The 92301-nt window shown below is 57.4% G+C and carries 84 protein-coding genes, 1 rRNA gene and 3 pseudogenes (1 of these 88 running past the window's edge); 75 read left to right on the top strand and 13 right to left on the bottom strand.

What is annotated here, in order from left to right; genetic code table 11:
• The 42 genes and pseudogenes from rrf to H8699_RS04585 form a co-directional block, all read left to right on the top strand.
• Positions 1-114, top strand: a 5S ribosomal RNA gene (gene rrf, locus H8699_RS04780); the annotation flags it as partial.
• 120 nt (positions 115-234) lie between these two features.
• Positions 235-750: a hypothetical protein gene (locus H8699_RS04775; protein WP_249284703.1), complete on the top strand. Its 516-nt coding sequence runs from the start codon at positions 235-237 to the stop codon at positions 748-750.
• Positions 751-839: 89 nt separating this feature from the next.
• A complete protein-coding gene (locus tag H8699_RS04770) occupies positions 840-1049 on the top strand; it encodes a hypothetical protein (protein ID WP_138296584.1) in 210 nt (69 codons plus the stop codon).
• 84 nt (positions 1050-1133) lie between these two features.
• Complete coding sequence (locus tag H8699_RS04765; RefSeq protein WP_249284702.1) at positions 1134-2552, top strand: aminotransferase class I/II-fold pyridoxal phosphate-dependent enzyme; 1419 nt, start codon at positions 1134-1136, stop codon at positions 2550-2552.
• Positions 2438-3166, top strand: a pseudogene (locus tag H8699_RS12595) (HAD hydrolase-like protein); the annotation flags it as partial. The gene H8699_RS04765 and the pseudogene H8699_RS12595, both read left to right, overlap by 115 nt.
• A gap of 24 nt (positions 3167-3190) precedes the next feature.
• Positions 3191-3832 (top strand): dTMP kinase, encoded by a 642-nt coding sequence (gene tmk / locus H8699_RS12590; protein ID WP_407943995.1) that lies wholly within the window; start codon positions 3191-3193, stop codon positions 3830-3832.
• A gap of 72 nt (positions 3833-3904) precedes the next feature.
• Positions 3905-4234 carry a cyclic-di-AMP receptor gene (locus H8699_RS04755; RefSeq protein WP_138296581.1) on the top strand — a complete coding sequence of 110 codons (330 nt, stop codon included), beginning with the start codon at positions 3905-3907 and terminating at the stop codon, positions 4232-4234.
• A gap of 92 nt (positions 4235-4326) precedes the next feature.
• Positions 4327-5301, top strand: a complete 975-nt coding sequence (gene holB, locus H8699_RS04750; RefSeq protein WP_249284700.1) for a DNA polymerase III subunit delta' — start codon at positions 4327-4329, stop codon at positions 5299-5301.
• Complete coding sequence (locus tag H8699_RS12520; RefSeq protein ID WP_249284699.1) at positions 5298-6530, top strand: PSP1 domain-containing protein; 1233 nt, start codon at positions 5298-5300, stop codon at positions 6528-6530. The genes holB and H8699_RS12520 overlap by 4 nt, the downstream gene beginning before the upstream one ends.
• A gap of 115 nt (positions 6531-6645) precedes the next feature.
• Entirely contained in the window at positions 6646-6816 is a 171-nt protein-coding gene (locus H8699_RS04740) for a DUF362 domain-containing protein (protein ID WP_138296579.1), read from the top strand.
• Between the two features lie 241 nt (positions 6817-7057).
• A pseudogene (locus H8699_RS04735) lies at positions 7058-10099 on the top strand (SH3 domain-containing protein); the annotation flags it as partial.
• A 45-nt stretch (positions 10100-10144) separates the two neighbouring features.
• Positions 10145-10309 (top strand): annotated as a pseudogene (locus H8699_RS12585) (SH3 domain-containing protein); the annotation flags it as partial.
• Between the two features lie 154 nt (positions 10310-10463).
• Positions 10464-11714 carry an enolase C-terminal domain-like protein gene (locus H8699_RS04730; RefSeq protein ID WP_249284697.1) on the top strand — a complete coding sequence of 417 codons (1251 nt, stop codon included), beginning with the start codon at positions 10464-10466 and terminating at the stop codon, positions 11712-11714.
• Between the two features lie 101 nt (positions 11715-11815).
• Positions 11816-12781 carry a CehA/McbA family metallohydrolase gene (locus H8699_RS04725; protein ID WP_249284696.1) on the top strand — a complete coding sequence of 322 codons (966 nt, stop codon included), beginning with the start codon at positions 11816-11818 and terminating at the stop codon, positions 12779-12781.
• Between the two features lie 25 nt (positions 12782-12806).
• Positions 12807-13757: an aldo/keto reductase gene (locus tag H8699_RS04720; RefSeq protein ID WP_249284695.1), complete on the top strand. Its 951-nt coding sequence runs from the start codon at positions 12807-12809 to the stop codon at positions 13755-13757.
• 66 nt (positions 13758-13823) lie between these two features.
• Positions 13824-15749, top strand: a complete 1926-nt coding sequence (locus H8699_RS04715; protein WP_249284694.1) for a glycoside hydrolase family 127 protein — start codon at positions 13824-13826, stop codon at positions 15747-15749.
• A gap of 406 nt (positions 15750-16155) precedes the next feature.
• Positions 16156-17187, top strand: coding sequence for a TIM barrel protein (locus tag H8699_RS04710; RefSeq protein WP_138296573.1), 1032 nt, complete (start codon positions 16156-16158; stop codon positions 17185-17187).
• Positions 17188-17321: 134 nt separating this feature from the next.
• On the top strand, positions 17322-18329 hold the full coding sequence (locus H8699_RS04705; protein ID WP_249284693.1) for a carbohydrate kinase family protein: 1008 nt from the start codon (positions 17322-17324) through the stop codon (positions 18327-18329).
• Positions 18330-18768: 439 nt separating this feature from the next.
• Positions 18769-19890: a C40 family peptidase gene (locus H8699_RS04700; protein ID WP_249284692.1), complete on the top strand. Its 1122-nt coding sequence runs from the start codon at positions 18769-18771 to the stop codon at positions 19888-19890.
• Between the two features lie 99 nt (positions 19891-19989).
• Positions 19990-20733 (top strand): tRNA1(Val) (adenine(37)-N6)-methyltransferase, encoded by a 744-nt coding sequence (locus H8699_RS04695; RefSeq protein WP_249284691.1) that lies wholly within the window; start codon positions 19990-19992, stop codon positions 20731-20733.
• A 4-nt stretch (positions 20734-20737) separates the two neighbouring features.
• Positions 20738-21598, top strand: coding sequence for a 16S rRNA (cytidine(1402)-2'-O)-methyltransferase (gene rsmI, locus H8699_RS04690; protein ID WP_249284690.1), 861 nt, complete (start codon positions 20738-20740; stop codon positions 21596-21598).
• A gap of 303 nt (positions 21599-21901) precedes the next feature.
• Complete coding sequence (rho, locus tag H8699_RS04685; protein ID WP_249284689.1) at positions 21902-23770, top strand: transcription termination factor Rho; 1869 nt, start codon at positions 21902-21904, stop codon at positions 23768-23770.
• A gap of 108 nt (positions 23771-23878) precedes the next feature.
• Entirely contained in the window at positions 23879-24076 is a 198-nt protein-coding gene (gene rpmE / locus H8699_RS04680; protein WP_138296568.1) for a 50S ribosomal protein L31, read from the top strand.
• 180 nt (positions 24077-24256) lie between these two features.
• Positions 24257-25258 (top strand): DUF1385 domain-containing protein, encoded by a 1002-nt coding sequence (locus H8699_RS04675; protein ID WP_249284688.1) that lies wholly within the window; start codon positions 24257-24259, stop codon positions 25256-25258.
• A complete protein-coding gene (gene prmC, locus H8699_RS04670) occupies positions 25259-26125 on the top strand; it encodes a peptide chain release factor N(5)-glutamine methyltransferase (protein WP_249284687.1) in 867 nt (288 codons plus the stop codon).
• Between the two features lie 25 nt (positions 26126-26150).
• The gene (prfA, locus tag H8699_RS04665) at positions 26151-27230 is read left to right on the top strand and encodes a peptide chain release factor 1 (RefSeq protein WP_249284686.1); all 1080 of its coding nucleotides are present in this window, start codon (positions 26151-26153) and stop codon (positions 27228-27230) included.
• Positions 27231-27288: 58 nt separating this feature from the next.
• Positions 27289-28026 carry a ZIP family metal transporter gene (locus tag H8699_RS04660; protein ID WP_249284685.1) on the top strand — a complete coding sequence of 246 codons (738 nt, stop codon included), beginning with the start codon at positions 27289-27291 and terminating at the stop codon, positions 28024-28026.
• 22 nt (positions 28027-28048) lie between these two features.
• Positions 28049-29110: an L-threonylcarbamoyladenylate synthase gene (locus H8699_RS04655; protein WP_249284684.1), complete on the top strand. Its 1062-nt coding sequence runs from the start codon at positions 28049-28051 to the stop codon at positions 29108-29110.
• A 14-nt stretch (positions 29111-29124) separates the two neighbouring features.
• Complete coding sequence (locus tag H8699_RS04650) at positions 29125-29574, top strand: low molecular weight protein arginine phosphatase (RefSeq protein ID WP_249284683.1); 450 nt, start codon at positions 29125-29127, stop codon at positions 29572-29574.
• 92 nt (positions 29575-29666) lie between these two features.
• A complete protein-coding gene (gene rpiB / locus H8699_RS04645; protein WP_138296562.1) occupies positions 29667-30113 on the top strand; it encodes a ribose 5-phosphate isomerase B in 447 nt (148 codons plus the stop codon).
• Positions 30114-30145: 32 nt separating this feature from the next.
• Entirely contained in the window at positions 30146-30775 is a 630-nt protein-coding gene (upp, locus tag H8699_RS04640) for a uracil phosphoribosyltransferase (RefSeq protein WP_138296561.1), read from the top strand.
• Between the two features lie 33 nt (positions 30776-30808).
• Positions 30809-31117, top strand: coding sequence for a hypothetical protein (locus tag H8699_RS04635; RefSeq protein ID WP_138296560.1), 309 nt, complete (start codon positions 30809-30811; stop codon positions 31115-31117).
• The gene (locus H8699_RS04630) at positions 31118-33028 is read left to right on the top strand and encodes a V-type ATP synthase subunit I (RefSeq protein ID WP_249284682.1); all 1911 of its coding nucleotides are present in this window, start codon (positions 31118-31120) and stop codon (positions 33026-33028) included.
• Positions 33029-33085: 57 nt separating this feature from the next.
• Complete coding sequence (locus H8699_RS04625; protein WP_138296558.1) at positions 33086-33559, top strand: V-type ATP synthase subunit K; 474 nt, start codon at positions 33086-33088, stop codon at positions 33557-33559.
• 32 nt (positions 33560-33591) lie between these two features.
• Positions 33592-34179, top strand: coding sequence for a V-type ATP synthase subunit E (locus H8699_RS04620; RefSeq protein WP_249284681.1), 588 nt, complete (start codon positions 33592-33594; stop codon positions 34177-34179).
• Positions 34180-34200: 21 nt separating this feature from the next.
• Entirely contained in the window at positions 34201-35196 is a 996-nt protein-coding gene (locus H8699_RS04615) for a V-type ATPase subunit (protein WP_249284680.1), read from the top strand.
• Positions 35189-35512 carry a V-type ATP synthase subunit F gene (locus H8699_RS04610; protein WP_138296555.1) on the top strand — a complete coding sequence of 108 codons (324 nt, stop codon included), beginning with the start codon at positions 35189-35191 and terminating at the stop codon, positions 35510-35512. Before H8699_RS04615 ends, H8699_RS04610 begins: the two co-directional genes overlap by 8 nt.
• Before the next feature lie 5 nt (positions 35513-35517).
• Positions 35518-37281 (top strand): V-type ATP synthase subunit A, encoded by a 1764-nt coding sequence (locus H8699_RS04605; protein WP_249284679.1) that lies wholly within the window; start codon positions 35518-35520, stop codon positions 37279-37281.
• 3 nt (positions 37282-37284) lie between these two features.
• Positions 37285-38667: a V-type ATP synthase subunit B gene (locus tag H8699_RS04600; protein ID WP_147517474.1), complete on the top strand. Its 1383-nt coding sequence runs from the start codon at positions 37285-37287 to the stop codon at positions 38665-38667.
• A gap of 3 nt (positions 38668-38670) precedes the next feature.
• Entirely contained in the window at positions 38671-39318 is a 648-nt protein-coding gene (locus tag H8699_RS04595) for a V-type ATP synthase subunit D (RefSeq protein ID WP_249284678.1), read from the top strand.
• Between the two features lie 176 nt (positions 39319-39494).
• Positions 39495-40304, top strand: coding sequence for an amidohydrolase family protein (locus H8699_RS04590; RefSeq protein WP_249284677.1), 810 nt, complete (start codon positions 39495-39497; stop codon positions 40302-40304).
• Positions 40305-40444: 140 nt separating this feature from the next.
• A complete protein-coding gene (locus tag H8699_RS04585) occupies positions 40445-41092 on the top strand; it encodes a VanZ family protein (protein WP_249284676.1) in 648 nt (215 codons plus the stop codon).
• 46 nt (positions 41093-41138) lie between these two features.
• On the opposite strand, the gene H8699_RS04580 is transcribed toward H8699_RS04585, so the two are convergent.
• A complete protein-coding gene (locus H8699_RS04580) occupies positions 41139-42608 on the bottom strand; it encodes a glycosyl hydrolase family 18 protein (RefSeq protein WP_249284675.1) in 1470 nt (489 codons plus the stop codon).
• A 306-nt stretch (positions 42609-42914) separates the two neighbouring features.
• Here H8699_RS04580 and H8699_RS04575 point away from each other — a divergent pair, with 306 nt between their 5' ends.
• On the top strand, positions 42915-44072 hold the full coding sequence (locus H8699_RS04575) for a lysylphosphatidylglycerol synthase transmembrane domain-containing protein (protein ID WP_249284674.1): 1158 nt from the start codon (positions 42915-42917) through the stop codon (positions 44070-44072).
• 80 nt (positions 44073-44152) lie between these two features.
• Here the strand turns inward: H8699_RS04575 and gdhA are convergent, their stop codons facing one another.
• A complete protein-coding gene (gene gdhA, locus H8699_RS04570) occupies positions 44153-45484 on the bottom strand; it encodes an NADP-specific glutamate dehydrogenase (protein WP_249284673.1) in 1332 nt (443 codons plus the stop codon).
• 620 nt (positions 45485-46104) lie between these two features.
• Here gdhA and H8699_RS04565 point away from each other — a divergent pair.
• The 8 genes from H8699_RS04565 to H8699_RS04530 all read left to right on the top strand — a co-directional run bounded on the left by H8699_RS04565 (position 46105) and on the right by H8699_RS04530 (position 57488).
• Positions 46105-47376 (top strand): adenylosuccinate synthase, encoded by a 1272-nt coding sequence (locus H8699_RS04565; RefSeq protein ID WP_249284726.1) that lies wholly within the window; start codon positions 46105-46107, stop codon positions 47374-47376.
• Between the two features lie 144 nt (positions 47377-47520).
• The gene (locus H8699_RS04560) at positions 47521-48837 is read left to right on the top strand and encodes a glutamine synthetase family protein (protein WP_330605140.1); all 1317 of its coding nucleotides are present in this window, start codon (positions 47521-47523) and stop codon (positions 48835-48837) included.
• A gap of 33 nt (positions 48838-48870) precedes the next feature.
• Positions 48871-49440 carry an ANTAR domain-containing response regulator gene (locus H8699_RS04555; protein ID WP_138296546.1) on the top strand — a complete coding sequence of 190 codons (570 nt, stop codon included), beginning with the start codon at positions 48871-48873 and terminating at the stop codon, positions 49438-49440.
• 31 nt (positions 49441-49471) lie between these two features.
• A complete protein-coding gene (locus H8699_RS04550) occupies positions 49472-50557 on the top strand; it encodes a carbamoyl phosphate synthase small subunit (protein WP_249284672.1) in 1086 nt (361 codons plus the stop codon).
• Positions 50550-54590, top strand: coding sequence for a carbamoyl-phosphate synthase large subunit (gene carB, locus H8699_RS04545; RefSeq protein ID WP_249284671.1), 4041 nt, complete (start codon positions 50550-50552; stop codon positions 54588-54590). The genes H8699_RS04550 and carB overlap by 8 nt, the downstream gene beginning before the upstream one ends.
• 24 nt (positions 54591-54614) lie before the next feature.
• Positions 54615-55361 carry an NAD(+) synthase gene (nadE, locus tag H8699_RS04540; protein ID WP_249284670.1) on the top strand — a complete coding sequence of 249 codons (747 nt, stop codon included), beginning with the start codon at positions 54615-54617 and terminating at the stop codon, positions 55359-55361.
• Positions 55351-56532: an LL-diaminopimelate aminotransferase gene (locus H8699_RS04535; protein ID WP_249284669.1), complete on the top strand. Its 1182-nt coding sequence runs from the start codon at positions 55351-55353 to the stop codon at positions 56530-56532. The genes nadE and H8699_RS04535 overlap by 11 nt, the downstream gene beginning before the upstream one ends.
• Positions 56533-56573: 41 nt before the next feature.
• Positions 56574-57488: an alpha/beta hydrolase gene (locus H8699_RS04530; protein ID WP_249284668.1), complete on the top strand. Its 915-nt coding sequence runs from the start codon at positions 56574-56576 to the stop codon at positions 57486-57488.
• 86 nt (positions 57489-57574) lie between these two features.
• Here the strand turns inward: H8699_RS04530 and H8699_RS04525 are convergent, their stop codons facing one another.
• Entirely contained in the window at positions 57575-57817 is a 243-nt protein-coding gene (locus H8699_RS04525; protein ID WP_138296540.1) for a helix-turn-helix domain-containing protein, read from the bottom strand.
• 107 nt (positions 57818-57924) lie between these two features.
• On the opposite strand from H8699_RS04525, the gene H8699_RS04520 reads away from it, so the two are divergent.
• Positions 57925-58488 carry a hypothetical protein gene (locus H8699_RS04520; protein ID WP_249284667.1) on the top strand — a complete coding sequence of 188 codons (564 nt, stop codon included), beginning with the start codon at positions 57925-57927 and terminating at the stop codon, positions 58486-58488.
• 77 nt (positions 58489-58565) lie between these two features.
• Here the strand turns inward: H8699_RS04520 and H8699_RS04515 are convergent, their stop codons facing one another.
• The gene (locus H8699_RS04515; RefSeq protein ID WP_138296538.1) at positions 58566-59114 is read right to left on the bottom strand and encodes a hypothetical protein; all 549 of its coding nucleotides are present in this window, start codon (positions 59112-59114) and stop codon (positions 58566-58568) included.
• A gap of 116 nt (positions 59115-59230) precedes the next feature.
• Here H8699_RS04515 and H8699_RS04510 point away from each other — a divergent pair, with 116 nt between their 5' ends.
• The gene (locus tag H8699_RS04510) at positions 59231-60091 is read left to right on the top strand and encodes an AraC family transcriptional regulator (RefSeq protein WP_171026106.1); all 861 of its coding nucleotides are present in this window, start codon (positions 59231-59233) and stop codon (positions 60089-60091) included.
• Positions 60092-60139: 48 nt separating this feature from the next.
• Here H8699_RS04510 and H8699_RS04505 read toward each other — a convergent pair whose 3' ends face one another.
• Positions 60140-60724 (bottom strand): dipicolinate synthase subunit B, encoded by a 585-nt coding sequence (locus H8699_RS04505; RefSeq protein WP_138296536.1) that lies wholly within the window; start codon positions 60722-60724, stop codon positions 60140-60142.
• Between the two features lie 17 nt (positions 60725-60741).
• Positions 60742-61521 (bottom strand): NAD(P)-dependent oxidoreductase, encoded by a 780-nt coding sequence (locus H8699_RS04500; RefSeq protein WP_138296535.1) that lies wholly within the window; start codon positions 61519-61521, stop codon positions 60742-60744.
• A 125-nt stretch (positions 61522-61646) separates the two neighbouring features.
• Between H8699_RS04500 and H8699_RS04495 the strand changes: the two genes are divergently transcribed.
• The 3 genes from H8699_RS04495 (at position 61647) to H8699_RS04485 (ending at position 66334) form a co-directional block, all read left to right on the top strand.
• Positions 61647-62723: an ATPase gene (locus tag H8699_RS04495; protein ID WP_249284666.1), complete on the top strand. Its 1077-nt coding sequence runs from the start codon at positions 61647-61649 to the stop codon at positions 62721-62723.
• A 189-nt stretch (positions 62724-62912) separates the two neighbouring features.
• Positions 62913-63863: a helix-turn-helix transcriptional regulator gene (locus tag H8699_RS04490; protein ID WP_138296533.1), complete on the top strand. Its 951-nt coding sequence runs from the start codon at positions 62913-62915 to the stop codon at positions 63861-63863.
• Between the two features lie 62 nt (positions 63864-63925).
• Positions 63926-66334: a glycoside hydrolase family 3 C-terminal domain-containing protein gene (locus H8699_RS04485; RefSeq protein WP_249284665.1), complete on the top strand. Its 2409-nt coding sequence runs from the start codon at positions 63926-63928 to the stop codon at positions 66332-66334.
• A 77-nt stretch (positions 66335-66411) separates the two neighbouring features.
• Here H8699_RS04485 and ymfI read toward each other — a convergent pair whose 3' ends face one another.
• Positions 66412-67146: an elongation factor P 5-aminopentanone reductase gene (gene ymfI / locus H8699_RS04480; RefSeq protein WP_249284664.1), complete on the bottom strand. Its 735-nt coding sequence runs from the start codon at positions 67144-67146 to the stop codon at positions 66412-66414.
• A 117-nt stretch (positions 67147-67263) separates the two neighbouring features.
• On the opposite strand from ymfI, the gene H8699_RS04475 reads away from it, so the two are divergent.
• Positions 67264-67572, top strand: a complete 309-nt coding sequence (locus H8699_RS04475) for a rhodanese-like domain-containing protein (protein WP_249284663.1) — start codon at positions 67264-67266, stop codon at positions 67570-67572.
• A 94-nt stretch (positions 67573-67666) separates the two neighbouring features.
• Here H8699_RS04475 and H8699_RS04470 read toward each other — a convergent pair whose 3' ends face one another.
• The 5 genes from H8699_RS04470 to H8699_RS04450 all read right to left on the bottom strand — a co-directional run bounded on the left by H8699_RS04470 (position 67667) and on the right by H8699_RS04450 (position 72523).
• Positions 67667-68347: a D-lyxose/D-mannose family sugar isomerase gene (locus H8699_RS04470; protein ID WP_249284662.1), complete on the bottom strand. Its 681-nt coding sequence runs from the start codon at positions 68345-68347 to the stop codon at positions 67667-67669.
• Between the two features lie 19 nt (positions 68348-68366).
• Entirely contained in the window at positions 68367-69203 is an 837-nt protein-coding gene (locus H8699_RS04465) for a MurR/RpiR family transcriptional regulator (protein ID WP_249284661.1), read from the bottom strand.
• A gap of 28 nt (positions 69204-69231) precedes the next feature.
• Entirely contained in the window at positions 69232-70563 is a 1332-nt protein-coding gene (locus H8699_RS04460) for an ADP-dependent glucokinase/phosphofructokinase (protein ID WP_249284660.1), read from the bottom strand.
• Between the two features lie 14 nt (positions 70564-70577).
• Positions 70578-71438, bottom strand: a complete 861-nt coding sequence (locus tag H8699_RS04455; protein WP_249284659.1) for a ketose-bisphosphate aldolase — start codon at positions 71436-71438, stop codon at positions 70578-70580.
• A gap of 146 nt (positions 71439-71584) precedes the next feature.
• The gene (locus tag H8699_RS04450; protein WP_249284658.1) at positions 71585-72523 is read right to left on the bottom strand and encodes an RluA family pseudouridine synthase; all 939 of its coding nucleotides are present in this window, start codon (positions 72521-72523) and stop codon (positions 71585-71587) included.
• 111 nt (positions 72524-72634) lie between these two features.
• On the opposite strand from H8699_RS04450, the gene H8699_RS04445 reads away from it, so the two are divergent.
• The 17 genes from H8699_RS04445 to H8699_RS04365 all read left to right on the top strand — a co-directional run bounded on the left by H8699_RS04445 (position 72635) and on the right by H8699_RS04365 (position 91509).
• Positions 72635-73702, top strand: a complete 1068-nt coding sequence (locus H8699_RS04445) for a hypothetical protein (RefSeq protein ID WP_249284657.1) — start codon at positions 72635-72637, stop codon at positions 73700-73702.
• A gap of 226 nt (positions 73703-73928) precedes the next feature.
• Positions 73929-74876, top strand: a complete 948-nt coding sequence (locus H8699_RS04440) for an ABC transporter ATP-binding protein (RefSeq protein WP_138296526.1) — start codon at positions 73929-73931, stop codon at positions 74874-74876.
• Between the two features lies 1 nt (position 74877).
• Entirely contained in the window at positions 74878-75588 is a 711-nt protein-coding gene (locus tag H8699_RS04435; protein WP_138296525.1) for an ABC transporter permease, read from the top strand.
• Positions 75589-75604: 16 nt separating this feature from the next.
• On the top strand, positions 75605-77083 hold the full coding sequence (locus H8699_RS04430; RefSeq protein WP_138296524.1) for a GldG family protein: 1479 nt from the start codon (positions 75605-75607) through the stop codon (positions 77081-77083).
• Entirely contained in the window at positions 77083-78585 is a 1503-nt protein-coding gene (locus H8699_RS04425) for a DUF4340 domain-containing protein (RefSeq protein ID WP_249284656.1), read from the top strand. Before H8699_RS04430 ends, H8699_RS04425 begins: the two co-directional genes overlap by 1 nt.
• A gap of 76 nt (positions 78586-78661) precedes the next feature.
• Positions 78662-78994: an MGMT family protein gene (locus H8699_RS04420; RefSeq protein WP_138296522.1), complete on the top strand. Its 333-nt coding sequence runs from the start codon at positions 78662-78664 to the stop codon at positions 78992-78994.
• A 419-nt stretch (positions 78995-79413) separates the two neighbouring features.
• Positions 79414-80907 (top strand): glycerol kinase GlpK, encoded by a 1494-nt coding sequence (gene glpK / locus H8699_RS04415; protein ID WP_147517502.1) that lies wholly within the window; start codon positions 79414-79416, stop codon positions 80905-80907.
• A 395-nt stretch (positions 80908-81302) separates the two neighbouring features.
• Positions 81303-82088, top strand: a complete 786-nt coding sequence (spo0A, locus tag H8699_RS04410) for a sporulation transcription factor Spo0A (protein ID WP_138296520.1) — start codon at positions 81303-81305, stop codon at positions 82086-82088.
• A gap of 383 nt (positions 82089-82471) precedes the next feature.
• A complete protein-coding gene (locus tag H8699_RS04405; protein ID WP_249284655.1) occupies positions 82472-84058 on the top strand; it encodes an SPOCS domain-containing protein in 1587 nt (528 codons plus the stop codon).
• A 114-nt stretch (positions 84059-84172) separates the two neighbouring features.
• Complete coding sequence (gene ispE, locus H8699_RS04400) at positions 84173-85039, top strand: 4-(cytidine 5'-diphospho)-2-C-methyl-D-erythritol kinase (RefSeq protein WP_249284654.1); 867 nt, start codon at positions 84173-84175, stop codon at positions 85037-85039.
• A gap of 157 nt (positions 85040-85196) precedes the next feature.
• A complete protein-coding gene (gene spoIIR / locus H8699_RS04395) occupies positions 85197-85781 on the top strand; it encodes a stage II sporulation protein R (protein WP_171025980.1) in 585 nt (194 codons plus the stop codon).
• 57 nt (positions 85782-85838) lie between these two features.
• Positions 85839-86525: a spore cortex-lytic enzyme gene (gene sleB / locus H8699_RS04390; RefSeq protein ID WP_407943994.1), complete on the top strand. Its 687-nt coding sequence runs from the start codon at positions 85839-85841 to the stop codon at positions 86523-86525.
• Positions 86526-86541: 16 nt separating this feature from the next.
• Positions 86542-87969 carry a germination protein YpeB gene (gene ypeB, locus H8699_RS04385; protein WP_249284652.1) on the top strand — a complete coding sequence of 476 codons (1428 nt, stop codon included), beginning with the start codon at positions 86542-86544 and terminating at the stop codon, positions 87967-87969.
• Between the two features lie 125 nt (positions 87970-88094).
• On the top strand, positions 88095-88544 hold the full coding sequence (locus H8699_RS04380; RefSeq protein WP_249284651.1) for a DUF1934 domain-containing protein: 450 nt from the start codon (positions 88095-88097) through the stop codon (positions 88542-88544).
• Positions 88535-89170, top strand: a complete 636-nt coding sequence (locus H8699_RS04375) for a hypothetical protein (protein ID WP_249284650.1) — start codon at positions 88535-88537, stop codon at positions 89168-89170. The genes H8699_RS04380 and H8699_RS04375 overlap by 10 nt, the downstream gene beginning before the upstream one ends.
• Entirely contained in the window at positions 89167-89826 is a 660-nt protein-coding gene (locus H8699_RS04370; RefSeq protein ID WP_249284649.1) for an MBL fold metallo-hydrolase, read from the top strand. The genes H8699_RS04375 and H8699_RS04370 overlap by 4 nt, the downstream gene beginning before the upstream one ends.
• Positions 89827-89904: 78 nt before the next feature.
• A complete protein-coding gene (locus H8699_RS04365) occupies positions 89905-91509 on the top strand; it encodes a CTP synthase (RefSeq protein WP_249284648.1) in 1605 nt (534 codons plus the stop codon).
• 61 nt (positions 91510-91570) lie between these two features.
• Here the strand turns inward: H8699_RS04365 and H8699_RS04360 are convergent, their stop codons facing one another.
• On the bottom strand, positions 91571-92077 hold the full coding sequence (locus H8699_RS04360) for an ATP-binding cassette domain-containing protein (RefSeq protein WP_249284647.1): 507 nt from the start codon (positions 92075-92077) through the stop codon (positions 91571-91573).
• Between the two features lie 151 nt (positions 92078-92228).
• On the opposite strand from H8699_RS04360, the gene H8699_RS04355 reads away from it, so the two are divergent.
• Positions 92229-92301, top strand: partial view of a nucleoside recognition protein gene (locus H8699_RS04355; RefSeq protein WP_249284646.1) — the 5' end (the start) only. Its footprint extends 500 nt past the window's final position; 73 of the gene's 573 nt are visible here — the first part of the coding sequence; the start codon lies at positions 92229-92231; its stop codon lies off the right edge, out of view.

The raw sequence follows: 92301 nt of genomic DNA, 5'->3' as shown, positions 1-92301 counted from the left end.
GGTGGCGATGGCGAAGGGGAACCACCTGTTCCCATACCGAACACAGAAGTTAAGCCCTTCAGCGCCGATGGTACTTGGCTGGTGACGGCCCGGGAGAGTAGGACGCTGCCGGATGTTATGGAACAGCGCTGCGCTTGAGCAGCGCTGTTCCTTTTTTTACTACTGCTTTTATTGCTTTTTTTTAGTCATATATGGTAAAGTGGGAAACAGACAAGCATATGACAGGAGGATGCTATGAGCGCACGACATTACACTGTAGAGGCGCACCCCAAAAAGCTGGGTACCTTAAAGGGAATAGGCGTTACGCTGCTTTTGGCCGGCATGGTCCTGCTGATCTCCTTTCTTACTTACGTCTTGGCGGCAGCGGCGCCGCAGCTTGGGCCTTGGCCGAGCTACGTGGCAATTGCATTGGTGATCCTGCTGGGGATCTTCATCGGGCGTAGGCGGATGGGATATTATACTTATGAATTGTATGGCGAAAAGTTGACGATCTACCGTACGATGGGGAAGAAAACCACGGCGCTGCTCACCCTGCCGGTCAGCGCGATCACGGGCATCGGCGCAAAAGCGAAGGTCAATGGCCGTGGACAATACTTTTGCTATGAAAAGGGGAATGGGTTCCATCTTTCTTATCGCGCCGAGAAAGGGGAGGGCTGGTTTTATTTTCAGCCAGACGCCCGGATGGTCAAAATGCTTCAGGACGTACGTGCCGGGCGTAAAACGCCCGATGCCGACGTAGAAGATGACTAAAATTGAGGCGTACAGGCACCTTGCGCGGTATAAAACATATGCTAAAGGTAAAGGCTAATGGCATATGGCGAACAAGGAAGGTGCTGGATTTGGGTAAGGTTATCCTGGGGTGCTGCGCATGCTGTGGTAAATTCGGGGGGCATATGATGCGCCTGCCGGGTGGAAGGCTCTGCAGAAGCTGTGAGGGAAGGATCATTAAACAGCGCGCCCACGAGCATGAACCCGAACTGATCGGCCAGATTTATCGCCTGATTTCCCCGGGTATCCTTGACGAATGGCTGGCCCGGACGGTAGAATGAGGACATACGGGCTTATAGCGGTGCACAAACAAGAGCAGCTTAAAGGGCCGCTCTTTTTTCTTGCCCATTTCGAGGAGGAATATAATGGAACAGGACAGGCTGCCGCTGTGTGAAGCGTTGGAACGCTATGCGGGACAGGCCAGCGTGCGCCTTCATATGCCGGGGCATAAGGGGAAGGGTGACGGAGCGCTGCAGGCTTTTCCTTTGGCGTGGGATGTAACCGAGGTGCCGGGAACAGGCGACTTATATGCCGGCGAAGGCCCCATTGCGCAGGCTGAGGCTCTGGCGGCACAGGCGTTCGGGGCGGGGCATAGCTTCTTTTCCACAGGAGGCGCTTCGCTGGGGATATTCGCGATGCTGGCGGTAACGCTGCGCCAGGGCGACCATGTTCTAGTGGGCCGGGACGCACACCGCAGCGCGATCGATGCGATGGCACTGCTGGGGCTTGAACCGGTCTGGCTGCCGGTGGGCAGCGATAGCGTATCCGGCCTGCCGGGCGTTATAGCGGTAGAAACGCTGGCGCATGCCATCCGGCTACACCCTGAGGCTAAGGCTGTTTTTATCACTTACCCCAATTATTATGGCCTTTGTGCCGATATCGAGCAGATCGCACAGGTCGCCCATGCGGCGAACCTTAGCCTGTTGGTGGACGAGGCGCATGGTTCCCACTTTGCCTTTCACCCTGCGCTGCCGATGAGCGCAGGCGCTGCCGGGGCGGACATGTGGGTGGATTCGGCGCATAAGACCCTGTCGGCCTTAACGCAGGGGGCAGTCTTACACACAACGCAAGAGATCAATCCGGCGCAGGTACGGCGGGCCATGGCGCTGGGGGGGAGCTCCAGCCCCAATTATCTGATTATGGCGTCGCTGGATATAGCCCGGCGAACGGCTGCAATGCAGGGGAGCGCGCGCCTGTGCGTTCTGATGGAAACACTCCAAAAGTTTAGAGCGTCCGTTTCGCAGGTAGAGGGGATATCCTGTCCGAGCCTTGTGGGACGGGCGGGCGTCTTTTGCCAGGATCCTACCCGGCTGGTCTTATCCGTAAAGGAACTGGGGATGACCGGTTATGCAGCGGACCAATGGCTGAGGGCGCATTTTGGCATCCAAATGGAGATGGCCGACCGCGATCACGTGGTGGCGATCACGACGATGGTGGATGACGCGGATGATATAGAAAAATTGCTGCAGGCCATCTGCGCAATGGCGGACGCACATAGCGGACGGAAGGAAATAAAATACCCTTCCGGCGTGGCGTTGCCGTTGCCCGAAAGGCAGATGCCCCTTCGGGAAGCGGTGCTCTCGGCGCGGGAGGATGTTCTGTTAGACCAGGCGGATGGCCGAATCGCGGCCGCTTCCTTCGGCGCGTATCCCCCCGGGATTCCGGCGGTATGCCCGGGGGAAGGGATCACACGGGAGATCATAATGGGCCTGCTGGAGCAGCAGCGCCAGGGAGCGAGACTATTTGGCGTAGCGGAACAAAAAATTGCGGTGGTGAAAATATGAGGGTACCTTTTGATACGGTGTTATTTGACCTGGATGGAACGCTGTCCGACTCAAAGGAGGGTATTATCCATTCGATTCTTTACGCGCTGGATAAACTATATATAAAGGAAGATAACCCCCGAAAGCTGGAGGCCTTTGTGGGCCCGGCATTGCGCGATTCCTTCCGGCGCTATTATGGGATGGAAGGCGAGCAACTGGAGCAGGTGGTCAAGCTCTACCGGGAATACTTTGTCCCCAAGGGGATGTTTGAAAACGAATTGTACCCCGGCATCCGGGAGATGCTGGCGGAGCTGAAAGAGGCCGGTGTCCGCATCATCCTTTGTACGGCAAAGCCGGAGATCTATGCCCGCCAGATTCTTGAGCATTTTGACATCCTGCGCTATTTTGATTATGTCAAGGGCGCATCTCTGGACGCCAGCCTTGGAAAGAAGCGGGACATTATCCGCTGCGTGCTGGATCAGGGTTGGGTGACCGGCCGCTGTGCCATGGTGGGCGACCGCCGGGACGACCTGCAGGGCGCGCGGGATAACGAGATCCCGGGATTGGGCGTGCGCTGGGGGTATGGGCTGCCGGGCGAGATGGAAGGTTGCGATCCAACGACAATATTTGAACGGGTGGAAGATTTAAAGCGTTTTCTATTGGGCCAGAGGGGATACTTCATCACCTTTGAAGGGCAGGATGGCGCCGGGAAGACCACGCAGATGAAGCGCTTGCAACAGGCGTTGGAGGAGAGGGGCTACTGTGTGCGGATGACCCGGGAGCCGGGAGGGTGCCCGATCTCCGAGCAGATCAGAGAGATTCTGCTGAACATCGGAAACGACGAGATGGACGGCGTTTGCGAGGCTTATTTATATGCCGCCGCGCGGGCGCAGCATGTGCGCCAGGTGATCGTCCCGGCCTTGATGCGGGGAGAGATCGTGCTGTGCGACCGGTTTATCGACTCCTCCTTGGCCTACCAGGGGGCGGGTCGGGGGTTGGGCGTGGAGCGCGTGGCCCAGATCAACCGCGAGGCTATAGGAGAATGGATGCCGGACCTGACGCTGTATTTTTCGTTGGACCCGGAAAGCGGGATGCAGCGCAATGCAACCGGCGGCAAGACTTTAGACCGGATGGAGGCGGCGGGGGAGGACTTCCGCGCCCGCGTGCGTGCGGGGTTTATGGAATTGGCCAAGGGCCAGCCCGGAAGAATCCGCGTGGTGGATGCGGATCGCTCGCTGGAGGACGTGTGGCAGCAAGTGCTATCGGCCGTGCAGGAATATTTGCATTTAAGCCGGACATAGCGTATAATAATAGTAGGAAACAGGGAAAATGGATATAGAATTGCCACCGGCAAAAAGGGGAGGTTGAACAATATGAAGATGATTATCGCCATCGTGCAGGATGAGGACTCCCAGCGGGTTATCGCAACGCTGATGAACGAAGGCTACAGCGTAACGAAACTGGCGACCACCGGCGGTTTTCTGCGCGTAGGAAATACCACGATGATGATCGGCGTGGACGATGAGAAATTAGATGGCGCGCTGGCCATCATTGAGAACGTTTGCAAGAGCCGCAAGCAGATCGCTACTTCGCCCAGCCCGGTCGCGGGGATTACCGGCATGTACGTGCCCTATCCCATCGAGGTGACCGTGGGCGGCGCCACGGTTTTCGTGCTCAACGTAGACCAGTTTAAAAAGATGTAATCCCTTTGTACAAGGGAGATCAACCGATGAAGTGAAATACGGCCGCCAAACATGGCGGCCGTATTATTGTAAAAGAAAGGATGGTGCGCGCGGTGCTGATCGGGCAGGAACAGTTGCAGTCTGCATTGATGGGGCAGATTTCGGGCGGGCGTCATGTGCATGCCTATCTGGTATGTGGGGCGCCGGGTTCGGGCAAGCGGACGCTGGCGGCCTGGTGGGCGCAGACCCTGCTATGCCTGCAGCCGGGCAAACAGGGCCCCTGCGGCCGGTGCGGGTGCTGCGTGCGCTTTGCCAGCGGCAACCACCCAGACTATACGCTTTTTACGGCTGATAAGGGTAAAAATGGCGTGGAGGATATCCGTACATTACTGGAGGACCTGCCCGTCAGGCCCTATGAGGGACGGTATAAGATCATTGTCATCGCCCAAGCGGATAAACTGACGCCGCAGGCCCAAAACGCCCTTTTAAAGTCCCTGGAAGAGCCGCCGGAATATGCGATCTTTATTTTGACGACCGGCAATGTGCAGATGATCTTGCCTACGGTGCGCTCGCGCTGCGAGATTTTGCATATGCAGCGGGTTCAGCCCCGGATTTTAAAAACCGTGCTGCAGGAGCGGGCCCCTCAGGCGGATCCCTTGCGGATGGAAGCGGCCTGCGCCATGGCGGACGGGTGTATCGGCAAGGCGCTGGAGCTGGTGGGCGACGATGATCTGTTTGCCCGGCGGGAGCGGGCCTACCGGCAGCTATGTGCCGTGACGCAGCTAAAAAAGCAGGATGTACCGGGGCTGCTTACCGCTTTTAAGGGTGCCAGGGAGGAGAATGTGCAGCTGTTGGGTTTTTGGCTATCCATGCTGCGAGATATGCTGTGCATGAAGATCGGTATCCAGGCACTGGAGAACGCGGATTACGCGGCGGAACTGGAGAAAAATTCCCGCCTCTTTACAACCGGCCAGCTAAAAGGTATGATGAATACGGTATATGAAACGCAAAAACGCATCGCCGGCAATGCGAACGCAGGCATGGCTGCCGAGCGGATGCTTTCCGAATTATTGGAGGAAATGTCATGATGTCGACCATCGTAGGGGTCCGTTTTAAACAGACGGGCAAAATTTATTTTTTCGATCCGGGGGAGCTGGAGGTCGAGGTAGGCCAGCCGGTCATCGTAGAGACGCAGCGCGGCGTGGAGATGGGCAAGGTGGCGCTTTCTAAACGCGAGGTGGAGGAAAGCCAGATCGCCTCGCCGCTGAAAAAGATCGTCCGCCTGGCAACGGCGGAGGACGAGCAGCGCGTGGCGGATAATGCGCGTAAGGAGAAAGAAGCATTGCCGATCTGCCAGCAAAAGGCGGATAAGCACGGGCTGGATATGCGCGTGGTAGACGTGGAATACAGCTTTGATGCTAGCAAGATCGTTTTTTTCTTTACCGCAGAAGGCCGGGTGGACTTCCGTGAGCTGGTCAAAGATTTGGCCGGCACCTTCCGCGCGCGCATCGAGCTGCGGCAGATCGGCGTGCGGGATGAGGCTAAAATGCTGGGGGGATTGGGCCCTTGCGGGCGGATCGTGTGCTGTAACGCTTATCTGGGCGATTTTCAGCCGGTATCCATCAAGATGGCCAAAGAGCAGAATCTGTCACTGAATCCCACCAAGATCTCCGGCCTGTGCGGACGGCTGATCTGCTGCCTGAAATACGAGCAGGATACTTACGAACGCACCATTAAAAAGATGCCGCGCGTGGGATCTGAAATCAATACGCCAGACGGGGCAGGGCTGGTATTGGGCAACAACCTGGTGCGCGAGCGGGTAAAGGTGCGCATCCCCTTACCGGACGGGACCTTTGATTTAAGGGAATATTCCATTGCCGAGATCAACCGCGGGCCTGTAGAGCGGCGCGCAGAGGGGGAAAAGGAGCAGGAACCGCGCCCGGAACGGCCCCCGCGGCCGCAAAATCAGGATGGGCCGCGCAGGCCGCCGCGCGAGCGGATGAACCGGGAGCCGCGCGAGGCACACCCGGCTAAAGAGGCTGGGGAGAACCATGAAGCGCGCGAAGTACGCGAGGCGCGCCAGGAAAAAACCGCCGGCCAGCGCCGAGGCAGCCGGGGCGGCAACCGTTCCCGCCGGGGCGGGGCAAGGCCGCCGCGCAGGGATGGCCCCGCGCCTGAGAAGCGGCAGGATCATCCGCAGCAGGCGCGCACGCAGGGCGCGCGCCCAAGGCCGGAAAGGCCGCAGCAGCCCCGCCAGACGGAAGGTCAGGGCGAAAAAGAGATGCGCCGGGGCGGCTACCGCAGCGGCCAGATTTAAACAAACGAGAAATGTGCAAAATGGCCCTTTCTTTTCGGCGGAATAACTGCTATAATAGCGCTGTATATTGATAAGGCTAATGCTTTAGAGTTACTCTAAAGGGAGGTGAAATGAGATGGCTTACAAAATTAGCGATGCCTGCATCAGCTGTGGTGCTTGTGAGGCGGAGTGCCCCGTTAATGCGATTTCGCAGGGGGATAGCTCTTACGTGATCGATGCCGATACCTGCATTTCCTGCGGTCAGTGCGCCGAGGTTTGCCCGGTGGACGCTCCCCAGGAGGCCTAATTACGGTTAGAGGCGAAACGCGCCCCCGCTTTTGCGGTGGGCGCGTTTTTTTAATATATAGCGGGCCGATATATTTTAAACCTATAACAAATTTGTAAAGTTTTGTTAATATTTAAAGGGAAATAGAATTTTGCGTCGAATAATAAAAGCCCCATAAGCGCGGAGATTTCTATATATGGTGTAATCTTCGTTGAAAAAGTATGTATATTGATATAGATTATGACTTGGGAGAAGGTAGAGGATGAAGAAAAACGGGATGAAAAAAATTATTGCGGTTTTTTTGGCGGTGGCGATCACGGTATTTTTTGCTTGCCCGCTGTTCCCCAGCAATCAGGCGAATGCCGCGCGGGATTACAGCACCGTACGCGTACTGCTCACCCAGTTGGGGACGCCGGGCAGCATCGCCGTACAGGTCAATGGCGTATATTCTATTGCTGGGCGCAGCGATATCAAGATTTCAAGCGGATCCACCATTACCGTACGCAACAGCGGCGGGCAGCTGCAGGTGACGACCGGCGCGGGCACCTTTAATCTGGGCTCCAGCTTCTACATGCAGGAGTACGACGTGGGCGCCATGGGTACGCTGCAGGCGGGAGGCAATAAATACCCCGGCAACATGGAGTTTAGGGTCAGCGGTTCGGGCGTAGCCCTGGTCAACCATGTATATATCGAGCACTATCTTTACGGCGTTTTGCCCTATGAGATCGGCAATAGCTGGCCGATGGAGGCCATGAAGGCGCAGGCGGTCTGCGCGCGCTCGTACACGATTGCTATCGTCAACTCCAACGGCAACAGTTATTATGACCTTTATGATGATGACCGCTCGCAGATGTACGGTGGGTATAACGCCTCTTACGGAAACTGTATTACGGCGGTTAATGCGACACAGGGCGAAGTGATTATGCTGGACGGCGCGGTAGTCCCGGGATACTATTCCTCCACCAATGGCGGCTGGACAGAATCGGCCCGGGCGGGCGGCTGTGCAACCAGGGATTTTAGCTGCTTTGTGGTAAAGGAGGATCCGTACGACAAAGAAGCGGCGAAAAATGTCAAAGGGCTGGAGTATACCATGACGATCCCGAAAGACATTTCTACGCTCAGCCGCAGTTCTACGGAGTTCAGCCTGATCGCGGGTAAGATGGCGCAGGCTATCGGCTGCAGCACCAGCGGTGTTACGCTCAATGAGTTGCAGGATATTAAGCTGGTCAATCCCCGTAACAATTTTTCTACCAATCCGGACCGGCAGTTTGAGAAACTGCAGATGACCATACGTGCCACGGCTAACGGTACGAGTTATACCAAGACCATCTCCCTGCATGTACGAGAGGATATTAAAGCGGCATATACTGAATCAAAGGTAAACTTTAGGATGATTACCCTGGAGGATGCGGGCAGCGCCTGGAAGGCGACTATTTGCCGCAACGGCCACGGTGTGGGGATGAGCCAGCGTGGCGCCCAGGTAATGGCGCGGGATTATGGCAAGAACTACAAGCAGATTCTGTTTGACCTGTACTTTGTGGGCGCTTCCATCGGTTCGGTAGGCATTACCCAGCCGGACAAGCCCGATTATAACGTGACGATCATCGGTACGGGCAAGGTAAACGTATCCCAAGGTTCTAGCCTGAACATGCGCTCTGGCCCCGGAACCAGTTACGGTAAGGTAGGCTCTCTGGCGCGCGGTGAAACGGTAGAGATCATTTCGACCTCCGGCGATTGGTACTATATCCGTTGCAACGGCGTGTTGGGATATGTCAGTAAGGAGTATATTGTATTGGATGGCGAACTGGGTCCCGAGGGCGGCGGCGAGCAGCCCAACCTGCCCACGGGTACGGTAACGGCATCATCGCTTAATGTGCGTAAGGGCCCCGGCACGAATTATGCCTCTATGGGGACTATTCCTCAGGGCACTGTCGTCGAGGTGCTGGAAAAGGGCACCGAATGGATCAAGATCGTGTATAACGGCGGAGTCGGCTATGTCAGCGCCGAGTATTTGGATATTGCAGATGCGCCGGAGCCCACGCCGCCGGATAACCCGGATAGTGATGTGGTCGCGACCGGTACGGTCAATGCGTCTGCGTTGATGCTGCGGGTAGAGCCCAGCACGAGCGCAGCGATCGTTGCGCGTATGCCTAATGGCTCAAAAGTAGATATTTTGGAAAAGGGCGGCGAGTGGCATAAGGTCCGCTATAATGGCGATGTAGGTTATGCCTCTGCGCAATATATCAAAGATATTGTAGACGTGGCCCAGCCGACACCTACGCCGACACCTACGCCGACGCCGACGCCGACGCCGACACCCACGCCGACGCCGACACCCACGCCTACGCCGACACCCACGCCTACGCCGACACCCACGCCGACGCCGACACCTACGCCTACGCCGACACCTACGCCTACGCCGACACCCACGCCGACGCCGACACCCACGCCGACACCTACGCCTACGCCCACACCGGAGCCTGAACAGGACTTTGTTTATGGTTGGTCGACGGTGACCCATCCTGTTTATATTTATTCGCGACCGGGCGGTGGACCTACCACCGGCGAGATGGGGCCGGATAACCTGGTAGAGGTCTATTACCAGTCGGGGAACTATTACTATGTCGTGTGTGGAGATTACACAGGCTATGTAAAGACCAGCGAGGTACGTCTGACGGGCCCGCTGCCCAGCGGCGGTGGCGGCGGTACGGCGGTCGCCACCGGTACGGTGGACGCTACCAGCTTGAATATGCGCTCCGCCCCCAGCACAGGTGCAACGGTGTTGACCCGTATTCCCAATGGAGCAAAGGTGGATATTCTTGAAAAAGGCGGCGCCTGGCATAAGATCAGATATAATGGCCAGGTAGGTTATGTCAGCGCCGAGTATATCAAGATCGCCGGCGAGGGCGGCGGCGAGACGGTCGTCACAACCGGCACCGTTAATGCCAGCAGTTTGAACCTGCGCTCTGCCCCCAGCACCAGCGCATCCAGGATCGGGAGTATCCCCAGGGGAGCAAAGGTGGATATTCTTGAGAAGGGCGGCGCCTGGCATAAGGTCAAGTATAACGGCCAAGTAGGCTACGTCAGCGCCGAATATATCATTCTGGAGGGCGAAGGCGGGGGCGGCAGCACGCCTTCGGTAAGCACGGGCAAGGTCAACGCCACGAGCCTGAACCTGCGCTCGTCCCCCAGTACCAGCGCTTCCATTTTAACGCGTATCCCCAATGGGGCGACGGTCGAGATCCTGGAAACGACCAGCGGCTGGTACAAAGTGCGCTATAATGGGACGACGGGTTATGTCAGCGCGGATTATATCAATACAGATGCCGTGGGCAAGACCATGACGGTCACGGCATCCGCCCTGAACGTGCGCACGGGCGCGGGCACCAACTATCCCATTGCCGGGCAGTTGCCGCGGGGGACCAAGGTCGAGGTCTTGGATAACCTGGGCGAGTGGTTGCGCATCCGCGCGGGCAGCGTAAGCGGCTACGTCAGCGCCCAATATTTGGATTGATCGGTTTAAAAGGCCGGGGAATTTCCCCGGCCTTTTTCTTTTTGGAGCAAGGAATAAAATATTCTGTCAAAATCTCATTTGAATGAAAGGATATCCACGGAGAATGTAGAATAGTTTTTAAAGATAGATAAAAAACAATGAGGAGGGAAACGGGATGCCGGTTACCATTCGGGATGTACGCGTCATCATGACCGCGCCGCCGCAGGATCAAAAGGGAGAGGCTTCCGGTAAAGCGGGCAAGGAGATCTATGCCGGGCCGAACCTGGTGGTGGTGCGCATCGACACATCGGATGCGGGGCTGTATGGGCTGGGTTGTGCGACCTATACGCAAAGGGCAGCCGCGGTTAAAACCGCTGTGGAAACCTATTTAAAACCGCTGATCCTGGGACGCAATGTGGATGAGATCGAGGACATCTGGCATATTTGCATGGTCAACCCTTATTGGCGCAATGGGCCTGTGCTCAATAACGCGGTCTCTGGGGTAGATCAGGCCCTCTGGGATATTAAGGGCAAGCGCGCGGGCATGCCGGTCTATCAGCTTTTGGGCGGCAAATGCCGGGAGGGGGTGCTGGCTTACCGGCACGCCGACGGACGCGACCCCATTGAGGTAGAGGACAATGTGCGGCGCTTTATGGAACAGGGCTTTACCCATGTGCGCATTCAGCAGGGGCTTTATGGCGGACGGGATCAAAGGCTGCACCAAACCATAAATCCGCGAGAGGGCGCGTATTATGATCCAAAACAGTATATGAAAACGACGGTGGGGTTGTTTGAGCATATTCGAAGTCAACTGGGCGACCAGGTCGAACTGCTGCACGATATCCATGAACGACTGGCGCCGCAGTATGCGGTGCAACTGGCCAAGGCACTGGAGCCCTATGACCTGTTTTTCCTGGAAGATGCGCTGCCGCCCGAACAGGTGGCCTACTTCCGTCAGATACGCGCCCAAAGCGCCATACCGCTGGCTATGGGCGAACTGTTTGTAAACCCCACGGAGTGGATGCCGCTGATTTCTGAGCGGTTGATCGATTATATCCGCTGCCATATCAGCCAGATCGGCGGGCTGACGCCGGCACGTAAGCTAGCCGCGGTTTGCGAGGCCTTTGGCCTGCGTACGGCCTGGCATGGGCCGCCGGATGTATCGCCTATTGGCCATGCGGCCAATATCCATTTGGACCTGGCAACGCGCAATTTCGGCATCCAGGAGTGGCCGCATATTTCTGAACAGCTGCGCGAGGTATTCCCGGGGACGCCCGAAACGCGCGATGGCTATATTTATCTGAACGAAGCGCCCGGCTGGGGCGTGGAGATCGACGAAAAGGCGGCGGCTAAGTACCCCTGCGTGCATGAGCCGCCCCGCTGGACAGCGGCACGCCTGCCGGACGGGACCAGCGTGACGCCTTAAATTCGCGGCTAAGCGCGAAATATACCCCACTTGACAAATTCCTGTAGCTATTTAGTAAATATAGTTGGATTGTGCGGGACTTTGGTGGGATGCTATACTGATTGTACGAGAAAAAAGGACAAAGTGGGGGACAGGAAGTGAAGGACTTTCATCCTTTTTCAGGAGAGGGGCAGTTTTACCGGGGCGCGCTGCATACGCATACGCTAAGATCGGACGGCGCGCTTTCGGTAGAGGAGACCATTGCCGCATATGTGGCGGCGGGTTATGATTTTATGGCCATTACCGATCACCAGCGTTATTGGAGAAAAAGCTCGCCGGATATCACGATCCTAAACGGGATGGAGATGAACGGTACCATCCGTCATGGAGAGGCAAAAGTATGGCACCATCTGTTGTGCATTGGCGCTGGAGAGGAACCCTACCGGCATGAGCAGGAATTCCCTATGGGGGATTTTGATGACATCGCCCTGGCGCAGGCCCAGGTGGACGCGTTTACCGATGGCGGCAAGAATTTGATCGCCATCGCATATCCGGAGTGGACGCAGATGGCGCTGGATGATTACGAAGCGCTGGAGGGCTTTTGGGCGATCGAGGTATTCAACAACGGAATATTTCTGGATAAGGAGATCGGCTATACCTTGGGGCCTTGGGATGCGCTGCTTAAAAGCGGCAAACGCGTCTATGGCATCGCTTCGGACGACGCCCATCAAAGCGACCAGTTCGACGGCGGCTGGATGATGGTCTGGGCGGCGGATAACTCGCCGCGGGCGCTGACGGACGCGCTGCGCGAGGGGCGCTTTTATGCCACGACCGGTCCATCGATCGAGAGTTTCTATGTGAAAGATGGGGTATTGGTGGTGCGCAGTTCGCCTTGCCGGCGGATCGTCTGCTATACGGGCGATGCGGAAATACCGCCCATCGCTACTTATAATGTTAGCGGCGCGCCGGTGTATGAGGCAAGCTATCCCGTAAAGGCAAGCTACCGTTATATGCGGGTGCAATGCGTGGACGAGGATTATCAAATGGCCTTTAGCCAGCCGATCTGGCTGGAGGATCTGGCGGACTAGAATCGATAGACGGGGGAAGAAATACATGCGTTATGTTCGTTTAGGGCGTGCCGGCGTTAAAGTTTCGCGGGTGGCGCTGGGCACGGGCAGGCTGGGCAGCGGCGTGCCGGAGGAAACATCCATTCAGATCATTCACCGTGCGCTGGAGCTGGGCATAAATTTTATCGATACGGCTGATATTTATGGCGGCGGCGCCAGCGAGATCGCGGTGGGCAAGGCGCTGCAGGGGCGGCGGGACGAGGTCGTCCTGGGGACAAAGTTCAAGATCGATACCGATGACGGCCCAAACGGGCAGGGCGCCAGCCGCTACCGGATCATGCGCCAGGTAGAGCGCAGCTTAAAACGCCTGCAGACCGATTATATCGACCTGTATCAGATCCATCGGCCGGATGGAGAGTGCGAGATCGACGAGACGCTGCGGGCGATGGACGATCTGGTACGCCAGGGCAAGGTGCGCTATATCGGCTGCTCTAATTTTGACGCGTGGCGGATCATGGAGGCGCTGTGGGTATCGGACCGGATGAATCTGGAACGGTTTGTGACCAACCAGCCCCGCTATAATATGCTGGACCGGCATGTAGAGCAGGAGATTCTGCCAGCGTGCAAGAAATTTGGGCTGGCGACGCTGTGCTATTCGCCGCTGGAGGGCGGCATGCTGACGGGTAAATACCTGGGCGGGACCCAGGCGGGCTACCGCCTGACGGGGGAGGAGTTGCAGGACCCCAAGCGGCAGGCACAGTTGCAAAAGGTTGCACAGTTTAAGACTATAGCGGATCGCCTGGGGGTATCGCTGGCCAACCTGGCCATTGCCTGGCTGATCCACCGCGGGGAGGACGTGATTCCGATTCTGGGCGCTTCGCGGCCGGGGCAGCTGGATGAAAACATCCAGGCGCTGGAGCTGACGCTGGATCAGGAGATCCTGCAGCAAATCGAGGCGATCAACCCCAGCCCGTTTTTCGATTTTACGCTGCGCTGAACAATATAGATAGACATAAAGGGCGCCGGCATCTGCGGCGCCCTTTAAAAATAGGGGGAAGATGAGATGAATAGAATCCATGCGGTGCCGATGAAGCACGTAAATATTCAAGACGGCTTTATCTCCCGTGCGCAACGGCTGATGCGCGAATCGGTCATCCCTTATCAGTGGCGGGCGCTTAACGATAGCGTGCCGGGGGCGGAAAAGAGCTACTGCATCCAGAACCTGAAGATCGCGGCGGGCAAGATAAAGGGCGAGCGCGGGGGTATGGTGTTTCAGGACAGCGACCTGGCTAAATGGATCGAGGCAGCGGCCTATCTCTTGCAGAGCGAGCGGGATGCGCAGCTGGAAGCGCATTGCGACGAAATTATCGACCTGATGGCGCAAGGACAGATGGAAGATGGCTACTTTAACACCTATTTTCAGCTGGTGGAGCCGCAAAGACGGTTTAAAGACCTACGAGACTGTCACGAGTTATACTGCTGTGGACATTTCATCGAAGCTGCTGTAGCCTATTATGAGGCCACCGGCAAGCGCAAGCTGCTGGAGATCATGGAGCGCATGGTCGCCCTTATCGCTCGTGAATTTGGCCCGGGAGAGGGGCAAAGACGAGGGTATCCCGGTCATCAGGAGATCGAGCTGGCGCTGGTCAAGCTGTACCGGACGACGGGAAAAAAGGAATACCTGGATCTGGCCCAGTTCTTTATCGATGAACGCGGGCGGGAACCCTATTATTTTGACCTGGAACGCCAACAGCTACCCAACGACCACTTCCCGCTCAACAGCGAGTTTGGCCGTGCGTATTTTCAGGCGCATCTGCCGGTGCGCCAGCAGCAGGAGGTGGTAGGGCACAGCGTGCGGGCTATGTATATGCTGTGCGGCATGGCGGATGTGGCGCTGGAGACCGGGGATGCAACGCTGTACCAGGCTTGCAGGCGTTTGTGGGCCAGCACGGTGCAAAAGCGTATGTACATAACCGGAGCCATCGGTTCCACCGCTTATGGAGAGGCGTTCACCTTCGATTATCACCTCCCTAACGACACCATCTACGGCGAGACCTGCGCGGCCATTGGGCTATGCTTTTTCGCCTCGCGCATGCTGCAATTTGGCGCGAACCGGGAATACGCCGACATATTAGAACGCGCGCTGTATAATGGCGTGCTTAGCGGGATCTCATTGGATGGGGAGCGGTTTTTTTACGTAAATCCCCTGGAGGTTTGGCCGCAGGAGACCCGGGAAGTACATGATTTTAAAGAGGTCAAGCCACAGCGCCAGCCCTGGTTTGGCTGCGCCTGCTGCCCGCCCAACCTGGCCCGCTTTATCTCGTCGCTGGGTCAATATGCCTATGGTTATGATGCGCACAACCTTTATATCCACCTCTATATCGGCGGTACGCTGGATGTGACGCTTGGGGATGGGACGCTGGCAGCTCTGCGCGTAGACAGCACCCTGCCCTACGGCGGGCAGATCAGTATCGAAATACGTTCTCCGGGTCATTATGGCTTAGCGTTGCGCGTCCCCGGCTGGTGCCAGGAATACACGGTATGCGTCAATGGAGAGGCGGTCAAGGCGCCGGTGGAGGACGGATATCTGTACCTGCACAGGGATTGGATGAAGGGAGATAAGGTGACGCTCGTCCTTGCGCTGGAGCCTGTGCGCATGTACGCAAACGCCGCCGTCCACCATGATGCCGGCCTTGTAGCGGTACAGTACGGCCCTATGGTCTATTGTGCCGAAGAGGCCGATAATGGCAAGGATCTGCACAATCTGGTGCTGCCAAGCGGCGCTGCGATCTATGCGGAATACTGTGAAAATTGCTTGGGCGGCGTGATGACGCTTAAAACAGAGGGCCTGCGCCGGGAGGGGGCGGATGATGCGCTGTATACGACTCAGCCGCCGCGGTTTATCCCCCAGGAGATCAGGCTGATCCCCTACTTCGCCTGGGCGAACCGGGGCGAGGGAGAGATGCGGGTATGGTTGCAGGAAAAGTAAATAAATTGGTGGAAAAGGTTTAAAAACAAAACCCTTGCCGCGGTAAATGAAAGCGGCAAGGGTTTTTTAGAGAGAAAGGTTGTTAATTTTTAAACGAAATGTAAAAAAAGATGAAAAAAAGTCAAAAACGCTTGCATTTTTTAAAATAATGATTATTATAATAAGTGTAAGCGATACAACGCTACACAACATCGCCCCCCTTAATTTACATTTATATAGATGCCCCCCTTTAGAAAGAGACTTGCAGATCATGCAGGTCCCTTTTGCTGTAAAGACCGCAGGATCGGCATGCCAACACAACAGAGTTGGCGTCTTTTTTTTATGGAGAAAATGCTATACTGCAATTAGTAGAACAAGCGGCTGTACGGCCGGCGGTTAAGCAATCAATTTGAAGGGGGAAGAATCAATGTCTGGATTCAAGTTTTCTGTGGGCCCGTGGAACGTACACGATGGAGCGGACAGTTATGGCCCTGCGGTACGCGCGAATATCTCTTTAGCGGATAAGATCAAAAAGTTTAAAGAACTGGGCTTTTCCGCGGTGCAATTCCACGATGACGATGCGGTACCCAATATCAACGAGCTGACGCAGGAGCAGATCATTGCCGAGGCGAAAAAAGTTAAGGCGTTGCTAGATGAAAACGGGCTGGAAGCCGAGTTTGTGGCGCCTCGCCTGTGGATGGATCCGCACACCATCGACGGCGGATACACGGCGAATTGCCCTAAAGACCGCGAGTTTGCGCTGTGGCGTTCGCTGCGGTCCATTGATATTGCAAACGCCTTGGGCTGCGACAAGCTGGTGCTGTGGTTTGCGCGGGAAGGCACGGTGTGCGCAGAGAGCAAGAGCGCGGTAGATGGGATCCGCTACACGATCGACGCCATCAACGCGATGTTGGATTATGATAAGAATATCAAGATTCTGGTAGAGCCCAAGCCCAATGAGCCCGTAGACCGGAGCTTTTGCGGTACGATCGGGCACGTGATGGGGCTGAGCGCGGCGACCAAAGATCCCTCCCGTGTAGGCGGCCTGCTGGAGAGCGCGCACGCGATCCTGGCGGGGTTGGACCCGGCCAATGAGATCGGCTTTGGCCTTGCGATGGGCAAGCTGTGGAGCGTCCACCTGAACGATCAGAATGGGATCAAGTTCGATCAGGATAAGACCTTCGGCGTGGAGAACCTGCGTCAGGCCTTTAACCAGATTCGTATTCTGAAAGAGAATAACTACGGCAGCAATGGCGAATATGTGGGCCTGGATGTGAAAGCAATGCGCACCACGAAGGATGCCGACAGCTACAAGCACCTGGAGAACAGCCTGAAGATCGCCAAGATGCTGGAAGAGAAGGCGGAGAAATTTGACTATGCGCTGCGCGACGAGTTTGTAAAGAACCGGGACTATGAGGGCCTGGAGATGTACGTGATGGAGCTGTTGATGCGCGGCTAGCTCTAGCATAGATATGGACTAAGGAGACAAGGGCTATAACTTTTTATAAAGAGTTATAGCCTTTCGTTTCTCCAGGAAGTATACTATATATAGTAGAAACTCCGCTAAAAATCACGAAATAAGGGGGAATCGTTGTGGCGAAGGGCATTGGCGTGGCCGGCAACCTGGTAGAGGATATCATCTATCCCATCCCGCGTTATCCGCAAAGTGGGGAGCTTGCCACGATTGGAGAGCCGATCATCCGCTCCACCGGCGGCGCGGTATGCAACGTGATTATGGACCTGGCAAAGTTGGATGCCAGCCTCGCGCTGAAAGCTATCGGCGTTGTGGGCGAGGATGAGGGCGGAAAGCTGATTATGGATCGCCTGGCCGCCTATCCTAACATCGATTGTTCACAGATCGCCTTTGAAGGGCGCACGGCTTTCACGGCGGTGATGAGCGATGAGCAGACCAAACAGCGCACCTTTTTTACCTATCCCGGCGCGAACGATCTTTTTTCCTTAAGACATATGAATTGGGATCAGCTGGACATCAGCCTGCTGCATGTGGGATATATCCTGCTGCTGGGGGCGTTGGATCAGCCCGACCCGGACTACGGCACCAAGATGGCGCAGCTGCTTTGCCAGGCGCGCCAGCAGGGGATCGAAACCTCCATCGATGTGGTCAGCGGTGCGGGCGGGCGCTTCCAGGCGCTGGTGCCGCCGGCGCTGAAATACACGGATTATTGCATCATCAACGAGCTTGAAGCTGAACAGACCACAGGGATCCCGCTGCGCGCGGGCGATGCGTTAATCGCTGCGAATATGCCGGATGCGCTGCGCATGATACAGGATATGGGCGTTGCTAAATGGGTCGTGGTCCACGCCACTGAAGGGGCTTTCGGGCTGGATTGCATAAGCGGGGAATTGGTGCAGATGGGGAGCCTGGTGCTCCCGAAGGGATATATCAAGGGAACGGTAGGCGCTGGGGACGCTTTTTGCGCGGGTGTGCTTTATGGCGCTTACCAGGGTAAGCCGTTAAAAGAGGCGATCCGTTATGGCATTGCCAGTGCGGCCTGCTCGTTGTCTGCAGAAGGCAGCACGGAGGGGATGCGTCCCTTGGCGCAGGCGCTGTCCCTTTACGAGGAATATCCCTTACGCTGATTTTGTAGCAAAGGAAAAGAACAAGGGCTCCGATGGCTGTTCTGCTGGCCTATCGGAGCCCTTTGTGGTAGAATGGAATGCGTACGGCGTCGGCACCGAGATGGAGCTGATGTTTACCGGGGCGGCAAGAACGGCCGATTCAGGCCAAGTTCGGTAGAGAATAGATGTAGGGGCTACAAACAGAAAGAGAAGCTATTTATTACGTAAATTTAATAAATTATTAAAATTGCGTAATAAATAGCCTGAAAACCGGAGGAAAACAGAGGAAATCGAAGAAAATATTAATAGTTTTATTACGGAAACGTAATAAAACCCGGAATTTAAGCCCAAATCGGGTTTAAACGGAGTTAAAAGATTTGCGGACAAGGCCTTTTATCCGCTATAATAACGTCATGATCAATCATGCTACAGTAAATTCGGGGAAAGCAGGTGTGAAAAGTTGAATTGTAAGAAGATAACGAGTCTGCTGCTTGCGGGCGCATGCGCTATCAGCTTATTAGGGTTCTCGCCCGCTCCGGCGCAGGCGGCTGGTACCGTGTACCGCTTGGGCAGCGAGGGGGAGGCCGTTAAAAAGATCCAGCAACAGCTGATCAAGAAGGGCTACTATTTCGCGGATGTGACGGGCTATTATGGTGAGATCACCACTTCTGCCCTGTCTCAGTTCCAGAAATATAACGACCTGGAGATTGACGGTGTGGCTGGCGAGAAGACCTTGAAGCTTCTCTTTGGCTCCAGTTACAGTGATTTCATCAACAGCGTGGGCGGCGAAGGTAGCGCGGCGAGCAGTGATGATTTGCTGCTGCTGGGCGACCGGGGCGATAGCGTAAGCGGCGTCCAGTCCCGTTTGAAAGAGCTGGGTTATTATACCCACTCCAGTGTAACGGGTTACTTTGGCCCGATTACCACGGAAGCGGTCAAGCAGTTCCAGAGCGCCAACGGCTTGGTGGCCGATGGTATCGTAGGTCCCAAGACGGAGGACAAGCTGAACAGCTCCAAGGCTGTTTCCAAGCAGAATGCCTCTAAGACGCCTGCGGCCAGCTCGAACAGCAATGCCAGCAGTTCCAGCTCCAACACGGATAAGTCTTCTTCTAGCTCGAGCAGCAAGAACGACTCCAGCGCGAAGAAGGATGAAACGCCGTCCAACACGGCTTCCGGCAGCAGCTCTTCCGGTAGCTCTTCGGCGCAGAACATCATCGCCACGGCGAAGAAGTTCTTGGGACGGCCCTATGTTTACGGCGCAAATGGTCCAGATACCTTTGACTGCACGGGCTTCACGTGCTATGTGTTCCGTCAGTATGGCATCTCTCTGCCGCGCACCGCGCAGAGCCAGGGCTATTCTGATTACGGCACGAAGATCTCCAGCGCCTCTGCGTTGCAGCCCGGCGACCTGGTATTCTTCAACACGGTTGACGATAACGACCTGAGCGATCACGCCGGTATTTACATCGGCGGCGGCCAGTTCATCCATTGCAGCTCCGGTAAGGCCCGCTGCGTGGTGATCAGCAGCCTGTCCTCTGGTTATTATCAGCAGCGCTTCAGCTGGGGCCGGCGCGTTCTGTAAAACCTAATCGAACAACTTTGATCGCCCAAGGGTATAGATTCCCTTGGGCGATTTTGTTATACTGACCTATAGTAGGCGTGCAGGGAGCGGGGTGGCGACATGGCAGATAAAGATTGGCAACTGTTGCCGGGCGAGCGGCTGGACGACTTGCAGGCCGATGGGCTAAAGATCATCCAGCGGCCGGATCGCTTCTGCTTTGGTACCGATTCGGTATTGCTGGCACATTTTGCGCGGCGTATGCGGGCAAAGCGTGTTTTGGATCTTTGCGCAGGCAATGGCGCGGTTGGGCTACTGCTGATGGCGCACTGTCCTGGGGTAGAGATGACCTTTCTGGAATTACAGCAGGAGAATTGTGATATGCTAGCGCGCACGTTGGCGGGCAATGATTTGAAGGCGCATATCGTAAAGGCGGATGCCAGAGAATTGCCGGCACATAAAGCGCTGCGCAATTACGAATTGATCGTGTGCAACCCGCCTTATTGGCCGGATGACGGGCGTGCGATGCCGGAAGACCCCGCGCAGCGGCTGGCCCGGTTTGAGAGCGGGATGACCTTGGAAGCGTGTATAGCGCTGGCGGCTGCATGTCTATGCCCGCGGGGCGCACTAGATCTGGTGCTGCCGGCACAGCGCGCGGCAGAAGCTATCATTGCCATGGGAAAGGCGAGCCTGTCCCCTAAGCGCGTGCGCATTGTGCAGGCCAGGGCGGGAAGAGATCCCAGCCTTGTATTGTTGGAAGGCACCCGCGGCGGCGGTAAAGACGCCGTTTGGCAAGCTCCGCTCATCTTATATGATGCGCAGGGAAATTATACGCCTGAAATGGTTAAAATATATGGATCGGAGTGAGAGAATGGGCGAGCGTAATATGGTTTCACCGGGGTGGCTTTATCTGTGCGCGACCCCTATTGGCAACCTTGAGGACATCACGCTGCGGGTTTTGCATACGCTGGAGCAGGTCGATTTCATCGCCTGTGAGGATACGCGGCATACGCTCAAACTGCTCAACCATTACGAAATTAAAAAACCGCTCCTATCCTGCCATGAGCATAACGAGCGCGCCAGCGCTGAAAAGATCGTCGCGCGGTTGCAGGCAGGAGAGAGTGCGGCGATGGTATCCGATGCAGGTATGCCGGGCGTATCCGACCCCGGAGCGGTACTGGTGCAGCTGTGTATTGAGCATGGCGTGCCGTTTACCGTACTGCCGGGCGCCTGCGCGGCGTTAACCGCGTTGGTCCTCTCAGGTATGGATAATACCGCTTTTGTATTTGAGGGATTTTTACCACGAGAGGGGCGGGCCAGGCGCGAGGCCATGGAGCACTTGCTCGCGCAGACGCGCACCAGTATTTTTTATGAGAGCCCGCAGCGGCTGAACCGGACGCTGGCGGCGCTGGCTGAGGCTGACGGTGAGCGGAGGATTGCCGTGCTGCGGGAACTGACTAAAATACATGAGTCTGTCTTCCGGGGAACGGTTGCGCAGGCCGCGGCATATTTTGAGGCGAATCCGCCCAAAGGGGAATTTGTTCTCGTGTTGCAGGGCGCTCCGCAGCGGCCGCCGCTATCGGAACTGGATGCGTTGCCTGTGGAAGAAGCACTGAAAATTTTACTAGATCGCGGGATGGAGAAAAAGGAAGCGATCAAGCAATTGGCACGTGCACGCAAGGTGAAAAAGGACGATATTTATAAGATTGCATTAGAATTAACAGAAAGTTAATAGAATTGACAACTTCCCTTAACGTTTGATATAATTTTCGCTTATTTGTGCCTTGACGGAACTTGATCCTTTTTGCTATTATTTATGAAAGATGAATGGTTCCTGCATAAAAGCAGGCATATCTTTCTACTTCTCGTCAAAGATTTTAAAATTAAATGTTTGGCAATGAATGACGCTGAGGGCGGTCGTTCCCTCTTTCCTCATGGCTTATGAGTTGTGACTACACGGTATGGAGGACAGCGTTGCGCTGTGGTACCCTTGAAAAAAGGGTGTGCATGGCGTTTTCGGCGAAAGGAGTGCTTTATGGCGGAAAATGATTTTAGCGGGAAATCCCTGCAAGAGCTGCGCGCGTTAGCGCAACAAGCTGGCATCCGCTCGATTACGCGCTATCGCAAACAAGAATTGATTGATAAATTGATGGAAGTACAATCTGCCGCGGACAATCCCCCTATCCAGGGGCAGGCGGATCAGCCGGCCGTCCCTCCGGTAAAGCGCCGGGGACGACCCAGAAAGACCGAGAGTCCTGAGGCGTCTGCACCTGCCCAGACGATAGAGCCGGTAGAGGCTGCGCCTGTCGAGCGGGAAGGGATTCAGGAGGAGGTTGTGCCTGCCGGTGAGCAGGAAACGGTGCAATTAGCGGATACTCCGGTGGAGCGGTATGCGCCTAGCGAGCCTTACAGGTCTGCGCAGCGCCGCCCCGCACCACGTGAACGGAGCTTGGATGGCGGGCTGCAACAGCGCACCTATATGCGCCCCAATGCACAGCGAGGCTATGTGCGCAGCGATATGCAGGGCCGCATGCGTCCGCAAAACAGCAATACGCGGTATGCCCCGCGCTATAATCAGCAGCAAAATGACGCTTGGCAGAGCAATGCCGGAGAGGGCCAGCGTGCCCCTTCGCAGCGCTATACGCCCCGGCCGCCAGTACAGAACCAGTACGCGGAAGAGGCCAGCCAGCAGCCCCAAGGCGGCGAAGAGGCCAACCGCCTGCAGCGGCCGGTGGAAAACTGGATCCGCACCGGACAGTGCGGGGATGCCAAAGGCGTGCTGGAGATTTTGCCGGATGGGTACGGCTTCCTGCGGTCGGACAACTATCTGCCCGGCAGCCGGGATGTGTATATTTCCATGGCGCAAATTCGTAAATTTGCGCTTAAAACAGGGGATTTGATCTGTGGAAAGGCCCGTACGGTAAAAGAGGGCGAGCGGTATATGGCGCTGCTGTATATCGAATCAGTCAACGGCCTGGACCCGGAGAGCATCCGCGGGCGGCGGCCTTTCGAGCAGCTGACGCCGATCTACCCGGAGGAGCGGCTGACCCTGGAGCAGAAAAACAGCAAGGATATGGCCATGCGTCTGGTGGACCTGCTCGCGCCCGTGGGCAAGGGCCAGCGCGGCCTGATCGTATCCCCGCCCAAGGCGGGCAAAACCACGCTGCTTAAAAAAATCGCCAATGGCATCAGCGACAATCACCCAGATGCGCACCTGATGATGCTGCTGATCGATGAGCGGCCGGAGGAAGTTACGGATATGCAGCGCTCCACCCGGGGCGAAGTGATCTATTCCACCTTTGACCAGATGCCAGAACACCACACGCGGGTGGTGGAGATGGTTTTAGAACACGCGCAGCGCCGCGTAGAGCAGGGACAGGACGTGGTGATCCTGCTGGACTCCATCACGCGTCTGGCGCGGGCGTATAACTTGACCATACAGCCTACAGGGCGCTCGCTCTCCGGCGGCTTGGACCCGGGCGCGCTCTACCGGCCCAAACGGTTTTTTGGCGCCGCGCGCAATATCGAAAACGGAGGAAGCCTGACGATATTGGCCACTGCGCTGGTGGATACGGGCAGCCGTATGGACGATATCATCTACGAGGAGTTCAAAGGCACGGGCAACATGGAACTGCACCTGGATCGTTCGCTTTCGGAGCGGCGCATTTTCCCGGCCATCGACCTGAACCGCTCGGGCACCCGGCGGGAAGAGCTTTTGCTTACGCCTAAGGAGCTGGAAGGCGTGCTGCGCATCCGCAAGCTGCTTTCGGGCTGCAACAACGCCTCGGCCGCCGAGCAGTTGTTGACCATGATGGAAAAGACCCGTAATAATGAGGAATTCTTGGTCAAACTGAACGACTGGGTGGGCATGATGGAAAAGGAAGGCTACGCGATCCCGAAATAAATAAAAAAACTGCTTGCATTTTGACCGGCATATGGTATAATATCAAAGCAGCCATTTAGGACGTGCTGTTACACGTCATTACCTGTGGCGCGGAAGAGGTGAGTTCTGATGAAGGAAGGCATTCATCCGAAGTTTGGGAAGGCGATTGTTCGCTGCCAGTGCGGCGAGACCTTCGAGACCGGCTCGGTCGAAAAGGAACTGAAAGTTGAAATTTGCTCGAAGTGCCATCCGTTCTACACCGGCAAACAGAAGCTGGTGGATACCGGCGGCCGTGTAGATCGCTTCAAAAAGCGCTACGGGCTGTAAGATGCACGTTGGACGGAAATACAGGCTGGGATTTTTCCCGGCCTGTTTTTTGTCGTATCCCCAAAGGTGGATAGAATTTATTCGTGGCCTCTTTTGTATCCTCCCCTGTTTGTGCTATGATAAAAAGATGAAGATTACAGATGGTGACAAACCCGGGGTCCGGGTTTGAAAGGGGAGCAAATGCAAAAGGTAAGTTCAATTGGCGGGCAGGCCGTATTGGAGGGCGTAATGATGCGCTCGCCCCAACTTTTGGCCATTGCCGTACGCAAGGAGGATGGCCGTATTGCCCTGCATGTTTCGGAGACGAAGACGCGTAAGGGTTGGGTGATGAAGTGCCCTATCGTAAGGGGCGTCATCAACTTTATCGATATGCTGCGCATGGGTGTGTTTACCTTCACCAAGGCGACCAGTATGTTGGGCCTGGAAGAGGAGGAGCCGGGGCGTTTCTCCCAGTGGATATCCGGGAAGACGGGTAAATCGGCCGACAGCATTATGATGGGGACGGCCATGGTCCTAGGGCTGGCACTGGCCATCGGACTGTTTTTTATCCTGCCCTCGCTGGCCACACAATGGATGGCGGGATGGGTGGACCCCATGGTGCGCAGCCTGTGCACGGGGGCGGTCAGGCTGGTCATCTTCTTTCTCTACCTGTGGCTGACGGCTCGGATGAAGGAGATCCAGCGGGTTTTTCAGTACCATGGGGCAGAACACATGACGATTTTTACCTATGAAAACGAGCTGCCGCTGACCGTGGAGAACGCCCGCAAGCAAAGCCGACTGCATCCCCGGTGCGGCACCAGCTTTTTGCTGATTGTGATGATGATCTCCATTCTGGTATTCTCGGTCATCCGCTCGGACGAGCTGTGGATACAGGTGGTGGGCCGGGTGGCGCTGCTGCCGGTGGTAACGGGCATTTCCTATGAAGTGTTAAAGTTTTTGGCTAAGCATGAAAACCCCGTATGCAGGGCGCTGCGCTGGCCGGGGATGCAGCTGCAGCGACTGACCACCCGTGTGCCGGACGATAGCATGCTGGAGGTGGCCATCGCCGCGTTTAAAGCGGCCGATGGGCAGGCGGAAACAACGGAGGATTACGACGCATTTATGGCCGCGCAATGCGCTGCGGAGGCGGCCAGCCCGCGACCTGATATGCGAATGGAACTGGAACAAACCGGAGGTGTATAGATGAGTACCCGCAGACAGGCGATTTTAGAGGCGGTAGCGCTTTTGCGCGCGCAGAACGTACCCTCGCCGCTGTACGATGCGCGGGAGCTGCTGGCCTTTGCGCTGCGCACGGATGTGATGACCATGCGCATGCACTCGGGCGAGGTGCTGACCCCCGAGCAGCAGCAGGTATTTGACAGCTATATCGAGCAGCGCTGCAAGCGCATGCCGCTGCAGTATATTACCGGGCGCCAGGCCTTTATGGGGCTGGATATCTCGGTGCGCCCGGGGGTGCTGATCCCCCGGCAGGATACCGAATCGGTATGTGAATACGCGATGGGCTGCGCGGACAAGCTGGAGATAGACCAGCCCCATATATTGGATCTATGCTGCGGCTCGGGCTGCATCGGCGTGGTCATGGCGGTACAGCTGCCTAAGGCCCGGGTGACCTGCGCGGATATCGACCCATCCTGTATTGAAATGGCCAAGGCCAATGCGCTCAAGTGCGGCGTATCCGACCTGATGCGCTTTGCCCAGGGCGACCTTTGGGAGGCGGTGCAGGGGGAGACCTTTGACCTGATCGTATCCAACCCGCCCTATATTCCGCGCTCGCAGATTCCGCACCTGCAAAAAGAAGTGCGGGACTTTGAACCGGAGCTGGCGCTCAACGGCGGCTCGGACGGGTTCGATTTTTATCACCGCATCATCGAACAGGCCGCCCAACACCTGGCGCCCGGCGGGTATCTCGTGCTGGAGGCGGGGGATGGGCAGGCCGACCTGCTTTGCCGGATGCTGCGCCAGGCCGGCTTTCAGAACGTGGAAAACTTCCCCGACCTGTCGGGAAACCTGCGCGGCTGCGCGGGACAATGGAAAAATACGGCCGAATAAGCGGCCCTGATACAGAGGTGGCAAGTTGTTAGACAAGCTGATTCCAATTGAAGAGCGGTACCAGTTTTTAAGCGAGGAGACGGCCAAACCCGAAGTGATCGCCAACCAGGAAGAATGGCGGGGCATGATGCGGGAGATGAGCGAGCTGGAGCCTGTGGTGGAAAAGACCAAGGCGTACCGGACGGTGCTAACCAGCCTGCAGGAGGCGCGGGAGATGCTGGAGGCTGAGGATGACCCGGAACTGCGGGAGATGGTGCTCTCCGAGATCGAAGAGCTGGAGCCCCAGGTGGCCCCCATGGAGGAAGAGCTGCAGCGCATGCTGCTGCCCCGGGACCCGCAGGACGACAAGAGCGTGGTGCTGGAGATCCGCGCGGGCACGGGCGGCGAGGAGGCCGCGCTGTTTGGCATGGATCTGATGCGGATGTACATCCGCTATGCGGAGCGGCATAACTGGAAATACGAGGTTTCGGCCTTGAATGAGACCGAGCTGGGCGGCGTGAAGGAAGCGGTGGTGCTGATCAATGCCAAGGGCGCGTTTTCCCGCCTGAAGTATGAAAGCGGCGTACACCGGGTGCAGCGCATCCCTTCCACTGAATCCGGCGGGCGCATCCACACCTCGGCGGCTACGGTAGCCGTGCTGCCGGAGGCGGAGGATGTGGATGTGGAGATTAACCAAACGGATTTAAAGATCGATACCTACCGTTCCGGCGGCGCGGGTGGCCAGCACGTAAACAAGACCGAATCCGCCGTGCGCATTACCCATATGCCCACGGGGATCGTGGTGGCCTGCCAGAATGAGCGCAGCCAGATACAAAACCGCGAAACGGCCATGCGTATGCTGCGGGCCAAGCTGCTGGATTATTACCGCCAGCAGAAGGACTCCGCCTACAGTGAAAACCGGCGCAGCCAGATCGGCTCGGGCGACCGGAGCGAACGCATCCGTACCTATAATTTCCCCCAGGGGCGCATTACCGACCACCGGATCAACCTGACGGTCTACCAACTGGAAGCCTTTTTAGATGGGGACCTGGATGAGATGCTAGACGCGCTGGCGCTGGCAGACCAGCAGGCGCAGCTGGAGGCGCTTAACAGCGCCCAGGACTAATCGCGTATAACCCCGCGGGACCGGCCATATACCTTCCTTAAGAGGAAGGGGGCCTGGTATGGAAACAGAGGGCTTTTCGGCGCTGTTGGGCGCTTTTAGCGGGGTGTTCGGCACGGGATTAGGCGGGCTTTTGGCTTTCTCGATCCGCCGCATGCCGGGCAACCGGCTGGTGGCCGTTACCTTAAGCGGAGCGGCTGGGCTGATGCTGGCGGTCTCCTGCTTTGACCTGCTGCCCGGCGCCATGGCGCTGGGCGGGCTGTGGACTGGGGTCGCAGGCATCCTGCTGGGGGCGTTCTGCATGGCGGGCGCCGACTCGTTTCTTTACCGCCGGCAGGCGACGGCAAAGCTGCATAGCGGCATCGGCCGGACGGGGCTATTAATGGCGCTGGGCATTGCGGCGCATAACCTGCCTGAGGGGCTGGCCATTGGCTCTGGGATGCAGGTGGAGATAGAATACGGCTTTGCGTTGGCGATGCTGATCGCTTTGCACGATCTGCCCGAGGGGCTTATTCTGGGCATCCCGCTGCGGATGGCCCAAATGGGCAAGTGGCGCGTAATGGGCATGGCGCTGCTGGCGGGCGCGCCCACGGCGGCAGGCGCCTTTATCGGCGACGCGCTGGGCGGTATTTCGCCCTATTTCGTGGCGCTGTGCCTGAGTTTTGCCGGCGGGGCGATGGTCTATATCATCTGTACGGCGCTGCTGGCAGAGGGCATAGAGGCCGCGCGCGGGCCGCTAAACGGATTGGCGCTGGCCGGTGGGCTGGCTGTGGGGTTGGCAGTAGCGGTATTGTTATAATGCCTTAAAGGAGGCTTTCAGGGTGGAAAATTGGGCGCGGGAAGCGGAAGTGCAAACGCGCATACTGGCGTATGACGCACCCGGCGCGATGCTGGCGGCTGCGGAATTGATCCGAAGGGGGGAGCTGGTGGCTTTCCCCACCGAAACGGTATATGGGCTGGGGGCAAACGCCCTGTGCGGCCAGGCGGTGCAAAAGATCTTTGCGGCCAAGGGGCGGCCGGGGGATAATCCGCTGATCGCGCACGTGTGCGATATGAGGGGCGTGGAGCCGCTGGTGGCGCGAATACCGCCGCTGGCCAGGCGGGCGATGGAGGCCTTTTGGCCCGGCCCGCTGACCATCGTATTCCCCAAAAGCGGCGCAGTGCCCGATGCGGTGACGGCGGGCTTGGATACGGTAGCGGTGCGCTTCCCCAGTCATCCGGTAGCGCAGGCGCTGATCGAGCGGGCGGGCTGCCCCATCGCCGCGCCCTCGGCCAACCGGAGCGGGCGCCCCAGCCCGACCAACGCGCAGGACGTTTATGCGGATATGCAGGGGCGCGTGCCCCTGATTCTGGATGGCGGCGCGTGCGGGGTAGGCGTAGAATCCACGGTGCTGGATGTAAGCGATGGGCCGCTGATCCTGCGGCCGGGCGGCGTAACGCAGGGGATGCTGGAGCAGGCGCTGGGCATGCCGGTCCGGGTGCATCAGGCGGCGTTAAAGCCCCTGGAAGGGGAGGCGCGTTCCCCAGGGATGAAGTATAAGCACTATGCGCCCAAGGCCCAGGTGGTGCTGGTAGAAGGAGCGCCCGAGGCCATGGCGCGCCGCGCTGCACAGCTGTATGACGAAGCATTGGCTAAGGGGAATCGCCCCTGCATTTTGGGGACGGAGGAACTCAAGGATATCTACGGGGAGCGGGCGTTTTACCCGCTGGGCAAGCGTGCCCAGCCCGAGAGCATCGCCCACAACCTGTTTGCCGCCCTGCGGGAGATGGACCGGCGCGGCTATGATGCGGTATTTTGTGAAACGGTAGAGGCCCAGGGCGTCGGTCTGGCCATCATGAACCGGCTGGTGCGCGCCGCGGGCTATAAGATCGTGAAAGGATAGGGATAGTTCGACCCATGGAAATTTTGTTTATCTGTACTGGCAACACCTGCCGAAGTCCTATGGCTGCGGCCCTGCTGGGGGCGCAGCTGCTGCCCGGTGTAACGGCGGCCTCCGCCGGGATCTCGGCCTTTCCGGGCGAGGAAGCCAACCCTTATGCGGTGGAGGCGATGAAGCGGCGGGGTATTGACCTAAGCGACCATGAGGCCAAGCAGGTGACCCGGGAGATGATCGAACGGGCGCATCTGGTGATCTGTATGGAGCAGGGCCAGGCCGAGGTGCTGCGGGATGCCTTTGAGGAGGCGGACCTGGACCGCAAGATCTATTCCTTCCGTGAGTTTTTTTGCGGAAGCACCAAGGATATTCCCGACCCGTATGGCGGGGATGAGCAGGTTTATGAAAATTGCGCCGTATTATTGGAAAAATACATCAAAAAATTCGTCAAAAAGATATTGATGCAGGAATAATTGCGGTTGCACCCCCTTTTTAAATACGTTATAATATTTTAGGAGTGCTAAAGCCATTTTAGCATGTCTAACGAATAAAAGGGGGTGAAAGCATGATTGCTTTAGGAAGTGACCATGCAGGATTTCCGCTCAAGGAAGTCGTACGAAAATATTTAGAGGAGCAGCAGATTCCCTTTAAGGATTACGGCTGTTTTAATACCGATTCTGTGGATTACCCTGACCAAGCCTTGAAGGTGGCGCAAGCGATTGTGGCCGGCGAGGCTGATCGGGGTATTTTGATTTGCGGCACCGGCATTGGGATAAGCATCTCGGCCAACAAGGTGCCGGGCATCCGCGCGGCGCTGTGCGGGGATGTATATTCGGCCAAGTACACGCGGCTGCATAACGACGCCAATATTTTGGCCATGGGCGACCGGGTGCTGGGCGAGGGGCTGGCGCTGGAGATCGTAAAGACCTTTTTGGAAACGGAGTTTGAGGGCGGACGCCACCAGCGCCGTGTAGATAAGATCGCGCAGATCGAAAAGATGTATTCCAAATAGGCGGGACAAGCTTGAAGGAGGCAGACGGTAAAGTGGGCAGACTCTATGTATTTGACCACCCGCTCATCCAGCATAAGCTGACGATGATCCGGGATAAAGATACCACGTCAAAGGATTTCCGCGAACTGGTGGACGAAGTGGCTATGCTGATGGCTTACGAGGTCACCCGGGATATGCAGCTGCGGGAGGTGGAGATCGAAACGCCGATCACCACCACCAAAAGCAAGGTGCTGGCCGGGAGGATGATCGGCGTGGTGCCGATCATGCGCGCGGGGCTGGGCATGGTCAACGGTTTTTTGCGGCTGGTGCCGGCGGCCAAGGTGGGCCATATCGGCCTGTACCGCGACCCGGAAACGCTTAAACCCGTGGAATACTACTGTAAATTGCCGGTGGACGCCCAGGAGCGAGACCTGATCGTGGTCGATCCCATGCTGGCTACGGGCGGGTCTGCCAGCGCGGCTATCGAATTTATCAAGCAGCGCGGCTGCAAGAGCATCAAGCTGGTCAACCTGATCGCCGCGCCCGAGGGGATTGAGCGGGTGCGCGCCGACCATCCGGATGTGGATATTTTCGTGGCGGCGGTGGATGAAAAACTCAACGACCATAGCTATATCGTGCCCGGACTGGGGGACGCGGGGGATCGTCTGTTCGGAACGAAATAAAAAAAGAACGGGCAAAAAGGGGGAGAATTTGGATTGGCTGAACAACTGGTACAATCCATCTTGGAGGCGGAAAGCCAGGCTGAGCAGATGCGGCGGGGGGCCGCTGCGCAAGGCCGGGATGCGTTGATCGAGGCGGAGGCGCAGATGAAGGCCGCCTACAGTGAAAAGCTCGCTGCCTTTACGGCGCAGGCCCAGGATATTGCCGCGGCCGCGCAAAAGGAGACAGACGCCGCCTGCCGCCAGGCCGGCATACAGGCCAAGGAGCAGGGAGAGGCGCTGCGCCAGCGTGCGGAGCAGAACATGGCGAAAGCCATCGCGTTCATCGTAGAAAGGATGAGTTAGATGGCGATCGTACCGATGAAAAAACTGACCCTGATCGCCATGAAGGACGACCAGCAGGCCATGGTGCGATTGATGCAGGAATTGGGCTGTGTCGAGGTCGTCGTAGGCGATAAGGAAGAACTGCCCGGGACCCGAGAGATGGTGGGGAGTGCCGGGCAGGAAGAGGACCTGGCTGCGGTTCGCGCCGCGATCCGGTTCCTGACGCCCTATGCGCCCAAGAAAAAAGGATTTTTGCCGGACCGCGATCTGATGGCCATGGGCGAGTTTGAGGCCATGGATGATGCGCAGGCGCGGGAGGGCGCGCGGGAAGCCCGCGAAATGCAGGCGGAATTGGGGGATATTGCCGCTACACGGCTGCGTATCCGGGCGACGATGGCCTCCCTTGAACCCTGGGAGGGGCTGAAGATCCCCTTTGAACAGATCCGAGATACCCATTATGCGGCGGTGCAGATCGGCACGCTGCCGCCGGCGAACCTGCCGGAGTTGCAGGAAAAGCTGGCGTTGCAGCAGTGGGCGGCACAGCTGGATACGGTATCCGAAACGCGCGAAGGGGTATGCCTTTTGGCCGCGGCGCATAAAGAGCATGCGGAAGCGTTTTTTGACCTGCTCAAGGCGTTGGGCTTTGTGCGTGCCAGCTTCCCGGAGCTGACGGGGACCGCCGGGGAAGCATTGCAACGGCTGCACAAAGAGCTGGACGAGCTGGCCGCCCGCCAGGCGGAGATCGAGCGCGAGGCCGGCAACCTGGCGGCACAGCTTAAGCCGCTGAAGCTGCTGGAAGATAAACTGGCCGCCCATAACGACCGGGCGCAGGCAGCGGGCCGCTTTTTACAGACCGAGCAGACCTTCATCGCCCAAGGATGGGTACCCGTACCGCAACAAGAACTTTTACGCGGTGAACTGCAAAAGATATCCGAGACCTTTGAACTGCAGCTGCGGGATCCGCAGGAGGGCGAGGTCTTCCCCACGGCTACGCATAACGGCAAGGTCGTGGAACCCTTTGAATTGATTACAAATCTTTATTCCACGCCCGATTGCCGGGAGTTGGATCCCAATGCGCTGATGGCGCCGTTCTACTTTGCCTTTTTCGGCATGATGGTTTCCGACGCGGGCTACGGCATTGTGATGGCGATCGTCGCCACGCTGGCCAACAAATTCATGCGGCCGCGGGGCATGGCGGGGCAGCTGGCCCGGCTGATGATCGCAGGCGGCATCTCCACCTTTATGTGGGGGGCGCTGTTTGGCGGCTGGTTTGGTATTGAGCTGCCGCCGCTGCTGTTCGTCCCGATGCAGGAGCCGATCATGATGCTGGCGCTGTGCTTTGGCCTGGGCGCGATCCATATTATGACGGGCATGGGCGTCAAGGCCTACACCCTGATCAAAGAGGGCAAGGTATGGGATGCGATTTTTGACCAGGTGACCTGGATCGTACTGATCATCGGCCTGCCGATGCTGGCGCTGCCGGCAACGCAGATGGTGGGAATGGTGCTGTCCATCGCGGCGGTGGTCACCCTGATCCTGACCCAGGGGCGGGCCAAAAAGAACATCTTTGCCAAGCTGATCGGCGGCATCGGCAGTCTCTATAATATCACAAGCGTACTAAGCGATATCCTATCTTATTCGCGCCTGTTTGCGCTGGGCCTGGCCACGGGCGTAATCGGTATGGTCATCAACACCATTGCGACCATGCTGGGGGGCAACTTTATCGGCAGTATCTTTATGGTTGCCGTCTTGATCGGCGGCCACGCCTTCAACCTGCTGATCAATGTGCTGGGCGCGTTCGTGCATGCCAGCCGGTTGCAGTATATTGAATTCTTCGGCAAATTCTATACTGGCGGCGGCCACGCCTTTGACCCGTTGCGTTACCGGGCAAAGAACGTGGGCCTGACGCGCCAAAAACAGGCAGCTAAATAGACGATCATTATTTTAAAAAAACATAAGGGCATCGTAAATTTAAGGAGGAATGGGATTATGGAACTAGGTCAAATCTTGGCGCTGTCGGGCGCGGCGGTAGCGGTGATTCTCGCGGGTATTGGTTCGGCAATCGGGGTAGGTCTGGCGGGCCAGGCAGCCGCGGGCGTTGTCAGTGAAGATCCGGACAAGTTCAGCCAGGCGCTGTTGTTGCAGGCGCTGCCGGGCACGCAGGGTATTTATGGCCTGCTGATCGGCTTTATCGTCATGATGAACATCGGCGTATTGGGCGGCTTAAAGCCGGTGACCGAGACCCAGGGATGGCTGATCTTCGCGGCGTGCCTGCCTATCGGCATCGTGGGCTTGATCTCGGCCATCGCGCAGGGCAAGGCGGCTGTAGCGGGCATTGGCTTGATCGGCAAGCGCCCGGGCGAGCTGGGCAAGGCCATCACCTTTGCGGTACTGGTTGAGACGTACGCCGTGTTGGCGCTGCTGGCTTCCTTCCTGATGGTGAACGGCATCGCAATCGGTTAAAGAGGACTAAATGAAGGGTGGGCGTGCTTTCCATGACGGGAGCCGAAAAAATAATTGAAAAGATTCTAGCCGATGCCCGGACGGATGTGCAAAACACCGAAAGGGAATTGGAGGAGCGCCGCGCCGCGCTGGAGGCCCAGTATGAGGCCCGCGCGCAGCAGGATGGGGAAAAGATCCTGGAAGATGCCCGGCAGGATGCCCAGGAGGGGCGGCGGCGCCAGCTTTCCATGGCGCAGTTGGAAGGGCGTAAGGCCATTTTGGCCGTTAAGCAGGAGTTGATCGCCCAAGCTTGGGAGGGGGCCTTACAGGCGCTTTGTGCGCTGCCGGTAGAGGAATACCGCGCGCTGATTGGCAAAATGCTGCTGGAAACCGCTACGGAGGGGGAGCACGAGCTGCTTATCGCCCAAACGGATGCGGACCGGCTGGGCCAGGCGTTTTTAGACGAATACGCCGGGCCGCTGGCTGCCAAGGGCGCTACCGTGCGCGCCGGCGGTTTTGCCCCGATCCGGGGCGGGTTTATCCTGCGCACCGGAGGGATGGAGATCAACTGTGCGCTGGAGACGCTGATGCGCATGGCGCGGGGGAAATATGACGCCCAGGTGGCGGAAATCCTGTTTTAGGGCAGTGAGGAGGAGTTGCATATGCCACAGCCAAGCTATGCTTATGCTGTAGCCCGCCTGCGCGTATTGGAAGCGCGGCTGCTGCCCCGGGAAAAACTGATGCAGATCGTCGACGCGCAGGACGCGGCGGAGGCGCTGCGGATTCTCGTTGAAGGGGGCATCGGCGGCGCGCTGCAGGTTGCTTCTGCGCACGAGTATGAGGCGCTGTTGCGGGAAGATTTACTGGAAACGCGGGAATTGATCCGCGCCATCACGCCGGAGCCGCAAACCACGGCGCGGTTCTTTTACCAGTACGATTGCCAAAATTTAAAGATCCTCTTTAAGCTGCGTGCGCTGGGCCGGGAGGACGGCGAGGAAATGCTTTCCCCGCTGGGCGAGATCGCGCCGGAGGAACTGTTGCGCAAAGTGCGGGAAAAGGACTATAAGGAACTGCCCGGGGCCATTGCACAGGGCTGCGCGGGAATCGAAAACATGCTGCTGGAAGCGGCGGTGGATCCGCAGCGCCTGAGCGCGATTTTGGACAGAGCCTACTTTGCCACGGCGCTGGAGGGGCTTAAAAAGGGCTTTTTGCGGGATTATTTTACCGCGTGGATCGACCTTATCAACATCCGCACGGTGCTGCGGCTGCGGCGCGCCGGGGGCGACCGGGCCGCGCTGGAGCAGCTGACCATCCCGGGCGGCGGGGAGAGCGAGCAAACGCTTGCCCGTGCGCTGGAGGAATCCGACGAGGGGCTGATCCAGCTATGGCAGTTTCGCCCCTTTGGGCCGGTGGTGGTGGGCGGCATCGAAGCTTTGCAGCAGACCGGAACGCTGGCAGGCTATGAGCGGGCGATGGACGATTACCTGATGGCGCTGGCGCGGGAGGGCAAGGGCGAACTGATGAGTATTCGTCCGATCCTGGGCTACTGGTTGGCCAAGGAAAGCCAGAACCGGCAGCTGCGCCAGATCATGATCGGCAAATTGAACGGTATCGCGCCGGACGCGATACGCGAAAGGCTGCGTGAGACCTATGGTTAATTTGGGCGTAGTAGGCGAGCGGGACTCGGTCATGGGCTTTAAGGCACTGGGGCTGTATGTGGTGGAGGCATCCTCCCCGACCCAGGCCGCCCGTGCGGTGGATAAAATGGCCCGGGAGGGCTTTGCGGTCATCTTCATTACGGAAACTATGGCGACGCAAATGGGCGAAACCATCGATAAATATAAAGCCGAGGCGTATCCGGCGATCATCCCCATCCCCGGGAACCAGGGAACGACGGGGCTGGGCATGCAGTTGCTAAAGAGCAACGTGGAAAAGGCCGTGGGGGCGGATATTCTTTTCGGGAAGGAAGGGTAAGGTAAATGGAGGGGAAAATCGTCAAGGTTTCCGGGCCGCTGATCGTGGCTTCGGGCATGGGCGAGGCCAAAATGTATGACGTTGTGCGCGTAAGCGAGCAGCGCTTGATCGGCGAGATCATAGAAATGCGCGGAGAGATGGCCTCCATTCAGGTATATGAGGAAACGGCGGGCCTGGGGCCCGGCGAGCCGGTAGAAAGCACGGGCTTTCCGCTCTCGGTAGAGCTGGGGCCAGGGCTGATCGAATCGATCTTCGATGGGATCCAGCGTCCGCTCAAGGTCATCCGCGAGATGGTGGGGGATCGGATCAGCCGCGGCATCGAGGTCAACGCCCTGGACCACGAAAAACTATGGGCCTTTAACCCGGTCATTAAGGTGGGCGACCGGGTGAGCGGGGGCGATATCTTCGGCACCGTGCAGGAGACGCCGGTGGTGGAGCAGCGCATCATGGTGCCTTATGATGTGGAAGGCACCGTGGAATGGATCTTCAGCGGCGAGGCCACCATTATGGACCCGGTGCTGAAGGTGAAAAAAGACAGTGGGGAGACCGTGGAGCTGCCCATGATGCAGCGCTGGCCGGTACGGCGCGGGCGGCCTTATGTGAGCAAGATCTCTACCTCTGAACCCATGGTGACCGGGCAGCGCGTGATCGATACCTTCTTCCCGGTGGTCAAGGGTGGCGTGGCCGCGGTACCTGGCCCCTTTGGCAGCGGCAAGACGGTGGTACAGCACCAGCTGGCCAAGTGGGCGGATGCGGACATCATCGTGTACGTAGGTTGCGGCGAGCGTGGCAACGAGATGACGGACGTGCTGATGGAGTTCCCGGAGCTGAAGGATCCGCGCACCGGCGAGCCGCTGATGAAGCGCACGGTGCTGATCGCTAATACCTCGGATATGCCGGTGGCGGCCCGCGAGGCCTCCATCTATACCGGGATCACCATTGCGGAGTACTTCCGCGATATGGGCTATAAAGTCGCCATCATGGCGGATTCCACCTCGCGCTGGGCGGAGGCGCTGCGCGAGATGAGCGGACGCTTAGAGGAAATGCCGGGCGAGGAAGGTTACCCGGCTTACCTGTCCAGCCGCTTGGCGGAGTTTTACGAGCGGGCCGGCCAGGTGCAGTGCCTGGGCGGCGATGGGCGCACCGGCGCGGTTACGGCTATCGGCGCGGTATCCCCTCCGGGCGGCGATATTTCAGAGCCGGTATCCCAGGCTACGCTGCGCATCGTCAAGGTGTTCTGGGGCTTAAGCTCCAGCCTGGCATATAAGCGCCACTTCCCGGCCATCGACTGGTTGCAGAGCTACTCGCTTTATACCGACCGGATTGAAGGCTGGTATAACGCCAACGTCAGCCCGGAATGGGATAGCCTGCGGCAAAAGGCCATGGGCATATTGCAGGATGAGGCCTCGCTGGACGAGATCGTGCGGCTGGTAGGCGTGGACGCGCTGGGCTTTAGGGACCGGCTGACACTGGAGGCGGCGCGCTCCATCCGTGAGGATTACCTGCATCAGAACGCATTCCATGAGGTAGACACCTATTCCAGCCTGCCTAAGCAGTTTGGCATGCTCAAGATGATCCTGGCCTGGTACGAGCAGGGCCTGGAAGCCTTGGATGAAGGCGCCAGCTTGCAGGCGCTGATCGCTCTGCCGGTGCGCGAGCGGATCAGCCGGCTTAAATACGTGCCGGAGGAGGAGCTTGGCTCCTTTGCCGAGGTGGAACGGCAGCTGCAAAGCGAGATCGCGGCGCTGCTCTCCGAGGAAGGGGTGTAAAGAATGCTGAAAGAATATCGTACGATTCGCGAGGTCGTAGGGCCGCTGATGTTGGTGGATCAGGTAGAAGGCGTTAAATACGACGAATTGGTGGAGATTGAGCAGGCCAACGGCGAGATCCGCGCCGGGCGCGTGCTGGAGATCGACGGCGATAAGGCGCTGGTACAGCTGTTTGAAAGCTCGCAAGGGCTTAAAATATCCGATAGCCGCGCGCGTTTTCTGGGCCGGGGCATCGAGCTGGCGGTCTCAGAGGATATGCTGGGGCGCGTGTTTGACGGCATGGGCCGGCCCATCGATAACGGGCCGGAGATCATTCCGGATGCGCGAATGGACATCAACGGCCAAGCGTTGAACCCCGCGGCCCGGGCCTATCCGGATGAGTTTATCCAGACGGGCATCTCGGCCATCGACGGGCTCAATACCCTTGTGCGCGGGCAGAAGCTGCCGGTATTCTCCGGCTCGGGCCTGCCGCACGCGCAGCTGGCGGCGCAGATCGCCCGCCAGGCCAAGGTGCTGGGGCAAAACGAGCGCTTCGCGGTGGTGTTCGGCGCCATCGGTATCACCTTTGAGGAGGCGGATTTCTTTATTCAGGATTTCCGCCGCACCGGCGCCATCGACCGGACGGTGCTGTTTATGAACCTGGCCAACGACCCGGCGGTCGAGCGTATCGCCACCCCGCGCATGGCGTTGACGGCGGCGGAGTATCTGGCCTATGAGAAGGATATGCATGTGCTGGTCATCCTGACCGATATCACCAACTATGCTGAGGCCCTGCGTGAGGTGTCCGCTGCGCGCAAGGAGGTGCCGGGCCGCCGGGGCTATCCCGGTTACCTGTATACCGACCTGGCCTCTATGTACGAGCGCGCGGGCCGCGTGCAGGATAAGAAGGGTTCTATTACTCAGATCCCCATCCTGACCATGCCGGAGGACGATAAGACCCACCCCATCCCCGACCTGACGGGCTATATCACCGAGGGGCAGATCATCCTCTCGCGTGAGCTGTACCGCCGGGGCATCCAACCGCCGGTAGACGTACTGCCCTCGCTGAGCCGGTTAAAGGATAAGGGCATCGGCCGGGGCAAGACCCGGGAGGATCATGCCGATTCCATGAACCAGCTGTTCGCCGCTTACGCCCGCGGGAAGGATTGCAAAGAGCTCTCCGCCATTTTGGGCGATTCGGCGCTGACGGATGTGGATAAGCTGTACGCTAAATTTGCGGACGCTTTTGAGGCGGAATACGTCAACCAGGGATATGAGACCAACCGCACCATTGAGGAGACGCTGACCATCGGCTGGAAGCTGCTCAGCATCCTGCCGCGCAACCAGCTGGGCCGTATCCGCGACGAATACCTGGATAAGTACCTGCCCAAAGCGGAAGGGGAGTAAGCTATGGCGCAAACCCGTGTAAACCCCACGCGGATGGAGCTGACCCGGCTCAAACGCAGCCTGGCCACCGCCGTGCGGGGGCATAAACTGCTAAAAGATAAGCGCGACGAGATGATGCGCCAGTTCATCGGGCTGATCCGCAAGAATAAGGAGCTGCGCGAGGACGTGGAGCGTGAGCTGCAAAGCGCGCTGAAAGGTTTCGTCATCGCCAGGGGGACCATGCCGGCGGAGACACTGGAGGAGGCGATCCTCTACCCGGCGCGGCAGATCACCGTAGAGGCTGGCTTGCAAAACGTGATGAGCGTTGAGGTGCCTAAGCTCCAACTGCAGGAACTGGGGGAGAAAAGCGGCGCGCTGCCTTACGGCTTTGCCTTTACCTCGGCCGAGCTGGACGGGGCTATCGCCACCATGGCGGAGATACTGCCCAAGATGCTGCAGCTGGCGGAGATCGAAAAATCCTGTAACCGCCTGGCGGACGAGATCGAAAAGACCCGGCGGCGGGTCAACGCCCTGGAGTATGTGATGATCCCGCAGATGGAGGAAAATATCCGCTACATCACCATGAAGCTGGATGAAAACGAGCGGGGCAGCCTGACCCGGCTGATGAAGGTCAAATCCATGATCGCCCAGCGGCAAGAGGCGCCGGTGTAAGAATTTATGCAAAGGGCTGCGCAGCGTAAGCTGCGCAGCTTTTTTGTTTTTAGGGGCGGATGCGCGCTTATAGCGGATAGAAGGGTTTGAAATTTTAAGGAGAGCGTTGTATAATAATCAAATCCTACGGTATTTATATCCAAACTTGCCGCAGACAAAAGGACGGAGGCAGAGCTATGAAGCAGGTGGAAACTTATAAGATCATCGACGCGCACACCCACATTTTTCCGGAAAAGATCGCCATAAAGGCCAGCAAAAATATCGGCCATTTTTACGATATTCCCATGCGCTATGACGGCATGGCGCACACGCTGGTGGAGAGCGGTAGGCGCATCGGCGTATCCAAATACCTGGTCTGCTCCACGGCGACCAAGCCCGAACAGGTCGAAAGCATCAACGACTTTGTGGAAAGCAAGTGCAAGCAGTATCCGGAATTTTTCGGCTTTGCCACGCTGCATCCGGCCTATCCCGATATCGAGCGCGAACTGGACCGGATCGCCCAAAAAGGGCTGCACGGCATCAAGCTGCATCCGGATTTTCAGGCCTTTGATATTGACGCGCCCGAGGCGATAACCATGTATAAGGCCATCGCCAAGCGAGGGCTGCCGATCTTATTCCATACAGGGGACGACCGGTATGACTATTCGGCGCCCAAAAGGCTATACCATGCCATGTCCGAGGTGCCGGACATGGTTAGCATTGCGGCGCACTTCGGCGGCTACCGGCGCTGGGAGGAGGCGGACCGGTACTTGCATGTGCCCAATGTGTACTTTGATACTTCCAGCAGCTTATTTAAGCTCTCTCCCGAGGACGCGCGGGCGATGATCGCCCATATGGGAGAGGACCGGTTCTTTTTCGGTACGGATTACCCGATGTGGGATCACGAGGAGGAACTGGCGCGCTTTATGAACTTGAAGCTTTCCAGGGAACAGAACGAAAAGATCTTCCACCAGAACTTTGAGAAGCTTTTCGGCATCCGGGTGTAAAATACAGGCTATCGCGGCCCGCCTTTTTGGCGGGCCGCTCTTTTTATCTGTAATCGACAGAAAAAGTTAAGAAAGCCTTAAGCCGGATTTGCGCAGACGATGATATAATCAATATTCTAAGAAGGCTTGGAGGATTTTGGATGTACTATATGATGAGCTTTGTTTTAGAGGCTGTGCTGGGATTTTTGGTTGGCGTTTTCCCGCTGCTTGCGATCTTTTGGCTCTGGCAGCGGCGCAAAGTAAGGCGCTTGGGCGGCAAGATATACGCCGTACATACGCTGGGGGCGGCGTTTTTCGGCATCGCGCTGGTAGGGATGCTAGGGGTCACGGGGGTGCCCTCCGTCGGACAGATCCATTTTAGCCCCAATATCAGCTTGATCCCCTTTATCGATGCAGGGGATACGGGCGTGCAGTACCTGCCAAACGTATTGCTGTTCATTCCCTTTGGCTTTTTTCTCCCGCTGCTGTGGGAAAGGTTTGACAGCTGGGGCAGGGTGTTGCTGTACGGGGCGGGCATGTCGCTGGCGATCGAGGTGGCGCAGCTGTTTTGCTGGCGGGCCACGGATATCGACGATTGGATCATGAATACGCTGGGCGCGCTGATCGGCTTTGCGGTTTTCCGCGGACTGCGAAAAACGGCGCCGCGATTTGTGGATCATTGCAGGATACAGGGCGGGCGAACGGGCATCGTGGGGCTGGAACCCTGGCTGATTCTGCTGCTTTGCTGGCTTTTCCCACTACTGTTGCAGCCCGTGGTGTCAGAGGCGGTCTGGAGCCTGTTTTATTAAATTGAAAAAGCCGGCCAAAAGGCCGGCTTTAAAAGTTAAGGGCGGTTTACTTTGCAAACAATGGGGCGACCTGTGCGCGCAGGCTGCCGGGCACCAGCTCGATCTGCCCGTCCGCCAGCCCCAGCTTTTCGCCAAGGGCCGCATCCGGCCAGAGGACGTCGTCTGCAAAATCGATGCGGTATTCGGTTCCGTCCCCGGCTGTCAGGAGGAGATATTCTCCCGGCGTCATCTCATCTTTTTGGGCGTTGTAACCGGCCGTGTTCAACGCCTGGCGCAGCGCGGCGGGCGCATCCGCACTGGTGCCCATCCAATTCCCTTGTGCGCTGAACCATTGCAGCTGCTGGGCCTGATCCAGCAAGTCTTGCAGCGCGGCTACCTGGGCGCCGCCAGGGGTGTAGAGCGTATAGCCTTGGGCCAGACCCTGCCATAGGCTGTCCGAGGCGTAGGCATACTCCCAAACGGCGCTGCCGGCCAGGTGATAGCGGCGGGCCAGCTTACTTTTGAGGGAGAGCGCCTGCCCATCGTCAAACCACATTTTATGCAGGTTGTTATCCGTATCCACAAACTCGTAATAGCGCGCCGCTTCAGGTTCCATCCATGTCCCCTGTGCGTTCCATTGGCTGACGGTGACGGTATTGCCCCGCAGATCTTGATAGCTGCCCTCCTCCAACAGGCGCTGGATGTGCCGGTCGTAGACCGGTACGGTCATCTTGCTATCGGTTTTCCAGGCGGGGAGGTATTCGCCGCCCTGCTGGGTATAGGTGTAATCCCGCCCATAAAAGGGCACGCCCAGCAGGACTTTATCGGAGGGGACCACCTCCAGCAGGGTCTGGAGGGAGGCATCCACCCATTCCAGGCTGGCCACCGGCCCATCCTCCTGGGAGAAAGAACCGTTTTGATCGTAGGCCATTACGCAAAGATAATCCGCATGTTGGGCCAGCGTTTCATGATCGTAGCACTGCCAGAAATTGTTTGGGTCCGGATTGCGCATGCGGATATTGGTGCAGACCGACAGGACCGTTCCCTCGGGCAGGGCGGCGCGGCACTGGGCGATAAAGTCGGAATAAAGCAGTTTATCGTCGGGGTCCATATTTTCAAAGTCGAAGTTGACGCCGTCGAGCTGATAATCGGTGACGTATTGCGCCAACTGTGCGGCGAAGGCCGCGGTATGCTCCTGCGAGTGGACCAATGCCGCGGAAAGCTCGGGCGTCATACTGACGGCGGTCCCCCAGATCTTGAGTCCATCGGCATGGGCCTGGGAAACGAATTGGGCAAAATCGCAGGATTCACCCAGCTGCGCGATGGTCTTGAGCTCCGGCTTCTCGGCGGTGCCCTCCACGTAGAACCAGGTGGGGGCCAGCACGTCCAGCCCTTCGGGACGGCCGGTATAGGTATGCGGCCGGTAGGCCCAGGCGATGGTCAGCGGTTCGGGCGATTGGGCGGAAATATTTTCCAGCCATCCGGCAGGGCTGGTCTTGGGGGCTTTGCGCAGCCATTCGGGGATCTGGCGGGCCACAAGTACCCCTCCTGCCAGAAGAATGGCCAGCGAAATGGCCAGGATGACCCAAAGGGGCCGGATTTTAAAGTGACGGCGTTGGGTAGACCGGGGAAATTGTATATGCGCGCGCATAACTGCCCTCCAATTTTGGTTTGTTTTACACCAGTATAGCATAGCCCGCCGGGGAATGCTTTACCCGCGAAAGTCTTTTACACGATCCTTACATGGCCTGTGATGGACGAAATTACGCCGGTTGCCATTAAGATAGTGTTGTGATAGAATAAACGAGTTGACGAGGGAGAGGTAAAAAGAGCTAGGTGGATAATGAAAAAAGAGTCATTTAAAAAAGCTTTAAGCTGGTTTAACATTATCTTTACGGTCAGTATCGTGGTGGTATTGATCGTGATGGACACGAACAACGGCGGGCAGGAGATCCTCTGGCAGCAGCTTCAGCCGGGCTGGCTGATGGTGGCGTTGTGTTCATTGCTGCTATACTGGTTGACGGATGCCTGCCTGCTGCATTATATGATCGGCGTGCTATACGCCCCGCGCATACCTTACCGCGTTTCCCTGCGGAATGCCATGCTGGGGCATTTTTACAGCGCGTTGACGCCGTTTTCCAGCGGCGGGCAGCCCTTGCAGGTCTTTTACATGTCGGGAGACGGCATCCCGGTAGGCGTTTCTTCCAGCGCGCTGCTGGTCAAGTTCATCGCCTATCAGACCACGATTGTGACCGGGTGCCTGGTGCTCTTTCTGGCGCAGATCGGCAGCATCGTAGCCCGGTTTGATCAGCGGCTGCTGGTCATCACGCTTTTGGGCTTCCTCTTTAATTTTATGATGGTGTTTATCCTGATCATGATTATGGTCAGCGAAAAAACGGTGGTCAGGGTCGTGCACGGCATCTTGAACCTCTGTTGCAAGATGCGCATTATCCGCCATAAGGAAAAGGCGGTCACCCATGTGGATAAGGTGCTGGCCGACTACCGGCAGTCCATTGGGTTTATGAAAAAGCACCCCAAGAACCTAGCGGTGATGATCGGCCTGACGGTGCTGGAGCTGATTTTTTATTTTTCCATCGTCTATTACGTCTACCGGGGCTTTGGCTTGTACGGCGCCCGGCAGATCGATTTTATCGTAGACCATCTGCTGCACTATATGACGGTGGCGTTCGCCCCCACGCCGGGCAGCTCGCTGGCGGCGGAGGCGGGATTCTTCGCTTTCTTTGGGCAGAACATCCCCAGGGAGCTGCAGTTTTCCATGATGCTGGTTTGGCGCTGCATCACCTATTATTCCTGCCTGCTGGTAGGCGGCGGCATCGTGATGTATCACAGCATGCGCAAGCTTTCGCGCCGGCGCCGGGCTAAGGTGGATGGGCTGATGATGCCCGTGGAGGAGGAAGTGCGGGTCGAGCCGCATCCCATCGGAGAAGAGCCGGAAGCGGCGCAGAGTGACTGCGACCCGCCGGTTGAACCCGAAAAGTAAAGCAAAAGCGTCGGGTTAAAGAAAGAGTATGAAAAAAACCCCCTGCAAGATGCAGGGGGTTTTTTTTATACGGACCAGGCTTAGATGCCCTGAGCCTGCATGGCTTCAACCACTTTTTCAAAACCGGCGATGTTGGCGCCGATCACATAATTGCCCTTGGCGTTATAACGCTCAGAGGCGTCCGCGATCTTGTGGAAGATGCCGGTCATGATATCTTTGAGCTTGGCATCCACCTCTTCAAAGCTCCAGCTGAGGCGCTCGCTGTTCTGGCTCATCTCCAGGGCGGAGGTGGCTACGCCGCCGGCGTTGGCAGCTTTACCGGGGGCAAACAGCACGCCGTTTTTCTGGAAGTACTCGGTAGCCTCGATGGTGGTGGGCATGTTCGCGCCCTCGCCCACGGCCTGTACGCCGTTGGCCACCAGCATTTTGGCATCCTCAAGATCCAACTCGTTCTGAGTGGCGCAGGGCAGGGCGATGTCGACCTTTGCCTGCCATACGCGGCCAGACTCGGAATACTTAGCGTTCGGGCGATACTGGGTGTACTCTTTGAGGCGGCCGCGGCGTCCCTCTTTGATCTGCTTGACCGCGTCCAGATCGATCCCCTCTTCGTCGTAGATCCAACCGGTAGAATCGGACATGGTGACGACCTTGGCGCCCAGCTGGGTAGCTTTCTCGGTGGCGTAAATGGCCACGTTGCCGGAGCCGGAGACCGCGCAGGTCTTGCCCTTTAAGTCCATACCGTTGTAGCGGAGCATCTCATCGACCAGGTAGAGCAGGCCGTAACCGGTAGCCTGGGTACGCACCAGAGAGCCGCCGTAGGTGAGGCCCTTGCCGGTGAGCACGCCCTCGTACAGGTTGGTGATGCGCTTGTACTGACCGTACAGATAGCCGATCTCACGGGCGCCTACGCCGATATCGCCGGCCGGTACGTCCACATCCGCGCCCACGTATTTGTACAGCTCCGTCATAAAGGCCTTGCAGAAAGCCATGACTTCGCGGTCGCTCTTGCCCTTGGGGTCAAAATCGGAACCACCCTTACCGCCGCCGATGGGAAGGCCGGTGAGCGAATTTTTGAAGATCTGCTCAAAGCCCAGGAATTTGATGATACCGGTGTTGACCGAAGGATGGAAGCGCAGCCCGCCCTTATAGGGACCGATAGAGTTGTTAAACTGGATGCGGTAACCGGTGTTGACCTGGGCCTGCCCCTTGTCATCCACCCACTGCACTTTGAATTTGACCTGCCGGTCGGGCTCGACGATGCGCTCGAGTACGGCATCGCGGCGATACTCATCCTCATGCGCTTCGACTACCATGCGCAGGGACTCCAACACCTCTTTAACGGCCTGGAGAAACTCCGGCTCGCTGGCATTCTTTTTAGCAACCTGGCTGAGTACCTCGTCTACATAAGACATACGATCAATCTCCTTTGCGATAGATTTGGATCTATTCATTTGGAGGGAACGGGAGATTTCGCAGCCTGCAAATTGTATAATTATACGATTTGCGCCGCCCTCTGCCATTGCGCCTCCACATGAAGGATAAAGTTACATAAATATAATAATCGCAATTCCGGCATCTGTCCATAAATTTTTGAAGGTTGGATGGATTTTTTTTGCAAATTTTATGGGCGTGAACATGCAATAAGTGTGCAAACTGCACACTGCGCAAGCAGATCAAGGCGTGCATAGACGGTTGCAACCACTGTGGTTAGCGGATTCCAGACGATAGCGGATAGGTCAAAGCGGTTTTGCAATTTTTTGGCCGGGGGCATGCAGGCCGCCGGCATAGCGGCGCAGCCTGCGCCAAGGCGCTGAAACGGGACAAAATGAGGGCCTGGTGCGCAGTTAAAACTTGACAAGTTATGCAATCAATCATATAATTATTCCGGTTAAACAAAGGCGTTTGACAAGGAGGGATGGTTTGCTTCTTGATGAACGCCTTTATTTTGAGCCCGGATTGGGGGTGCGGCAAAACCGCGCCCGATGGCAAATACCACGGCGGAATGGGACTTTCAAACAGAAAGGGTGAAGGGATGTTAACGGCGATAACGGGCATTAACTGGGGAGATGAAGGAAAGGGACGCATGGTAGACTTGCTTTCGGAGGACTACGATATCGTAGTGCGCTACCAGGGCGGGAACAATGCGGGGCATACGGTCGTCAACCCCAAGGGCAAGTTTATACTTAATTTATTGCCTTCCGGCATCTTGCGCGACGACGTGGTCAACGTAATGGGCAATGGAATGGTGATCGACTTAGAGCACCTGGCCGGGGAGATCGGCCGGCTGCGGAAGGCAGGCGTAGAAGTAACGCCGGAGCACTTGAAGATCAGCGACCGGGCGGTGATTTGCATGCCGTACCATGTGATGCTGGACTGCTTGGAGGAAGAACGGCTGGGAGATGCCAAGTTTGGCTCCACGCGGCGGGGCATCGCGCCGGTATATGGCGATAAATATATGAAGAAAGCCCTGCGAATGGGAGAGCTTTTGCACCCTGAGCGCATGGCGCAGCGCCTGAAGGGCATATTGGAATGGAAGAACCTGACCATTGAAAAGGTCTATGGCGGTCAGGCAGCGGCCCTGCAAAAAATGCTGGATTGGCTGAAAAAATATGGAGAACCGCTGAAAAGCTATATTTGCGATACCGGTCTTTACTTGGACGAAGCGGCAAAAGCGGGCAAAAATATCATGTTTGAGGCGCAGCTGGGGGCCCTGCGGGATATCGACTTTGGCATTTATCCCTACACCTCGTCTTCTTCCACCATCGCGGCCTATGCGCCGGTGGGGGCGGGCATCCCCAACCGCAAGCTGGATAAGACCATCGGGATCATGAAGGCCTATTCCACCTGCGTTGGAGAAGGGCCTTTTACCGCCGAGATGTTCGGAGCCGAGGCGGAGGCGCTGCGCAAGGCCGGCGGCGAATACGGCGCGGCCACCGGGCGGCCCCGCCGGGTCGGCGGGTTCGACGTGGTAGCCTCCCGCTACGGCGTGCGCATGCAGGGGGCGGACGAGCTGGCGTTGACCAAGATGGATGTGCTCAGCTATCTCGAGCGGATCCCGGTATGCACGGCTTACCGGGTGGATGGAGAACTGACGCAAGCGTTCCCCTTCACCGATGCGCTGGATGAAGCGCAGCCGGTGATCGAATACCTGGAGGGCTGGGGGTGCGATATCAGCGGCTGCCGCAGCAAAGAGGAGCTGCCGGCCCAGGCGCTTGCCTATATCGCCTATATTGAGGCGGCTGTGGGTTGTAAGGTGCGCTACGTTTCGGTGGGGCCGGCCCGCGAGCAGTACGTGGTGCTATAATCAAATCGACCAGGGGTATATGCAAATACGGGCACTGGGCCATTGTGGCGCGGCGCCCGTATATGGTAAAATAATATAATAGGTTTGGTGGACTTTAAAAGCGCGGAGCTTGGCGGGTCCAGGGCCTAAAAGGAGGCGAGACTGGTGAACGAAACGGTAAGGGAAATACTGGCTTTTGTGGAGGAAAACGACATCAAGTTTATCCGGTTGGCCTTTTGCGATAGCTTTGGCATGCAAAAAAACATCTCCATCATGCCGGATGAGCTGGAACGGGCTTTTCAACACGGCATTTCCTTTGACGCCTCGGCGATCCGCGGGTTTATGGGCGTAGAACGGTCGGATCTGTTTTTGCAGCCGGACCCGGGCACGCTATCCATCCTACCGTGGCGGCCGATGCAGGGGCGGGTAGCGCGCTTTTTTTGCAACATTCGCTATCCGGATGGCCGGCCCTTTGAAGGGGATGGGCGGTTTATCCTCAAAAATGCGGTGCAGCGGTGCGCCGATATGGGCTATACCTGCCGGATCGGCGCGGAGTGCGAATTTTACCTCTTCCAGCTGAATGAGGATGGCGAGCCGGTCTTGGTGCCTCACGATAAAGGCGGGTATTTCGATATCTCGCCGCTGGACAAGGGGGAAAACGTGCGCCGGGAAATCTGCCTGACCTTGGAGGAGATGGGGCTGCGGCCCGAAAGCTCGCACCACGAGCAGGGCCCCGGGCAAAATGAGATCGACTTCCATTACGGCGATGCGTGCACTGCGGCGGACGATCTGATCACGTTCAAATCCGTGGTCAAGGCGATCAGCCTGCGCAACGGGCTTTTTGCCTCCTTTTTACCCAAGCCTTTTGCCGACCAGAGCGGCAGCGGGCTGCACATCAATATTTCGTTAAGCAGGGATGGAGAGAATCTCTTTCAGAACCTAGAAGAGGAAGGAAGCGTGGCGGCCAGCTTTATCGCGGGTGTGCTGGACCGGGCGGCGGAGATCACCGCATTTTTGAACCCGCTTACCAACTCTTATGCGCGGTTTGGCGCCTTTGAGGCGCCAAGGTTTATCGCCTGGTCGCGCATGAACCGGGCGCAGCTGGTTCGCATTCCGGCTACGAGCTCGGGCGAGCACAGCCGCATGGAGGTGCGCTCGCCCGACCCTGCGTGCAACCCATACCTGGCCTACACACTGCTGCTTGAGGCGGGCATGGAGGGGATTGCGCAGGGAAAACAGCTGGGCCCCGCGATGGATTTTGACCCCTATGCGCCGGGCGCGCGGGTGGAGGGCTTGCCCAAGCTGCCCGCAACCCTGGAAGAGGCGCTGGCTTTGGCCGGAGGCAGTGAATTTGTGCGCCGGGTCTTGCCGCAGACGGTGGTGGACAAGTACCTGGAATTTAAGTCCGCCCAGGCGCACCGCGTTGCGCAGGCAGAAGATCGGGCGGCGATGGAGCGCGAGCTCTACTTTCTCAGCATTTAAGGCTGGATTACTGGGCGAAAGGACGGTGAGTCTGTGGACAGTGGCTTAATCGTATCCGGAACCAGTAAGGGTACCGCCTTTATCCAGAAAGTGCTGCAATCAAGCGGCTGTGCCCAGATCGCCGTAGCCAGGTCGGGGAGCGAGGCCAGGCGGCTGCTCATCGAAAACGAGTACGACCTCGTGGTGATCAACGCCCCGCTGGGGGACGAGTATGGCCACGAGCTAGCCATGAGCGTAGCCGGCGGCGCTGGGAGCGGCGTGCTGCTGATCGTGAAAGCGGAGGCGGCGGACGAGATCTCGTCCAAGGTTGAGGAAAGCGGCGTGTTCGTGGTACCCAAACCCATCAGCGCCCAGTTGTTCTTTCAATCGGTCAAGTTGGTGGAGGCCACCCGCAGGCGGATGTTGGGCCTGCGCAGCGAGAACAGCAAGCTGAAAAGGAAGATAGAGGATATCAAACTGGCGGACCGGGCCAAGTGCGCGCTTATTCAATACCTGGGCATGACCGAGGCGCAGGCCCACCGATATATAGAAAAACAGGCCATGGATTTGCGGCTGACGCGGCGGGAAGTCGCGCAGCGGATTCTCAATACCTATGAAAGTTAGCCTGGTTAAGGCATAGAAAGGAGAAAGCGTTTTGGAGCAGACATTGTATCTCGTCCTTGAGAACGGGCGCGTTTTCAAGGGGAAGGGCTTTGGCGCCGAAGGCGAAGTGACAGGAGAGGTAGTTTTCTCCACGGGAATGACCGGATATTTGGAGACCCTGACCGATCCTAGTTATTATGGGCAAATCATCGTTCAGACGTTTCCGCTCATCGGGAATTATGGCGTGATTCCAGAGGATTTTGAAAAAGACCAAACCTATCTTAGAGCATATGTCGTGCGCGAATGGTGCGAAGAGCCGAGTAATTACCGGTGCGCCGACGTGCTCGACAATTTTTTAAAAGAGCAGAACATCATCGGCCTTTGCGGGATCGATACCCGGGAGCTGACCAAGATCATCCGTGACCACGGGGTAATGAACGGCAAGATCGTCCGCACGCTGGATCATATGGAGCAGGACCTGCAGGAGATCAAGGCTTACCGGGTGCAGGACGCCGTGCCCAACACCAGCTGCAAGGCGGTGTTTGAGGAAAAGGCGGAAAACAGCACGCACAAGGTGGTGCTATGGGACCTGGGGGCCAAGATGAACATCAGCCGGGAGTTGCTCAAACGCGGGTGCGATGTGATCACCGTGCCGTATAATACTACTGCGGAGGAAGTGCTGGCCCTGAACCCCGATGGGGTGATGCTGACCAACGGCCCGGGAGACCCGGCGGATAACATGGATGTGGCCCAGGAGATCGCCAAGGTCGTAGCCGCGCGCGTGCCCACCTTTGGCATCTGCATGGGGCACCAGCTGCTGGCCTTGAGCCAGGGAGCCAAGACCATGCGGCTTAAGTACGGGCACCGGGGGGCCAACCAGCCGGTGAAGGATCTCAGCAGCGGGCGGGTATTTATCTCCAGCCAGAACCACGGCTATGCGGTGGTGAGCGAATCGCTGCCCCAAACAGCCCACGTTTTCTTTGAAAATGCCAACGACGGCACCTGCGAGGGCGTGGCCTATGACGATGTGCCGGCATTCTCGGTGCAGTTCCACCCGGAAGCCTGCGCAGGCCCGCACGATACGGCTTACCTGTTCGACCAGTTTATCGGGATGATGGAGGAGAATAAGCATGCCTAGAGATAAGAATATCAAGCGCGTACTGGTAGTGGGCTCCGGCCCCATCGTCATCGGCCAGGCGGCGGAGTTTGACTACGCCGGGACCCAGGCCTGCCGGGCACTGAAGGAGGATGGACTGGAGGTCATCCTGGTCAACTCCAACCCGGCTACGATCATGACGGATAACGCCATGGCGGACAAGATCTATATCGAGCCGCTGACGACCGATACCCTCAAGCGCATCATCATTAAAGAAAAACCGGACAGCCTGCTTTCCACCCTGGGCGGACAGACGGGGTTGAACCTAAGCATGATGTTGGCCAAAGAGGGCTTTTTGGAGGAACATGGCGTTAAGCTTTTGGGTGCGAACCCGGAGACCATCGACCGGGCGGAGGACCGCCAGATGTTTAAGGACGCCATGATCGAGATCGGCGAGCCGGTCATCCCCTCCAAAGTGGTGACGGATCTAGAGGCGGCGGTGGAATTTACCAACGAGATCGGCTACCCGGTGATCATCCGACCGGCCTTTACCCTGGGCGGCAGCGGCGGCGGCATCGTCAATAACGAAGAGGAGCTGCGGGAGATCGCGGCCAATGGGCTGCGCATGTCCCCGATCACGCAGATTCTGGTGGAAAAGTGCATCTCCGGCTGGAAAGAGATCGAGTTTGAAGTGATGCGGGACAGCCAGGGCAATGTAATTACGATCTGTTCGATGGAGAACTTTGACCCGGTGGGCGTACATACCGGCGACAGCATCGTGGTGGCCCCGGCGCTGACGCTGGCCGATAAAGAATACCAGATGCTGCGCAGCGCGGCGCTGAACATCATTACCGCCATGGGCGTTGAGGGCGGGTGTAACTGCCAGTTTGCCCTGCATCCGGACAGCGACGAGTACGCGGTCATCGAGGTCAACCCCCGCGTGTCCCGCTCCTCGGCGCTGGCCTCCAAGGCCACGGGCTATCCCATTGCCAAGGTGGCCACCAAGATCGCCATCGGCTATACGTTTAACGAGATCCTCAACGCCGTTACCGGCAAGACCTATGCCTGCTTTGAGCCGGCCATCGACTACGTGGTGGTCAAATTCCCCAAATGGCCCTTTGATAAATTCGTCTACGCCAAGCGCACCCTGGGCACGCAGATGAAGGCCACCGGCGAGGTCATGGCCATCGGCCACAGCTTTGAGGCGGCGCTGATGAAGGCGGTGCGGGGCGCGGAGATCGGCCTGGATACCCTGAATATGCCCAAGCTCAAGGCCCTGAGCGATCAGGAAGTATATGATAAGCTCAGCGTGTGCGATGATGAGCGCATGTTTGTGGTGTATGAGGCCATCAAGCGCGGCGTGAGCATGGATGATATCTACAATATCACCAAGATCAACCACTGGTTCCTGGCCAAGCTCAAAAACATCGCCAAGATGGAGCAGCGCCTCGCCAGCGAGCCGCTGACCGACGAGCTTTACCACAAGGCCAAGGATATGGGCTATCCGGACGCGGTGGTCCGGCGCTTCTCCGGTCAGGAGATCGCCCATCCGCTGTTTGCCAGCTATAAGATGGTGGATACCTGCGCGGCGGAGTTTGAGGCGGAGACCCCGTACTTTTACAGCTGCTACGACGAGGTAAACGAGGCGGCCCAGTTTATCGAGCAGCACCCGAGCGATAAAAAGACGGTGATCGTCTTTGGCTCCGGCCCCATCCGCATCGGCCAGGGCATTGAGTTTGACTATGCCTCGGTCCATTGCGTTTGGGCGCTGAAGGAAGCCGGGTACGAGGTGGTCATCGTCAATAACAACCCCGAGACTGTTTCTACCGACTTTGATACGGCCGACCGGCTGTACTTTGAGCCGCTCACCCCTGAGGACGTGATGAGCGTGATCCACACCGAGAAGCCCTACGGGGTGGTGGTGGCCTTTGGCGGGCAGACGGCGATCAAGCTGACCAAATTCCTGGAGTCCGCCGGCGTCAAGATTCTGGGCACCTCGGCGGACAGCATCGACATGGCGGAGGACCGCGAGCGGTTTGACGAGCTGTTGGAGCGCATCGGCATCGCCCGGCCCAGCGGTTCTACGGTGATGACGCCGGAAGAGGCGCTGGAGGCGGCTAACCGCCTGGGGTATCCGGTGCTGATGCGGCCCAGCTATGTACTGGGCGGGCAGAACATGATCATCGCCTTTAGCGATGAGGACATTAAAGAATATATGGGGATCATCCTCCAGCACAAGCAGGATAACCCCATCCTGATCGATAAATACCTGATGGGCATCGAGATCGAGGTAGACGCCATCTGCGATGGCAAGGATATCCTGATCCCCGGCATCATGGAGCATATCGAGCGGGCGGGCATCCATTCGGGCGATTCCATCGCGGTCTATCCGGCATGGAACTTAAGCGGGCGGATGACCCGGCAGCTGATCGACTACACCCGGGAGCTGGCGCTGGCGCTCAACACCCGCGGCCTGGTCAATATCCAGTACGTGGTTTACCAGGGCAAGATTTATGTGATCGAGGTCAACCCCCGCGCCTCGCGTACCATCCCCTACATCAGCAAGGTGACCGGCGTGCCCATGGTGGACCTGGCTACCCGCGCCATGCTGGGCGAGACCCTGGCGCAGATGGGCTATGGCACCGGGCTTTACAAGGCGCCGCCCTATGTGGCGGTAAAGGTGCCGGTATTCTCCTTTGAGAAGCTGCAGGATCTGGACGTGCACCTGGGGCCGGAGATGAAATCCACCGGCGAGGTGCTGGGTATCGGCAAGACGCTGGAGGAGGCGCTCTACAAAGGGCTGATTGCCGCCGGCTTTAAGATGGAGAAAAACGGCGGCGTATTGATCACCGTGCGCAACAGCGATAAGGCCGAGGCGATGGATATCGCCCGCAAATTTGCGGACCTGGGCTTCCAGCTGTATGCCACCGAGGGCACGGCCGAGTGGCTGCGCCGCGCGGGTATGAAGGTGACGGCCGTGAAGAAGATCCACGAGGCAGACGATAATATCCAGACGCTGCTGGAGAGCGGCAAGGTCAAGTACATCCTGTCCACCTCCACCAAGGGGCGCTTGCCCAGCCGGGACAGTGTGAAGATCCGCCGCAAGGCCATCGAGCTGGCGATCCCCTGCCTGACCAGTTTGGATACGGCCAACGCCCTGGCGGACAGCCTGCGCAGCCGCTACTCCCCCTATTCCACCGAGCTTGTGGATATCAACAATATGCGCAAAAAGCGGCTCAAACAGCCCTTTATCAAAATGCAGGGCTGCGGGAATGATTATATCTACTTCAACTGCCTGGAAAATGAACCGGTCAGCCCGGAATCCCTGAGCGTGATCCTCTCAGACCGGCATTACGGCATTGGCGGGGATGGCATCATCCTGATCTGCCCGTCCAAGGTGGCGGACGCCAAAATGCGCATGTTCAACCGGGATGGCAGCGAGGGACGCATGTGCGGCAACGCCATCCGCTGCGTGGGTAAGATTTTGTACGAGGAGGGCATCGTTCCCCGCGAGGTCATGACCATTGAGACCTTGAGCGGCATCCGGGAGCTGACGCTTTGGGTACAAAATGGCGAGGTGGCCTCGGTGCGGGTCAACATGGGCAAGGCGGAGACGGCCTGCGAAAAAGTGCCGGTGCGCTTTGACGGCCAGGAGATGATCAACCAGCCCATGACCATCGAGGGCAGGCAGTATAACGTTACCTGCGTATCGATGGGCAACCCCCACGCGGTGGTGTTTATGGATAACCTCAATACCTTTGATATCGATACCGTTGGGCCGGCCTTCGAGTTTGACGAGGCCTTCCCGGAGCGGGTAAATACCGAATTTGTGCAGGTGATCGATAGCCATAACCTGAAGATGCGGGTATGGGAGCGGGGCAGCGGCGAAACCATGGCCTGCGGCACCGGGGCCTGCGCGGCTGTGGTTGCGGCTGCGCGCAACGGCTATTGCCCCAAGGGCGAGGAGATCGCCGTACGGGTAAACGGCGGGCGGCTGCTGGTGACCTATACCGACGAGGCCGTCTACCTGTGCGGGGACTGCGTCAAGATCTTCGACGGCGTGGTCGAGATTTAGCGAGAGAAGTTTGGAGTAAAGAACATGGCGAGAGACTATGCAAAAGAGCTGGAAGCGCGGGTGGCCTTTATTCAAAGCCAGCTGCGCGATAGCGGGGCCAGGGGCATCGTATTTGGCAACAGCGGCGGCAAGGACAGCGCGCTGGTGGGCATCCTGTGCAAAAAGGCCTGTGATGACGTGCTGGGCGTGATGATGCCCTGCCAGTCGAAACGAAATTTTGGCGAGGACATGCAAGATGGCCTGGCCGTGGCCCGGCAGTTCGGCATTGAGACCACTACGGTGGATTTGAGCGATGTTAAGACCGCGCTGACCGATGCGATAGCCCCGGTGGGCACGGTGAGCGATGCGGCCAGCGCCAATATCGCCCCCAGGCTGCGGATGGCGACGCTGTACGCCATCGCCCAAAGCCGGGGCGCCCTGGTGGCCGGCACGGGCAACCGCTCGGAGCGGTACGTGGGCTACTTTACCAAGTGGGGCGACGGCGGGTGCGATTTTAACCCCATAGCGGATTTAACGGTGGGCGAGGTCTATGAATTTTTGGCCTTTTTGGGCGCGCCGGAGAATATCATTCAAAAGGCGCCCTCTGCAGGGCTGTTTGAAGGGCAGACCGACGAAGGCGAGATGGGTATGACCTATGCCGCTATTGACCGGTACATCCTTTCGGGCCAGGGAGAGCCGCAGGATGTAGAAAAGATCACCCGCGCGCATGCGCGCAGCCTGCATAAGCTGCGCATGCCCGCGACATTTGGAGGGATGCAGGATGCGGATTAATACCCATTATCAGGACCTGGAGGACAGCTATCTGTTTTCGACCATCGCCAAAAAGGTGGCCCAGCAGAGCGCGGAGCATCCCGAGCAAAAGATCATCCGCCTGGGGATCGGGGACGTTACCCTGCCGCTTTGCCCTGCCGTGACAGATGCGCTGCACGCGGCGGTGGATGAGATGGGCAACAAGGAGACCTTCCACGGCTATGGGCCGGAGCAGGGGTATGACTTCCTGCGGGAGGGCATCCGGGGCTATTACGTACAAAAGGGCGTGGTGCTGGAGGCGGGCGAGGTATTCATCTCCGACGGCGCCAAGAGCGACCTGGGCAATATCCTGGACTTGTTCGACAGGGACAATACCGTGCTGGTGCCCGACCCTGTATATCCGGTTTATGTGGATACCAATGTGATGGCCGGGCGAAAGATTTTATACTGCGATGCGACGGAACAAAATGGGTTTTTACCTCCGCCGCCGCAAGAGGTTGAGGCGGACATTATTTACCTTTGCTCGCCCAATAATCCCACGGGCGCGGCCTACAACCGGGAGCAGCTGGGCGCCTGGGTGGCTTATGCAAGAGCGGTTGGCGCGGTGATCCTGTACGATGCGGCATACGAGGCCTTTATTCAGGATGAATCGCTGCCCCGCAGCATTTACGAGATCGAAGGGGCCAAGCAATGCGCCATCGAGTTTTGCTCGCTCTCCAAGACGGCGGGCTTCACCGGGCTGCGCTGCGGCTATACGGTGGTGCCGCTGGCGCTTTGCGGCGGCAGGCTGAACGCCATGTGGCTGCGGCGCCAGACCACCAAATTTAACGGCGTGCCCTACATCGTGCAACGGGCGGCCGCGGCGGTATTCACGCCTGAGGGATTAAGACAGATTGAGGAAAACCTGGGCTATTACCGGGAGAACGCGCGCATCATGGCGCAGGCGCTGCGGGAGATGGGCGTATGGTTCACCGGCGGGGAGAGCTCGCCCTATATCTTCATGAAGTGCCCGGGCGGCATGGACTCCTGGCAGTATTTCGATCTGCTGCTTAAGCAGGCCGGTGTGGTAGGGACTCCGGGTGAGGGCTTTGGGAAAAACGGCGCGGGCTTTTTCCGCTTAACGGCTTTTGGAGAGCGGGAAGCCACGAAAGAGGCCATGGCGCGCATCCGCGCGCTGCATGAAAAGCTGTGAGATAGAAAGATATAAAGGGATAGGAAACGGGGGTGGCGCAGATGGTCTGGGCAATCGCTATCGCGGCGGTATTGGCGCTGGTATATTTGGGGATCGGCCTGGTCTTTGCCCGCCGCGCCATCGATCCGCCGCGGCGGCTGTATAAGGATGTGCTGCGCGAAGAACTGGAGTGCGGCAACCTGAAAGACGATACGTTGTTACAGCTGCCCTTTCAGCAGGTCAGCGGGCAATCGGTTCGGGGCTGTCCGCTGGTGGCGCGCCTTTATCGGCCCAAAGAAAAGAGTGCTCGCTACGTACTGTTTTTACATGGGTACAACTATCCCTATATCAGCGCGCTGAAGTATCTGCCGCTTTTTTTGGAGCGGGGGATCAACGTGCTCATCCCCGACCATGCGGGCGCAGGGGAGAGCGGCGGGCGCTATGCCACCTTTGGCTATTTTGAGCAGCAGGATGCCGTCAACTGGTTAGGGCGCATCCGCGGCTGGGCCAGGGACGAGGGATTCTCCGCGGCGCAGATCGGCGTTATGGGCGAATCCATGGGCGCGGCCACGGCGCTGCTGGTGGCGCAAAAGGCTAAGGGCCTGCGGTTTTGCATTGCGGATTGCCCCTATCCATCCTGGATGGCGATTCTGCGCTACCGGGCGCGAGTGGAGATCGGCCCCTGGGCGGTGGGCTTTATCCCCGCCGCGCGGCTTTGGATCTACCTGCTTTCCGGTGCGCGGGTCAAAAAGGTGGATATCGCGGCCCACGCCGGAGAGATCGGCATGCCGGCCATGATCATCCACGGCGAGGCGGACGATTACATCCCCTGGGAGCTAAGCCATAGGATCGTTGAGGCCAACCCGGCCATTGCTTATCACCTGATCCCTGGGGCCAGGCATGCTCAGTCAATCGGCCGGGCGCCGAAGGCGTATCGGGAGATCGTGTGGCAGTTTTTGGATCAGGCCGGATTTTAAGCGCGAGGGCGCCGCGCGGCGGCAAAAATTAAAGACAAACGCAAAAGGGAGATCATCCTGGGATGATCTCCCTTTTTTAGGTTGAGTTATGATGAGAGCAACTCTTCAAAGCTCATCTTTAATACGTTGGAGAAGGCCACCAATTCAATATCCGTTACAAACCTTTTGCCGGCCTCGATGCGCTGTATCGCGTTTTTATCCAGGTCCAGGCCGAAAACCTGCATTTGGTCGGCCAGCTGACGCTGCGAAATTTTGACGCTTTTTCTGTATTTTGCGATATTTTTACCGCAAAGGTTATTTAATCCGTCTTTTGTCTTATTAATAAACATGTTCCACCGTTTATGACATTTAGTGATTGTCAACATAGAAAGTATATGCTATATTAAAAACAGGTTGACATTCACTAAATGTCAATTTAGCTGAAAGGAGCCTGTTTATGCGAAGGATTATCGCGGGCTGTATGCTGGCAGCCCTGCTGATAGGGTGTGCAGGCTGCGCCTTTTTTAATCCTGAAGCCGTGCGGGAAACCCAGGCCGCGCGCTCTTCGCCGGCGGAGCCGTCGGCTGGAGATGAAATGGATATCGGGGATACGATCACCACAGAGCATTGTCGAGTGACGATCGAGGCGATAGAGCTGGCATATGATGTGCTGCCGGAAAAAGAGGACGGGCTGTTTACACACTACAAGGCGGCCCCGGGTAGGGTGTATATCTGTGTATCGTTGGAGATAAAAAACAGGACCCAGGCCGACCTGCGCTGCGACGAGCTGGGTTGGGCGACGGCCCGCTATAACGGGAACCAACAATACAGATCTTTCACGGTCGTAGAAGATGCCTATACAGGATTCGCCCTTGCAAACCTGTCCGTTATCCGGCCCGGGGAGGTGCAGCGCATCAAGCTTCTCATCGAGTGCCCGCAGCAGGTCCATGAAACCCGGGCGCCGTTATGGCTGGCTTTTGATATTGACGGAACAAGCTTTAAATACACTATCCGGGAATAAAACAGCTGCCTTATGTATGAATAAAAAACGGCCTTTCTCGGCCGTTTTTTCAATAATTGCGGGTAGTTATGATAGGCTTAACGCAACGGATACTCGTGATCCGGACCAATCCAATCCGAACGACGGTCGCACATCAGCCAATAGTTTACCCGCCCGGCAATGGGTTCGGTATCAGTAGGCTGTTTATTGACCGTAGTGCATAAGTATAGCCCTGGAGCTGCACGGCGCACTTCATCGATACCATAATTCTGCACAGCATCTTCAGCAAAGTATTGCCAATCCATGATCAGCGCGGGTTTGCCATCGATACCTGAAGGACCGATGGCCCATCCAAATTGATTATTACGCACGATGGCACCGTTGACTCGCCAAATGATGTAGCCATCCCCTTGCGCGCCTTCCTTGATGGGGTTTGGGCGAAAGGCTTTGCCTAAAAACTCATAGGGCTTTTGTAGCATGACTGGCTGCATATAAATCAAGGTATGCCCGCTGTATTCGCCGTTTAATTCGTCTGGCTTGGGCGCAGGCAGACTGGCGTAGACGATTTGACATTGTTCGTATTTTAAAAACAAAAGGTCTTCTAACGTCCAACCGTTTCGGTTTAAGGCCCAGTGAATATTTTTCATCTTATACCCCCCTTGAGAATCAGTGCGTCTTTATTTATAATTTTAACTAAACTTAATGCGTTAAACTACCGTAAATGGCCATAAAAATTACACTATCGCGTATTTGGGGGGATAAGGTGAAATATGATATTGATAAAGACTTGTCTCAAACAATTGAATTTGACGAAGGATTTCTATCGGTTAAAACGATAAGATTTAGTACAACGAAATATTCACCGGTACCCTTTCCAAGTCATTGGCACTTTGCTTTTGAGGCGGTGGTGCTGCTTAGCGGTGAGATCGATTATATTGTCAATGGCCAGCATTATAAACTTATGCCAGGGGAAGGGATATTGATTAATTCTAATGCACTGCACAGCAGTGTTTGCAGTGAGACGTGCGAATCTAAAATTTTATTTTTTAGTCCGCAGATTTTTAGGGAGAATCATTATATCTATCATAAATATATAGAACGGGTTACGGGTAGCGCGTTGGCTGCCGTATTGATTGATGGTAGCCAAAAGTGGCATCATCAACTTAAGGATAGTATGGAGCAAGCGTTTGATGCTTGTAGCCTTGCCGAGGATGGATATGAGCTGGAGGTGCTACGCTGCCTATATACTGCTTTGCAAACGCTGACGAAAACGCTACCACTACAGCCTGATATGGGGAGAGCCATAAAACAAGAGCATATCAATACGGTAAAACACATGATTGACTATATCCAGAATCATTATACTGACAAAATTGGTGTAGACGACATTGCTGGAGCTGGAGCGGTTTGCCGAAGTACTTGCAACAATTTATTTAGAGAGATATTAGGGCAAACGCCCATTGAATATCTGATGTGCTTTAGAGTGGAGAAAGGTAGCGAGATGTTAGCACGCGGTGCCACAGTAACAGAGAGCGCCATGGCCTGCGGCTTTAATAGCGTTAGCTATTTCTCGGAAGTATTTAAGCGGATACGAGGCATAACGCCACAAAAAGCCAAGCATTAAGATGGATGATAAAAAAGGCGCGCGGTTTTAATTCCGCACGCCTTTTTATCATCCTATATAGGGCGCCAGCAGGGGCTGGAGCTGGCGCCCCTCCAACGCCGCTTCTACTGTGGGGAGGATCAGCTCGGTGTGGGAGACCAGGGAGTTGGGCTTTTTGGCTACATCGTCCTGGCCAAAGGGAACGAAGTAGAAGTGTTTGGTATTGAGCAGCTGGCCGATGTTCTTGGCGCTGCCCGATAGCGCATCGTTGGTGGAGATGGCCAGCACCACCGGACGAGCGCTGCGCAGGTGCGCTTTGCAAGCCATCGTGACGGGGCCATCGGTGATGCCGTTTGCAATCTTGGCCAGGGTGTTGCTGGTACAGGGGGCAATGATCAGCGCGTCAAACATCTTTTTGGGGCCGATGGGCTCGGCCTCTACGATGGTGCGGATGCTACGGCGGCCGCAGATTTTTTCGATTTTTTCGATCCAGTCTGCTGCGCGGCCAAAGCGGGTATCGACTGTGGCAAAGTTCTCGGACAGGATGGGGACCACGGTAGCGCCGCTGAGCACCAGGTTTTCAATCTCAGGTAGCGTGCGCTCGATGGTGCAGTAAGAGCCGGTAAGGGCAAAGCCCAGCGTTTTGTACAACATGGTAAGACCTGCCTTTCCTAAGGATTGGAGGGAGATAAGGGCGCGTACCGCTTCAGATAATCGTAAATGCTTTCACCGGCGGATTGCGGGGAGACCGCGCCGGGCAGGCCGGGCGCGGATATCTGTTTGCCGGGGAAGGCCAGCGCGTCAGAAAGCCCGCCCGGGCTGGAGGCCAGTTCGATCCACACACTGTGTGCGGCGAACAGGTGCGCGTGGCGCGCATCCAGCACCGGCGCTGGGGCGGTGTTGAGGGTCAGGGGATATATCGCCTGAGATTGGGAAAGGGAGAGCAGATCGGGCAGGGCATAAAAACCAGCGACGCGAGCCTTCTCCCGCTTTACGGGATCGCGGATCAGGATATGTACCCGTGCGCCCAGGGCCTGCAGCTGCGCTGCCAGCGGCTGGCCGATGCGCCCATAGCCCAAAAGCAGGACCGGCATGCCGCGCAGGGTACGCGGCGTGCTTTGGATGGCCAGGGCCAATGCGCCTTCTGCGGTCAGCGCGGCGTTTTGCAGCGCGTAACATTCGTCCTCCAGCATGTTATGCCATTGGAGCGCCCGCGCCTTGATCACTTCCATTCCCTCCTGCGGCGGGGCGCCTGCGTAAACGGCTGCGCCCAGCGGCAACGATTTTAGCGCCCGCACAAACGCATCCCCCTTGGAATTGGGGGCGAACACGTATTGCTGCGCCGTTTGCTGCCGGTCCCGCTCAAAGGGTGCCGCCTGCCAGCCGGCTCGGGTCATGGTCGTTAAAAGCGCTTCCATCCGCGCGTCGGTTAAGTCGATACGCCATTGCATGGGATACCACCTCCGTTTCCTCAATCTATGTCGAGGTGCCCAAAGGTGTGAAATTTACTTAAGACAGGCACGAAAAGCTATACCGGCGCATACCCTTAAAGCGAGAAAAAAGGAGGGATGGCTTTATGAAAGGCGAACGGCACTTTTTCCCCGGTGGGAATACCGTCCGGGGATTTTACAGTTATTATGCCCATGCGATCCGGCCCGGGCTGGACAAACGGGTGATCATCCTTAAAGGTGGGCCGGGGGTGGGCAAATCCACCCTGATGCGGCATGTGGGAGACGCGTTTGTAAAAAAGGGCTATGATGTGGAATGGATGCATTGCTCCAGCGACCCGGGCAGTTTGGACGGCGTGCGCATACCGAAAGTAGGCTTGGCGCTGGTGGACGGCACCAAGCCCCATATTGTGGACCCCGTGCTGCCCGGCGCGGCGGACGGGATACTGAACCTGGGCGTGGCGCTGGACGAGGCGGGCATGGCGAAACATGTCAGAGAAGTGGAAGAGATCGGAGAGGCAATCTCGGGCTGTTTTGCCCAGGCCTATCGCTACCTAGCAGCAGCGGCGCCGCTGCGCGAGGATGAGGAGATCATCCTGCGCGGGGCGTTGGATGCCGGGAAGATCAATGCGGTCACGGCGGAGCTGTTGGCTGGGCTGGACGCCAACAGCATCGCCGCCCGGCCCGGCAAAGAGCGCAGGCTGTTTGCCGGCGCCGTTACGCCGCTTGGCTGCATCCATTACTTAAATGAGCTGGGGGCCCAGCGGGTCTGGCGCCTGGAGGGGCCCTGGGCCATGCCGGCGCAGGATATCCTGTCGAGGGTGCGCGCGGGGCTGCTGGAGAGCGGCGTGGATATCGAGGGCTTCTATTGCCCTATGGAACCGGAGCGCATCGAGCATCTGCTGATCCCTGAAACCGGGCTTTTGATTACCACGGCCAACAGCTACCAGATGATGGCCCAGACGCCCGAGCGGGTGATCGACCTGGAGGCCGCGCTGGACCGGGAAAAGCTGAACACCGCCGTTTCACGGCGGCTGTATAATAGCCAGACCTTTGACAGCCTGATCGAGCAGGCGGCCCAGTCCGTTACCCGGGCCAAAGGCCTGCATGACGATCTGGAGAAGATTTATATCGCCCATATGGACTTTGCGCGCGTCACCGCCATGCAGCAGGCATTGCTTGCGCAGCTGGATACGCTGGAGTAGGGACAGATACACCTTGCCGTCCGGACCGCGGGAAAAGCCCGCCGGGCCGGGCGGCCTTTTGTTTAGATGCGGATAATGTGCCCTTTTTCGGAAGAACCGCAGGATTGTCATAGATAAATCCAGGAATTGAGGCTGTTTTAAAGCGCGCTACCCGCTATAATAAGGGTAGAGAGGCAGAGGTGGCGCGGGATGTATTACGAATACGAGATCGTAAAACATATGAAGAGCCTGCCGGTACAGGCGTTTTTCGTCAGCATCGGGTGGCGTACCCACCACTGGCACGAGGAGCTGGAGTTGCTGCTGGTGCTGGAAGGGTCCGCTATGCTCAAAAAGAGCGACAGCGAGCTCTGCCTGAAAGAAGGGGACGTGTATATCCTGAACGCCAACGAGGTGCACAGTCTGGCCCGTACGGGTGAGGATAACCTCTTTTTGGCCCTGCAGGTAGACCCGCGCTTTTGCCAGAATTATCACCCAGAGCTTTCCGGTGTCAGGTTCAAAAACAGCCACATCCCATCCAGCGATCCTTTGGCGGCCCGGATCGGCCGCGCCATGGCCGAGGTGATGAAGCGCATCAGCGGGAAAGAGAGCGCCAACGCCTTTTTTGTAATGGCCAGGATCAATGAGATTTTCGGGATGCTGCTGCAGAACCTGCCCTTTGAGCAGCGCAGCGAGGATAGCGACCGGTATGAATACGTGGGCTTAAACCGGCTGCGCCGCATCATCAAGATGATCAACGAACAGTACATGGGCAAGATCACGCTGCAGGATATCGCCCAGCAGGAATATATCAGCAAGGATCATTTATCGCACTTTATCAAAGATAAACTGGGCATCTCCTTTCAGGAGTTTGTCAGCAATGTACGCCTGGAAAAGGCGCTGACGCTGCTTAAAAATACCGATATGAGCGTGCTCAACGTTTCCATTGCCTGCGGGTTTTCGGATGTGAAGTACTTAAACCGCCTGGTGCAAAAGCGCTATGCGTGCAGCGCCACAGAGTACCGCAAGCGCGTGCGGCAAAACGGCGAGGCGGAGTACCCGGTGGCGGCCGATGGCAAGCAGCACTTCCCGGTGGATCTGGACAGCGCCATGGCCCTGCTTGAGGTGTACGAGGACAAGGTGGCGCCCAAAAAAGGTTGCTAAGCGGCTGTAAATTTGCGGCCGCATGGGGATAAAACGCAAATTATACGAAGGGGGAATCTGTGATGAGTATCCGCTTGACGGATAAGGCTTCGGTGCCGGCGGTGGTCGCCGAGATGACGCTGGAGGAAAAGGCGCGGTTGGTGACGGGCGAGTTCCCGTTTACCACGGCGGGGATTAAGCGGCTGGGCATCCCGCCCATGCGGCCGCTGGATGGGCACACCGGTATCAATATGGGCCAGCTGCGCAGCGATATGGCCAGCAAGACCCTGGCGAACAAGAGCGTGGACGAGTTGGGCGAGATGAGCGGCCCGGCGATCTCGGGCTTTGGTACGGTGATCACCAACGCTAAGGATCCGGCTAAACGCGCCAAAATGGCTCCGTCTATCCAGAAGCTGGTGCAGGAAGTGCTGGATAAGGTGGATGAGCTGATGCCCGACGGCATGTACCCGGGCTGCTTCCCGCCGGGCATTATGCAGGGCTCTACCTGGAACCCGGAAGTGATTGAAAAAGAGGGCAGCGCCGTGGGCAAGGAGATGGACGCCTATAAGGTGGACGTATGCCTGGGCCCCAACGTGAATATCCACCGCGACCCGCTCAATGGCCGCCTGTTTGAGGGCTATTCGGAGGATCCGTATGTAACGGCTACCCTGGCCCCGTACTACATCCGCGGCATGCAGGCAGAGGGCGTGGCGGCGGACGCCAAGCACTTTGCGGCCAACAACCAGGAGACCCACCGCCAGGAGATCGACGAGCGTATTCCCCTTAGGGCGCTTTATGAGATCTATCTGCCCGGCTTTAAGGCCGCTGTGCAGCAGGGCAAGGTCAAGACCCTGATGAGCGCTTATAACAAGATCAACGGCACGGCCTGCGCCCTGAACCACTGGCTGCTGACCGACGTGTTGCGGGGCGAATGGGGCTTTGAGGGCTTTGTGGTTTCCGACTGGGGCGCGGTGTACGACCAGGTGGATGCCATTAACGCCGGTAACGATCTGGAGATGCCCGGCCCGCTGACCTTTGATAAGATCGTGGCCGCGGTGAAGGATGGACGGATCGACGAAAAGACGCTGGACCAGCGCGTGGCCAATTACCTGAACGTATTGGTAGAGCTGCCAGTGATGAAGGGGCGCAAAAATGCGCATATCGACCGTGAGTATTCCCGCAAGGCTGCATACGATGTAGCGGCTGAGGGCAGCATCCTGCTCAAGAACGAGGGCGCGCTGCCGCTGAACGAGGGCGCCAAGATCTCGCTGATCGGCGAGCACGCCAAAGATTATATCATCTGCGGCAAGGGCAGCGCCTTTATCGATACCGACCAGGCCACCAACCTTTACGATTGCGCGGTGGAAACCTTAGGCGCGGATAAGGTGGAATACGGCGACGTTTCTGCCGACAGCGACGCGGCCATTATCGTGGTCAGTGTGGATGGGCAGGAGGGCAGCGACCGGGCCGACCTGCTGCTGGCGCCGGGCGACGATCAGATGATCCTGGATGCGGCGAAAAAGGCGCATGCCAATGGCAAAAAGGCCATCGTGATCCTGAACGTGACCGGCCCGGTGGAGATGGAAGGCTGGCTCGACCAGGTGGATGCCGTGCTGTGCGTATGGCTGCCGGGCATGGAGGGCGGACGCGCCACGCTGGATATTTTGACCGGCAAGGTCAACCCCTCGGGCAAGCTGACGCTGACCTTCCCCAAACATTATTACGATTGCCCCACCTATGGCAACTTCCCCGGCGATGGAGATGAGGTGTGGTACGGCGAGGGCATTTATGTGGGCTACCGCTATTACGATAAGAAGCATGTGGAGCCGCTCTATCCCTTCGGCTATGGGCTGAGCTATACCACCTTTGAATTGAGCGATATCGCCATCGACCGGGACGTGATGGACATGGATAAGGGCGAGACCGTGAACGTTTCCGTCAAGGTGACCAACACCGGCAAGGTGGCGGGCAAAGAGGTGGTGCAGGTGTATATTTCCGATGAGGTATCCACCCTCTCCAAGCCCTTAAAGGAGCTGAAAGGTTTCCAGAAGGTCGCCCTGCAGCCGGGGGAGAGCAAGGTCGTCACCATTGCCATCGGCAAAGATCAGTTGGCAAGCTACGATCCGGCCGCCAAGGCCTGGGGCAGCGAGCCGGGCTATTATCAGGCGCTGGTGGGCACCTCTTCCCGGGATATCGCGGGCGCGGTGCGCTTTAAGGCGGTGGGTTACAACCCGTTTGGCTATGGCGTGAACTGCTCCATCGGCAAAATCATGGCCAACCCCGCGGTGGTAGAGGCCATGAAAAAGTACATCCCGGCGCACCTGCTCTCGGATGAGTCCATGAGTTCGGAGCTGACCTATTTCCCGGAGGCCAAGCTGCAAAAGATCTGGGATGAGAAATTCAGCCTGCCCTTCAGGGACAAGAGCGCGGCGGAAAAACAGGCGATTCTGGATGCGATGTGCGCGGAGATCGCCAAGATCGAGGTCATTTAACCCTTCTGCCGCACGGTTAAAAAGAAAAAATAGACGCAAAAAAGCCTCCGGCTATGCCGGAGGCTTTTTTTATGGGGTTAGATCACAAACCCGCCGTTGGGGCTGAGCACCTGCCCGGTAATAAAATCGGCGGCGGGGGAGGCCAGAAAATATACCGCTTGGGCGATATCCTCCGGCTGGCCCAGCATGCCCAGCGGGGTTTCATCCTTTAAGATGGATAGCGTGTCCTCGTCCAGCAGGGCGTTCATATCGGTATCCACCACCCCGGGCGCCACGCAGTTGACCTGGATGTGCGAGGGCCCCATCTCTTTGGCTAGCGCCCGGGTCAGGCCGATCACGCCGGCCTTAACGGCGGAATAATGCACCTCGCAGGAAGCGCCCACCAGCCCCCAGATGGAAGAAAGGTTGACGATCTTCCCACACTGCCTTTCGATCATCCCGGGCAGCACTTCCTGGCAGCAGTTGAACGGCCCGGTCAGGTTTACCGCCACCATGCGCTGCCAATCCTGCGCGGTCAGGTCGCAAAACAGCTTTTGCTGGGCGATGCCCGCGTTGTTGACCAGTACGTCCACCGGGCCTAGGTGATACTCGATGCGCTGCATCATGTTGTGCACCTGGGCGCGGTCGGCCACATCCGCCTGAAAGGGCAGGGCCTTGTGCCCTTGGGCGGCCAGCGCACCGGCCAGCGCCTGAGCGGCGGACTGATTCTGACAGAAGTTTAGCGCCACCTGGTACCCTTCCTGGGCAAAGCGGCGGGCGATGGCCGCGCCGATCCCGCGGGAAGCGCCGGTGACCAAAACGGTTTTGGGCATGGTTGACTCCTCAAACGCTTATTTTAAGGATAGTATAAAGCGCGAAGCGGGATTAAGCAAGGCCGCCATAAGGGAAAGGGCTGTGCTATACTGTTAGGAAAGAGGAGGGGATTTTTTATGCTGAAACGGATCACGGCCCAGGAGCTGATCGCTTGGCGGGAGGCGGGCAGGGCCTTTGTGCTGCTGGATGTGCGGGATGAGGATGAATACGCTGCCGGACACATTCCGGGCAGCATCAATATCCCCGTGCGGGAGATCGCCGATCAGCGGGACAAGCTGCCGGAAGATCTGCTGATGCCCTTGGTGGTGTATTGCCAAAGCGGGATACGTGCCCGCCGGGCCTGTATGCTGCTGGATCAGATCGGATACGCGGCGCTGTATGAGCTGGGCGGGATATCCGCCTGGCCAGGCACGCTGGAACGCTAGCGGGTATTCAGGGCGAAAAAACGAGGGATCCGATCCTGCTAAGAATAAACAAGGCCGCGCCGGTATTTCCGGCGCGGCCTTGTAAATGGAGCATTTAGCGGTCCGGATATTCGGTACACAATAGCCGGTAGGGGGCCTCGTCTTCCACGATCTCGGGAAAACGGCCGGCTTTTTCGTAAAAGCAATTATCATTCCGGTCGTCATTGCACATGGAAACCTCGCCCAGCAGTACGCTACCGCCCTTAGAAGGGACGCTGATTTCATGGTATAGGCAGGGCGTGAGCGTAATACTCTGCCCGGGTTTCAGAACGACCGGGGTTCCGGCGGGCGCTGTGAGCCTGCAGCCATCCAGGCTGTAGACCACATCGGTTTGCAACCGAGCGCCATTTGTATCGCCGTTATAAAGGGTGATTGTGACGTCGTTGCCGCCGCGGTTGATGATATCCTCCATCTTGTACCAGTGAAAGTGGAAGGGCGCCCGCTGCCCTTGGTAAAGCATCAACAGCTTTTCGGCATAGGGCTTAGGGTACCGCTCTGGCGAGGCCTGGTTGCCGTTGCGGAGGGTGAAAAGCGCCAGGCCTACTTTCCGAAAATCTCCGGAGCCAAAATCGGTAATATCCCACCCCAAAAGGTTATCGCGCAGCTCGTCGTACGCCGGGCCGGCTTTTGCCCAGTCCTCGGGCGACCATGTGGCAAAGGGCGGCAGCGCAAAGCGATAGGTGGCGATAAGCGCCTCCATATCCCGTATCACTTGATTGATGGCAGAACGATTCACTTGTAAGGCCTCCTTGTATTTATAATTTATACTCGGAAAGGATCAGCTCGGGCTTATCCGCTTCGCGGGCGGCGATATCCGCCGGGTTGGTGACAAAGTGCAAGACAGCGTCTGCTACGGCCATCTCCCGCAAATGCGAATAGGATTTTTCCAGGGGGGCCGAAGGCTCATCGGCACTGGTGAGCAGCAGACAGTCGGCCAATGCTGCCACGGGGGTACGCGGGTAGGCCGTGATGGCGATGATCTTCAGCCCGCGGGCCTTTGCCAGCTCCAACGCCTGGATGACCTGACGGGAGGCCCCGGATTGCGAAATCGCCAGCACCACGTCGTGCGGTTCGGAAAGGTTAATATGGTTCAGGGCGTATTCCGCGGCCAGGTTATAGCTGCTTTTGATCCCTAGACGTTCCAGACGAAAGCCGAGATAGAGCGCAAGCGGACTGGTATTGCCGGCGGCAATGATGTGTACGCGGCCGCAGGCCCGCAGCATTTGGGCGCAGTTTTCCATGCGCTCTTGTCCGATAATCGGCCCGATCTGCGATAATTCCTCCCCGAGCTGGCGGAAATATGCGTTCACGCTGTCGGCCTGATGGGCCTGGGCGCTGGCCTGGGTACGCCCCAGGTCGCGGGAAAGGTAGAGCCGCATTTGATAATGCCCGCTATACCCAATATGTTTGCAAAAGCGGATGACCGTGGCGTCGCTGGAGCCGCTAAGTTCGGCCAGGGCTGAAACGTTGGCCCCCACGGCCGCCTCCGGATTTTTTAGAATTACATCGGCAATCCGCTTTTCAGCCTGGGATAAGCCGGCATAGGCGGCGCGGATGGCTTGTATAACGGTCTTGCCATAAGGTGAATCCATTATTTATCAGAAAAACCTTTCATGGATTTTAAAAGCAAATTTGAACGCCAGCCATAAAGGAATCGCCCAAACCGATGGTATATTTGGGCCTGGCAATATAACGCGAGGGAACCAAAACGGCGCCCATATCCTTTGCCTTGGCGGCAAGGGCGGCATGCGCGCGCAAGCCCTTTTCGCTAAGCGGCAGCGTCAGCACATCGGCCAATTGCGGGTACGTGCCGTAATCGCCGTTTAACGCTTTGGCCGTAGCCATCAGGTTGCCGTAGAGCAGGCCCGTTTCGATATTGGCCCTTAAGGGTTCCCCAACATAGAGCGCAAAATCTTTGGTGTGTATGATGAGCCCTTTTCGCACGCCAAAACGTTCTTTGAGCAAATAGGCGCCCGCTACATAGGAGTGGATATCCTCAAAATCTAAAACAAAGCCGATAGCCGCCAGCGTTTGGGCCAGCTCCTCCTCGTTCATGCTTACGATATCCGATAGCGGAAATAATTGGCGCAGGCAAAGGGCGCGCACGCCGGCACTGTGATAGTGTGCATCTTCATAATATACGATCCCGCAGGGGTTGCCCTGCCGGTACGCCGCTACGTGGCGCAGTATACTCTCCAGCCGTTGGCCAAGCAGGGCCTCATCGGTCATGGCGTTAAAGCTGGATAACACGTTACTGGTAAAAGCTTTGGCATGCGTTTCGACATAATGAAGATAGGGCGCTTGCAGCGGAACCTGACGGTTGATCTCCGACTGCGTCAGGATGATGCGGTTGGAGGCGGAAATTTCGTAAGCGCCATCTGCCAAGGCGAGCTGCCCGCCTTTTTGGAACTGGAAGATCCAATGGATCTCCCGGATCGTTCCAGCAGGAATACTGCTGACGGGAACAAGATGGCCATCCCCGTCTACCGTATGGATGTAGGGCGAAGATAGTATCCCGCGCACCTCCGGGGAATGATCCGTCATATGGATCGCAGAGGGGCACCCCACGGCGGCCAGCGCCATTGCGGCCTGCGGCGCGGTGCCGCCGATGGCGGCGCGCCAGCAAAAATCCTGGCGCAGCTCCTGTAATTGCGCGATATCCATTTCTCCGCCCAGCCCCGTCAGGCAGTGGTAGGCCAGGGTACATGCCAGATCCTGCGGCGTTTCGATCTGCTCCACAGGGCGTAAGGATGCACGCGTCAGTTCCGGCGCGGCCTTGTGGACAAAAGCATTCAACGCATCCGCTTCAAGGGTACAGATCAAATCGTAATTGGTGGTGTAACCCATGGCCGCATACCGGCCCGCGGATATGCGCGCGGCAATATCTGTGGCCATACGCGCGTAGGCGGCCCGATACTTCTCATCGAACAAGGCGTGCTTGCACATCTTCATATCCTGCCTTATCTTTAATACAGCCCGGCCTTTCCGTTCGCCTGGAATAAGGCGATCTTTTGACGGGCGACCTCGTTCATCTTCTCGATACAGGGCGGCTCGATCATATTCGGCTCGCGCAGGCCATTATCCTTTAGGACTTCGCGCATGGCGCGGTAATAAGCGGCCTTGATGTCGCTGGAAATGTTGATCTTGTTGACGCCGCCAGCCACGGCGCCGGCGATCTCCTCGTCTGGATTGTTCGAGCCGCCGTGCAATACCAGTGGGATGGAGACCTTGGCTTTGATCTGGCCGAGCAGGTCCAGCCGCAGCTTGGGCGTCATACCCGCGGGATACAGGCCGTGGGAGGTGCCGATGGCGATGGCCAGGCAGTCTACCCCGCTCTCCGCTACAAAACGCGCGGCGTCATCCGGATCGGTATAAATGATCTGATCGGCCCCGGCCTCTGCCTGCGGATCGGTGGAGCCGATGGTGCCCAGCTCTCCTTCTACCGATACATTTGCCGCATGCGCCAGCGCTACCACCTTTTGGCAAAGCGCGATATTCTGTTCAAAGGGCAGCGAAGAGCCGTCGATCATCACGGAAGTAAAGCCGCTTTGCACGGCAACGGCGACCTGTTCAAAAGACGCGCCGTGATCTAGATGGATCGCCACGGGAATATCTGCTTTGTACGCCTTGGCCACGATGGATTCCAGCATATCAGTGCCGATATGCCGCAGTTCGTCTGGATGGATGGCGATGATCACGGGAGCCCGCTGCTCGCTGCTGACGGCCATGATGCCGTTTAACATGGCATAACTGCTGATATTGAAGGCTGGAACGGCAAAATTGTGCGTGTTGGCTACCTGCAACAGATCCTTCATGGTCATTAACATAGAAAAATCCTCCCAAAGTTAAAATATAATTTCATAATTACGGGAAATCATCTTTAATTATAAAATTATATTTCTTAATGTCAAGGAGGATTTTGCTGTTTACAGCGGTATATCCTTGCGGCGGATGAGATGCTGGAGATGGCCGATCAATTCGGGGTGGAGATCAGGTCTTTTAGTTCTTCAGGTGGGCACATGCGCAGCCCCTCTACCGGCGGATAGCGCCACAGCTTTTGCGGCGCATAGAACCAGCGGCCGGACAGCGCCTGTAACGGGGCGGGCAGCGCCGGAGCAAAATGGAGCGCGCACGCCCAAAGCGCCTGTGTGCGCAGGTGCAGCGCGCCGTTACGGGCCCTGTCGCCATATCGGTCGTCGCCCAGAAGCGGGCAGCCAATCTGCGCCAGCTGTACGCGGATCTGATGGGTACGGCCGGTGTGCAGCTGTACGTGCAACAGCGCGCCGCTATCGCCGCAAGACAGGGTCTCATACTGTAAGATCGCCTGGCGCGTGTTGGGGCCGGGATGCTGGGCTACCCGTACATGGGCACCGGCGGCATCTTTATAGAGGTAATGGCGCAGTTCGCCCCGCGGGGCCTGCGGCGGGCGGGTGGTAAAACACTGGTAATGCTTCCCGATCTTTTGGCCGCGGAAGGCTTCCAATGCGGCGGCATGGCTTTGAGGGTTCTTGGCAAAGAGCACAAGGCCGGCTGTCTGCACATCCAGCCGGTGGCAGGCAGCGGGAAATAAAGCTTCCGCCGGATTGCGCAGCCGCGCCTCCAGCGAATCCTCGCCTGGCCTATCGCTTTGCACGGGCAGCCCCTGGGGTTTATGGGCCAGGAGGACGGCTTCGTCCTCAAAAAGAATATCGGCGCGTGGGCGGGGCGCCAGCTCCGCATCTGGAAGATACACGGCGATGGTCTGCCCCGCGTGAACGGGCGCCACCGCTTTGACCCGCTGGCCGTCGATCCGCACGTCTTTTTTGCGCAGGGCCGCACGCAGCTTTGAATAGGAAAGCCCGGGAAAGGCGTGCAGAATCACGCGGTCCAGTTTTTGGCCATCCTCTTTAGGCGATACGGTAAAAGACTGCATGGCGTCCCTCCAACTCGATTTTTTATGAGGCTATTATACCACGCCTTGCAATTTTTTCGACTTTTTTAAGCAGGCGGCGCATATAATTCCCTACAAGAGGGAGGGAGCAGAATGCAGCATGTTTATAACCAGCTTATTGTAATGCATGAGCAGGTGCAGGGCTTTGGAAGCGACAACCGCGCCCCCATCGGCTATTGCCGGTTGGTGAAGAATCGCAAGGACCAATGGCATTGTAATTGCGTGATCCGGCATTTGGCGCAGGATCGGGGACAGTACTATGGCGTGCTCTGTTTTGCAAATGATAAAGAGGCCCCGGTGGTACTGGGGCAGCTTCACCGGGATGCGCGTGGGGAGTATGGCCTGGATACGGTGCTGGAAAAAGCGGTACACCAGCCTTTTGGCGGGTGCAGCGTAGTTTGCCTGTCGCCTAGTGAGGCCCGGATGCCTGAGACTGTAGTGGCCGGCACCACCCGCAATGGCGTGGCAGGTGGGCTAGACGCCCTGGTGATGGAAGCGCTGCGCGCAAAGGGGATGGCTCCGCGCGTGGCGGCGCCTGTGCGCGCGGAAAAGGCGGCGGCCATAAAAGCCGTGGATGCCTCAGAGAAGCCGGAGCCTGAGGTTGAAGAGCCGCAAGACCAGCCCTTTCCCGAAGAGAATGTGGAAGCGGCTGAGCCTCAGGAGGAGATAGCGGCCGGCGATGCGCAGCCTACGGCGCCGGAGAAAGCGGAGGTGGCGGCTGTGCAGGATGAGGAAGAGCCTGTGCAGGAGACCTTTGAAGCGAAAACAGAACCAGAAGCACTAAAGGCGCAGCCCGAAGCGGAACCGGGTACGCAGGATGAAACGCCCCAGCGGGCAGAAAGTGAGGAAGACACAGCCGCCCTAGAGGCGGAGCCCCAGCGGCTCGATGTACCTTTACAAGAGGAACCCGCCGGGCAGGAGGGGTATGACGACATGCCGGATATCCAGCTGCCTGATGGGGAATGGCGTTTCCAACCGCTGAAGCCCTCGGCGGGGCTACGGGCCTGGCGGGGCAAGAAAGCGGATGACGGGGCACGCTGCTGGCTGCTGGAGGGGGCGCCCTCGGATAAACCGCCCATCGGATGGGAACAGGCCTTTTGGGCGCCTACGAGAGATGGGGCCTCGGGCTGCTGGGTGCTGGTCCAGAAACCGAGAAGTTAGTAATTGACGGTAAAAGTATATAATGCCATCCTGGTGCGGAGCTTTGTAAAATGCAGAGCTCCGCACATTGCGTTATCAAGATGTAACAAGCTTCAAATCCTTTGGTGATGCGGGTTTGAAGGGTTTTACAAAACCGCCGTTGGGGGGGATTGTTCACAAATTATTTACACATTTAGGCCCTATCCATGCTATAATCAGAGGCGAAACTCATTAAGGGGGGCAGGACATGATCCAGATTGATCATTTGTCTAAGCGTTACGGGGAGAAATACGCCGTAAAAGACGCAAGCTTCACAGTGGAAAAGGGAGAGATCCTGGGCTTTCTGGGCCGCAATGGCGCGGGCAAGTCTACCACTATGAACATTATCACCGGTTATATTTCAGCTACCGAAGGTTCGGTTTCCATCGACGGGCACGACGTGCTTAAAGAGCCGCAGGAAGCCAAGCGCCATATTGGCTACCTGCCCGAGCAGCCGCCGCTGTATATGGATATGACGGTAGACGAGTATCTAGGCTTTGTGTGCGAGATCAAAAGTGTGGAGCGCAGCAAGCGCAAGGCACATATGGCAGAGATCTGCGAGTTGGTGAAGATCAGCGATATGCGCAAGCGCCTGATCAAGAACCTCTCTAAAGGGTATAAACAGCGCGTGGGCCTGGCGCAGGCGCTGGTGGGCAACCCGGAGGTGCTGATTTTTGACGAACCTACCGTTGGCCTTGACCCCAAGCAGATCATCGAGATCCGCAAGCTGATCAAAAACCTGGGTGAAAAGCATACGGTCATCCTTTCCTCGCACATCCTCCCTGAAGTGGCGGATGTGTGCGAACGGCTGGTCATCATCAATAAAGGCGAGATCGTAGCGCAGGACACTCTGGCGAACCTGACCCGGGGCATCAGCGAGTCCTCCCGGCTTTCGCTGCGCGTACTGGGGGCTGAAAAAGAGGTGCGCAAAGCGCTATATGATATTACTGGCGTGCGCTATGTTGAGATGGTCGGCTCCATGGAGCCGGGCACACATGATTTCATCCTGGAGGCCGATAAGGATACGGATGTACGCAAGATGGTGTTTAATACCATGGCGCGTATGAATACGCCGATTCTGACCATGCGCCCGATGGATATGACGCTGGAAGATATCTTCTTGCAGCTGACTAACGAAGACAAGGGGGCCAACTAAAATGCTAGCGGTATTAAAAAGAGAGCTGAAGGCATATCTGCTTTCGCCCATCGGCTATGTGTTTATGGGCTTTTTCCTGCTGGTGGTGGGCCTGTTTTTCGCACTCACCAACTTAGCTTCGCTCAGTTCACAGTTTAACTCGGTACTCAGCAGTATCAGCCTGATTTTCCTGTTCGTCGTTCCGCTTTTGACCATGCGGCTGCTTTCTGAGGAGAAAAAAAGCAAAACGGACCAGCTGCTGCTCACCTCCCCGCTTCCGATCTCTTCGGTGGTGGTGGGTAAATATCTGGCGGCGGTGTGCATGTTCTTGCTCACCATCGTATTGACCTTTATTTTCCCCATTATCCTAAGCGCACTGGGCGATCCTTCCGCCAGCGAGATCGCTGCCGGATACATCGGCTTTTTCCTGATGGGATGCTCGTTTATCTCGGTGGGCCTGTTCATGTCCGCTCTATCCGAAAACCAGGTCAGCGCGGCGGCCTCCACCTTTGCGCTGCTGCTGGTGTTTTATCTGCTGGATGTAGTCACGCCCAGCATCCAGGTGGACTGGCTGGTCAACATCCTGAGCTGGTTCTCCATCGGTTCCCGGTTGACGGATTATATTTACGGCGTGGTTTCGCTTTCTTCTACTATATATTATATCAGCTTCAGCGCAATCTTCGTCTTCTTGACCGTCCGCGTACTCGAGAAGAGAAGATGGAGCCAGAGCTAGGAAGGGGGCGGAGAAAATGGCTAAAAACGAAAAGCATAAGTTCAATAAAACGCGGCTTAAATACGGTTCCTATGCCGCCATTATTACCGCGGTGGTCATTGCGATCGTAATCGTCATCAACGTATTGGTGGGCACGCTCAGCGACAAGTACGGCCTGACGCTGGATATGACGCGAAATCAGCTGTTCAGCCTGTCCGCCGATGCGCAGGAATACATCAATAACCTGGATCAGGATATCGTAATCTATACCACCTTTGAGGCGGGCAACGGAGATACTACGATCGAAAATGCGCTGCAAAAGATCCAGGCTGCTTCCAGCCGGATCAGTATCCAGAACGTGGACCCGATCAAGAACCCCTCGTTTGCGGAGCAGTTTAACTCCGATAAGGCGACTTCTATCGCTCGTGGCTCTTTGATCGTCACCAATCCTGAGAAGACGCGCTTTAAGGTGTATTCGCAGGATGATCTGTACGAGACTACGATCGACTATCAGACCTATCAGCAAAAGACCTCCGGCCTTCAGGTCGAGCAGCGCATCATCTCGGCGCTGGTGTACATCACCAATGAGGATACCCCGATGATCTATCTGCTACAGGGTCATCAGGAACCCAAGCTTTCCAATCTGACTACGCTGCGCACCAGCCTGGAGGATAATAACTATCAGGTGGAAGAGCTGAACCTGGCGGAAAGCGATGTGGAGCTGAAAAAAGGCGATACGCTGATGATCGTTTCCCCGCAGATCGACCTGAGCGAGGATGAGCGGCTGAAGATCGAGAAGTTCATCGTAAATGAGGGCGGGCGCGTCATCATGTTCCGGGATACGGTGATCGATGCGGCTTCGCTGGAGCGGTTTGACTCCATCGCCGCGATGTTTGATGTGACCTTTAATAATGACCTGGTGGGCGAAGAAGATACCGGCGCGTATTATAACAGTCCTTTCTATCTGGTGCCGACCTATGGGACGCATGAGATCACCAACAAGCTCTCGCGCGATGGCCGTCCGGCGATCCTTCCGGTAAGCGGCAGTATCACCCTGTCGGATATCGAGCGTACGGATATCGAGACGGAGGTATTCCTGACCAGCTCTGCGAATTCATACGCCAAGACTGACGTTGCCAATGAAAATATGACGACTACCCGGGAGGAAGGCGACCCGTCTGGCCCGTTCAATCTGGGTGTCACCTCCAAGCGCGTAGACGCCATGAACGACGATAACAGCGCTTACTTCGTAGGGTTTGCATCCTCGTCCTTCGTGCAGTCCGGCGATTTCCTGTCGATGTTCGGCAACCAGGATCTGGTGCTCAACTCGCTGAGCTGGATGCAGACGGAAAAGGGCAGCGATATTACGATCTCCTCCAAGTCGCTGGGAAGCAGCACGCTGAATATTACGACACAGGCGCAGTTGTACACGCTGATGGCGGTTAGCATTATCACCCTGCCAGTGATCCTGCTGGTGATCGGCCTGACGGTTTATCTCAGAAGGAGGCACCTGTAATGGCGCAAGAGACAACCGTGAAAAAAGAGAAAAAACCGATGACCAAAAAGACCCGCAACCTGATCATCATGCTGGTTGTACTGGTGCTCTTGGCGGGGGCGACGGTGGCTGTAGTGCTTTTGACCCAGGATAATAGCGGGCAAAGCGACCAGCTGACCGAGCAGCAGATCAGCGATATGGCAAAATTGACGCTGGTGGCAGAAAAGGAAGAGGACATTGCCAGTATCAAGACCACCAGTGCCAACGGCTCTTTGGAGTTTTATGCCCAAAAGGATGACGAGGGCAACCGTACTTGGACGATAAAGGGTGCGGAGGATGGTAAGCTTAACTCCAGCAGTATCCAAAGTTTTGTTTCTACCACGCTGATCCTGATGGGTACTGAGGTAGTAGAGGAGAACCCCTCTGAGGACCGGATGGCTGAATTTGGCTTTAACAACCCTTCCGCCTCTGTGTTGATCACTAAAAATGATGGCAGCACGATCACCTGCGAGGTGGGCAACGCTTCGCCAGATAGCGCCTCTATGTACATGATGCGCGAGGGACGCAACGCTATTTTTCTGGTGGATAATGCCACGGCCAGCCTGTTTTCTGACAAGCTGGAGGATTACTGGGATATCCCCAGCAACTACGTGAACGTCGAGCAGCTGCTCAAGTTCCACGTGACCCGTAAGGATGGCGATAACCTGATCATCGATTTGGGCGATGATGAGATGCTGGGTTACTCCAACTGGGTGATGAGCGAGCCATACTATGCCTCGCTGGATTCCTACCAGGGCAACCAGTTTTTCTCGAACCTGACCATGCTGGCGCCGCTGTACCTGATCGATAATAAGCCGGAGGACCTGACTCAATATGGGTTGGACGATCCGCAGATGAACCTGTATATGGAAGATTCTGACGGGCAGGTATTTGAGTTGAATATCGGCTCTAGCGATGGCAATGGCAACGTATACGTGCAGGCGCCTGGTGACCCAGCGGTATACGCCATGCTGGAAAGCTCGCTGACGACGCTGAACGATCTGGATCCGTTCCAGCTGATCGCACGGTTCACGCAGATTTATAACATCAACGTTGTGGATAAGATTGAGGCGACTTCGGCGGATCGCAGCTTTGAGATCACGATGGACCACGAGAAAGAGATGGACGAGAACGGTGAACCCAAGCTGGATGGCAAGGGCAAGGAGATCCTGCATGAAAATGCCAAGTCCGATGGGAAAGACCTGCAGGAGGCCGGGTTCCGCAGCTTCTACCAAACGCTGGTAGGCGTATCGGTAGATGGTAAGCTGGAGGAGGGCGCCGTGGTGGAAGGCGACGCCGAGATCACGTTCAAGTTCACCATCAATGATGGCCACGTAGAGACCATTGAGTATATTCCTTACGGCGTGAAGGATTATGCCGTCCGCAAGAATGGCGCGGATACCGGGCTGTACATTGAGAAATGGCGCGTACAGCAACTGTTTGAAGAATACGATAAGCTGATGAACGGCGAATACGACAAGTAAGCGCTGTAAAAGCTAAGGGCCTGCCGCAACTGCGGCAGGCCCTTTGTGCTATAATGACAAAAAGGAGTGAAAAAACGTGCCTGATCCGGGTCTATACGGGCGTATTTACGCCCTGTGCGCGGCGATACCGCGCGGCAAAGTGGCGACCTATGGGCAGCTGGCACTGCTTTGCGGCCATCCGCGCGCCGCGCGGCTGGTAGGCCAGGCGATGCGGCATGCGCCGGCAGGCCTGCCCTGTCACCGGGTGATACGCGCGGACGGCTCCATGGCGCCAGGTGATGCGTTTGGCGGACAGGGGCTGCAGCAAAAAATGTTGGAAGATGAAGGCGTTGTTTTTTTGGCAAACGGCCACGTAGACCTTGCAATCAGCCGATGGGATGGTAAAATCTATTCGGTGCCGGCGGAGTGACGGGCTACATCGTGCCGCGCCAGGACGGCTTTATAGGCGCTATAGGCCCTGACTTGGGATGCGACCTGAGGCGCGGGCGTTATGTATTGAGGCTCTAGTGTAGGCATTTCGTTTTGTGGCGCATCCTGCGTTTGTTCAGCAGTCTTTGGAGCGGGGTCCGCGGCGCTTGTTGCCGCGATGCGGTCCCGCAGGGATAGATAGGTGGGCGTATCGCCCGGCGTGAAAAAAGGCGTAAAAGGAATCGGCGACCGATCAGCATTGCGAATCATTATAAAGGCCCTCCTTGCAGTTTTATTCAATTACCAATATATGCGCATTTAAATAGAAGTGTCCGTATCTTTACAGCATGGTTTTTAGATAGTACAATAAGTATATTAACGATTTATAATAATTAGCATATGCAGCGAAGGGGGAGCACGATGGGGAAATATATTGTGGCGTTAGACCAGGGGACGACCAGTTCCCGGGCGATTGTATTCGACGAGCTGGGGCAGATTGTCGCGGTATCCAACCGCGAGTTTGAGCAGATCTACCCGCAGCCCGGCTGGATTGAGCACGATCCGATGGATATCCTCAACACCCAGGTGGAGGTGCTGCGGGAGGTCATGGTGCGCGCAGGGCTCAATGCCTCTAACCTCTCCGGGGTAGGGATCACGAACCAACGCGAAACGACCATTATTTGGGACAAAAAGACCGGCGAGCCGATTTATAACGCCATCGTGTGGCAGTGCCGCAGGACGGCTTCTGAGATCGAAAAGCTGGAAAAGGACGGCATGGCCGGCACCATCAAGGAAAAGACGGGCTTGATTTTAGACCCATATTTCTCTGGGACCAAGATCAAATGGATTCTGGACCATGTGCCGGGATCCCGCGAACGGGCAGCCCGGGGCGAGCTGATGTTCGGCACGGTGGATACCTGGCTGATCTGGAACCTGACCGGCAGCCGTGCGCATGTAACGGATTATTCTAATGCCTCGCGTACGATGCTCTATAATATTCACGATCTCTGCTGGGATGAAGAATTGCTGCGCGCATTTGATATCCCCATCGAATTGATGCCGGAGGTGTTGCCCTCCAGCGGCCTGTTTGGGGTGATGAATACCAGTATTCTGGGTGGCGAGGTGCCGATATTTGGCGTTGCGGGCGACCAGCATGCCGCCTTGTTCGGGCAGACCTGTTTTGAACCGGGTATGGCTAAAAATACCTACGGCACGGGCTGTTTCCTGCTGATGAACACGGGTACCGAGCCGGTAAACAGCAAAAACAACCTGTTGACCACCATCGCCTGGGGCATTGGGGGACAGGTGGAGTACGCCCTGGAGGGCAGTATCTTTATGGGCGGCGCTACGGTACAGTGGCTGCGCGACGAGATGGGGCTGATCGAAAAATCCTCGGATTCCGAGGAGGTGGCCCGCTCGGTGCCGGATACGGATGGCGTGGTGTTGGTGCCGGCCTTTACGGGCCTGGGCGCACCCCATTGGGATATGTACAGCCGGGGCATCATTGTGGGGTTGACCCGCGGAGCTGGACGCGCACATATCGTGCGCGCGGCGTTGGAAGCGATCGCCTATCAGACAAGGGATGTGCTTACGGCTATGGAGGCTGATTCTGGCATCAAGCTGAACACCCTGCGGGTGGATGGCGGCGCAAGTGCCAATGGCTTTTTGATGCAGTTCCAATCAGACATTCTAAACGTTACGGTAGAGCGGCCGAAGATTATCGAGACCACGGCGCTGGGCGCGGCCTGTCTGGCCGGATTGGCTGCCGGCGTATGGAAGGACCGTGAAGAGCTGAAGGCGCGCTATGCGATCAGCGCGCATTTTGACCCCCAAATGCCAGAGCAGGAACGGGAAGGCAAGTATCGCCTGTGGCAGCGTGCGGTTAAACGATCGCTGGGATGGGCTGAACAGTAGAAATAATGGAGATGGCGGCCCGCAGAATGTGGCGGGAGCCATCTCCTCTTTATTATCAATTTTGCAGTTAAATTCTATATAGTTGGCGGCGGCCGGTAACTACCCGTTTCGACAAGTGCAGCGGCAGCTCAGTTATTTTGCTGATTTTACATCTGAGTTGTAAAAAAATATAGATACAATCGTAAATTTATGGCAAAAAAACAGAGAAGTCGACAAAATACGGCCATTGTACTGCCCAATATAGTGTGATATAATTCACATGTGGTCGAATAAAGCAGGTTATTTCCGGAAAAGCAATGTGTTTTTGCGACTGAAGAGCAATTCTAGATTTGTGTCAAAAGCAATAAAGTTTTCATTTACAAACGAAGAAGTTCTTAAGAGGGGGATACTTTGAAATGGCTGATCCAGTCAAACTACTTGTAGTGGACGATGATGCGGTGATCCGCGGGATGTTCGTGGACTATTTCGGCGATTTAGAGGGTTACGAACTGTGCGGTGAAGCGGCGGACGGACTATCGGCGTTGGGAATGATCGAGGAGTATCAGCCGGATGTGGTGATCCTTGACGTTGTCCTGTCGAAACTGGATGGGATAGAAGTGCTCAAAAAACTGCGGGCTGGCGGCTATGGCAAGATGCCCAACGTTATTATGATCTCTTCGATGGGGATTGAGAACATCATCCGCCAGACCATCGAGTTGGGCGCGAAGTACTTTATGATCAAGCCCGTGGAAATGTCGCTGGTGGAAGAGCGCATCAGCGAAATGCTCAACCTGTTCCCGACCCATACGCCGGTGGCAAATACGCTTGCGGCGCCGGCCGTCCGCGAGAAATCGCTGGATGAGCAGATCAGCAGCATTTTTCTGATTGTTGGCATCCCGGCGCATATCAAAGGTTTCCATTATCTGCGCGAGGCAATTCGCCTTGTAGTAGAGGAACCGGACATGATCAATCGCATTACCAAAGAACTGTACCCGAGGATCGCACAACATTTTGATACTTCAGCCAGCAAGGTAGAGCGCGCGATCCGCCATGCGATTGAGGTGGCGTGGAGTCGCGGCAAGATCGAGAACATCAACCAGGTTTTTGGCTACAACATCTATTCTGAAAACGATAAACCCACCAACGGAGAATTTATTGCGCTGATCGCGGATAAGATCATTCTTGAACTGGCGGCAAGCTGATGCATTTATGCCGATAAAAGGGCTGTACATCCCGGTGCAGGGGATGTACAGCTTTTTTTGAGGGCGGAAAGCCGGCTGGCAAATTATTTATAAAAAATGCGCTTGACCTGGTTTAGTATAGCTGTGCTTTTGCATAGAATGACACAGAACTGTGGATTTCTAGGGAAGGATATCAACAGCCGGAAAAGCGCATGTTTTCAAGGGGTTGGGGATAAGCTGTGGATAATGTGGATAATTGTGTGCGGGTTTTTGAGATAAACCCCCATGGTTATCTTAAGTTATCCACAGATTCTACACAATTTTAAGTTTGAAGCATATCCGTCCCTTAGAACCCATAGACTGTACCAGCCGCATTGACGGGGTACAGATGGGAGGAAATGTTTATGGCATTGGAGCTGAAAAAGGTAAATATCCGCGCTAACCGGTTGGGAGAGGCTGTGAACTCTCAAGCGCTGGTGGAGGGGGAAATTGCACTAGAAGGGGGCGCGGAAGCCATCGCCAGGATGCTATGCATTTCGGGGCGCCTGGTGGTAGGCGGTGTGGAGGCACTGCAGGACAAGGTGAATATGGAGGGAAGCGTGGTCTTCTCGCTGCTTTATGTGGGCGAACAGAGCGGCCAGGTGGAGGGCCTGGAGGCGGCTTGCGGCTTCACCCACAGCGTAGAGCTTGCGGGGCTTAAGGCCGGCGGACAGGTCTTGGTCAGCGGCAGCGTACAGGACGTGCAAAGCGAAGTGGTGGATGGAACCGTTATCCGCGTGCGCGCGATTGCAGAGCTAAACTGCCAGCCGCAAACCCAGCAGACCTACGCTGTGGTCTCCGCGGTAGAGGGGCTGCCTGGGCTGGAGGTCAAGCAGGAGCAGTTGACGCCAGGGTGGATTTTGGGGACCGCGAACGAGACCACGACGCTGCGGGATGAGGTGACGCTGCCCAGCCGCAACCTGCCTATCGGCAAGCTGCTGAAATCCTGGGGGGATGCCAGCGTGACGGAAATCACCGCGATGGCGGGGGCCGTGCGGATGCGCGGAGATGTGCAGCTTTCCTTGCTGTACCGCTGCCAGGACCCGGCAGAGCCCTTGCAGGAGGCCGCGATGACGCTGCCCTTTGAATACGACCTGGCGCTGCCGGACAGCTTTATGGGCCTGCAGACCGAGGGACGTGCCGACGTGCAGGACCTAAAAGTGACCGCGCAGTTCGACGAGGATGGAGAGATGCGCGTGCTGCAGGTCGAGTGCCTGTTGCAGATGCGCACCAACGTCTGGGCCACGCAGGATCTGGAAGTGCTGCAGGATGCCTATGCGCCCAATCAGGAGCTGGAAGTGTCCGAGCAGCAGATCACCCTGTCTCGTCCGGCGGTGGAACAGCAGGCGACTCAACTGCTCAAAGAGAGTCTGCCGCTGCCCGAGGGGATGCCCAATATCGGCCGCATCAGCTTTTTGCAGGCTACCCCTTGTATTACGGATTGGGCGGTGACCGACCAGGGGCTGGAGGTGCAGGGCATCTTGACATGCGGGGTGCTGTATGAGAGCGACCAGGAAGAGGGCGGCATTGAAGGGTTCAACTCCGAAACGCCGTTTTCTATTGAGCTGACATTGCCCGAGCGGCTGGAAGGCGAGGTTGACGTTTCGGCAGCGGTAGATCAATCGTTTGGGACCGTGCTTTCGCCTACGGAGATGGAAGGCCGGTTTACCCTGCGCTTTACCGTGGCCTCGTATCCGGAGACGCAGGTGGGGGCTGTGGACAATATCGTCCATCAGGGGCCAAGCAGCCAGCAGGGCAGCGGCATCGTGGTGGCGTTTGTCCGCACGGGCGATACGCTGTGGAGCATCGCCAGGCGCTACGGCGTCAGTTTGCAAAGCGTGCTCAAGCTCAACCCGCAGCTGGACCCGGAGAACCTGCAGCCCGGCGACAGGGTGCTGCTCTATCGCCAGTTCGAACCGGCGGCGCCTACGGCCAGCGATGCGGCCCGCTAGAGGCGCCCGAAAGTACGCAACAGGCCCGCCCCATGAATGGGTGCGGGCCTGTTTGATTTTTACCGCCCGGCTGGATATAATGGGGACAAAACCCGATGCAAGGAGGAGCTGGCGATGCTGCGCTTAAAGGCCCGGGCAAAGATTAATTGGGCGCTGGACGTATGTGCCCTGCGAGAGGACGGCTACCACGAGGTAGACCTGCTTTTACAATCCGTAGACTTTGGCGATGAGGTGGAATTGGAGCGCAAACCGGCGGGGATAAGCTTGGCGTGCGACCTGCCCGGCATTCCACAGGACGCCCGCAACCTGGCCTGGCGCGCCGCAGAGCTGATGCAAAGGACCTTTTCGCGCGAAGACGGCGTGGCGATCACGCTGCATAAGGCTGTGCCGGCTCAGGCGGGCCTGGGGGGCGGAAGCGGGGACGCAGCAGCGGTGATGGTGGGCCTGCGCAAATTGTGGGAGCTGGAAGTAGAAGATGAGGCGCTGGAGCGGCTAGCGGCACAGTTGGGGGCCGATGTTCCGTTTATGATCCGCGGCGGACTGGCGCGGGCGCGCGGATTTGGCGAGCGGCTGGAGCGGCTCTGCACGCCGGAGGACTGGCCGATCCTGATCGTTAAACCGCGCCAGGGGCTGCCTACAGCGGAGGTCTTCCGCGCGTGGGATCAAACGGCGTTTCCGTATCACCCGGATATGGACGGGATCACGCGCGCTTTGACACAGGGAGAAAGGGGCAAGGTGGCGCATCTGATGGGAAACAGCCTACAAAAGGCGGCGGGCGCCCTCTGCCCGGAGGTGGAGGCGGCCTGCGAGGCGCTTCAAAGCGCGGGGGCGCTGGGCAGTGTGATGAGCGGCAGCGGCTCGGCGGTATTGGGCCTGTTTGCCGATGAGGCGGGGCTGGACGCCGCGCACGCGGCCCTGTCGGGCCGCTATCCCATCTGCATCCGTACGCGGAGCGCGCGCGCCAGTATCGCCTGGTTATAGAGGGCTTAGCACTCAAGAATCAAGGCTGTAAAGCTAAAATCGACCCGGTATGTTTTGCATACCGGGTTTTTTGCACCATAAATTTCCTATAGACAGGTTTAGGGGCGGCCCGCTTTGTCCATACTATCCCTGTCGGCAAGGGAAGGGAGTGGACAATATGTTGAAACGATGGATGACGGTAGGCCTGGTGGCGATGGTCATGATCTGCTGTGGATTTACGGCGATGCGCGGCACGCCTGAACTTGTACCGGGCGTATTGCGCCTGCACATTCGGGCCAATAGCGACAGCGTGGAAGACCAGCGGATCAAGCTGCAGGTGCGAGACCGCCTGACGTCGGAGTTTTCGCATCTGCTGGCCCAGGTACAGGACGCCGATCAAGCCGAGGCGGTGCTGCAGGCGCAGCTGCCCCAGATCGAGCAGACGGCGCAGGAGACCCTGCGCGCGGCAGGTTTTGATTACGGGGCGCACGCGGAGATCGCCGTGCAGACCTTCCCCGAGCGGCGGTATGGCGAAATTATTTACCCGGCAGGGGATTACCGGGCGTTGACCCTGTACCTGGGCACGGGCGGCGGCCACAACTGGTGGTGCGTAATGTTTCCGCCGCTGTGCTTTGTAGATGCGCAGCAACAGGAGGAGAATCAGACCTTGGAATTGACTGAACAGGCGCCGCCGGTCACCCTTAAAAGCCATATTGCCGATTGGCTGCGGGAATGGAAATGGCCTGGCTATACGGAATCCTGATCTAACAAAGAAGGAGTGAAGCATATGCACAAATGGTACCACAAGAACCTGCCCGCGATGCTGGCGATCGTGCTGGTCGTTTGCCTGTGCAGCAGCATTGTCGCCCAGGCGGCGGCCTTGCGCGTGGGCAGCCGGGGGGATGCGGTCATCCAGCTGCAAACCAAATTGCAGCGATGGGGATATTACGATGGGGCGGTAGACGGCATCTTCGGCTCCGGCACGCAGCGCGCCGTTATCGCCTTTCAAAAGAAGAACGGGTTGACGGCGGACGGCATCGTCGGCACGCAAACGGCACAGGCGCTGGGGATGAACCTGGACGGCGGAACCAGCGGCGGTGGCGGAACCACGACGGGCGGCGGGTCCACGGGTGGGAGCATCAGCGTGAACGCCAACGAAAACGATATCCAATTGCTGGCCCGGGCGGTCTATGGCGAGGCACGGGGCGAGCCGTACGTGGGCAAGGTGGCGGTGGCGGCGGTCATTCTCAACCGGGTCAAATCTCCCAGCTTCCCCAACACCATCTCGGGGGTGATCTACCAGCCGCTGGCCTTTACCGCCGTAGCGGATGGGCAGATCAATTTGACCCCGGATGCCGAAGCGCTGCGCGCCGCGCGGGATGCGCTCAACGGCTGGGACCCTTCCAACGGCGCGCTCTACTACTATAACCCCGCCAAGGCGACCAGCCAGTGGATCTATACAAGACCGGTGACCGGCCAGATCGGCAACCACCTGTTTGCAATTTAGAAGGGAGGCACCAAACTTGGACGAAAAGACCAACCAGGAGATCAACCTCAAGGGCAGCTTGCCCGACGAGCCGCCCCGCCGGCGGATGCGCTGGCCCAAATGGCACTGGACCGCGGTGACCAGTCTGGTACTGTTGGTAGCGGTGTTTGCCCTGGGGCTATGGGCTGTGACGGAGAACCGCGCCCACGCCCGCTACCAGGCGCGCATGGAGGATATCTACAGTAAATCCTTTATTGACCTGATCGACGCCATGGGCAACCTGGAGGTAAAGCTGGCCAAGGCCACGGTAGCCATCACGCCCCAAAGCGCCACCACTACGCTTGCGGATATCTACCGGCAGGCCAATATCTCGGAGGAGAACCTGGGCCAGCTGCCCGCCAACCTGGGGCCGATGGAAGAGGTGAGCAGCTTTGTCAACCAACTGGGGGATTACTGCCAGATGCTCAGCCGCAAGGCGGCGGATGGACAAGCCCTCACCCAGGAGGAGCGCGACCAGCTGCGCACCCTTTGGGAGCAGTGCAACGGCATGAACGGCCAGCTGCTGGCGCTGCAGAAATCGCTGCAACAGGAACAGGTGCGCTGGAGCGAAGTGGCCTTTGCCCCCACGCTGGACGGGCAGGAGGAATACGGCGCGGTAGTGGATGGCTTTAGCCAGCTGCAAAACGAGGCCACGGAATACCCCGCCCTGATCTACGATGGCCCCTTTAGCGATTCGCGCCAGAACCGCGAACCCAAGGGACTGGGGGAAACGGGCGTAAGCCAGGAGGAAGCAGCGGACATCGCAGCGGAGTTCGTAACTTATTTGGGGGCGGGCGAGCTGACCTTAACGGTGGACTCGGATGGGCGCATCCCCTATTATGGCTTTGATTTTCAGCTGGAAGACGAGCGCAGCGGGCATATCGCCATCACCAAAATGGGGGGTAAGCCCTTGCTGATGAATACCACGCCTACACCCCAGGAGGACCCAACCGTGGATACCGAGCGCTGCAAGGCGGCGGCCGTGCAGTTTTTGGAGGAGAAGGGCTTTGGCGATATGCAGGCCACCTATATCCAGGTTTATAACGGCATGGTGGTGGTCAACTGTGCGGCCCAGCAGGACGGCGTGACCCTGTACCCGGATCTGGTGAAGGTGCAGGTCTGCTGTAACGATGGGCGAGTGCTGGGGTTAGAGGCGCAGAACTACTGGACCGAGCATGTGGAACGCGAGCTGCCCGCGCCCGAGATCGCGCAGGAGGAGGCCCAGGATAAGGTGGCGTCCTTCCTCACGGTAGAGACCACGCGCCTAGCGCTGATCCCCTTAGACGATGGAAGCGAGCAGCTTTGCTGGGAGATCGGCGGCCGGGCCAGCGGCAACGAGTTTATCGTCTATATCAACGCCCAAACGGGCGAGGACGAAAACAGTTTTCTGATCTTGGATTCTGAAGATGGACAGATGGTGCTCTAAGGATGAGCAAAACGCGGGGACGGTTTCAGGCCGTCCCTTTTTGCTGTGCAGCAGATGGATGCACTGCTTTTTTGCACGGATAATGGTATAATAACCTATAGCGATATGTAAAAGGAGGCGATGGGATGCAAAGGCCGGTGCTGATCAAGATCGTGGGCACGCAGACGGAGCCGGGCGGACAGGAGCAGGTGCTGGAGCTGACGACGCTGGGGACCTATAGCTGCGAAGAGGGCATCCATCAGCTGGAATATGAGGAGAATGACGCGCAAGAAGGGCAGCCGGTAATCAGTTCGCAGATGAAAATGATCTTTAACGCCAGTCAGGTGCGCCTCTCCAAAAAGGGCGCGGCCGAAGGCGTGATGGTCTTTGAAGAGGGGAAAAAGTTCGTCAGCATGCACGAAACGCCGCTGGGGCCCATCGAGATGGGCATGCTGCCGCTGCAAGTAAAAAGCCGGGTGGAGCAGGATTGCGGCGAGGTGGAGCTGCTCTATCAAATGGATATGGAGCAGCAGATCATCAGCCTAAACCGCCTGAAGGTATCCTTTTCGCCCCGGGGGCAGGCGCCATGCTCTTAGACGTGGCGGGGCGGGAGCGGGCTTTACTTGCCAAAGCGCTGCAAGAGGCGCTGCCGGACCGCAAGCCGCTTTTGACCCCGGGCCCTTTAGGGTTGCGGGGTTATTCCTGTGCCTACGGGCTGCAACAGGCAGGTGCGCGAAGCGAGCAGGCGCAGGGATTTGCCCAGGAGGTCGCGCGGCGGATAGTCCTCCCGCAGGGGTGGCAGTGCAGCGCGCAAAACGGTTATCTCAACTTTGAAGTAGGCGCCCAATGGCTGGCCCAGCTGGCCCGGGAGGCGTTTTCGGCCTGGCCGGAGGCGCCGGATCGGCCCGTACCGCTGGAGGACCCGTGTTTTTGGCAGGTTTGCCGGGCGCGGCGGCTAAGGCGGCTGGCGCAGGCAGCTATGGGGAAAAGTGGAGAAAATGAGCCTGACTGCCTGTGGCATGCCCTGCAACTGCCGCAAGCCCTGGCCAAGGGAAAGGGGTGGGCGTGGCTGCAGCGGATGATGCGCCTGACCGAACCCCTTGCCCGGACGGCGTTGGTAGACGCCGCGGGGGGCGGGCAGGACCCGATCACCTTTGCGCTGGCGGCAAAAGCGCTGGCGCTGGCGATAGCACAAGAAAAAGATGGGGGGAAGGAAAAGTGAAGATCAACTATATTGGACATGCGTGTTTTATGATGCATACCAAGGCAGGTACTCGGATCTTAATGGATCCGTACGACGCGTCGGTGGGCTATCCCGTCCCCAAGGCGGGCAGCGTGGCGGCGGACTGCGTGACGGCCAGCCACGGGCACCACGACCATAATGCGGTGGAGTGGCTAGCCAAGCCCTACGAGCTGATCGACAAGGCGGGGCGGTATACGGTAAAGGACGTGGCGGTGACGGCCATCCCCTGCTGGCACGACGAGGTGCAGGGGCAAAAGCGCGGGCCCAACCTGATCTTTATCTACCAGGCCGACGGGGTGCGCCTTTGCCACCTGGGCGATCTGGGGCATGAACTGGACGAGGAAACCCTTGCGGCCATCGGCCAGGTGGACGCGCTGCTGGCGCCGGTAGGCGGGTATTTTACCCTGGAGCCGGAGCTTATGGCACGCCAGGTCAGGGCGCTATCGCCGGAAATCGTGATCCCCATGCATTACGCGACGGAATTTACCAGCCTGCCCATTGCCGGGCCGCAGCGGTTTATCGCCGAGATCGGCGGGGCGGTGGAACTGGAGTGCAGCCAGCTGGTGCTGGGCGGCGAAACGGCCCCGGGCGTCTATCTTTTGCAGCCGGCCTCCAAATTTTTCGACAGAGCTTGACAGGATGCCTTGACAGACGCGGCCGGCAAAAGCTAAAATAGACAAGAATATGTGTATGGAGAGGGAGGCCGTTTGGGCATGAGTACCAAATATATATTTGTCACCGGTGGCGTGGTTTCGTCATTGGGCAAGGGCATTACGGCAGCGGCGTTGGGGCGGCTGCTCAAGAGCAGGGGACTGAAGGTAGCGAATCAAAAGTTGGATCCTTACATCAATGTGGACCCTGGAAAAATGAGCCCGTTGCAGCATGGCGAGGTTTTCGTGACCGATGACGGTGCCGAAACGGACCTGGATCTGGGCCATTACGAGCGTTTTACGGACGAGAGCCTGACGCGCTCTTCCAGCGTGACCAGCGGTAAAGTCTACTGGCAGGTGCTCAACCGCGAGCGCCAGGGCGATTTTATGGGCGGCACGGTGCAGGTTATCCCTCATATCACCAATGAGATCAAGGATATTATCATGCGCGTGGGCAAGGAAAAGGATATGGACGTGGTGATCACCGAGATCGGCGGCACCGTGGGCGATATCGAAGGCCTGCCCTTTTTAGAGGCCATCCGGCAGATGAAGTGGGAAGTGGGGCAGGAAAACGTGCTCTACATCCACGTAACGCTGCTGCCGTACCTGAAGATGGCCGGCGAGATCAAGACCAAACCCACGCAGCACTCGGTTAAAGAGCTGCGCTCCATCGGCATCCAGCCGGATATTCTGGTTTGCCGCACGGAGTATGCGATCTCCCAGAGCGTGAAAGATAAGTTGGCGCTGTTCTGTAACGTTAAGCCCGGCGCGGTGGTGCAGAATATCGACGCGGCCACGCTTTATCAAGTGCCCCGCCTGATGCAGGAGGAGGGTTTGGACAGCCTGGTGTGCAAGATGCTGGGTCTCCCGGATGCGCCGGCGGATATGGACGACTGGTACGCCATGGTGGACCGCTTCCTGGCGCTGAAGGAGAAGGTGACCATCGGCCTGGTGGGCAAATACGTGGATCTGCACGACGCCTACCTTTCCGTGGCCGAGGCGCTGACCCATGCGGGCATTGCCAAAGATGTGGCGGTGGATATCAAATGGATCGATTCGGGCGAGCTGACGGGGGAAAACGTCAGTGCGCAGCTTAAGGGCCTGCAGGGCATCATCGTGCCCGCCGCCTTTGGCGAGCGCGGCTCGGAAGGGATGATCCAGGCGGCGCACTATGCCCGGGTCAACGGGATTCCGTACTTTGGCATCGGCATGGGGCTGCAGGCGGCGGCCATCGAGTTTGCGCGCAATGTGCTCTTCCTGGAAGGGGCGAACAGCACGGAGTTTGACGAGAATACGGCCCACCCGGTGGTCTACTCGCCCGAGGGCGCGGTGGACGAGGCCGGCCTGGCCGATTCCATGCGCTTGGGCGCGTATGAGTGCCGGCTGGCGTCGGGTACGCAGATCGCCAAACTGTATGGCACCGATAAGATCAGCGAGCGGCACCGCAACCGCTACGAGATCAATACCGCTTACTGTGAGGAGTTCAATAAGGCCGGCTTTATCCCGGTGGGGATCGAGCCCAAGACCTGCATGGTCGAGGCCATGGAGCTGGAGGGGCATCCCTTCTACATCGGCGTGCTGTTCCAGCCGGAGTTTAAAAGCCGCCCCAACCGGGCGCATCCCCTGTTTGCCGGCTTCGTAGAGGCCGCTAAGGCAAAAAAGGCGTAAATTAATATTCAAAATAAAAGCCCTGCTTTGGAAGATTCCAAGGCAGGGCTTTTTGCATGGACTAGGGCAGATTTTTTAAAAAGCGCGCTACCTGCCGGTCGTTTTTGAGGATCACGACCTTGGGGGCGTATTGCTCTACGATCTGCCGGTAGTGAGCGCGTTTTTCACGAGTGCGCCCTGCCCACAGGATCCACCAGGCAAAGGCCCAATCAAACTTTTCTACACATCCGGGGGCGCAGCTCTCCCGTGCGCGGCCCTTATGGCGGTAATAGCGCTTAAGCGCGCGAAAGAAACACCGGACCCGGGCATAATTCATCCAAATGATACAGTCGGCCTGCTGTAAACGCTGAGGCTGATAAAAGCGCGCATAGTTACCGTCGATCACCCAGCTGCTGTTTTGCATAAAGCGCGTCACTATCTCCCGTCCCTTTTCAGGGTCTCGCTCCACCCATCCCGGTTCAAAATTGACCGTATCCAGATAGAGCAGAGGGCACTGGTAGTGACCGGACAGGGCTTTGGCCAGGGTGGATTTTCCGGCGCCGCTGTAACCCATGACCGCGATCTTCATGGCAATATCCTCTATTCATAAGATTTTTAGGGAGCTTTAGTGTACCATATGCGCCGGTCCTCTTCAATGCCGTGTGGATTATAAAAGGTCTAAGTATATATGGTTTTGCATAGCGTATAGAGTAGAAAAGCGCATGGAGGGGGAGGGCGAAATGGTCAATTATCTCTGGATCGGGATGGTGCTGTGCGCGCTGGTGGCGGGCGCGGTAAACGGCACATTGCCCG

Origin of the sequence: Luoshenia tenuis, from assembly GCF_014384745.1 — a bacterium.
Taxonomy (GTDB): domain Bacteria; phylum Bacillota; class Clostridia; order Christensenellales.
This window is presented reverse-complemented; position numbering and strand designations above follow the sequence as displayed.

Coding starts and splice junctions, on each gene's coding strand:
- H8699_RS04775 (WP_249284703.1), top strand. CDS start 235: ATGAGCGCACGACATTACACTGTAGAGGCGCACCCCAAAAAGCTGGGT.
- H8699_RS04765 (WP_249284702.1), top strand. CDS start 1,134: ATGGAACAGGACAGGCTGCCGCTGTGTGAAGCGTTGGAACGCTATGCG.
- H8699_RS04755 (WP_138296581.1), top strand. CDS start 3,905: ATGAAGATGATTATCGCCATCGTGCAGGATGAGGACTCCCAGCGGGTT.
- H8699_RS12520 (WP_249284699.1), top strand. CDS start 5,298: ATGATGTCGACCATCGTAGGGGTCCGTTTTAAACAGACGGGCAAAATT.
- H8699_RS04740 (WP_138296579.1), top strand. CDS start 6,646: ATGGCTTACAAAATTAGCGATGCCTGCATCAGCTGTGGTGCTTGTGAG.
- H8699_RS04730 (WP_249284697.1), top strand. CDS start 10,464: ATGCCGGTTACCATTCGGGATGTACGCGTCATCATGACCGCGCCGCCG.
- H8699_RS04720 (WP_249284695.1), top strand. CDS start 12,807: ATGCGTTATGTTCGTTTAGGGCGTGCCGGCGTTAAAGTTTCGCGGGTG.
- H8699_RS04715 (WP_249284694.1), top strand. CDS start 13,824: ATGAATAGAATCCATGCGGTGCCGATGAAGCACGTAAATATTCAAGAC.
- H8699_RS04710 (WP_138296573.1), top strand. CDS start 16,156: ATGTCTGGATTCAAGTTTTCTGTGGGCCCGTGGAACGTACACGATGGA.
- H8699_RS04695 (WP_249284691.1), top strand. CDS start 19,990: ATGGCAGATAAAGATTGGCAACTGTTGCCGGGCGAGCGGCTGGACGAC.
- rsmI (WP_249284690.1), top strand. CDS start 20,738: ATGGGCGAGCGTAATATGGTTTCACCGGGGTGGCTTTATCTGTGCGCG.
- rho (WP_249284689.1), top strand. CDS start 21,902: ATGGCGGAAAATGATTTTAGCGGGAAATCCCTGCAAGAGCTGCGCGCG.
- rpmE (WP_138296568.1), top strand. CDS start 23,879: ATGAAGGAAGGCATTCATCCGAAGTTTGGGAAGGCGATTGTTCGCTGC.
- H8699_RS04675 (WP_249284688.1), top strand. CDS start 24,257: ATGCAAAAGGTAAGTTCAATTGGCGGGCAGGCCGTATTGGAGGGCGTA.
- prmC (WP_249284687.1), top strand. CDS start 25,259: ATGAGTACCCGCAGACAGGCGATTTTAGAGGCGGTAGCGCTTTTGCGC.
- H8699_RS04660 (WP_249284685.1), top strand. CDS start 27,289: ATGGAAACAGAGGGCTTTTCGGCGCTGTTGGGCGCTTTTAGCGGGGTG.
- H8699_RS04650 (WP_249284683.1), top strand. CDS start 29,125: ATGGAAATTTTGTTTATCTGTACTGGCAACACCTGCCGAAGTCCTATG.
- rpiB (WP_138296562.1), top strand. CDS start 29,667: ATGATTGCTTTAGGAAGTGACCATGCAGGATTTCCGCTCAAGGAAGTC.
- H8699_RS04630 (WP_249284682.1), top strand. CDS start 31,118: ATGGCGATCGTACCGATGAAAAAACTGACCCTGATCGCCATGAAGGAC.
- H8699_RS04625 (WP_138296558.1), top strand. CDS start 33,086: ATGGAACTAGGTCAAATCTTGGCGCTGTCGGGCGCGGCGGTAGCGGTG.
- H8699_RS04620 (WP_249284681.1), top strand. CDS start 33,592: ATGACGGGAGCCGAAAAAATAATTGAAAAGATTCTAGCCGATGCCCGG.
- H8699_RS04615 (WP_249284680.1), top strand. CDS start 34,201: ATGCCACAGCCAAGCTATGCTTATGCTGTAGCCCGCCTGCGCGTATTG.
- H8699_RS04610 (WP_138296555.1), top strand. CDS start 35,189: ATGGTTAATTTGGGCGTAGTAGGCGAGCGGGACTCGGTCATGGGCTTT.
- H8699_RS04605 (WP_249284679.1), top strand. CDS start 35,518: ATGGAGGGGAAAATCGTCAAGGTTTCCGGGCCGCTGATCGTGGCTTCG.
- H8699_RS04600 (WP_147517474.1), top strand. CDS start 37,285: ATGCTGAAAGAATATCGTACGATTCGCGAGGTCGTAGGGCCGCTGATG.
- H8699_RS04595 (WP_249284678.1), top strand. CDS start 38,671: ATGGCGCAAACCCGTGTAAACCCCACGCGGATGGAGCTGACCCGGCTC.
- H8699_RS04590 (WP_249284677.1), top strand. CDS start 39,495: ATGAAGCAGGTGGAAACTTATAAGATCATCGACGCGCACACCCACATT.
- H8699_RS04585 (WP_249284676.1), top strand. CDS start 40,445: ATGTACTATATGATGAGCTTTGTTTTAGAGGCTGTGCTGGGATTTTTG.
- H8699_RS04575 (WP_249284674.1), top strand. CDS start 42,915: ATGAAAAAAGAGTCATTTAAAAAAGCTTTAAGCTGGTTTAACATTATC.
- gdhA (WP_249284673.1), bottom strand. CDS start 45,484: ATGTCTTATGTAGACGAGGTACTCAGCCAGGTTGCTAAAAAGAATGCC.
- H8699_RS04565 (WP_249284726.1), top strand. CDS start 46,105: ATGTTAACGGCGATAACGGGCATTAACTGGGGAGATGAAGGAAAGGGA.
- carB (WP_249284671.1), top strand. CDS start 50,550: ATGCCTAGAGATAAGAATATCAAGCGCGTACTGGTAGTGGGCTCCGGC.
- nadE (WP_249284670.1), top strand. CDS start 54,615: ATGGCGAGAGACTATGCAAAAGAGCTGGAAGCGCGGGTGGCCTTTATT.
- H8699_RS04535 (WP_249284669.1), top strand. CDS start 55,351: ATGCGGATTAATACCCATTATCAGGACCTGGAGGACAGCTATCTGTTT.
- H8699_RS04530 (WP_249284668.1), top strand. CDS start 56,574: ATGGTCTGGGCAATCGCTATCGCGGCGGTATTGGCGCTGGTATATTTG.
- H8699_RS04525 (WP_138296540.1), bottom strand. CDS start 57,817: ATGTTTATTAATAAGACAAAAGACGGATTAAATAACCTTTGCGGTAAA.
- H8699_RS04520 (WP_249284667.1), top strand. CDS start 57,925: ATGCGAAGGATTATCGCGGGCTGTATGCTGGCAGCCCTGCTGATAGGG.
- H8699_RS04515 (WP_138296538.1), bottom strand. CDS start 59,114: ATGAAAAATATTCACTGGGCCTTAAACCGAAACGGTTGGACGTTAGAA.
- H8699_RS04505 (WP_138296536.1), bottom strand. CDS start 60,724: ATGTTGTACAAAACGCTGGGCTTTGCCCTTACCGGCTCTTACTGCACC.
- H8699_RS04500 (WP_138296535.1), bottom strand. CDS start 61,521: ATGCAATGGCGTATCGACTTAACCGACGCGCGGATGGAAGCGCTTTTA.
- H8699_RS04495 (WP_249284666.1), top strand. CDS start 61,647: ATGAAAGGCGAACGGCACTTTTTCCCCGGTGGGAATACCGTCCGGGGA.
- H8699_RS04490 (WP_138296533.1), top strand. CDS start 62,913: ATGTATTACGAATACGAGATCGTAAAACATATGAAGAGCCTGCCGGTA.
- H8699_RS04485 (WP_249284665.1), top strand. CDS start 63,926: ATGAGTATCCGCTTGACGGATAAGGCTTCGGTGCCGGCGGTGGTCGCC.
- ymfI (WP_249284664.1), bottom strand. CDS start 67,146: ATGCCCAAAACCGTTTTGGTCACCGGCGCTTCCCGCGGGATCGGCGCG.
- H8699_RS04475 (WP_249284663.1), top strand. CDS start 67,264: ATGCTGAAACGGATCACGGCCCAGGAGCTGATCGCTTGGCGGGAGGCG.
- H8699_RS04465 (WP_249284661.1), bottom strand. CDS start 69,203: ATGGATTCACCTTATGGCAAGACCGTTATACAAGCCATCCGCGCCGCC.
- H8699_RS04460 (WP_249284660.1), bottom strand. CDS start 70,563: ATGAAGATGTGCAAGCACGCCTTGTTCGATGAGAAGTATCGGGCCGCC.
- H8699_RS04455 (WP_249284659.1), bottom strand. CDS start 71,438: ATGTTAATGACCATGAAGGATCTGTTGCAGGTAGCCAACACGCACAAT.
- H8699_RS04450 (WP_249284658.1), bottom strand. CDS start 72,523: ATGCAGTCTTTTACCGTATCGCCTAAAGAGGATGGCCAAAAACTGGAC.
- H8699_RS04445 (WP_249284657.1), top strand. CDS start 72,635: ATGCAGCATGTTTATAACCAGCTTATTGTAATGCATGAGCAGGTGCAG.
- H8699_RS04440 (WP_138296526.1), top strand. CDS start 73,929: ATGATCCAGATTGATCATTTGTCTAAGCGTTACGGGGAGAAATACGCC.
- H8699_RS04435 (WP_138296525.1), top strand. CDS start 74,878: ATGCTAGCGGTATTAAAAAGAGAGCTGAAGGCATATCTGCTTTCGCCC.
- H8699_RS04430 (WP_138296524.1), top strand. CDS start 75,605: ATGGCTAAAAACGAAAAGCATAAGTTCAATAAAACGCGGCTTAAATAC.
- H8699_RS04425 (WP_249284656.1), top strand. CDS start 77,083: ATGGCGCAAGAGACAACCGTGAAAAAAGAGAAAAAACCGATGACCAAA.
- glpK (WP_147517502.1), top strand. CDS start 79,414: ATGGGGAAATATATTGTGGCGTTAGACCAGGGGACGACCAGTTCCCGG.
- spo0A (WP_138296520.1), top strand. CDS start 81,303: ATGGCTGATCCAGTCAAACTACTTGTAGTGGACGATGATGCGGTGATC.
- H8699_RS04405 (WP_249284655.1), top strand. CDS start 82,472: ATGGCATTGGAGCTGAAAAAGGTAAATATCCGCGCTAACCGGTTGGGA.
- ispE (WP_249284654.1), top strand. CDS start 84,173: ATGCTGCGCTTAAAGGCCCGGGCAAAGATTAATTGGGCGCTGGACGTA.
- spoIIR (WP_171025980.1), top strand. CDS start 85,197: ATGTTGAAACGATGGATGACGGTAGGCCTGGTGGCGATGGTCATGATC.
- sleB (WP_407943994.1), top strand. CDS start 85,839: ATGCTGGCGATCGTGCTGGTCGTTTGCCTGTGCAGCAGCATTGTCGCC.
- H8699_RS04380 (WP_249284651.1), top strand. CDS start 88,095: ATGCAAAGGCCGGTGCTGATCAAGATCGTGGGCACGCAGACGGAGCCG.
- H8699_RS04375 (WP_249284650.1), top strand. CDS start 88,535: ATGCTCTTAGACGTGGCGGGGCGGGAGCGGGCTTTACTTGCCAAAGCG.
- H8699_RS04365 (WP_249284648.1), top strand. CDS start 89,905: ATGAGTACCAAATATATATTTGTCACCGGTGGCGTGGTTTCGTCATTG.
- H8699_RS04360 (WP_249284647.1), bottom strand. CDS start 92,077: ATGAAGATCGCGGTCATGGGTTACAGCGGCGCCGGAAAATCCACCCTG.